Annotated in this window: 137 protein-coding genes, 1 pseudogene and 1 riboswitch (2 of these 139 running past the window's edge); of the genes and pseudogenes, 114 read left to right on the top strand and 24 right to left on the bottom strand. The window is 50.0% G+C overall.

The features are described 5' to 3' along the window. The 5 genes from WFJ73_RS07260 to WFJ73_RS07240 all read left to right on the top strand — a co-directional run. Positions 1-82, top strand: the 3' portion of a protein-coding gene (locus tag WFJ73_RS07260; protein ID WP_336772401.1) for a carbohydrate ABC transporter permease. Its footprint begins 812 nt before the window's first position; only the last 82 of its 894 coding nucleotides appear in the window; its start codon lies off the left edge, out of view; the stop codon is at positions 80-82. 4 nt (positions 83-86) lie between these two features. Beyond that, the gene (locus WFJ73_RS07255) at positions 87-923 is read left to right on the top strand and encodes a carbohydrate ABC transporter permease (protein WP_336772400.1); all 837 of its coding nucleotides are present in this window, start codon (positions 87-89) and stop codon (positions 921-923) included. A gap of 164 nt (positions 924-1,087) precedes the next feature. Further along, positions 1,088-1,447 carry a BlaI/MecI/CopY family transcriptional regulator gene (locus tag WFJ73_RS07250; RefSeq protein ID WP_336772399.1) on the top strand — a complete coding sequence of 120 codons (360 nt, stop codon included), beginning with the start codon at positions 1,088-1,090 and terminating at the stop codon, positions 1,445-1,447. Continuing rightward, on the top strand, positions 1,444-2,865 hold the full coding sequence (locus tag WFJ73_RS07245) for a M56 family metallopeptidase (protein ID WP_336772398.1): 1,422 nt from the start codon (positions 1,444-1,446) through the stop codon (positions 2,863-2,865). Before WFJ73_RS07250 ends, WFJ73_RS07245 begins: the two co-directional genes overlap by 4 nt. 1,132 nt (positions 2,866-3,997) lie before the next feature. Beyond that, the gene (locus WFJ73_RS07240) at positions 3,998-4,774 is read left to right on the top strand and encodes a YheC/YheD family protein (protein WP_336772397.1); all 777 of its coding nucleotides are present in this window, start codon (positions 3,998-4,000) and stop codon (positions 4,772-4,774) included. Between the two features lie 166 nt (positions 4,775-4,940). On the opposite strand, the gene kduD is transcribed toward WFJ73_RS07240, so the two are convergent. The 3 genes from kduD to kduI are packed head-to-tail and all read right to left on the bottom strand — an operon-like array spanning position 4,941 to position 7,296. Next, entirely contained in the window at positions 4,941-5,690 is a 750-nt protein-coding gene (kduD, locus tag WFJ73_RS07235) for a 2-dehydro-3-deoxy-D-gluconate 5-dehydrogenase KduD (RefSeq protein ID WP_336772396.1), read from the bottom strand. A gap of 3 nt (positions 5,691-5,693) precedes the next feature. After that, positions 5,694-6,461: a DeoR/GlpR family DNA-binding transcription regulator gene (locus WFJ73_RS07230; RefSeq protein ID WP_336772395.1), complete on the bottom strand. Its 768-nt coding sequence runs from the start codon at positions 6,459-6,461 to the stop codon at positions 5,694-5,696. 1 nt (position 6,462) lies between these two features. After that, positions 6,463-7,296: a 5-dehydro-4-deoxy-D-glucuronate isomerase gene (kduI, locus tag WFJ73_RS07225; protein WP_336772394.1), complete on the bottom strand. Its 834-nt coding sequence runs from the start codon at positions 7,294-7,296 to the stop codon at positions 6,463-6,465. A gap of 198 nt (positions 7,297-7,494) precedes the next feature. On the opposite strand from kduI, the gene WFJ73_RS07220 reads away from it, so the two are divergent. Continuing rightward, on the top strand, positions 7,495-8,082 hold the full coding sequence (locus WFJ73_RS07220) for a GNAT family N-acetyltransferase (RefSeq protein WP_336772393.1): 588 nt from the start codon (positions 7,495-7,497) through the stop codon (positions 8,080-8,082). 35 nt (positions 8,083-8,117) lie between these two features. Here WFJ73_RS07220 and WFJ73_RS07215 read toward each other — a convergent pair whose 3' ends face one another. Next, on the bottom strand, positions 8,118-9,686 hold the full coding sequence (locus WFJ73_RS07215) for an FMN-binding glutamate synthase family protein (protein ID WP_336772392.1): 1,569 nt from the start codon (positions 9,684-9,686) through the stop codon (positions 8,118-8,120). A 377-nt stretch (positions 9,687-10,063) separates the two neighbouring features. On the opposite strand from WFJ73_RS07215, the gene gmd reads away from it, so the two are divergent. After that, positions 10,064-11,179 carry a GDP-mannose 4,6-dehydratase gene (gene gmd / locus WFJ73_RS07210; RefSeq protein WP_336772391.1) on the top strand — a complete coding sequence of 372 codons (1,116 nt, stop codon included), beginning with the start codon at positions 10,064-10,066 and terminating at the stop codon, positions 11,177-11,179. Between the two features lie 69 nt (positions 11,180-11,248). Here the strand turns inward: gmd and WFJ73_RS07205 are convergent, their stop codons facing one another. Then, positions 11,249-12,367: a DegT/DnrJ/EryC1/StrS family aminotransferase gene (locus WFJ73_RS07205; RefSeq protein WP_336772390.1), complete on the bottom strand. Its 1,119-nt coding sequence runs from the start codon at positions 12,365-12,367 to the stop codon at positions 11,249-11,251. A 32-nt stretch (positions 12,368-12,399) separates the two neighbouring features. Further along, positions 12,400-13,047 (bottom strand): acetyltransferase, encoded by a 648-nt coding sequence (locus tag WFJ73_RS07200; protein ID WP_336772389.1) that lies wholly within the window; start codon positions 13,045-13,047, stop codon positions 12,400-12,402. 188 nt (positions 13,048-13,235) lie between these two features. On the opposite strand from WFJ73_RS07200, the gene WFJ73_RS07195 reads away from it, so the two are divergent. Beyond that, a complete protein-coding gene (locus tag WFJ73_RS07195; RefSeq protein ID WP_336772388.1) occupies positions 13,236-15,140 on the top strand; it encodes a DUF4214 domain-containing protein in 1,905 nt (634 codons plus the stop codon). Between the two features lie 3 nt (positions 15,141-15,143). Here WFJ73_RS07195 and WFJ73_RS07190 read toward each other — a convergent pair whose 3' ends face one another. The 3 genes from WFJ73_RS07190 to WFJ73_RS07180 are packed head-to-tail and all read right to left on the bottom strand — an operon-like array spanning position 15,144 to position 18,130. Beyond that, positions 15,144-16,316, bottom strand: coding sequence for a glycosyltransferase (locus WFJ73_RS07190; protein ID WP_336772387.1), 1,173 nt, complete (start codon positions 16,314-16,316; stop codon positions 15,144-15,146). A gap of 30 nt (positions 16,317-16,346) precedes the next feature. Beyond that, positions 16,347-17,441, bottom strand: coding sequence for a glycosyltransferase family 61 protein (locus tag WFJ73_RS07185; RefSeq protein ID WP_336772386.1), 1,095 nt, complete (start codon positions 17,439-17,441; stop codon positions 16,347-16,349). A 5-nt stretch (positions 17,442-17,446) separates the two neighbouring features. Continuing rightward, positions 17,447-18,130, bottom strand: coding sequence for a class I SAM-dependent methyltransferase (locus tag WFJ73_RS07180; protein ID WP_336772385.1), 684 nt, complete (start codon positions 18,128-18,130; stop codon positions 17,447-17,449). Positions 18,131-18,363: 233 nt separating this feature from the next. Here WFJ73_RS07180 and WFJ73_RS07175 point away from each other — a divergent pair, with 233 nt between their 5' ends. Genes WFJ73_RS07175 through WFJ73_RS07165 form a run of 3 tightly spaced genes read left to right on the top strand, consistent with a single transcriptional unit; the run spans position 18,364 to position 21,239 of the window. After that, positions 18,364-19,506: a glycosyltransferase family 2 protein gene (locus tag WFJ73_RS07175; RefSeq protein WP_336773079.1), complete on the top strand. Its 1,143-nt coding sequence runs from the start codon at positions 18,364-18,366 to the stop codon at positions 19,504-19,506. After that, the gene (locus WFJ73_RS07170) at positions 19,475-20,251 is read left to right on the top strand and encodes a glycosyltransferase family 2 protein (protein WP_336772384.1); all 777 of its coding nucleotides are present in this window, start codon (positions 19,475-19,477) and stop codon (positions 20,249-20,251) included. The genes WFJ73_RS07175 and WFJ73_RS07170 overlap by 32 nt, the downstream gene beginning before the upstream one ends. Next, complete coding sequence (locus tag WFJ73_RS07165) at positions 20,220-21,239, top strand: GT-D fold domain-containing protein (RefSeq protein ID WP_336772383.1); 1,020 nt, start codon at positions 20,220-20,222, stop codon at positions 21,237-21,239. Before WFJ73_RS07170 ends, WFJ73_RS07165 begins: the two co-directional genes overlap by 32 nt. Before the next feature lie 57 nt (positions 21,240-21,296). Here the strand turns inward: WFJ73_RS07165 and WFJ73_RS07160 are convergent, their stop codons facing one another. After that, positions 21,297-21,875 carry a hypothetical protein gene (locus WFJ73_RS07160; protein WP_336772382.1) on the bottom strand — a complete coding sequence of 193 codons (579 nt, stop codon included), beginning with the start codon at positions 21,873-21,875 and terminating at the stop codon, positions 21,297-21,299. Between the two features lie 320 nt (positions 21,876-22,195). On the opposite strand from WFJ73_RS07160, the gene WFJ73_RS07155 reads away from it, so the two are divergent. Together WFJ73_RS07155 and WFJ73_RS07150 are read left to right on the top strand one after the other, a co-directional pair. Beyond that, on the top strand, positions 22,196-23,248 hold the full coding sequence (locus WFJ73_RS07155) for a mannose-1-phosphate guanylyltransferase (RefSeq protein ID WP_336772381.1): 1,053 nt from the start codon (positions 22,196-22,198) through the stop codon (positions 23,246-23,248). After that, on the top strand, positions 23,245-24,198 hold the full coding sequence (locus tag WFJ73_RS07150) for a GDP-mannose 4,6-dehydratase (protein ID WP_336772380.1): 954 nt from the start codon (positions 23,245-23,247) through the stop codon (positions 24,196-24,198). Before WFJ73_RS07155 ends, WFJ73_RS07150 begins: the two co-directional genes overlap by 4 nt. 71 nt (positions 24,199-24,269) lie before the next feature. On the opposite strand, the gene WFJ73_RS07145 is transcribed toward WFJ73_RS07150, so the two are convergent. Next, positions 24,270-25,586 carry a glycosyltransferase gene (locus WFJ73_RS07145; RefSeq protein ID WP_336772379.1) on the bottom strand — a complete coding sequence of 439 codons (1,317 nt, stop codon included), beginning with the start codon at positions 25,584-25,586 and terminating at the stop codon, positions 24,270-24,272. Between the two features lie 193 nt (positions 25,587-25,779). Continuing rightward, a riboswitch (TPP riboswitch) is annotated at positions 25,780-25,893 on the top strand. A gap of 149 nt (positions 25,894-26,042) precedes the next feature. Between WFJ73_RS07145 and WFJ73_RS07140 the strand changes: the two genes are divergently transcribed. From WFJ73_RS07140 to WFJ73_RS07115, 6 genes are all read left to right on the top strand, one after another. Next, entirely contained in the window at positions 26,043-27,077 is a 1,035-nt protein-coding gene (locus WFJ73_RS07140; protein ID WP_336772378.1) for an ABC transporter substrate-binding protein, read from the top strand. Between the two features lie 33 nt (positions 27,078-27,110). Next, positions 27,111-27,413 (top strand): thiamine-binding protein, encoded by a 303-nt coding sequence (locus WFJ73_RS07135; RefSeq protein ID WP_336773078.1) that lies wholly within the window; start codon positions 27,111-27,113, stop codon positions 27,411-27,413. Beyond that, complete coding sequence (locus WFJ73_RS07130) at positions 27,403-28,179, top strand: ABC transporter permease (RefSeq protein ID WP_336772377.1); 777 nt, start codon at positions 27,403-27,405, stop codon at positions 28,177-28,179. The genes WFJ73_RS07135 and WFJ73_RS07130 overlap by 11 nt, the downstream gene beginning before the upstream one ends. Then, positions 28,176-28,925 (top strand): ABC transporter ATP-binding protein, encoded by a 750-nt coding sequence (locus WFJ73_RS07125; protein WP_336772376.1) that lies wholly within the window; start codon positions 28,176-28,178, stop codon positions 28,923-28,925. Before WFJ73_RS07130 ends, WFJ73_RS07125 begins: the two co-directional genes overlap by 4 nt. 20 nt (positions 28,926-28,945) lie before the next feature. Then, the gene (locus WFJ73_RS07120; RefSeq protein ID WP_336772375.1) at positions 28,946-29,746 is read left to right on the top strand and encodes a TatD family hydrolase; all 801 of its coding nucleotides are present in this window, start codon (positions 28,946-28,948) and stop codon (positions 29,744-29,746) included. Positions 29,747-29,888: 142 nt separating this feature from the next. Then, on the top strand, positions 29,889-30,674 hold the full coding sequence (locus tag WFJ73_RS07115; RefSeq protein WP_336772374.1) for a glucosaminidase domain-containing protein: 786 nt from the start codon (positions 29,889-29,891) through the stop codon (positions 30,672-30,674). Positions 30,675-30,696: 22 nt separating this feature from the next. Here WFJ73_RS07115 and WFJ73_RS07110 read toward each other — a convergent pair whose 3' ends face one another. Then, positions 30,697-31,035 (bottom strand): L,D-transpeptidase, encoded by a 339-nt coding sequence (locus WFJ73_RS07110; RefSeq protein WP_132305725.1) that lies wholly within the window; start codon positions 31,033-31,035, stop codon positions 30,697-30,699. Between the two features lie 110 nt (positions 31,036-31,145). Then, entirely contained in the window at positions 31,146-31,679 is a 534-nt protein-coding gene (locus WFJ73_RS07105) for a sporulation protein (RefSeq protein ID WP_336772373.1), read from the bottom strand. Between the two features lie 357 nt (positions 31,680-32,036). On the opposite strand from WFJ73_RS07105, the gene rsmD reads away from it, so the two are divergent. Further along, positions 32,037-32,627: a 16S rRNA (guanine(966)-N(2))-methyltransferase RsmD gene (gene rsmD / locus WFJ73_RS07100; protein ID WP_336772372.1), complete on the top strand. Its 591-nt coding sequence runs from the start codon at positions 32,037-32,039 to the stop codon at positions 32,625-32,627. After that, entirely contained in the window at positions 32,614-33,126 is a 513-nt protein-coding gene (gene coaD / locus WFJ73_RS07095) for a pantetheine-phosphate adenylyltransferase (RefSeq protein WP_336772371.1), read from the top strand. Before rsmD ends, coaD begins: the two co-directional genes overlap by 14 nt. On the opposite strand, the gene WFJ73_RS07090 is transcribed toward coaD, so the two are convergent. Then, on the bottom strand, positions 33,127-34,359 hold the full coding sequence (locus WFJ73_RS07090) for a nucleoside recognition domain-containing protein (protein WP_336772370.1): 1,233 nt from the start codon (positions 34,357-34,359) through the stop codon (positions 33,127-33,129). Positions 34,360-34,485: 126 nt separating this feature from the next. Here WFJ73_RS07090 and WFJ73_RS07085 point away from each other — a divergent pair, with 126 nt between their 5' ends. Continuing rightward, positions 34,486-35,286: a S16 family serine protease gene (locus tag WFJ73_RS07085; protein ID WP_336772369.1), complete on the top strand. Its 801-nt coding sequence runs from the start codon at positions 34,486-34,488 to the stop codon at positions 35,284-35,286. Here WFJ73_RS07085 and WFJ73_RS07080 read toward each other — a convergent pair. Continuing rightward, on the bottom strand, positions 35,276-36,523 hold the full coding sequence (locus tag WFJ73_RS07080; protein WP_336772368.1) for a nucleotidyltransferase: 1,248 nt from the start codon (positions 36,521-36,523) through the stop codon (positions 35,276-35,278). The genes WFJ73_RS07085 and WFJ73_RS07080 overlap by 11 nt on opposite strands. Positions 36,524-36,684: 161 nt before the next feature. On the opposite strand from WFJ73_RS07080, the gene WFJ73_RS07075 reads away from it, so the two are divergent. The 18 genes from WFJ73_RS07075 to trmD all read left to right on the top strand — a co-directional run bounded on the left by WFJ73_RS07075 (position 36,685) and on the right by trmD (position 52,943). Beyond that, the gene (locus tag WFJ73_RS07075) at positions 36,685-37,209 is read left to right on the top strand and encodes a YceD family protein (RefSeq protein ID WP_336772367.1); all 525 of its coding nucleotides are present in this window, start codon (positions 36,685-36,687) and stop codon (positions 37,207-37,209) included. Positions 37,210-37,246: 37 nt separating this feature from the next. Further along, positions 37,247-37,420, top strand: a complete 174-nt coding sequence (rpmF, locus tag WFJ73_RS07070; protein ID WP_015845071.1) for a 50S ribosomal protein L32 — start codon at positions 37,247-37,249, stop codon at positions 37,418-37,420. A 179-nt stretch (positions 37,421-37,599) separates the two neighbouring features. Further along, positions 37,600-38,172, top strand: a complete 573-nt coding sequence (fapR, locus tag WFJ73_RS07065; RefSeq protein ID WP_132305707.1) for a transcription factor FapR — start codon at positions 37,600-37,602, stop codon at positions 38,170-38,172. 58 nt (positions 38,173-38,230) lie between these two features. After that, positions 38,231-39,223 (top strand): phosphate acyltransferase PlsX, encoded by a 993-nt coding sequence (gene plsX / locus WFJ73_RS07060; protein ID WP_336772366.1) that lies wholly within the window; start codon positions 38,231-38,233, stop codon positions 39,221-39,223. Further along, positions 39,223-40,209: a beta-ketoacyl-ACP synthase III gene (locus WFJ73_RS07055; protein ID WP_336773077.1), complete on the top strand. Its 987-nt coding sequence runs from the start codon at positions 39,223-39,225 to the stop codon at positions 40,207-40,209. Before plsX ends, WFJ73_RS07055 begins: the two co-directional genes overlap by 1 nt. 14 nt (positions 40,210-40,223) lie before the next feature. Further along, complete coding sequence (gene fabD / locus WFJ73_RS07050; protein WP_336772365.1) at positions 40,224-41,147, top strand: ACP S-malonyltransferase; 924 nt, start codon at positions 40,224-40,226, stop codon at positions 41,145-41,147. Between the two features lie 35 nt (positions 41,148-41,182). Next, the gene (gene fabG / locus WFJ73_RS07045) at positions 41,183-41,932 is read left to right on the top strand and encodes a 3-oxoacyl-[acyl-carrier-protein] reductase (protein WP_336772364.1); all 750 of its coding nucleotides are present in this window, start codon (positions 41,183-41,185) and stop codon (positions 41,930-41,932) included. A gap of 94 nt (positions 41,933-42,026) precedes the next feature. Further along, positions 42,027-42,260, top strand: a complete 234-nt coding sequence (gene acpP, locus WFJ73_RS07040) for an acyl carrier protein (protein ID WP_091181516.1) — start codon at positions 42,027-42,029, stop codon at positions 42,258-42,260. Positions 42,261-42,409: 149 nt separating this feature from the next. Then, positions 42,410-43,651: a beta-ketoacyl-ACP synthase II gene (fabF, locus tag WFJ73_RS07035; RefSeq protein ID WP_336772363.1), complete on the top strand. Its 1,242-nt coding sequence runs from the start codon at positions 42,410-42,412 to the stop codon at positions 43,649-43,651. Continuing rightward, positions 43,641-44,336 carry a ribonuclease III gene (gene rnc / locus WFJ73_RS07030; protein WP_015845063.1) on the top strand — a complete coding sequence of 232 codons (696 nt, stop codon included), beginning with the start codon at positions 43,641-43,643 and terminating at the stop codon, positions 44,334-44,336. The genes fabF and rnc overlap by 11 nt, the downstream gene beginning before the upstream one ends. 187 nt (positions 44,337-44,523) lie before the next feature. Beyond that, positions 44,524-48,111: a chromosome segregation protein SMC gene (gene smc, locus WFJ73_RS07025; protein ID WP_336772362.1), complete on the top strand. Its 3,588-nt coding sequence runs from the start codon at positions 44,524-44,526 to the stop codon at positions 48,109-48,111. Between the two features lie 35 nt (positions 48,112-48,146). After that, complete coding sequence (ftsY, locus tag WFJ73_RS07020; protein ID WP_336772361.1) at positions 48,147-49,145, top strand: signal recognition particle-docking protein FtsY; 999 nt, start codon at positions 48,147-48,149, stop codon at positions 49,143-49,145. A gap of 117 nt (positions 49,146-49,262) precedes the next feature. Next, entirely contained in the window at positions 49,263-49,664 is a 402-nt protein-coding gene (gene ylxM, locus WFJ73_RS07015) for a YlxM family DNA-binding protein (RefSeq protein ID WP_442955927.1), read from the top strand. Beyond that, positions 49,643-51,031, top strand: a complete 1,389-nt coding sequence (gene ffh / locus WFJ73_RS07010) for a signal recognition particle protein (RefSeq protein WP_127499257.1) — start codon at positions 49,643-49,645, stop codon at positions 51,029-51,031. Before ylxM ends, ffh begins: the two co-directional genes overlap by 22 nt. Before the next feature lie 42 nt (positions 51,032-51,073). Beyond that, complete coding sequence (gene rpsP, locus WFJ73_RS07005) at positions 51,074-51,346, top strand: 30S ribosomal protein S16 (protein ID WP_015845058.1); 273 nt, start codon at positions 51,074-51,076, stop codon at positions 51,344-51,346. Between the two features lie 25 nt (positions 51,347-51,371). Beyond that, positions 51,372-51,602, top strand: coding sequence for a KH domain-containing protein (locus tag WFJ73_RS07000; RefSeq protein ID WP_336772360.1), 231 nt, complete (start codon positions 51,372-51,374; stop codon positions 51,600-51,602). A 73-nt stretch (positions 51,603-51,675) separates the two neighbouring features. Then, positions 51,676-52,194, top strand: coding sequence for a ribosome maturation factor RimM (gene rimM, locus WFJ73_RS06995; protein ID WP_336772359.1), 519 nt, complete (start codon positions 51,676-51,678; stop codon positions 52,192-52,194). 2 nt (positions 52,195-52,196) lie between these two features. Further along, positions 52,197-52,943 (top strand): tRNA (guanosine(37)-N1)-methyltransferase TrmD, encoded by a 747-nt coding sequence (gene trmD / locus WFJ73_RS06990; protein ID WP_336773075.1) that lies wholly within the window; start codon positions 52,197-52,199, stop codon positions 52,941-52,943. Between the two features lie 54 nt (positions 52,944-52,997). Here trmD and WFJ73_RS06985 read toward each other — a convergent pair whose 3' ends face one another. The 3 genes from WFJ73_RS06985 to WFJ73_RS06975 all read right to left on the bottom strand — a co-directional run bounded on the left by WFJ73_RS06985 (position 52,998) and on the right by WFJ73_RS06975 (position 54,454). Further along, the gene (locus WFJ73_RS06985) at positions 52,998-53,270 is read right to left on the bottom strand and encodes a hypothetical protein (protein ID WP_336772358.1); all 273 of its coding nucleotides are present in this window, start codon (positions 53,268-53,270) and stop codon (positions 52,998-53,000) included. Positions 53,271-53,354: 84 nt separating this feature from the next. Then, positions 53,355-53,810 (bottom strand): C1q-like domain-containing protein, encoded by a 456-nt coding sequence (locus WFJ73_RS06980; protein WP_336772357.1) that lies wholly within the window; start codon positions 53,808-53,810, stop codon positions 53,355-53,357. 185 nt (positions 53,811-53,995) lie between these two features. Further along, complete coding sequence (locus WFJ73_RS06975; protein ID WP_336772356.1) at positions 53,996-54,454, bottom strand: C1q-like domain-containing protein; 459 nt, start codon at positions 54,452-54,454, stop codon at positions 53,996-53,998. Positions 54,455-54,774: 320 nt separating this feature from the next. Here WFJ73_RS06975 and rplS point away from each other — a divergent pair, with 320 nt between their 5' ends. The 8 genes from rplS (at position 54,775) to WFJ73_RS06935 (ending at position 60,719) form a co-directional block, all read left to right on the top strand. Beyond that, a complete protein-coding gene (gene rplS, locus WFJ73_RS06970) occupies positions 54,775-55,116 on the top strand; it encodes a 50S ribosomal protein L19 (protein ID WP_132305683.1) in 342 nt (113 codons plus the stop codon). A 106-nt stretch (positions 55,117-55,222) separates the two neighbouring features. After that, positions 55,223-55,900, top strand: coding sequence for a signal peptidase I (gene lepB, locus WFJ73_RS06965; protein WP_336772355.1), 678 nt, complete (start codon positions 55,223-55,225; stop codon positions 55,898-55,900). A gap of 20 nt (positions 55,901-55,920) precedes the next feature. Beyond that, complete coding sequence (gene ylqF, locus WFJ73_RS06960; RefSeq protein ID WP_336772354.1) at positions 55,921-56,811, top strand: ribosome biogenesis GTPase YlqF; 891 nt, start codon at positions 55,921-55,923, stop codon at positions 56,809-56,811. A gap of 5 nt (positions 56,812-56,816) precedes the next feature. Then, positions 56,817-57,428 carry a ribonuclease HII gene (locus WFJ73_RS06955; protein WP_336772353.1) on the top strand — a complete coding sequence of 204 codons (612 nt, stop codon included), beginning with the start codon at positions 56,817-56,819 and terminating at the stop codon, positions 57,426-57,428. A 91-nt stretch (positions 57,429-57,519) separates the two neighbouring features. Continuing rightward, entirely contained in the window at positions 57,520-58,029 is a 510-nt protein-coding gene (locus WFJ73_RS06950) for a DUF4269 domain-containing protein (RefSeq protein WP_336772352.1), read from the top strand. 125 nt (positions 58,030-58,154) lie between these two features. After that, positions 58,155-60,056 (top strand): hypothetical protein, encoded by a 1,902-nt coding sequence (locus WFJ73_RS06945; RefSeq protein ID WP_336772351.1) that lies wholly within the window; start codon positions 58,155-58,157, stop codon positions 60,054-60,056. After that, positions 60,053-60,358, top strand: a complete 306-nt coding sequence (locus WFJ73_RS06940) for an EscU/YscU/HrcU family type III secretion system export apparatus switch protein (protein ID WP_336772350.1) — start codon at positions 60,053-60,055, stop codon at positions 60,356-60,358. The genes WFJ73_RS06945 and WFJ73_RS06940 overlap by 4 nt, the downstream gene beginning before the upstream one ends. Continuing rightward, positions 60,351-60,719, top strand: coding sequence for a YraN family protein (locus WFJ73_RS06935; RefSeq protein WP_336772349.1), 369 nt, complete (start codon positions 60,351-60,353; stop codon positions 60,717-60,719). The genes WFJ73_RS06940 and WFJ73_RS06935 overlap by 8 nt, the downstream gene beginning before the upstream one ends. 25 nt (positions 60,720-60,744) lie before the next feature. Here WFJ73_RS06935 and WFJ73_RS06930 read toward each other — a convergent pair. From WFJ73_RS06930 to WFJ73_RS06920, 3 genes and pseudogenes are all read right to left on the bottom strand, one after another. Beyond that, positions 60,745-62,223: pseudogene (locus tag WFJ73_RS06930) on the bottom strand (YifB family Mg chelatase-like AAA ATPase); the annotation flags it as partial. Positions 62,224-62,258: 35 nt separating this feature from the next. Beyond that, complete coding sequence (locus WFJ73_RS06925) at positions 62,259-63,695, bottom strand: recombinase family protein (RefSeq protein WP_336772348.1); 1,437 nt, start codon at positions 63,693-63,695, stop codon at positions 62,259-62,261. Next, entirely contained in the window at positions 63,679-64,251 is a 573-nt protein-coding gene (locus tag WFJ73_RS06920; RefSeq protein WP_336772347.1) for a LexA family protein, read from the bottom strand. The genes WFJ73_RS06925 and WFJ73_RS06920 overlap by 17 nt, the downstream gene beginning before the upstream one ends. Before the next feature lie 270 nt (positions 64,252-64,521). Here WFJ73_RS06920 and WFJ73_RS06915 point away from each other — a divergent pair, with 270 nt between their 5' ends. The 58 genes from WFJ73_RS06915 to WFJ73_RS06630 all read left to right on the top strand — a co-directional run bounded on the left by WFJ73_RS06915 (position 64,522) and on the right by WFJ73_RS06630 (position 100,994). Beyond that, positions 64,522-64,728 carry a hypothetical protein gene (locus WFJ73_RS06915; RefSeq protein WP_336772346.1) on the top strand — a complete coding sequence of 69 codons (207 nt, stop codon included), beginning with the start codon at positions 64,522-64,524 and terminating at the stop codon, positions 64,726-64,728. 4 nt (positions 64,729-64,732) lie between these two features. Further along, entirely contained in the window at positions 64,733-65,518 is a 786-nt protein-coding gene (locus WFJ73_RS06910; RefSeq protein ID WP_336772345.1) for a Rha family transcriptional regulator, read from the top strand. 166 nt (positions 65,519-65,684) lie between these two features. After that, complete coding sequence (locus WFJ73_RS06905; protein ID WP_336772344.1) at positions 65,685-65,849, top strand: hypothetical protein; 165 nt, start codon at positions 65,685-65,687, stop codon at positions 65,847-65,849. A gap of 16 nt (positions 65,850-65,865) precedes the next feature. Beyond that, positions 65,866-66,036, top strand: a complete 171-nt coding sequence (locus WFJ73_RS06900; protein WP_336772343.1) for a hypothetical protein — start codon at positions 65,866-65,868, stop codon at positions 66,034-66,036. 75 nt (positions 66,037-66,111) lie between these two features. Next, positions 66,112-66,432 (top strand): hypothetical protein, encoded by a 321-nt coding sequence (locus WFJ73_RS06895; RefSeq protein WP_336772342.1) that lies wholly within the window; start codon positions 66,112-66,114, stop codon positions 66,430-66,432. Between the two features lie 132 nt (positions 66,433-66,564). Then, entirely contained in the window at positions 66,565-66,924 is a 360-nt protein-coding gene (locus WFJ73_RS06890; protein WP_336772341.1) for a hypothetical protein, read from the top strand. After that, positions 66,924-68,465: an ATPase gene (locus WFJ73_RS06885; RefSeq protein ID WP_336772340.1), complete on the top strand. Its 1,542-nt coding sequence runs from the start codon at positions 66,924-66,926 to the stop codon at positions 68,463-68,465. Before WFJ73_RS06890 ends, WFJ73_RS06885 begins: the two co-directional genes overlap by 1 nt. Further along, positions 68,465-69,397 (top strand): recombinase RecT, encoded by a 933-nt coding sequence (locus WFJ73_RS06880; protein ID WP_336772339.1) that lies wholly within the window; start codon positions 68,465-68,467, stop codon positions 69,395-69,397. Before WFJ73_RS06885 ends, WFJ73_RS06880 begins: the two co-directional genes overlap by 1 nt. Before the next feature lie 3 nt (positions 69,398-69,400). Continuing rightward, positions 69,401-70,150, top strand: coding sequence for an MBL fold metallo-hydrolase (locus WFJ73_RS06875; RefSeq protein WP_336772338.1), 750 nt, complete (start codon positions 69,401-69,403; stop codon positions 70,148-70,150). Next, on the top strand, positions 70,151-70,882 hold the full coding sequence (locus tag WFJ73_RS06870; protein WP_336772337.1) for a hypothetical protein: 732 nt from the start codon (positions 70,151-70,153) through the stop codon (positions 70,880-70,882). 14 nt (positions 70,883-70,896) lie between these two features. Further along, positions 70,897-71,784: a replication protein gene (locus tag WFJ73_RS06865; RefSeq protein ID WP_336772336.1), complete on the top strand. Its 888-nt coding sequence runs from the start codon at positions 70,897-70,899 to the stop codon at positions 71,782-71,784. Then, a complete protein-coding gene (locus WFJ73_RS06860) occupies positions 71,711-72,052 on the top strand; it encodes a hypothetical protein (protein WP_336772335.1) in 342 nt (113 codons plus the stop codon). The genes WFJ73_RS06865 and WFJ73_RS06860 overlap by 74 nt, the downstream gene beginning before the upstream one ends. Before the next feature lie 124 nt (positions 72,053-72,176). Then, positions 72,177-72,347: a hypothetical protein gene (locus tag WFJ73_RS06855; protein ID WP_336772334.1), complete on the top strand. Its 171-nt coding sequence runs from the start codon at positions 72,177-72,179 to the stop codon at positions 72,345-72,347. Continuing rightward, complete coding sequence (locus tag WFJ73_RS06850) at positions 72,344-73,630, top strand: replicative DNA helicase (protein WP_336772333.1); 1,287 nt, start codon at positions 72,344-72,346, stop codon at positions 73,628-73,630. The genes WFJ73_RS06855 and WFJ73_RS06850 overlap by 4 nt, the downstream gene beginning before the upstream one ends. Continuing rightward, a complete protein-coding gene (locus tag WFJ73_RS06845) occupies positions 73,631-74,035 on the top strand; it encodes a hypothetical protein (protein ID WP_336772332.1) in 405 nt (134 codons plus the stop codon). A gap of 122 nt (positions 74,036-74,157) precedes the next feature. After that, positions 74,158-74,391, top strand: a complete 234-nt coding sequence (locus WFJ73_RS06840) for a hypothetical protein (protein ID WP_336772331.1) — start codon at positions 74,158-74,160, stop codon at positions 74,389-74,391. Beyond that, positions 74,388-74,795, top strand: a complete 408-nt coding sequence (locus tag WFJ73_RS06835) for a hypothetical protein (RefSeq protein ID WP_336772330.1) — start codon at positions 74,388-74,390, stop codon at positions 74,793-74,795. Before WFJ73_RS06840 ends, WFJ73_RS06835 begins: the two co-directional genes overlap by 4 nt. A gap of 104 nt (positions 74,796-74,899) precedes the next feature. Beyond that, entirely contained in the window at positions 74,900-75,187 is a 288-nt protein-coding gene (locus WFJ73_RS06830; RefSeq protein WP_336772329.1) for a hypothetical protein, read from the top strand. Beyond that, positions 75,184-75,345 carry a hypothetical protein gene (locus WFJ73_RS06825; protein ID WP_336772328.1) on the top strand — a complete coding sequence of 54 codons (162 nt, stop codon included), beginning with the start codon at positions 75,184-75,186 and terminating at the stop codon, positions 75,343-75,345. The genes WFJ73_RS06830 and WFJ73_RS06825 overlap by 4 nt, the downstream gene beginning before the upstream one ends. Next, positions 75,342-75,467 carry a hypothetical protein gene (locus tag WFJ73_RS06820; protein WP_336772327.1) on the top strand — a complete coding sequence of 42 codons (126 nt, stop codon included), beginning with the start codon at positions 75,342-75,344 and terminating at the stop codon, positions 75,465-75,467. The genes WFJ73_RS06825 and WFJ73_RS06820 overlap by 4 nt, the downstream gene beginning before the upstream one ends. Next, on the top strand, positions 75,458-75,628 hold the full coding sequence (locus WFJ73_RS06815) for a hypothetical protein (RefSeq protein ID WP_336772326.1): 171 nt from the start codon (positions 75,458-75,460) through the stop codon (positions 75,626-75,628). Before WFJ73_RS06820 ends, WFJ73_RS06815 begins: the two co-directional genes overlap by 10 nt. A gap of 13 nt (positions 75,629-75,641) precedes the next feature. Further along, positions 75,642-76,163, top strand: a complete 522-nt coding sequence (locus WFJ73_RS06810; protein ID WP_336772325.1) for a hypothetical protein — start codon at positions 75,642-75,644, stop codon at positions 76,161-76,163. Continuing rightward, a complete protein-coding gene (locus tag WFJ73_RS06805) occupies positions 76,160-76,330 on the top strand; it encodes a hypothetical protein (RefSeq protein WP_336772324.1) in 171 nt (56 codons plus the stop codon). Before WFJ73_RS06810 ends, WFJ73_RS06805 begins: the two co-directional genes overlap by 4 nt. Continuing rightward, a complete protein-coding gene (locus WFJ73_RS06800; RefSeq protein WP_336772323.1) occupies positions 76,327-77,007 on the top strand; it encodes a sigma-70 family RNA polymerase sigma factor in 681 nt (226 codons plus the stop codon). Before WFJ73_RS06805 ends, WFJ73_RS06800 begins: the two co-directional genes overlap by 4 nt. 34 nt (positions 77,008-77,041) lie before the next feature. Beyond that, the gene (locus WFJ73_RS06795; protein ID WP_336772322.1) at positions 77,042-77,398 is read left to right on the top strand and encodes a hypothetical protein; all 357 of its coding nucleotides are present in this window, start codon (positions 77,042-77,044) and stop codon (positions 77,396-77,398) included. 200 nt (positions 77,399-77,598) lie between these two features. Further along, positions 77,599-78,033 (top strand): hypothetical protein, encoded by a 435-nt coding sequence (locus WFJ73_RS06790; protein ID WP_336772321.1) that lies wholly within the window; start codon positions 77,599-77,601, stop codon positions 78,031-78,033. A 114-nt stretch (positions 78,034-78,147) separates the two neighbouring features. Further along, entirely contained in the window at positions 78,148-78,345 is a 198-nt protein-coding gene (locus WFJ73_RS06785; protein WP_336772320.1) for a hypothetical protein, read from the top strand. Positions 78,346-78,359: 14 nt separating this feature from the next. Next, positions 78,360-78,806, top strand: a complete 447-nt coding sequence (locus WFJ73_RS06780) for an ArpU family phage packaging/lysis transcriptional regulator (protein WP_336772319.1) — start codon at positions 78,360-78,362, stop codon at positions 78,804-78,806. Between the two features lie 353 nt (positions 78,807-79,159). Continuing rightward, positions 79,160-80,020, top strand: coding sequence for an ATP-dependent DNA ligase (locus WFJ73_RS06775; RefSeq protein WP_336772318.1), 861 nt, complete (start codon positions 79,160-79,162; stop codon positions 80,018-80,020). Between the two features lie 56 nt (positions 80,021-80,076). Further along, complete coding sequence (locus WFJ73_RS06770) at positions 80,077-80,484, top strand: hypothetical protein (protein WP_336772317.1); 408 nt, start codon at positions 80,077-80,079, stop codon at positions 80,482-80,484. A gap of 339 nt (positions 80,485-80,823) precedes the next feature. Further along, a complete protein-coding gene (locus WFJ73_RS06765) occupies positions 80,824-81,108 on the top strand; it encodes a DUF5052 domain-containing protein (protein ID WP_336772316.1) in 285 nt (94 codons plus the stop codon). Beyond that, a complete protein-coding gene (locus WFJ73_RS06760; protein WP_336772315.1) occupies positions 81,108-81,425 on the top strand; it encodes an HNH endonuclease in 318 nt (105 codons plus the stop codon). The genes WFJ73_RS06765 and WFJ73_RS06760 overlap by 1 nt, the downstream gene beginning before the upstream one ends. Continuing rightward, positions 81,422-81,754 carry a hypothetical protein gene (locus tag WFJ73_RS06755; protein ID WP_336772314.1) on the top strand — a complete coding sequence of 111 codons (333 nt, stop codon included), beginning with the start codon at positions 81,422-81,424 and terminating at the stop codon, positions 81,752-81,754. The genes WFJ73_RS06760 and WFJ73_RS06755 overlap by 4 nt, the downstream gene beginning before the upstream one ends. 11 nt (positions 81,755-81,765) lie before the next feature. Then, on the top strand, positions 81,766-82,194 hold the full coding sequence (locus WFJ73_RS06750) for a hypothetical protein (protein WP_336772313.1): 429 nt from the start codon (positions 81,766-81,768) through the stop codon (positions 82,192-82,194). A 112-nt stretch (positions 82,195-82,306) separates the two neighbouring features. Further along, complete coding sequence (locus WFJ73_RS06745) at positions 82,307-82,552, top strand: hypothetical protein (protein WP_336772312.1); 246 nt, start codon at positions 82,307-82,309, stop codon at positions 82,550-82,552. Positions 82,553-82,729: 177 nt separating this feature from the next. Next, positions 82,730-83,140 (top strand): hypothetical protein, encoded by a 411-nt coding sequence (locus WFJ73_RS06740; protein WP_336772311.1) that lies wholly within the window; start codon positions 82,730-82,732, stop codon positions 83,138-83,140. Further along, positions 83,137-84,831, top strand: a complete 1,695-nt coding sequence (locus WFJ73_RS06735) for a terminase large subunit (RefSeq protein WP_336772310.1) — start codon at positions 83,137-83,139, stop codon at positions 84,829-84,831. Before WFJ73_RS06740 ends, WFJ73_RS06735 begins: the two co-directional genes overlap by 4 nt. A gap of 15 nt (positions 84,832-84,846) precedes the next feature. Then, positions 84,847-86,145, top strand: coding sequence for a phage portal protein (locus tag WFJ73_RS06730; RefSeq protein ID WP_336772309.1), 1,299 nt, complete (start codon positions 84,847-84,849; stop codon positions 86,143-86,145). Beyond that, positions 86,087-86,704, top strand: a complete 618-nt coding sequence (locus WFJ73_RS06725) for an HK97 family phage prohead protease (RefSeq protein WP_336772308.1) — start codon at positions 86,087-86,089, stop codon at positions 86,702-86,704. The genes WFJ73_RS06730 and WFJ73_RS06725 overlap by 59 nt, the downstream gene beginning before the upstream one ends. A 21-nt stretch (positions 86,705-86,725) precedes the next feature. Continuing rightward, the gene (locus WFJ73_RS06720) at positions 86,726-87,934 is read left to right on the top strand and encodes a phage major capsid protein (protein WP_336772307.1); all 1,209 of its coding nucleotides are present in this window, start codon (positions 86,726-86,728) and stop codon (positions 87,932-87,934) included. A gap of 14 nt (positions 87,935-87,948) precedes the next feature. After that, the gene (locus WFJ73_RS06715) at positions 87,949-88,122 is read left to right on the top strand and encodes a hypothetical protein (protein WP_336772306.1); all 174 of its coding nucleotides are present in this window, start codon (positions 87,949-87,951) and stop codon (positions 88,120-88,122) included. A 55-nt stretch (positions 88,123-88,177) separates the two neighbouring features. Continuing rightward, complete coding sequence (locus WFJ73_RS06710; RefSeq protein WP_336772305.1) at positions 88,178-88,471, top strand: head-tail connector protein; 294 nt, start codon at positions 88,178-88,180, stop codon at positions 88,469-88,471. Continuing rightward, entirely contained in the window at positions 88,468-88,776 is a 309-nt protein-coding gene (locus WFJ73_RS06705) for a phage head completion protein (RefSeq protein WP_336772304.1), read from the top strand. The genes WFJ73_RS06710 and WFJ73_RS06705 overlap by 4 nt, the downstream gene beginning before the upstream one ends. Before the next feature lie 3 nt (positions 88,777-88,779). After that, the gene (locus tag WFJ73_RS06700; RefSeq protein WP_336772303.1) at positions 88,780-89,226 is read left to right on the top strand and encodes an HK97-gp10 family putative phage morphogenesis protein; all 447 of its coding nucleotides are present in this window, start codon (positions 88,780-88,782) and stop codon (positions 89,224-89,226) included. A 9-nt stretch (positions 89,227-89,235) separates the two neighbouring features. Continuing rightward, positions 89,236-89,613, top strand: coding sequence for a tail completion protein gp17 (gp17, locus tag WFJ73_RS06695; RefSeq protein WP_336772302.1), 378 nt, complete (start codon positions 89,236-89,238; stop codon positions 89,611-89,613). A 12-nt stretch (positions 89,614-89,625) separates the two neighbouring features. Further along, positions 89,626-90,333 (top strand): phage tail tube protein, encoded by a 708-nt coding sequence (locus tag WFJ73_RS06690; RefSeq protein WP_336772301.1) that lies wholly within the window; start codon positions 89,626-89,628, stop codon positions 90,331-90,333. Positions 90,334-90,388: 55 nt separating this feature from the next. Further along, positions 90,389-90,736: a hypothetical protein gene (locus WFJ73_RS06685; protein ID WP_336772300.1), complete on the top strand. Its 348-nt coding sequence runs from the start codon at positions 90,389-90,391 to the stop codon at positions 90,734-90,736. Positions 90,737-90,834: 98 nt separating this feature from the next. Continuing rightward, the gene (locus WFJ73_RS06680; protein ID WP_336772298.1) at positions 90,835-91,080 is read left to right on the top strand and encodes a hypothetical protein; all 246 of its coding nucleotides are present in this window, start codon (positions 90,835-90,837) and stop codon (positions 91,078-91,080) included. 48 nt (positions 91,081-91,128) lie between these two features. Beyond that, the gene (locus WFJ73_RS06675) at positions 91,129-93,666 is read left to right on the top strand and encodes a phage tail protein (protein ID WP_336772297.1); all 2,538 of its coding nucleotides are present in this window, start codon (positions 91,129-91,131) and stop codon (positions 93,664-93,666) included. An 11-nt stretch (positions 93,667-93,677) separates the two neighbouring features. Beyond that, a complete protein-coding gene (locus WFJ73_RS06670; RefSeq protein ID WP_336772295.1) occupies positions 93,678-94,028 on the top strand; it encodes a DUF6711 family protein in 351 nt (116 codons plus the stop codon). Positions 94,029-94,040: 12 nt separating this feature from the next. Continuing rightward, the gene (locus WFJ73_RS06665) at positions 94,041-95,651 is read left to right on the top strand and encodes a hypothetical protein (RefSeq protein ID WP_336772294.1); all 1,611 of its coding nucleotides are present in this window, start codon (positions 94,041-94,043) and stop codon (positions 95,649-95,651) included. 17 nt (positions 95,652-95,668) lie between these two features. Next, a complete protein-coding gene (locus WFJ73_RS06660; RefSeq protein WP_336772293.1) occupies positions 95,669-97,189 on the top strand; it encodes a hypothetical protein in 1,521 nt (506 codons plus the stop codon). Positions 97,190-97,206: 17 nt separating this feature from the next. Then, complete coding sequence (locus WFJ73_RS06655; protein ID WP_336772292.1) at positions 97,207-99,246, top strand: hypothetical protein; 2,040 nt, start codon at positions 97,207-97,209, stop codon at positions 99,244-99,246. Continuing rightward, complete coding sequence (locus WFJ73_RS06650; RefSeq protein ID WP_336772291.1) at positions 99,243-99,422, top strand: hypothetical protein; 180 nt, start codon at positions 99,243-99,245, stop codon at positions 99,420-99,422. Before WFJ73_RS06655 ends, WFJ73_RS06650 begins: the two co-directional genes overlap by 4 nt. Before the next feature lie 15 nt (positions 99,423-99,437). Continuing rightward, complete coding sequence (locus WFJ73_RS06645; protein ID WP_127491314.1) at positions 99,438-99,623, top strand: hypothetical protein; 186 nt, start codon at positions 99,438-99,440, stop codon at positions 99,621-99,623. Positions 99,624-99,689: 66 nt separating this feature from the next. Then, positions 99,690-99,959, top strand: coding sequence for a hemolysin XhlA family protein (locus tag WFJ73_RS06640; protein ID WP_336772290.1), 270 nt, complete (start codon positions 99,690-99,692; stop codon positions 99,957-99,959). A gap of 5 nt (positions 99,960-99,964) precedes the next feature. Beyond that, a complete protein-coding gene (locus WFJ73_RS06635; RefSeq protein WP_336772289.1) occupies positions 99,965-100,192 on the top strand; it encodes a hypothetical protein in 228 nt (75 codons plus the stop codon). 1 nt (position 100,193) lies between these two features. Next, on the top strand, positions 100,194-100,994 hold the full coding sequence (locus WFJ73_RS06630) for a GH25 family lysozyme (protein ID WP_336772288.1): 801 nt from the start codon (positions 100,194-100,196) through the stop codon (positions 100,992-100,994). 44 nt (positions 100,995-101,038) lie between these two features. On the opposite strand, the gene WFJ73_RS06625 is transcribed toward WFJ73_RS06630, so the two are convergent. Further along, a complete protein-coding gene (locus WFJ73_RS06625) occupies positions 101,039-101,230 on the bottom strand; it encodes a hypothetical protein (RefSeq protein WP_336772287.1) in 192 nt (63 codons plus the stop codon). A 202-nt stretch (positions 101,231-101,432) separates the two neighbouring features. Further along, positions 101,433-101,570 carry a hypothetical protein gene (locus WFJ73_RS06620; protein ID WP_336772286.1) on the bottom strand — a complete coding sequence of 46 codons (138 nt, stop codon included), beginning with the start codon at positions 101,568-101,570 and terminating at the stop codon, positions 101,433-101,435. A gap of 129 nt (positions 101,571-101,699) precedes the next feature. Here WFJ73_RS06620 and WFJ73_RS06615 point away from each other — a divergent pair, with 129 nt between their 5' ends. After that, complete coding sequence (locus WFJ73_RS06615) at positions 101,700-101,906, top strand: helix-turn-helix domain-containing protein (protein WP_336772285.1); 207 nt, start codon at positions 101,700-101,702, stop codon at positions 101,904-101,906. A gap of 41 nt (positions 101,907-101,947) precedes the next feature. On the opposite strand, the gene WFJ73_RS06610 is transcribed toward WFJ73_RS06615, so the two are convergent. Then, positions 101,948-102,469: a hypothetical protein gene (locus WFJ73_RS06610; RefSeq protein WP_336772284.1), complete on the bottom strand. Its 522-nt coding sequence runs from the start codon at positions 102,467-102,469 to the stop codon at positions 101,948-101,950. A gap of 450 nt (positions 102,470-102,919) precedes the next feature. Here WFJ73_RS06610 and sucC point away from each other — a divergent pair, with 450 nt between their 5' ends. From sucC to hslU, 7 genes are all read left to right on the top strand, one after another. Then, positions 102,920-104,080, top strand: coding sequence for an ADP-forming succinate--CoA ligase subunit beta (gene sucC / locus WFJ73_RS06605; protein WP_336772283.1), 1,161 nt, complete (start codon positions 102,920-102,922; stop codon positions 104,078-104,080). Positions 104,081-104,111: 31 nt separating this feature from the next. Next, positions 104,112-105,053: a succinate--CoA ligase subunit alpha gene (gene sucD / locus WFJ73_RS06600; RefSeq protein ID WP_015845042.1), complete on the top strand. Its 942-nt coding sequence runs from the start codon at positions 104,112-104,114 to the stop codon at positions 105,051-105,053. A 168-nt stretch (positions 105,054-105,221) separates the two neighbouring features. Beyond that, positions 105,222-106,337, top strand: coding sequence for a DNA-processing protein DprA (gene dprA / locus WFJ73_RS06595; protein ID WP_336772281.1), 1,116 nt, complete (start codon positions 105,222-105,224; stop codon positions 106,335-106,337). A gap of 27 nt (positions 106,338-106,364) precedes the next feature. Continuing rightward, complete coding sequence (topA, locus tag WFJ73_RS06590) at positions 106,365-108,461, top strand: type I DNA topoisomerase (protein ID WP_336772280.1); 2,097 nt, start codon at positions 106,365-106,367, stop codon at positions 108,459-108,461. Positions 108,462-108,559: 98 nt separating this feature from the next. Continuing rightward, positions 108,560-109,891 carry an FADH(2)-oxidizing methylenetetrahydrofolate--tRNA-(uracil(54)-C(5))-methyltransferase TrmFO gene (gene trmFO, locus WFJ73_RS06585; protein ID WP_127495839.1) on the top strand — a complete coding sequence of 444 codons (1,332 nt, stop codon included), beginning with the start codon at positions 108,560-108,562 and terminating at the stop codon, positions 109,889-109,891. Between the two features lie 84 nt (positions 109,892-109,975). Further along, a complete protein-coding gene (hslV, locus tag WFJ73_RS06580; RefSeq protein WP_248756812.1) occupies positions 109,976-110,521 on the top strand; it encodes an ATP-dependent protease subunit HslV in 546 nt (181 codons plus the stop codon). A gap of 17 nt (positions 110,522-110,538) precedes the next feature. Then, on the top strand, positions 110,539-111,716 hold the 5' portion of the coding sequence (hslU, locus tag WFJ73_RS06575; RefSeq protein ID WP_336772278.1) for an ATP-dependent protease ATPase subunit HslU. The gene runs 226 nt beyond the window's last position; the window shows 1,178 of its 1,404 coding nt (coding positions 1-1,178); the start codon lies at positions 110,539-110,541; the stop codon falls past the right edge of the window.

Below are 111,716 nucleotides of genomic sequence, written 5' to 3'. Positions count from 1 at the left end.
GCTGGTTATCGTGTCGGTACTAACAGCCGTGTTGTTCCTGTCATCTAAATACTGGGTTCACTACGAGTCGAAGGAGGGGTAAGCCTATGCTGGCGAAAAAATGGAAATGGCCTATTTATCATATCGCAGCGGCCGGCGGCGCTATCTTGATGATCTATCCCGTGATCTGGCTCCTTATGAGCTCCTTCAAGAAAAGCGAAACAATCTTTACCACCTCCAGCAGTCTGATTCCGGACAAATGGATTTGGACGAACTATTCGGACGGCTGGGCAGGCATTGGCGGCCATTCGTTTGGCACGTACATTACGAACACGCTTGTCCTTGTTGTGCTTGCCACAATCGGCGCGGTATTGTCCTCCGCACTTGTAGCGTTTGGCTTCGGCCGGCTCAATTTCCGGGGCAAAAAATTCTGGTTTGCGATTATGATGGTTACGTTGATGCTTCCGCATGACGTAACGCTGGTTCCGCAATATATCCTGTTCTCCAAGCTGCATTGGCTTAACTCCATTAAGCCGATTGTAATTCCGGCGTACTTCGGGGCACCGTTCTTTATTTTCCTGATGGTGCAGTTTATCCGGACGCTTCCAGGCGAGCTCGACGAAGCGGCCACTATTGACGGCTGCGGCAAGTTCCGGTTGTTCTACCGCATCATTTTGCCGCTCATTATCCCGGCCATGGCAACCGCCGCAATCTTCTCGTTCTACTGGCGCTGGGAGGACCTGATTGGTCCGCTGCTTTACTTGAACAAGCCTTCGATGTACACGGTCTCGATGGCCCTCAAGATGTATCTCGATGCGGAGACGCTTTCCAACTGGGGCGCTATGTTCGCAATGTCGATTGTGAGCTTGATTCCGGTATTCGCGATTTTCTTCTTCTTCCAGAAGCATATCGTTGAAGGGATCAGTACAAGCGGTCTGAAATAGAAATCAAGTGGTAAACCCGCAAAGCTAAAGCTTTGCGGGTTTATTTTGTTTTTCGCAGGTGGGCATTCAAACAAAAGAGGTGCTTTCTCTTGACAAAGGAGGTTTACTGCAATAAACTTCTTTTATAAGGTTTATTGAGATAAACCTAATTGGAGGCGATCGAATTGGAAGCCTATAAGCTATTTGACGCGGAATATAAATTTGCCTGTCTGATTTGGGATAATGAGCCGATTAATTCAACGGAGCTTGTGAAGCTGAGCAAATCGAAGCTGGGCTGGAGCAAATCAACGACCTACACCGTCCTGAGAAAGCTATGCGAGCGGGGCATTTTACGGAATGAACAGGCCGTTGTGACGTCCCTTATCAAGAAAACCGAAGCACAGAAGTACGAGAGCCAGACGGTTGTCGAGAAAGCATTTGACGGCTCGTTGCCGCAATTTCTGACAGCGTTTCTTGGCGGGAAGAAGCTGTCGAGGAAGGAAGCGGAGGAGCTGAAGCAGATCATTGAGGAGTCGACGAAATGACAGGATTGTTTATAACAGTTGTTAATATGAGCATTACGGCGGGGTATGTGGCTATCGCTGTCATGCTGGCGAGATTATTGTTCAAACGGCTGCCTAAACGATTTTCCTACTTTTTATGGTCGGCTGTAGCGTTAAGACTGCTTGCGCCTGTTAGTTTTACGGCAGGCTTCAGCTTGTTGCAAGCGGTACGGCCTCCTAACCATTCGCAAGTAGGAAAGTTGGAATATGTTCCGCATGATATCGGGATGCAGAAGAATCCGGTGTTGGACATCGGTGTGGACAGTCTTCGCCAGCTTGTTCCTCTTCCGTCTGCCACTCCTCTAGCGAGCGTAAATCCGATGCAAATCATTTTGTGGCTGGGCAGCTTGATCTGGGTAACGGGTATTGTCGTACTGCTGCTATACAGTATTGTCCAGTATGCGAGACTATGGTCCAAGCTTAGAACGGCAACGCTGGTACAGGATCGCATCTTTGAAACGGATCAGATTCGCACGCCGTTTGTGTTTGGTTTTCTGAAGCCGAGAATTTATATCCCGACCGGTCTATCCGATGAAGAGCTGCCTTATATCGTTGCCCACGAGCAGGTTCATATCAGTAGACGGGATTATTTGATTAAGCCTGCTGCATATCTCCTGCTGATTATCCATTGGTATAATCCTGTCCTTTGGATTTCCTATAGACTGATGAGCAAAGACATGGAGATGTCCTGTGATGAACGGGTGATGCAGCAGATGGGAAGCGGGGTAAAAAGAAGCTATGCCTCCACGCTGTTATCCATATCGACGAACAGCAGCAAATGGCAAATGGGCGGACCGCTTGCTTTCGGAGAAAGCGATGTGAAGGCGAGGATTACGAACGTTCTTGCTTACCGCAAGCCATCCTCTTGGGTTATAGCGTTGTCGATGCTAGCTGCGGTGGTGCTTGTTACCGGATTTACCGGTAATCCGAAGCCGTTGCGGCAGTCGATGCTGCCAGCGGCCACGGACAATGAAATATATGCCGGATACAATCTTGATAAACTGATGGAAAATAAAACCTTGTATGTCGGGAATCACGTGAAAGTAGGCGGATTGATTGGCGCTTTGCCTAAGCCGGTTGACCTGGTAGGGAAGGGGTTATCGCTTCAGACGAAGTCGCCGCCATACGGGGTAACCGTTAATTACGATAGAACGGATGATTTGAAGGCGGAGGAAGAAATGGCAGCGAACAAAGACGTTTTCTACCGGAATGCCATTATGTTGCTTAGTCTGATTGATAATGTGGATTCGATCACGTTTAATGTTAGCGATGTTTATAGTGTCTCTATGACGAGGGGAGAAGCAGAGTTACTGCTCGGCGGAGATATTCGTCCATATGCCGAAGATGAGTCAAGCGTTAAGCAACTGATCGATCGACTTAAACAATTTCAAAATACATGAACAAACCCAGTACCGACGAGGTACTGGGTTTGTTGTTGTTCTGAAGGGGCTTCCATGCCGTTGGAAAACAACGCAGCTTCTCTAATATTTAAGTGTTTAAAACTGCAGCGGTGAGGCCAGCAAAGTTTATCGTGATGCTTTGCCCACCGGATATCATATTCCCTGTAACTCTTAGAGAATAGGTATGAGTGCCGGTCAACGGCGCTTCATCACAGGTAGTGAGAGCAAGCGTAAACGGACTGTTGGCCATCGATCCTGTATCGATTGCAGTACCAATGACAACTCCGTCATCACGGACAATTTCTGCGGTTAAAGTTAGGTTGTTAGAATGCGGTGTCCATGTTACATAACCGGTCAACCAAACGGTATTGCTTGGTGCGGCGACAGTTGCTGCAACCGTTAAAACGGTAGCCGTTGGCGCTGCCAAGGTCAAAGTAATTGGCGGAGTGCCGGCATACGTTGCACAATCAAATCCAGTAAACAGCCCTGGCGGTCCAGCTGGGCCTGTGGGACCTGTTGGGCCTGTGGGACCTGTTGGGCCAGTTGGGCCAGTTGGGCCTGTGGGACCTGTTTCTCCTGTCGGGCCAGTTGGGCCAGTTGGTCCTTGAGGTCCTTGTGGTCCTTGAGGGCCTTGCGGTCCAGGAGGTCCCGGAGGACCTGGTAGTCTACCCATCTTAAAGATACACACTCCTTATTTAGTAATATAGAGCGCATGAAGACTATGGGCCTTTTATTCACTTCGGCCACAAAACAGGATATTCCGGCAGGTAAATTTAATGCAAGTACATCAAATATTTTTCTTTTCTATATGTATTGTTGTCCATGCATTATCCGCTTCGTCACATACATTGATTATACGATTCTCTATATTAGATTGTGGAGGAACATAATGAGTTTGGTAGGCATCTTGGTTGCAAACCGCAATCAACGGAAGAACGTTCTTAGGCAATATCTTCAGTCCAATACAATGAATTTGAAATTATTTTGTTTTACTCCATCCTCTATCAACTGGAAGCGGAAACGTATCATCGGACTCTACCGATCCAACGGCAGATGGAGGCTAGGTCATTTTCCGTTCCCCAAGGTAGTCTATAACCGATGTTATGATACCGATCGACAATTAATGGAACGTTTGGGCGCAGCAATCGGCATCAAGAAGTGCTTCAATCATATTAATCAATTCAATAAACAAGAGATTTACACGAATTTAAGCAAATGGCTTTCCGATTATTTGCCGGCAACCGTGCCTTTCGACAAGGAGAAAGCCGTTCAATTGCTAAAGGCCCATAAAGACATCTACTTTAAGCCTTGTTATGGCCATCAGGGAAAAGGCGTAGTTCGGGCAGAAATGCAGGCTTCAGGTGAAATCCATATCGGCCATCACTATTTTTCGCCTGAAATCATTTTCCAGGATACGCAGCAATTCCAGGAGAGCATTCAAAAGATACTCGGTACCACCCCGTATATCATGCAAGAAGGTATCCCCATACAACAAGTCGATAACCGAGTTTTCGATATCCGGGCACTTGTGCAAAAAAATGAAAATGGATTATGGTCGGTCACGAATCTTGTCAGCCGAATAGCAACTAAAGGCAGCTTTAATACAAGCATCTTCGATGAAGTCTGTTTATCGCATGAAATACTCAATCGTCTGTATCCATCCGATAAAGCGGCTCAAATTATTCGATCCATTTACGACATCAGTTTAAGAAGCGCTGAAATAATGGACGAAAACACTGCCTATCATTTAGGAGAATTCAGCGTGGATTTTGCGTTGGACAACGATGAGCATGCATGGATCATTGAATTAAACGGAAAGCCGCAAAAATCGCTTTATGCGGACATTCGCGATCAAAGCGCCGTTTATTTGCGGCCGATGCAATATGCTAAATATTTGTGCAAGCGCTGATCCTGACTAATGGTTTTAATATATGGATTGGGGCTTGGCAGAGTTACTCGCCTTATAGGTTTCCAAGATGAGAACCGCAAAGTCCACTTTTTTGAACGAAGAAATTAACGACAAAAAACGAGCCTATAGAATCGCTTCTAAGGCTCGTTTTGCATTTTAATGGTTATTATCGGCCCATCCAGCCGCCGTCCACGTTGAGAACGTGGCCGCTCAAGTAGTCGGATGCGGCGGATGCAAGGAAGACAACCGGACCTTTCAGGTCATCCGGCGTTCCCCAGCGTCCAGCTGGAATCCTTTCGGTAATGGAGTTCGTGCGTGCTTCATCCTTCAGGATAGGCGCCGTATTATTGGTTGTCATGTAGCCCGGAGCAATAGCGTTAACCTGAACTCCGCGTCCAGCCCACTCATTGGCAAGAGCCTTGGTTACGCCGGCAATTGCGTGCTTGCTTGCGGTATAGCCGGGTACGTTAATGCCGCCTTGATAGCTGAGCATGGAAGCGATGTTGACGATTTTGCCGCTGCCGCGCTCCAGCATGTGACGGCCGGCTAGCTGGCTGAGGAAGAAGACCGAGTTCAGGTTCAGGTCAATGACATCGTGCCAGTCTTTGGCGGAATGCTCAGCTGCCGGCGTACGGCGAATAATACCCGCATTGTTAACGAGGATATCCACTTTGCCAAAAAAGCCACGGGCTTGGTTAAAAACATCCTCTAGAATATCCGCATTGCTGAGGTCGGCAGAAATTTCTTCCGCTTGTCCGCCAAGTTCGCGGATGGCAGCAACAGTCGCGTTGCTGTTCGAGGAAGAGATCGCAACGACGGAAGCGCCCGCTTCCGCAAGTCCAAGCGCCATCGCTTGGCCAAGACCGCCGGATGTACCGGTTACAACTGCTGTTTTGCCTGTCAGATCAAATAACATCGATTAATTCATCCTTTCGTAAATCGCAAGATTTGCACCTGCCTGCCGGTAATGCTGAGCCGTGTCCGATGAGATTCCCGAGTCGGTCAGAATCGTGTTTATCTCATGAAAGTCAGCAAAGGTAAACAATGCGCCTTGGCCAAATTTATGGTGATCAACAACCACATACGAGGTTTGTGCCGTATCGAGAAGGGCTCTCTTGAATGCCGTCAGGTCGCCTGTATAAATGGTGAAGCCAAATTCCGCATGAACACCGGTTGCGGACAGGAAGGCTTTCTTAATATTGAGCTTCCGGATGTATGCCTCGGCTTCCGCGCCTGCAAGCATATTGCGGACACGGTAACCGCCGGGCACAACCAGCTGAATTTCATCCTTGCGGGACAGCTCGGCAATGATGTGCACATCGTTGGTTACAACGGTAAGAGGCTGATTTCGCAGCCTCTTGGCGATTTCAAGCGTTGTGCTGCCGCCGTCCAGCGCGATAATATCGCCGGGATCAATAAAAGTAAGCGCCAGCTCCGCAATTTCCGTCTTCTCGGAGGAATGCCGCACTAGCGGCTCTTGCTGTGACAAAATGCCAAGCTGATCGCTTTGGGCGAGGACTGCTCCCCCGTGTATACGAAGGAGCAGTCCTTTTTCCTCAAGCCTTGCCAGATCCTCGCGAATCGTCTTGCCCGTCACGTTCAGTCGTTCGCTTAAATCCTGAACGGTAACTTCGCGGCTCGCCAGCAGGGCTTCCATAATTAATTCATGTCTTCGTATCGCATTCATGTTATTTCAAATCTTGAGGTGCAACCGCGTCCATATCTTCGAAGATTTGGTTCTCGCCGGCCATACCCCAGATGAACGTATAAGCGCTTGTGCCTACGCCGCTGTGGATCGACCAGCTTGGCGACAGGATCGCTTGCTCGTTGCGCACAACCAGATGGCGAGTTTCTTGCGGCTCGCCCATGAAGTGGAAGACATTGCCGTCTGCTTGCATATCGAAGTACAGGTATACCTCCGAGCGGCGGTTATGCGTATGGCAAGGCATTGTGTTCCAGTTGCTGCCCGGCTTCAGCATAGTGAGGCCCATAACCAGCTGGCAGCTCTGGATACCGCCAGTGTGGATGTAACGGTAGATTGTGCGCTCGTTGTTCGTGTTAAGAGCTCCGAGATGGTTAGGGGAAGCTTCGCTGATCGATGCTTTCACCGTTGGGTAGTTTTTGTGTGCAGGCGTCGAGTTCAGGTAGAACTTAGCCGGATTAGCCGAGTCCGAGCTTGTGAATACAACGTCTGCCGCACCAAGGCCGATGTAGAGGCAGTCTTTGTTTTCCATATCGTAAGCCGTGCCGTCAACGGTAACCGTACCGCGGCCGCCAACGTTAATGATACCGATCTCGCGGCGTTCGAGGAAGGTTGCCGCACCCATTGTTTTGGTGTCGGCTTCAAGCTTAACGGATTGGTTAACCGGTACCGCGCCGCCAATAATAAAGCGGTCAACGTGCGAGTAAGTAAGGGTCAGCTGGTCTTGAACGAAAAGAGTCTCGAGCAGGAACTCTTGACGAAGACGAGTTGTATCAAATGCTTTTACCTCTTGCGGATGCGATGCGTAACGGATTTCCATATTGAAATAGCCTCCATTGTTTGAATAATTTTGTTTAAATAAGTTCACTTAAGTTCGTATAAGTTTATTTTAAGACGGGCGATGTGGATTTGCAACCCTAAATTTGATAGGGAAAGTTTATTTTTAATGAAAGAAGATACTGTGGGGCAGTTGGAAGCTTGCTATAGTGAGGGAAGCAGCGAAATGGGGGAGATAAATATGAGTCAAATCCGAATTGATTGTCCAGCCGTTTATTTACGGGAATACGCGATAGATGATCTGGAAAGCTTGCATGCCTTGACCTGGCAGCCTGAAATTTATGAGTTTCTGCCGGGTTGGAACGTATCCAGGGAGCAAAGGGAAGAATGGTTCGTTCAATATGAACTGGAGGAGAACGCAAGGTTCATGAAGGCCGTATCGGATGGCGGAGATGTTGGCGACCTGAGATTAAGGCTGGGGATTATTGAAATATCGAGCGGCGAATTTATTGGCTGGTGTTGTACGGGCTTAAAAGACGAGCTGCCCGATCCGGAGCGGGAGATCATGTACGCGATTTCGAATAAGCACCGGAATAAAGGCTATACGACGCAAGCCGTGAAAGGAATGGTGGAGTACTTGTTTCAGCATACGAAAATCGATAGTTTAGTTGCGTTGGCTCATATCCGCAATATTGCCTCTATGAGGGTAATTGAGAAAAGCGGATTTATATTTAAGAAGAGAATTAAAATCGAGGATGAGAGCTTTCAGTATTACAAGATGAGTAAACCTCTATCGAGGCCTCTCGAAGATGAGCGACCGATGGGATAGACAAAACCCGCTAGAGCTTCTAGCGGGTTTCTTTGTTACACCGTTTCCGGGTACGGATATAAATCGACGACGCGGTCCGTATGGCCGTTGTCGGTCATAAACACGACATGCTCCCGGCGAAATTCGCGCGGACTGTTCAAGCCGCAAGCGGCGGCTAGGGAGAAGAGGCCTTCCCGCATCTGGAGGATATAGTTCATGACTCGCCATTGTTTCTCTTCCGGAGCGAGCGCTTCCTGGTACTTATCATCCGTCGTTGTGACGCCTGCCGGGCATTTGCCGGTGTGGCACTGCAGCGCCATGATACAGCCGTTCGCCATCATAAAGCCGCGGGCCGAATTGACGGCATCCGCGCCTAGCGCAAGAGCAATGGCGACTTTATCCGGGGTGATAAGCTTGCCGGAGGCGAAAATTTTGAACCGGTCCCGAACGCCGAATTTGCGCGCCGTGTCGTCCAGAATCAGCAGGCCGGCGAATAACGGAAGGCCCATGCCGTCCGCCATTGCTTTGAAGGTAGCGCCTGAGCCGCCTTCGGAGCCGTCAACTGTTATAAAGTCCGGATAAATATTCATGTCGAGCATAGCCTGGAAAAACGGCTCAAGCCGCTGCGGATCGCCAACGACGATTTTTACGCCAATCGGCTTTCCGCCTTCCCTCTGCAGCGTTTGGATGAATTCCAGCGCTTCCTCGGGTCTGGTCAGAAACTCGAAGCGGTTTGGGGAATTGACGGTTTTGCCGACGGGAACAAGACGCGCTGCAGCAACTTTCTCGTTTACCTTGGAGCCTTCCAGATGTCCGCCGCGGATCTTAGCGCCTTGATGAAATTTCAGCTCAAAGGCTTTTATGTTGGAATGGCTGGCTTTGCGCTTAAAGGCCTCGATCGAGAATTTGCCTGTCTCGTCACGGAAGCCATATAAGCCGGGTCCAATCTGGGACACGACATCAACGCCAGTCGACAGGTGAACATCCGCAACGCCACCTTCTCCCGTGTTAATCCAAGAGCCCCCCGCCATATTGGCGCCGCTGCCCGTCGACTGAATGTAGTTCTCGCCAACCGCGCCAAAGGAGGTAGCCGAGGCGCCGAACAAACCCTTGAGCTTCCAGGGCTGCTCCCGGTTTTCACCCACGATTAGCGCATCGTCGTCATGCAGGAGCCAAGGTCTGACTTGTTCGGAAATAAACTTTTCCTGGCGCGTGAAGACGCCTTCATCGGTAATGACATACTTTTTGCCCGGCAGCATGGTGTCGTTATCGATCTTTAGTTCGCTGGTAAGCTTCGGGAACATGGCGTTGGACAAATAAAAGCCGGGCTTCTCGTAATCCCGGCGGCCGCCGAAGGAGATCAAATCCGTCCGGTATTTGGCGGCGTACACGACACCAACAAAGTCAGCTCTCGAGAACGGTTTGCCCTCCGTATCGTTATCGAACCAGTATTGCCGGAACTCGGGACCAAGCTTCTCAAGCAGGTAGCGGAGCCAGCCAAGGAACGGATGCGAGCGGATAATCGAATGTTTTGGTTTCTTCGATAAGGCGTACATGTAGCTGAAGAAGATAATTGGAGGCAGCGCGATAATGGCAACCAAAATAAGCAGAATGGAAAGCAGCATAAATTGTAAACCCTCCCGGCTCAAGAAATAACGTCATAACGTTCATTATATCACAGCCCAAAAGGGGCTGCTTTCCAGGGACATACAACCCGTACGAAAATTAAACGCCGTACAATCTCAGCGAATGTCCCGCCAGCATATAATGAAGCGTATACGATGCTAAAGGGGACGATGCTATGAACAGGCGGACAGCTTTGCTAATATCCCTCATTTTGTATGTGGTTCTGGCAATAGTATTGATCTTAAGCGCGGTGTTTCATTTTGGCTGATTGGTTGAAAATAGTTCTTTGTCCGATGCCGAGGCAGTTTGTCCTGTCATACCATATGGAAGATAGCAGGAGACCGACCTGCTCAATATGACGATGACGGAGGGAACCATGAATAAGGTCGCCTTCATTACGGGGATTACCGGGCAGGACGGGATGTATCTGGCTGAGCTGCTGCTCGCCAAAGGATACGTCGTGCATGGACTTAGACGCCGGAGCTCGCTAGCGAATACCGGTCGGATCGACCGCATTGCGGACGAAGCGAATAAAACAGGGAAGAAGCTGGTGCTTCATTACGGAGATTTAACGGATTCAACGAACTTGGTTCGCTTGGTCCAGCAGATTCAGCCCGACGAGATTTATAATTTGGCCGCGATGAGCCATGTGCATGTGAGCTTTGATTCGCCCGAATATACGGCCAACGCGGACGGTATCGGAACTCTGCGGCTGCTTGAGGCGGTCCGGATTCTAGGGCTGACGGAGAAGACCAGGATTTATCAAGCTTCCACCTCAGAGCTATATGGCTTGGTTCAGGCGGTGCCTCAAAGCGAAACGACGCCGTTTTACCCAAGAAGCCCTTACGCGGTTGCGAAGCTGTACGGGTACTGGATTACGGTGAACTACCGGGAAGCTTACAATATGTATGCCTGCAACGGGATTTTGTTCAACCACGAAAGCCCCGTTCGAGGAGAAACCTTCGTGACCCGGAAAATAACCCGTGCGGTAGCGCGGATCGCTTACGGTATGCAGGACGTGCTGGCCCTTGGCAACCTGTCGGCAAAACGCGACTGGGGTCATGCGCGCGATTATGTCGATGCGATGTATCGAATTCTTCAGCAGGATACGGCTGAGGATTACGTGATTGCCACGGGCGAAACGACGGAGGTCAGAGAGTTTGTTCGCCTTGCTTTTGCGGAAGCGGGCATCGAGGTTGCCTTCGACGGAGAAGGGGCGGAGGAATACGGCTACGTGGTAGCCTGCAGTAATCCGGATTACCAGATCCCGCAAGGCACAACCGTAGTCAAAGTTGATCCTCGATTCTACCGGCCGTCCGAAGTGGAGCTTCTGATTGGCGACTCGACCAAAGCAAGGACCAAGCTGAACTGGCATCCGGTAAGCAGCCTGAAGGATCTCGTCGGCGAGATGGTCGCGGGCGACCTGGAGGAAGCGCGGCGGGTAGTCGATCTGCGCAAGCTCGGTTACGACGTAAGCCTGGATATGGAATAAGCGAAATAACAAAGCCCATCTACAATCCTCAAGGATAAGCAGATGGGCTTTCTTCATTCTATTTACGCGTTACACGCCGCGAACACGCGCTTTGATCCGGTCGCAAATATGCTGAATATCCTGCTCGGTTAGTCCGCCGTAAGTAGGGACGTTAAAGCCTTGCGCGGTAATGCGGTTTGCAACAGGGAATTGTTCATGCGGCTGCAAGCCTTGATAAGGCGGAAGAACATGCATCGGGTAAAAGAAGGGCCGAGTCTCGATGCCGTCATCCTTAAGCTGAGCCATTACTTCATTCCTTCGGGCTTCATCGGCATCGTTCAGAACAATGCTGAACATCCAATATACGTTTTTCGCCCAAGTCATCTCGACAGGCAAAGTGAGCTTAGGCTCATCTTTCAGATTCTCGTAATAGAGCCCGGCGACTCTTTTCCGCTCGCTGATATGCCAATCCACATTCTCGAGCTGGGCACAGCCGACAGCAGCCTGCAGATTAGTCAGACGGTAGTTGTAACCGATAACCGGGAACCAATATTTGCGCACCGGATCGATCCCTTGGCCGCGAAGCGTACGCATCTTGTTCGCCAGCTGCTCGTCGTCGGTCGTAATCATGCCGCCCTCGCCGGTCGTAATGATTTTGTTGCCAAAAAGGCTAAAGGTTGCGATATCGCCAAGCGATCCCGTTCGTTTCCCTTTATACTCCGCGCCAAGCGCTTCCGCAGCATCCTCGAGTACAAACAAGCCATGCTTTTTGGCAATTGCGGCGACGGCATCCATATCGGCCGGGTGGCCGTAGAGATGCACCGGAATAATGCCTTTGGTGCGAGGCGTGATCAGACTCTCGATCTTTTCGGGATCCAGGTTCCATGTCTCAGGCTCGGAATCGATAAAGACAGGAGTTGCCCCGCAGTATACAACCGCGTTTGCGGTAGCGATAAAGGTGACGGTCGGAACGATCACCTCATCGCCCGGTCCTACCCCAAACGCAAGCAGCGCCAAATGAAGAGCGGTAGTGCCGTTGCTGCAAGAGATCGCATATTTGGTGCCGCAATAAGCGGCGAAATTTCGCTCGAAATCGTTAATATATTTTCCGGCAGAAGAGATCCAGGTTGAATCGATGCAATCCATGACGTATTTTTTTTCATTTCCGTTAAATACGGGTACGGCAACCGGATAAAATTTGTTGTCCATGAATTATGCCTCCCTCCGAGTTACCTTCATTCTTAAGCTAATGTCTGTTTGACAACGGCAGGAACGCCAACAGCCAGCGAAAACGAAGGAATTGGCCGGATGACGGCCGCTCCGGCTCCAATCATGCAGCCCTCGCCGATGTGCATGCCGTCGATGACCGATGTACCGGTACCGAGAAAAGATTCGTCGCCAACCGTGACGTTGCCGGATAAATGGCAGCCCGGCGCAATATGGCAGGCCATGCCGATTTTCCCGTCGTGGTCAACGGTAGCTCCGGTATTAATGATGCTATATGAGCCGATTCGGGTATCCGGCTGTATGACGCATCCCGGCATTACCGCTACTCCCGCGCCGAGTGTAACGCCAGCCGCCAAATAGGCACGCGGACTAATGGCATTGATAAGCTCGAACCCGAGAGCTTCCGCATGCTTCGCAAGAGCATGCCGCCTTGCGTTGTTGCCGATGGCCACAAAGGCATGACGGATTCCTTGCTCAAGCAGTCCCGGCAGCCGTTCGTCACCGCCAAGCACGGCTAGGCCAAGAACGGTTGCCGTTGGATCGGGGCCGATGCAGCCGATCAACTCAACATGCGGATCATGCCGCAAAATATCTGCAATCACTTTGGCGTGACCGCCGGCACCGATAATTACGGTTTTATTAGGCAAGGCATGATGAAACAAAACGATCGACTCCTTTACGCATATCCCATCATATTCAAGCGGCAATAAAATGCTTCAATTCCGGCTAGACAGGCGTCTAATTCGGCAAATATGGTCGAAATCCCCAGAGGGCTAGGGCGTGAGCCGTTGCTTTTTCAGGCCGTGACAATACTCTATCTACAGATGAATAGTGATGGGAGGCCAGACCAATGAAGCGAAAGAAGAAACGCAGGTCGGTCAGACGCAGCTTGCGCAGCCGAACAGCACGAAGCAAACGGCGGAAAAACGGAAAGCCAAAGAGACTTTCGAGAAGAAAAGGCAGGAAGCGTCTGCGCGGCAAAAAAGCAGGAAGAAAAAAGAAGAAGGCCGTACCGCCCGCAGCCGTTTCCGACGAAGCTTCCATATCGCCGGAAGACGCAGCCCGCCTAAGATCCAATAATACGAGAGTCAGGGCAAGTCTCGCGGAAGGAAGCCGGATCATCGATTATCTTCATTTTGCATTCAAGCTGGATAATGAGGATTTTCTATGGGAGATCTACCGGCAATTCCTGCAGCGCGAACCGGATGCAGCGGGGTTCCACCAATTTAAAGGCAAGCTGGAAGCAGGCGCTTTGACGAGAGCCGCCGTGGCGGCGTCCATTATGCAAAGCGGCGAAGCTGAGCTGGTATTTACCAGAAAGCCGTCAGGGGACCGCAACACCTCTGCCTTTAATCTACAAGGCTTATTCCCGGCCCATACCTTGGACTTTATTCATGGAATCTATGCCCAATTATTAGGACGCGAACCGGAGGACGCTAATGTCGCAAACGATGTTCTGGCTGTCCATCAAGGGGTGTCCAGGCAAGGATTGCTGGCACGGCTGCTGATGTCGGAAGAAGCGCAGAACCTGCTGCGTTCCGTAAATCCGCCCGCTCCTAAGTCTAAAGCCGCGTTAAGCGCAAGGGCTGCAGGCAATCAGAATATCGGCATTTTCCTTTGCTTCGGCGCCCAAATCGCGATGGACGGGGAAGGAATCGGACGTTTCTTCGTCCGTCTTACCGAAGGTCTTTTAGGCCTGCCAAACGGTTTTAATCTTCATATCGCAACAACGGAAGCCAATGTGAAAGAGACGGAAACCATCTTTGCTTCCCTTAAGACCCTGTATCCGAGTCGTTTGCACTTTTACCACGCCGACAGCATGGCGACCATCAACCGGGTCGTGCCGGCGGATGTCTGGATCGTGCCTTACGTCGGCATGGGGCTGGCCCAATACCTGCACCGGCCGTATATCGTTTGTCTGCATGATTTGGTTTATCTGCATTTCCCGGATCTGTATTCGAAGGATATGGATCATTTCCAATACATTCATTCTTTGGCGGAAAAAATTACGAGGAATGCCGCCATTGTCGTATTTGATTCCGAGTATATCCGCAATCATGAAGGTCTAACGTATTTGAATCTCCCCGTTCATCAGACGGAAGTGGTTCGCTTTGCGGCGCCTCATGAGGAATATACGGGCTTTGGCATCAAAACGGAGGTAGAATTCCGCGGTAAATACAATTTATACGGCCCGTATGTGACCTTCCCGTCCGTTATTCGGCTGCACAAAAACCATGAGCGATTAATTGATGCGTTCCATCGTTTCCGGCTTACGGATCTGGGTAGAGCTTCCGGATTAAAGCTTGTATTAACGGATGACTTGATTAACCGCCCTAGACAACAGGAAATAACGGAAGCGCTGAACGTAATTGCTGATCCTGCCATCAGAGCTTCTATCGTCTTTATGGGCCGTATCCCGTCGGCCGACTTGCCATCGTTATACAAATACGCGGTAGGGGCCGTTGTGCCAACCCTTTTCGAAGGCAGCTGCCCATTCCCGATCGTCGAGTCTTTGCTCATGGATACCCCGGTTGCGTTCGGACGGCTGTCGATTGTCGAGGAAGTCATTCCGGATATGAGCAGCTTTGCAACTTTTGATCCTTACAATCCTGAAGAAATGGCTGAGTCCATCGGCAAGCTGTATGTGCAAGGGAAGTCGGTTGTTCCCGTGCAGAAGGAAGCCGCAAGCGGCCTTCTGCACAGGAGCTGGGCGAATGTTGCTCTTGATTACGCGGCAATCATTAGCCGTATCTGATTATTAATAGAGAATCTTGCCGTAGTAACGCCAGAAGGTAATCCGGAACACTTCAATATATTGCTTGGCAATATCGTCCCAGGTTTGCGTGGCGTCATGGACGCCTTGCAAAGCCGATAATTTATAAGTGTCGTAATCGTCAAACAAATCATCCAGCGCTTTGGCAATGGAATCCGGGTTATGCGGGTCAAACCAGGCAATCTTGGCGCTATGTCTGGACAGATGCTCCCGCATAACCGGTATATCCGAGCATAGCACCGGAGTGCCAAGCCGCAAGGCTTCTTCAACCGGATAGCTGCCGCCGCCTTCCGACAGACTTGGCATAATAAGTGCTTTCGCGTTTTTGATCAAAGCGGGAATATCATGGTCGCCAACAAATCCAAGCGGGTAGACTTGCCGGTCAAGCAGCAGACCGGTCCTCTTCATGGTGGATACAAGCGTTGGGATCCAATTCACTTCGGACGTGCTGTCCGGGAACGGAATGCGTAATTTATCGGTCAAATACCCGGTTAAGACTAACGGGTATTTTCTTTTGTTACGCGATTTGGCAAAGCCCATAAGCAGATTGTTATGGTTTTTGTGCGGAGAAGTATTGGACGGATAAATAATATAGTCGGATGGAATTCGGTTGCTTAGCTCCGCTGACACCCTGCGGTTATAGACATTAGCGATTGGAGTGATCGCATGCGGAATGACAAATGCCTGCTCCGAACGGTTGCCGAAATGGGCGACCAGTCTGTTCTTGACATGTTGGGAGGATACAACTACCGAAGACGTGTGATCGATCCATTTTTTGGATAGTCTCCAATGAAAGGACAACTCGTCGCCTTTCATAAACGGCGGCACGAAATCAAAGATGGTGGTGTCATGGAAGGTGCAGACCGTAGGACGGTCGATGGCTTGGAACTGTTCGGTATGCGGCCAGAAGAAATAAACCACGTTCATATTCGCTAGCAGGTAGCTGCACTGGGGATGGTTGATCGGATAATCGTTATAGCAGATTTCAATATTCCCCGTTTTTTGAAGCTCCGCGTAATTTCGCAGCTGCGAATTTGGTGCAACGACTAGTCTGACCCGCTCTACTCCCGGCTGGCGGGCAATGGCAGCAGTCAGATTAAACAAGAGGCGCATCCCTCCGCCGATCGAGAACTGATTAGACCATATCAGGATATTCATGCTTTATCCTCCTGTAATTTAAGAAATCGTTCAAGCATTCACAATACCGTTAAGCCTCAAGTAAATATCCAGCTTTCCGATATCGACAATGATGTTGTCTGCCCCTACATGCGCTTTGGGTTCAACCTTGCATAACAGCTCGTAATAATCAAGTCCGGCATGACAGCACAGCTTCCAGAAATAATTGTCGATAAAAGATACGGGTGCCAGTTCAATCAGCGATGCCCCGGGATTGCAAAAGGCAACGTTAATGCTGCCGCTGCCGAACGGCGCCACAATGACTTTGGCCGAAGCAAAAACTTCGATTTTTTCCTCCGTCGTCATCGGCGTGAGCACAATCTTCTTAAACCCCTTTGTCTGCAGGTAGCGAAGCACTTCGTCTTCGTTGACCACATGGCGGGCCTCAGCGTCCTCGCGCGTGATATAAATCCGCTCGTAGCCTTTGCGTTTGCGGATTTTTCGCTTGTTCTTCATTTGATCCGCGATATAATGCGAGGCCCAAGGCGGACATTTTCCGATCATTAACGGTACGGCGGGTACAACCAAAGTCTTTGCTTTCAGATGGAAGTCCGTTTTATCGACCTGAATGATTTTGTTAAATGGAATGCCAAGCAGCTTTAACGACTCGTATTGAAAAGGGTAGGTCAATCTGGGCAACACGTATTTATCAATCGTTATCCCGCTCTTCTCCAACAGATGAATGCGGGGCAATATATCAAAGAACCAGTGTCCGAATACCGTGTGCGTGCCCCGGCTCTTTGGTTTCGGGAAGTTCCAGCCCCAGAACAAGGAGGCGACGGTTCCGGCGTAATAGTCAGGCTCTTCAAGAACCATTTTCTCATAGCCGGTGTCGTACAGCTCCAGATCGGCAAGCCGCTTGTTATCCGGCGTGATTACGTACATGTGGCTCGTCATAAGCCTTCCATCGGGAATGCTGACAACAAAAGCTTCTTCATACTGGCAGGTTGAAATCCAGCGGTGCGGATCAATGCTTCTTGGGGTAGGCAATTGGATCGTTTCGGCTGGATAAATCACTTTATATCGTTCTTTGGCTTCGCTTGGGGAAAGGGTTTTGGCCCAATCCTTTGCCTTCTTGTAGGTGTCTTTCGGAATGGTGTACTTCATGGTCTCTAACCTCTGGCATAACGGAGGATGAGCTTCTGCTGCTGGGCAAGAACATCCTGAAATTTGTCCGGCACGCCTTTCGGAAAGAGCACACCCAAGCCGTTGGAATGTTGGAACTGCATGTGGGGATGAATGGCGCTAAGCTGATCCCACAAAATATGAACGCCAAAATTCATGATTTTGACTGCCGTGTCATGAAAGAGGACGATACCGTTCGGCGCCAGCTTCGGCAGCCAGCTCGCGTAATCATGAAGCACCGCATGATAAGCGTGATAGCCGTCGATATGAAGGATATCGATAGCTTTATTCGGGAACTTAGGCAGCGCTTCGTCAAAGGTGGTTCTTACTAGGGTGCCGACATTCGGAAACTCCCTGTTTTTGACCGATTGAACCGCATGATAAATGCCATCGTTGATTTGCCCGTACATCCCTGTATGGGGATCGCCCTGCCAAGTGTCAACGGCATAGCAGGCGGTATCTAGAGAAGCATCCTTAATGGCCTGGCAGAAGCTGAAAAACGAAGTTCCGTATAAGGTGCCAAGCTCAACGATTACTTTCGGTTTGGCGAAACGGACAAGATCGTATGCGAAGCGGCGGTGTCCGGACCAAGCTCCTTCCGTCATCATTCCCGCCGGTATTTCCGGTGCATGGTCGGCTGCGTATTCTGGCCTATAAAACTTCCAATCCATATGTCAACTCCCCATCTATCGTTATAGAAGCACAAGAATTGCAATATTTTATGTTCGTCTGCTATAAGAGGTCAGGGACAAACGTGCAGGCGAAATACACATTTATGAAGCGTGGTGCCGTACATAAGCCGTTACGATTCTATTGTCCGCACATACAATGTCAGAGGCAGACGCTAGGAGGATTCTATTGGCATGAACATAGAAAGACATAATGAGAATAACGAGGTGTGAATATGAGAAGCCTCGCCAGGAAAAGAAAAACAGCCTACTCTACCAAACCGCTGGCATCCCGGCAGAGACGGCGCCCGAATCCGGCCGGTACAAGGAAATCCAAGCCTCAAAAGACCAAGCGGGGGCTTGCGGATAGGGAAACTAACAAACAATTAACCATATTGGCCTGGAGGCTCGGCAGAAGCGCTGCTCAAACGGCATTAATGGAAGAAAGGGCAGACCTTCAACAGCATGCGCAGGAGCTATGGCACAAGGAAAGCGGATTAATTAGAAAAGCATCAGCCGTCGGCAAGTATATCCCGGTAATGAAAGCATTCGTTGAAGGCTATTTTTCTGCTCGTTCATTTGACGAGAGCCCCAATTGGGTCCTGCTTCCGACAAACAAGAAAGTGGCAGCCGTTGTGATGGCCATGAATGAGGAATTGTCCATTCTGTCAACCATTCAGGAGCTGGAGCGAATGCCCCTCCATGAGATTGTTGTCGTTGTGAACGGCTCGACGGACTCAAGCTTTATGATGGCGAGAACGAGCAGCAGAGCGATAATTCTCCACTATAACGAAGCCTTGGGTCACGATGTGGGAAGAGCGATCGGGGCAAAAATTACAACCTCCGATATTGTGATTTTTCTTGATGCGGATATCCCGGTTGCCGCTGAACAGCTGCTAAGCTTTGTTAGGGTGACAGATCGGGACATGGATGTCGCTTTAAACGATCTTTCCCGTTATGTAGGCATGTTCGCCGACTGGGATGAAGTTTCGATTATGAAATACTTTTTGAACCGTTCCAATCGCCGGGATGATCTGAATGTGAATTCCATGACGGCCGTTCCGCATGCCTTAAGCCGAAAAGCTATTGAGGTGATCGGCTTCGCCAACCTGGCGGTTCCCCCAAAAGCGCAAGCCATTGCTTTGCAGAGAGGCTTGCGAATCGGAATTGGCGGAAGCATCAATGTATTTAAAAGAAACAGACACAGGAAGGATAATGTCGGAGCGAGCAATCCGATCTCTAAGCTGATTATTGGGGATCATTTGGAAGCGCTGGGGTGGGCGATGCGGGAGGAAAGTCCGCGCCTGAAATATACCGATCAATTGCGCAAAAGGGAGCGTGCGAAAGATGTTAACAAGCATCATCATCCCGACCTATAACGCACTATCCCTTTTGCGGGAGACCATCGAAACGATCCGTAAGCATACCAAAGAACCGTACGAACTTATTGTTATTGATAACGGTTCAACCGACGGTACGCTGGATTATTTGAAGCAGCAGCGGATCATTGCCATTTCCTTACCGGTGAACACGGGATTTCCGGCGGCCTGCAACTGGGGAATGAGATTGGCCAGGGGCGACCGGCTTCTTCTTCTTAATAATGATGTTCTGGTCACGTCCGAATGGCTGGGCAGGATGCACAGCGTGCTGGATTCGGATCCTTCCATCGGGCTGGTTGGACCGATGACAAACTATGCGAGCGGCAGGCAGCATATCGCAATGACCGGCCATCATGACGATTTCGCCGCGCGTCTAAAAATCGATGAGAATGGGCAATGCGAGTTCGTGAAACGGATCATAGGTTTCTGCATGTTGTTTTCCCGCAGCCTGATACAGAAAATAGGTCAACTCGATGAACGGTTCTCGCCCGGTCATTACGAGGATGATGACTACTGTTACCGGGTGCATCTCGCAGGGTTTCGGGTTGCTATCGCGAGGGATGTTTTTGTCTATCATCATGGCAGTGCTTCCTTCGGCAATTATGCCGGAGAAGCTCTTGAGGAGCTGGTTGAGAGAAACCGGCAGCTGTTTATGGATAAATGGGGAATCGACCCGATTGAATTACACGATGAGAACTGCAAGGGGGAACGTCATGCGCATTCGGACGCCTCGCAAAAAAGGTAAACCGCGGAAACGCAAGAAGCAACTCGGCAGGAAACGGCGTTCAACCCATTCTTCGCCCAAATTCATCAGGAACCAGGTAGAGCAAGGCGAAGCAAGACTGGTGGAGGCGGTTCATGAAGAAGAAGCGGAAGGAAACAAGGCGGAGACTGGGCAACCTGCCGGTTTTATGGAGGGCTACGAAAAAGGATATCAAGAGGGAAGATATGCAGGCGGGGAAGAAATCATTGATCAATTATTGCCGCCAAATATCATTTTTCCGGACCTTTCCCTGAAGCAAATCATAGCAGCAGGAGTAAGCATGCATATGGAGGACGCCATTTCTCTTATGCTTCCGGAACAGGTCAGAGATACGGTTCTTCAGGCCATGGAGGAGAAGCGGCCATTATCGATCGTAAGGCTCGGGGACGGAGAGTTACTTACCATGGCTCAAGAAGTCGTTATGCCGGTTGATCAAGTAAGGCGCGAAGGCAAATTTCTGGAATATGCCGGAGTGAGGGTGCCGGATCTGGAAACTCGCAACCGATTGGTCGAGGCGGTTACCGGGGCCGACATTGTTGGTATACCGAGAACCAGAATGCCGAATTATCAGCTTCTTGTATCGCCGGTTTTTCAAGCCTATGGCTTATCGCTCCGGGAGAAGCAATGGACCGATTCCCTTATTAACTACAGTTTATGCACAGAAGGCTGCCTCCTGCCTATTCTACAGAACAGGCGTGTTCTTCTTATCGGCAATATGGCGGAACCTCTGTCTGCCGTTCTTGCCCATCGCGGCTTATCCGTTGCAGGCGTCGTATCGCCGGTTAACGGAGCCCGGGATGCTGCCAGGGTAGTGGCATTGGCTAGACAGTACGATTTTGACATTGCTCTGGTTTCCGCGGGAATCGCTGCCGTATTGATTACCGAAGAGCTTGCCCGCGTAACCGGCAAGGTTGCAATCGATTTTGGCCATCTTGCCAACGCACTCATCAAGGGTGAAGCCCCTCTCTAAGTTCATATGTAGAGGAACAGCCTTTCCGTGCGATGCGAAAAGGCTGTTTGGGTTTGGTTAGACGCCGACCGAAGCTGCAAGCGAGGAGTATTGTACCGAAGCAGTAGCGCCTGTGATTGCTACAGAGATCGAGTTAACGGCTACTTCAAGCGTGTATTCGTGCGCGCCGACAGTGAGCGTATCGTAGTAAGTGACAGGAATCACTACTTCGAGATCAAGAACTGCAGCAAGAGCTACCGTTGCGAAGGTTGTGCTTGTAACCGAAGCTACAACTACGCCGTCGCGAAGCAGATCGACAGTAATCGACGGGTTGAGCAATACGCCAAGAATTGTACCGCTCAGCGCAACGTCTACGACCCCGTCGATTTTTACTTTATTGGCCGCTGCAGAAGTAACCGTAACGGGAACAGCAAGAATTTCAACCGGCGGAATTACTGTTCCGATGATTCCGATTGCACCAAGCGGGAAGACCCCTCCGTTGGCTCCATAAACCGCAGCACCTGGACCAGCAGGGCCGGTAGCGCCTGTAGGGCCTGTAGGGCCTGTAGGACCTGTAGGACCCGTAGGGCCGGTAGGGCCAGTGGCTCCAGTCAGACCGGTCAGACCTGTCAAACCTGTCAAACCTGTTTCTCCCATATCTAATCCTCTCCTTTCAATTGATATACCACATCATATGTTCAGAGATTCATAGAGAAGACGGTATTTGCCGTGATCGATTGTCTATTTTTGATAGATTAGGTCAAAGTATAGCCGTTTATGCTTGCAAGCGATAGTTGGGCGGAGTCATCTGCCTGATTTCCGTCCCTTTTGGCTATTCGTCCATTAGGATTACTCTATTAAAGCATAAGTTGAAGATATGTAATTTATCAATCCGGCACCGGTTAAGGAAGGAGCTCCGGCTTGACTAGTAGAGAGGTTTTAATAGTAGAAGATTTACCGTTTCGAGGTGATAGTCAATGATCGCTGTGATTATGGCAGGAGGTAAGGGAACGCGTTTTTGGCCAAGAAGCACGGTTGCCAAGCCGAAGCAGTTTCTGACATTAGCTTCAGAAGAGGCAACGATGCTGCAGCAAACCTACGCGCGGTTCCGTTCCTGTCTGCCCGAAGAAAAGGTGTATGTCGCCGTAAGCGAAAACTATTTGCCGATCGTCAAGGAACAGCTTCCCGAGCTGGGTGAAAACCGTATCATTATAGAACCCGAGCAGAGAGACACAGCGCCTTGTATCGCATTGACAGCTAGTTATTTCCTGAAGCAGGAGCTGGATGACGTGCTGGTAACGGCACCATCCGATCAATACATTCCGGATACGGAGGAATTAATGGATGCTCTTCGAGCGGCGGAACAGGCTGCCAAGATGGATGGCGTTGTCGTTACGCTTGGCATAGTCCCCACAAGAGCCGAAACGGGTTACGGTTATATTGAAACGATAGAAACGGAAGAGCATGCGGATAAGTTTGGGGAACGCATCAAAGAGGTTAAAGCTTTCATCGAGAAACCAACCAAGGAAAAAGCCGAGAAGCTAATTGAGCTTCCGAATATGTATTGGAACAGCGGTATTTTTATATGGAAGCCGTCCACGATCTCCATTTACATGATGAAGTATCAGCCGCGGATGTGGTCTATCTTTGATCAGAAGGATGACGAGTTCAGGCAGTCGTATGCCCGTTTGCAGAAGCTTTCTATCGATTATGCCCTGGTAGAAAAGCTGGAGCGTCTCTATACGATCCCTATTGAATTTATTTGGGATGATGTTGGGACCTGGACCTCGCTTGAGAGGATATTCCAAACGGATGGGGACGGAAATTTGCTGCTGGGGCAAATCTTCCCGTTTGCGACGCGCAACACGATTATTTATTCGGAACAGCAGCAGGTTGTTGCTATCGGCATCGAGGATTTGATTATTGTATCGACTGAAGAGGGCCTCCTTATTTGCCGCAAATCGGACGAACAAAATGTCAAGCATGCCATCGCCGCACTCACTGCCGATCAAGAAGGCCGGCAGGGATGAAAGCACTGATTACAGGGATAACCGGTTTTGTAGGCAGTCATCTTGCCGAGCATCTGCTCGGCGAGGGGATTGAAGTGACAGGAACCATGAGGAGTCACAGTTCGCTGCGCCATATTCGCCATCTGCTGCCGGATATGTGCCTGTATGAGTGCGAGCTGATGGATCCTCAGGCGGTTGAGCATATGATGGCGGACATTCGGCCGGACCTGATCTTTCATCTGGCGGCGCAAAGCTTTGTACCGATGTCATGGGAATCGCCTGCGGAGACCATGACGAACAATATTGTAGGGCAGGTTCATCTGCTGGAAGCGATAAGAAAGCTTGGTTTGGCCTCCAAAGTGCTAATTGCCTGCTCCAGCGAGGAATACGGGCATGTGGAAGAATTCGAGGTGCCGGTGAAGGAGACCAATCCGCTTCGCCCGATAAGTCCGTACGCTGTGAGCAAGATCGCCCAAGATTACCTGGGCTACCAATATTTCAAAACCTATGGACAGCACATTATCAGAACGCGGACCTTTAACCATCATGGTCCCCGCAGAGGAGAACAGTTCGTCAGTTCGAATTTCGCCAAGCAAATTGCGGAGATCGAGAAAGGATTAAAGCCGCCGGTTCTTTATGTGGGGAATCTGGAAGCCAAACGGGATTTCACGGATGTGCGCGATGTGGTTAGAGCTTACCGGATGGCGATGGATAATTGCGAGGCAGGAGAAATCTATAATATCGCATCCGGCCAGTGCCACGAGATACGCGAAGTGATTCGAATCCTGCTGAGCTATAGTACCGTCGATATTACGATAGAGGAAGACAAAACAAGACTTCGGCCATCCGATGTAAAGGTGCTTGTAGGGGATTATAGCAAGTTTTACGAGCAGACCGGATGGAAGCCGGAAATTCCGTTCGAGCAGACCATGAAGGATTTATTGAATTATTGGCGTAATGAGTTGGCTTAATAAAACGGCTCAATAAGGCCTGACCCGGTAGGGAGTACTATCTCGCTATACCGGGCAGGCCTTGCGTTGTTTTAAATCAGACATAGCTCTTTTAACCGGTTCTTGATCCGTTGGCCAATAACGGCAGGGGAAAAATCGTTATGAATCGTCCTCATGCCGCTTGCCGCAACGGATTCCCGCCAGCGCGCATCGGATACGAGACGCTGCATGTATTCCGCGGCATGACGGATGTTGGGCTCTGCCCAGATCTGATGACTCTTGTAAGGTCCCCAGTCCTGCCCGATATTAACGAGCTGGTAGGATACCGGACAGGAATTTGAAGCATTCATAAACTCCGTGTTGCCGGACCAGTTCGTCGCTATGACCGGTTTGCCTAAATACATCGCTTCAGCGAGACCAAGACCAAATCCCTCGGCACGGTGAAGGGAGACATAGCTGTCCGTGCACTGCAGCAGGGCGTTCACTTCGTGTCGGGACAGCACTCTATCAATTAGATGCATATTGCTCCGTTCGGCAATCAGCTTCTTCAGCTCGGCAAGCTCATTTGGGCGGAAGTCCGCATTATTTACCTTAAGGACAAGTCCGACACGCTGATCGTTTTTGTCAAAGGCCAGCTTAAAGGCTTCAATCACAGCTTGGGGATTTTTGCGCAAGGTTGAGCTCTGAACGTCGTACATCATTAGAAACAGAAACCGGTTCTCCGGCAGCCCAAAGGAAGAGCGGTTAATATTCGGCGCGACTTGTACTTGGATACAGTGCGGAATAGTAATAACGGGAACGGATGCCCGTTTGGAGACGGACTCGGCTACAAATTTGCTGCACACCCATACCTCGTTGACATGGCTGAAGCCTTCCACATGCTCTTCCGGAAACTCCGGCAGCTCCCAATGCCAATACCCGATGTTGTAACGGCTGTTGAACAATTCGTTTCCGAAATGCTCGCGGGCAGGACGCATAAAGTCGGCATTCATATGAAAAATATTGGTGTTGTACCGGGCTCTATCCAGCAGCTTATGCGACCAGCTGTAATCCGACATTCTCGAAGCTACGGCAAGCGGGAAATTAAGAAGGCCAAACGGAATGGCCGCCGTATCAATCGCTTTAGCCGCTAGCCGCGAGGATTCCCCGATCCCCATCTCGGCATGAACAAAACCGATAATATTTACGCCCGGTTCCCGGGTTGAAGCGTCGGATTGAAGCGTTGCCTGCTCCGCGGCAGGCCGCCGCCCGGCGCTGCGCTTGTTGGAGAGCCGGCGTTGTTTTCGCTTTGCTTGCCGCTTAGCGGTTCGTCTGCCGTATGATCGGGTACGGCCTCCTGATTTGCGTCTTCTAGACTTCGATGCGGTTGGCCGTTTAGACTTCTTGCCTCTCTTGTGTCGTCTTTTCACCCCGGTTCAATCCTCTCGATATTAGCGGATATGCACTCGACTACATACTATTCAAGCCGGTCACACGGCTATAAGGACAACAACCTACCAAGCGTAAAAATCGGCTTATGTCTAACCTTGAATAGATGACTTATTTAAAAACGAAGCTGGCTTTTTCGGGCAGAAAGGGTATAATGAGGTTTATTGACGTAAGTGAATAGCACCGGGGAGCTGGTTGAGGCTAGCTGAGAGGGAATTCCGAAGAAAATTCCGACCCTTATACCTGATCTGGATAATGCCAGCGTAGGAATTTGTTATTTAGGTGTGCCCACTATGATTAGGAAGCGGGCGGACCTGTAATAATGCTGACGAAATGTATGGCTCTCCGGAAATCGGAGGGCTTTTTTTATTTTCAGAAGGTAGTCCGGCCATAATAGCAAACGTCATAGTCAAGAAGAGAGAGGGAGAGACAGAAAGATGAGATCAGGTGCAAAAAGAAGCTTCGCGATTGTCGCAGCCATGCTGGCGGTAGTTATTCTGCTGGCCGCATGCGGCTCGAACAACAACAAGAATACGGGGAACGAGTCAGCCGGTAATGGATCGGACAAGCCGTTGACCAAAGTAAAGGTCGTTCTGGATTGGACGCCTAACACGAATCATACCGGATTGTACGTGGCACGGGATAAAGGTTATTTCAAGGAGCAAGGCCTTGACGTCGAGATTATCCAACCAGGCCAGGACGGCGCGGATAAAATGGTAGCTTCCGGCGGAGCGGAGTTTGGAGTCGGTTACCAGGAGTCGCTCACCATGGCGCGTATTGCCGGTGTGCCGCTTGTATCCGTTGCTGCCGTGATTCAGCATAATACTTCGGGCTTTGCTTCGCCGGCATCCAAAGGAATCGACTCTCCGAAAAAGTTTGAAGGCAAAACCTACGGCGGCTGGGGAGCGCCGGTAGAAGAAGCGGTAATCGGCTCTCTGATGCAGGAAGAGAACGCGGATGTAACCAAAGTGAAAATGCTTAGCATCGGCGATACGGATTTCTTCACGGCGGTGAAGCGAGATATTGATTTTGCCTGGATCTACTATGCCTGGACCGGTGTAGAGGCTGAACTGCGCGGCGAGAAGCTGAATATGGTTTATTTGACCGATTACAGCGACAAGCTGGATTATTACACGCCGCTTCTTGAAACTAGCGAGAAAATGATCGCCGAGAAACCGGAGATTGTTAAAGCTTTTGTTGCAGGCGCCGCTAAGGGCTACCAATTCGCGATTGACCATCCGGAGGATGCGGCGGAAGTGCTGATCAAGGCAGAACCGGATCTGAATGCGGACCTAGTACGCGCAAGCCAGAAGTGGCTTAGCCCGAAATATACGGATGACGCTTCGCAATGGGGCGTGCAGAAGAAGGAAGTATGGGTTAATTATTCGCAATGGATGTTCGAGCACAAGCTGCTGGAGAAGGAGCTGGATGCGGATAAAGCATTCACGAACGACTTCCTGCCGAAAGCTTAGGACACAACAATAGGGTAAGAGGAGCTGACGATGATGGCCAACGCGCTAGTAAGTATTCAAATTCTTCCAACAACACCAAACGGGGAAAGCGTTATTCCGTACGTGGACCGGGCAATCGAGATCATAAAGGCATCCGGCGTCCCATACCGGGTAGCGCCTCTGGAGACAACGATGGAGGGCGAACTCCCGCAGTTATTCGAAATCGTGCAATCCATGAATGAAGCTATGACCGAGATGGGCTGTCCTTCCGTTATCTCGCAGGTGAAAGTCTATTTCAATCCGGCTAACGGGGCTTCCATGGGCCGGCTCTTGGAGAAGTATCCGGATGGGCAATAAAGGCTGGTATCATGCGGTCTGGCCTTCTCTGCTGCTAGTCATCCTTATCCTTGCCGCCTGGCAGCTGTCGGTTGATAGCGGCGTTGTGCCCGAGTGGCAGCTGCCTTCGCCGACTTCTATCGTAAAAGAAATGGTTGACGTCTGGCCGCGCCTAATGGACAATGCTTGGGCCACGGTGGAGCTGGCGCTCATCGGATTTGGGGGAGGCGCAGCAGCCGGGATCATTCTTGCCGCAATCCTGCATCTTATTCCTTTTGTCCGGAGGGCGGTCTATCCGCTGCTTGTCGTCACCCAGAACGTGCCTGTCATCGCGATTGGCCCGATTCTTACGATTTGGCTCGGTTACGGCGTTCTGCCCAAGCTTATTCTAGTCTGGATCGTATGTTTCTTCCCGGTATCCGTTGCCATGCTGAACGGCTTTAAGGACACCGATCCGACCCTTCGCAATTACATGCGGATGATTGGAGCCGGGGATTGGCAGCTGTTTACGCAGCTCGAATTGCCCAATGCCGTTACGCACTTATTCTCGGGCCTCAAAATCGCCGCATCGTATGCCGTTCTAAGCGCCGTCGTCGCGGAATGGCTCGGAGCTGATAAAGGATTAGGCCATTATATGATTCTGTCATCCAAAGGTTATGAGCCGGCAAGGGTATTTGCATCCGTCTTTCTGATCGTGGCGCTGAGCCTTGCTTTATTTGGTCTCGTAGCTCTTATCGAAAGGTTTGTCATCCGGTGGCGTCCGGCGAAAGGAGGGGGAAGAGCATGACAGCTCCTGCACTTGAATTAAAAGGGATCCGCAAAAGCTTTGATGCCGGCCGGAAAAACGTTCTGAACGGCTTGTCGGTCACCGTTGCCGAGAACGAATTCGTCTCCATTATCGGTCCCTCCGGAAGCGGGAAAACAACGTTGTTCCAGCTGATTGGCGGATTGGAACAACCAACGGGCGGTGAAGTCTGGATTGACGGCAAGCAAGTAACCGGCAGCCGGGGGCATATTTCGTATATGCCTCAGCAGGCCTCCCTGATGCCTTGGCGTTCGGTGTCGGCTAATATCGAGCTAGCGCTTGAGATTGCAGGCACGGAGCGGAAGGAAGCGGGTCGTCAGGCGCGTGAATGGCTGGATCGCATCGGTCTCGCGGAGTACGCGGATTCCTATCCTCATGTGTTATCCGGCGGGATGCAGCAGCGCGTATCCTTCCTGCGGGCGCTGCTATCCCCCCATACCTTAATGCTGCTTGACGAGCCGTTTGGCGCGCTAGATGCGTTAACGAGACAGCAGATGCAGCAGTGGCTGATGTCGATCTGGGAGCAGAACAAACGATCGGTTCTCCTTGTTACGCATAGCATCGAGGAGGCTTTGCTGCTGTCTGAACGGATCATTGTATTGTCATCTGCGCCGGCGGTTATTTTGGAAGAAATAAAAGTTCCCTTCGCAAGACCCCGTTCTCCGCATTTATGGAGGGAACCGTTGTTTAACGAACTTAAGCAACAGATTCATGAGCTGCTTCATTAAGCGGAAGGAGTCTGATCGTCATGGAGTCGAAAAAGGCAATTGACGCGCATATTCATATTGATTCTTATGAGGAAACGGATCGGCAAGCTTTGCTGGAGCAGGCGTTTGAAGCGGGAATTGAAGCGGTTGTAGCCGTATCGATGCATTTGGATTCCTGCAAGACAAACGCATCGCTCGCCGAGTTGTTCCCGGGCCGGGTGTTTCCCGCATACGGTTATCATCCCGAACAGCCGGTTCCTACGGCATGGGAACAAGATGAGCTGTTTGCATGGATTAAAGCGAAGCATACGGCCGGCGAAGCGTTCGCCATTGGTGAGGTTGGCTTGCCTTATTATTCCCGGACCTCTGCTGCCGAGGAAGGGAGACTTTTCGACGAGGCGCCTTATCTCGATTTGCTTGACCGGTTTGCCGCGTTTGCCGCGGAACTGGGACGTCCTATTATTCTGCATGCGGTATATGAGGATGGGGCGAAGGCTTGCGATATCATGGAACGTCATAAGCTGAAGAAGGTCCATTTCCATTGGTTTAAGGGAGATGAAGCGACGATTAACCGAATGATCTCGCTCGGCTATATGATTTCGGTGACGCCGGACGTAGCCTACGAACAGGAGATCAGGACGCTGGTCGAGCGGTATCCCTTGGAGCAAATCATGGTGGAAACGGACGGACCGTGGCCTTTTGAAGGGCCTTACGAGGGCCGTATGACCGTGCCGCCAATGGTTCATGATGTTTGCGCGCATATCGCCGCGATCAAGCAGCTTCCGGAGCAGGAAGTGCGGGAGCGGCTGCTTTCGAATACGCGAGAATTTTATAGTTTGTAAGCAGAGAAGCTCCGTTAGCCCCGAAGATGGGCGTAACGGGGTTTTTTTGTTGCCGCAGCGGCAGTCACCGTTACAAACCGGATCAGAACTCCATACACTGAGAGGAGCTTGTATAAGTTTTTGACTGGAAAGGAGGAGGTAAATGGCGAATCTCACAAGATCTCAATTTATTGCAGCGCTTGTCCCGACGGTTCTGCAGGTCAGACGCGAAGGATCAACGATTTTTCCTTCCTTGCGGCTTGCGCAGTGTATGCTCGAGACAGGCGGAGTCATTCATCCTTGGTACAACCTCGGAGGTATTAAGGTCGGATCGGGCACTCCCAATGCTTATTGGCATGGCGAAGCGGTGGTGAAAGGAACTTGGGAAGCGGTTGACGGAACATTGATCAGCATGAACTCTTCGTTCCGCGCTTATAACAGCGTGTATCATTTCATGAAGGATCAGGATCTGCTGTTTGCGACCCCTCGCTACGTTCGAGTCCGTGCAGCCGTAACGCCGGAGCAGCAGGCTTCCATGCTGTATGTAAGCGGTTATGCGACCGATCCTGCTTATCCCGGTAAGCTGGTTGCGCTTATTAACCAATATTCCTTGAAGCAGTACGATACGGCTTTCGCCTCCGCGCCTTCGACAACGATGTTCCGATCCGCGCAGACGGTTCCCATTCTGGCAGACGGACTAGTTGCCGCGATCGGGTTCTTAGACGGAGGAACAACCTGGGTTGCAGCCCGGCTGCTTGGAGAATCGCTTGGGGCAGCCATTGGCTGGACTGGGGGAAAGGTAACGGTTAACGGTCAGCCGCTTGATTCCCGGCTCGATATTTCCACCGGCTACGTAACGGTAAGAGACCTCGCGGCGTCCTTAAACCGCAAGGTCGTTTGGGAGCAGGCAACCCAGACGGTAACTTTGAAAGCGGCAGATCTCCCTTAAGAGACTGCCGTTTTTCCTGCTATTAGGGCCGGATCGTGACCCGGGTTCCAACCGGCACAAGAGCGGACAAAGCAAGCACATCCTCGTTGTACATCCGGATGCAGCCATGCGAGACCATTCTTCCGATCGAGGAAGGGTCATTCGTGCCGTGAATGCCGTAATGAGGTTTGGACAATCCCATCCATAACACGCCAAACGGCCCGCCCGGATTTTCCTGTTTATTGATTATCTTGTATTCTCCCGAAGGAGTCTGCGTAACCATCTTGCCTATGCCAACGGGATAAGAGTTCACGACAACATTTCCATCAAGCAGATGAAGCATCCGGTCCGACAAATCAACGATTATGCGGTAAACGGCCATGTTGCAATCTCCTCGCCATCATTTTTTGCTTATGCCATGATATTCCTGACAAGCCGCAAGGTTTACGATTTTAAAAGAGAATGAAAAAAGCGTCCCCTAGGGAACGCTTTTTAGGATACAGCCGCTTTCTCGTCGCTCTTGCGAAGGATAAACGTATAATAGCCGATATAATAAGCTACAAGCAGGAAGAAAGTTGCCGCGGTCAGCGGATCATTCGTATACTGCTGCATCTGCGCCGTTTCGTTGTTTAGCGCCGCCGGATTCATGGCCGTCGTGCCTCCGGTGCCGAACATCTCAATGATCCGGAAGGCGATTCTTCCGATAAACAGCAGGACGACCAAAGTCTCAATGCCAACGTGCGTCCGGTAAAACAATGTATCCTCGCGCTGTTCGAAACGGCTGTGCTTGATGGCATAATAAGCAATTACCGCGCCGCAGGCGATACCGATGGCATCGGAAATGTAGATGGCGGGATGCGGGAAGCCGGAGGCCAGCAGCAGAATGCCAATGATACTGAAGATGCCGATGCGCATTTTCAGCCTGCTCGGTTTGAAAGGCTGAAAACCTACCGAACGCTTCAAGCGCCGGTACACGACAAATAGAATAATGAGCAGGGGAACGATATAGCTGCCGATCTGGTTCATGGGGCCGTAAACCTCCCGTCTATTAAAAGTGGTACTGTAACTATATACCAAAATGACTGGAATTAGCAGTGGGGGAATGGCCTGTTTACAAAAAAAATCGGACGCTCATTTCTGAGCGTCCTTTCATGGGAGAGGAGAAACCGGACGAAGAGCTTATGGGGAAACGTAAGTCTTCTCCGCGGTTGTCTACGGCATCTTCCGACGCCGATGATTTTATCTTGTCCGGTTTGTGGGCGATTATACATATTACGCCAAAAAAATATTGCGGCCCTCGTTCCTCCTCTTCAGGTGCCTTTATAATCCAAGGGAAAGTGTGGTACTATAGGCAACGACAGTAGAGGAAGGGAGCAATAAGCAGTGAGAGTCATTGCGGGAGCGGCAAAAGGCCGCACGCTGAAGGCGGTTCCAGGCATGAATACTCGCCCGACGACCGACAAGGTGAAGGAAGCGATATTCAGCATGATTGGGCCGTTTTTCGACGGTGGACTGGCACTTGATTTATTCGCCGGCACCGGCGGGCTCGGTATTGAAGCTTGGAGCAGAGGCATCGAGCGGACGATCTTTATCGACCGGGAAAAAATAAGCATTGATATTATTAAATTAAATACCGAAGCGGCAGGAATGGGACGGCATGCGGAAATATACCGTAACGACGCGGATCGCGCGCTGAAGCTGCTGGAGAAGCGGGGAATCGCGTTCTCTATCGTCTTCCTCGACCCGCCTTACCGCTTGACCCATATGGACGAGCTGATGGCCGATCTGGCGCAGCGGTCGCTGCTGGAGGACGGGGCGACTATTGTGGTGGAGCATGATGCCGGGCATGAGTATCCGGACGAGATGGAGCAATTTACTTTGCTGAGAAAACAAAAATATGGCGATACGGCAGTTACGATCTACCGTTATTCGCCCGGCAGCGCAGATGGAGGAACAACCCATGCAGATGAATGAGAACGGACGAGTAGCGGTCTATCCGGGGAGCTTCGATCCTCCGACATTGGGACATCTCGATATTATCCGCCGCTCGGCCAAGCAATTCGACCACGTCATTGTGGCGGTGCTTAACAATACAAGCAAAAGTCCGATGTTTACGCTTGACGAGCGGAAGGAGATGCTTCGCGAAATTACGCGCGACATTCCGAATGTGTCGATCGACAGCTTCCGGGATTTGCTCGTACGGTTCATGAAATCTCGCCAAGCCAGCGTTATCGTCCGCGGCATTCGTTCGGTGACGGACTTTGAATACGAGCTGACGCTTGCCTCGACGAATCAATTGCTGGATGAAGAGATCGAGACGATCTTTATGATGACGAACCCGAAATATTCGTATCTCAGCTCCAGCATTGTGAAGGAAATCGCGATGTTTGGCGGACCGGTTCATGAGCTTGTTCCGGCTCCGATCGAGACTCGCCTCGTAGAAAAATATAAAGCGAAGCAGTCAAACGGCTAACTAACGTTTCTTTAAGTCAGGGACCCGAGGCGCGGCTGCGCGCATCAACAGCAGCATAATAGCAAGAACGGCGACGGCCGTCAGCGCATACGGCCAGAGCGACGGGAGGCCAAGTGCGGTGACGGCCTCGTATGCGTTGGAAGGGCGCTGCCAGTGAACGCCGTCCTGCAGCATGGCTGCCGTTGCGCCGGTCAGCCGGCTTGGCAGCAGCGCAAGAACAGCCTGTGCCGGCTTCCACAGCAGCAAGGCGAGCGCAGCGGCATGAAGCGCATGCAGCAGTCTAACGCCGATGAGCGGCAGCAGCTTCAAATCCGTGCCGGTGATGGCATAACCGGATTGCAGCAGCGCGCTTAAGCCGCTCCAGGCTAGAATAGCCGCAACGGCTGCGGCGCTTATAGCGGTAGTGATGCCGGGACCCTGCCATACGGCAGCCCCGTAAGCACCGATATGGCTCTCGAGTAAAGCGGGAAGCACCAATTCCGCAATACCGCTTGGCAGCGTGAATTGGATGAGCGGTAATGCCAGCCGGGCTGCTACGGCAGCGAAAATCATAAAGCCGCCAACAACAAGGAGCTTTTGAACGCCGGAAGAGACCGCATCGCCAAGCACCTTGCCGAAGCTGCGGCCGTCACGGTCGCGGCTCGTTGTAATCGCGTCTGCTACATTTTCCATCAAGCCTCTCGATGCAACGGCCGCATGAGGGGCATTAAGTTGATGCGACGGAGACTTCCGCCGGCTGAACAGCGAAATCCATCCGGCCGTACAGAGGGCAGAGAGCCAGACCATAAGAGCGATAAATAAACCAAGCTCTGGCCGATGCAGGAAGCCTGCTCCAATAACAACAAGCATAAAAAGCGGGTTGGGCATATGGGACAAGGCCAGCAGTCTTTGCCCTTCGCGTTTGGTTACCAGCTGATCGCGGCGAAGAGCAGCCGTCGCTTCGGCGCCTGCCTGATGCCCGGACAGCCATCCAAAGAGCAATGGCAGCGCAGCTTCGCCGGGCAGCTTGAACAAGCCTCGCATCAGAGGACGAAGAAGAGCGCCGATTCCGTGAATAAGACCAAAGGCGGCTATCAGTTCAAACAAGACGAGGAAGGGCAGTAGACCGGGAAATACGATATTCCACCAGATGGTCAGCCCCTGAAGGGAAGCTTGGAACGCTTGATCCGGCTGACGTATGATGGCGGCAACCATCAGAATCGAGATTGCCGCGTACAGAATCGTTCGTGCCATATCTATCAACTCCATTGGAATTAGGATCATCGATTACACAAGAGGCTTGGACGAACCGGGGTCTGTTCCATTGTACGCTCGTCTATGGCGGGATAGACCAGGCCCTTGAGGAAGGGAGGGAGTTCTATGAGCAAGTTTAGGCTGAATGGTAACGTGAGGCAGGCGGCAGGGATCTTTTTGATCGCCGTTATGCTGTGGATCATTGTGTATGCTCCGACACCGCTTGTTGTCTATGAGCCTGGACTAACGTTCGAAACGGCGCCGTTAGTTCAGCAAAGCAGTAACGGTGCAGGAATCCAGCAGACCCACACCGGTGCGGACAAACGGGGCGTTTTTTTGGTTACAACCATTAAATTGACCGATGCGAAGTATTGGCAGGCGATACAAGCTATATGGAATAAAGACTTTCAAATACTAAGCAAGAACTCGGTCATGAATGGACTGTCGGAGAAGGATTATATGGCGCGGATGTCCAAAGACATGCTTACTTCGCAGAACAGTGCCGTTGAAGCTGCTTACCGATATGCGGAAATTCCTTATAAGGTATCACCTGAAGGGCTGCAGCCAAACGATGAGAGCAAGAAAATTAAGATCGCAGCAAGTGACGTTGGCGGACCGTCTGCCGGTCTGATGTATGCGCTGCAGTCTCTTAATCTCCTGCTGGATGAGGATTTTACCAGAGGGTTCAGAATTGCGGGAACAGGAACGATCGACAAAGACGGGAACGTCGGGTCAATTGGCGGAATTGCCTTAAAAGTGGTTACGGCGGATCAAGCGGGGGCAGAGCTGTTCCTTGCACCAAAGGGTAACTATGAGGAGGCTGCGGCGAAAGCGAAGGAGCTTCGCAGCGAGATGAAGGTTATCCCCGTCACCTCGCTGGGCTCTGCTATTGCGGCTATACAGGATGAAGCGGGACTTACCCGATAATGATCGGCCTGTCCGTAAAATCGCGGTACATCGCTGCCGCCGATTCATGTCCGGGCTGAGCCAGCATATAGACTGCGGAAGCTTGCGTATCAAGCTCGAGGTATCTGGATTCGATTGGCGCTCTGGCGGCGCTTAGCAGGACGGGAAGCTTCGCTTCCTTCTTCATGCGGCGCAGAAGCTCCCGTCCTTTGTTTGTGAAGCCAAGCACGCGGATATATTGGACGCCCGCAGCCAGCTTCCCGGCAGTGAAATCTTCTTTTTTATGGCGGAGCAGAATAGAAAGAAGCGAGCGTTGCAGCTTGGTCCGAGTGTAGCGCTTCGTCTTAAGCGCATCCAGCAGCGCCTCAAATCCGGCATGGTCCAGCTTCGGCAGAGCTTGAAGAAGCCTATGTTCGAGTCCTTCCGTCATTTCGCGGTAGCCGGCAAGCTGGTCCGGCGTGTGGGTGACAACGGCATGCAGCAGCTGGTGGAAGAAGTTGGCCCAGCTTACAGGGCTTCTGCCGGAGGACCATTCCCTCTGCATCACAGCAAATGTTGAGGCCGGCACCAGCGGCCTGCTTGCTTCAAGCTCGCCGCCTTCAAGCAGCAGCCTGCGGATCGCGGTTGCGCTGGCGATTGCGCTGTCGGTAACCGTCGTTTGCCCGTACTCGGATTTCTCCCGGCGGATCGTATAGGGCAGCATCCGTCCGCCGATCCGTTCCAGCGCGATCAAATAATGAAGACCAAGCGTATGGTTCGGCTGGGCGAAAGGGAAATCCGCCGCATCCGCGCGACCGACCGATGCAAGATAGGAGGCAATCGCAGAGCTGTAGGCGCTTGGATAGCTGATACCGTTCTCCAATGCTTCCCGAAGCAGATTTTGAAAGGCGGGCGGCTCGTTGGCAACAAGCTTAGCCGCTTCATGCAGCACTTCGATCTCTCCGCTCTCCGTACCGAAGCAAAAGGCATCTACGACGCCGGTCGCCTCAAGAGTGGAGACAGCTCCGTAAGCGAACCATTCCGCCGCTTGCGTAGCGTAGGCGACGGGCAGCTCCAGGACCAGATCGCAGCCGCCTCTCAGCGCTGCTTCCGTCCTGGCCCATTTATCCATGACGGCCGGTTCCCCGCGCTGCAGAAAATGTCCGCTCATGACGGCTACAACGGCGTCGGCTTTTGCTATTTTGACCGATTCGCGCAAATGATATTGATGACCGTTGTGAAATGGGTTATACTCAACAATTAGTCCTACCGTTCGCAATCTGACATCTCCTTATTTCAGATGGATATATGTCCCATCATAGCACAGGGCCATCCTTATATTCACGAAATAACGCGGGAAAAGATGAAAAACAGTGTGAAAATGTTGACAAAACAGCTCGATAATAGATATAATAATTTTTGTTTGTTTGGGGTGATCACATGCAGTTTCATGTACAAGAAACGATGTCCAAAGGCATTAAGGCAAAGATTGATGAGAATCTGGATGTGTCCGCGTTATTCAAAGACAGATCAGATGTCATCAGTCACGGTCCGCTCCATGTGTCGCTTCAGGTAACAGGCAATGAAGGCTCGATTACGGTCGAAGGCGAATTGTCCATTGATTGGGAACTCGCTTGCTCTCGTTGTCTAGATCCCGTGAAGCTTCATACGGTTATCCCTGTGTCCGACCAGTTCAAGCCGGCGTCCGAAAAGGATGAGGAAGAAAAGGAAGAGGACGAGGATGACGACGTTATTGCCGTAACAGGGGACAGGCTGGATTTGAAGCCTTATGTGGAAGAAGTGCTTCAGCTGTTCATGCCGTTCGCTCCGTTATGCAGCAACGATTGCAAAGGACTGTGCCAAAATTGCGGACAGAACTTAAATGAACAAAAATGCAGCTGCTCAACCGAGAGAATTGACCCTCGCATGGCAGTGCTCAAGGATTTATTCAAAGACGAACAATAAAACATGATTCATTGATTCTGTGAAGGAGGTGGGAAACATGGCAGTACCTCAAAGAAGAACATCCAAAACTCGCCGCGACAAACGTCGTACGCATTTCAAATTGGCGGTACCAGGTATGGTAAAATGCGAGCAATGTGGAGAGCTGAAACTTGGCCACCACGTATGCAAAGTGTGCGGATATTACAAAACGAAAGAGATTATTTCCCAATAATCTCGGGGTTTCCCACAATAGCACTTCATTACGATGAGGTGCTATTTTTTTTGTGTCCGTTGCTTACATACTCTTTTTTTTATATACTTATTTAGTACCAGGTTATAATATCAGCCATTATTCGAGTAAAATCAGACAAGGGTCACAATACTGTTAAGGTGGTGCCGAAGATCGAACGAATGCCTAAGCGACAGCGGCATCAGCTGCTCGCACAATTGATTGACGAAAATCCGTTTATGACGGACCGGGAGCTGACCAGACATTTGAAAGTCAGCATTCAGACCATCAGGCTTGACCGGATGGAACTGGGTATTCCCGAGCTGCGCGAGCGGATGAAGCTGATGGCTGAGCGTTCTTACGATTCCGTTCAGTCCTTGCCGCTGCACGAAGTGATTGGTGACATTGTAGATTTGCAGCTGGACAAAAGCGGGATCTCGATATTCGAAATTCGAGAAGAGCATGTTTTCTCGCGTACGGGAATTGCCCGGGGCCATCATGTATTTGCCCAGGCGAACTCGTTGGCTGTTGCTGTTATTGAAGAGAAAATCGCTCTGACGGTCACGGCGGACATCCGCTTTATCAGACCGGTTAAGCTGGGCGAGAAGTGCATTGCAAAAGCTTATGTACGTTCGATATCCGGCGAGCGCCACAAGTCGAAGGTGGAGCTCTTTACCTATGTCGGGGATGAAATGGTGTTCCAGGGGAACTTCGTCATTTACCGTTCAGCAGGTGAAGGAGAGAGCGAGGCATAAGCTTTTATGTTAGCGCTTTGCCTTTCTTACGGGGCAGAGCATCTGGGAGGTAAGAAACATGCGGATCGCCATAGATGCGATGGGAGGCGACCACGCCCCTGGACTTATCGTTCAGGGCGTGCTGGAAGCTGCGGCGGAGTGGCCGGATACGGAATTGGTTCTTGTTGGGGATACGGCGGCAGTTGAGCCTCTCTTCAAAGGACAGAAACCGGCCAACGTGACGTTATGCCATACGGATGAGGTGATCGGTCCGGATGAAGAGCCGGTCAAAGCGGTTCGCCGAAAAAAGGGCTCGTCCATGGTCGTTGCCGGCCAGTTGGTACGCGAGAAACGTGCCGATGCCATGATTTCCGCGGGCAACACCGGAGCGTTGATGACCACCGGATTGCTAGTTGTTGGCAGACTGGAAGGGATCGAGCGTCCCGCGCTCGCCCCAATGCTTCCTACAATGGACGATGTAGGGGTGCTTGCGCTTGACCTTGGCGCCAATATGGACGCGAAGCCTGAGCATTTGCTCCAATATGCAATCATGGGCAGTATTTATCGTGCAAAGGTGCATGGTTTTGACAACCCTCGCGTAGGCCTTCTGAATGTCGGTACCGAAGAGCGAAAAGGCAATGAGCTGACGAAAGCGGCTTATGATCTGCTCGAGCAGGCTCCGATTAATTTTATCGGCAACGTCGAGGCTCGGGACTTGCTTAATCGCAGCTGTGACATTCTCATTTGTGACGGTTTCGCGGGGAATATTATGCTTAAAGCAATGGAGGGGACAGCGGGATCGCTGATGACATTCCTGAAAGACGCTTTTGGCGAGACGCTCATGACGAAGCTTGCGGCAGCGGTTATGATGCCGAGACTTCGCGCATTGCGTAAAAAGATGGATTACAAAGAACATGGGAGCGCTCCGCTGCTTGGCTTGAACGGACTGGTGATGAAATGTCACGGTTCCTCGGATGCTAAAGCTGTGAAAAATGCGATCCGGCAGGCCCGGACGGCTATCAAAGCCCAGCTTACGGAGTCTATAGCGGCGGAAATAGGCGGGAGGTCATGATGAAATTACATCCTGTTGGCATCATTGGTACGGGCAAATACGTTCCCGACCGGATTTTATCCAATCAAGAACTTGAGCAAATGGTTGAAACCAACGATGAATGGATCGTAACGCGCACGGGTATCCGCGAACGCCGTCTGGCGGCAGCGGAGCAGGCGACATCCGATCTGGCTTATCAGGCTTCGCTGAAAGCAATAAAAGCGGCGGGTATTACCATTGAAGACATTGACCTGATTATCGTATCGACAATTACGCCGGATACGTTCTTCCCTTCAACGGCATGCCTGCTGCAAGAAAAGCTTGGAGCGAAAAAAGCGGCTGCATTTGATTTGTCGGCAGCCTGCTCCGGATTTATATACGGTCTGGCAACCGCTTCGAATATGATTGCTACAGGCATGTACAAGCATGTCCTTGTTGTTGGGGCCGAGACCTTATCCCGCATTACGGATTATACGGACCGCAATACGTGCATCTTGTTTGGCGACGGCGCGGGTGCCGTTGTGCTCGGACCGGTAGAGGAAGGCCGCGGCTTCAAGTCGTTCGAGCTTGGCGCTGACGGCGGCGGCGGAGATCTCTTGAAAGTGAGCGGCGGCGGTTCGCGTATGCCTTCAACGGCGGAAAGCGTTGCGTCGAAGCAGCATTACATTCATATGGCCGGCAATGAAGTGTTTAAATTCGCGGTGCGCATCATGGGCAATGCGGCGGAGGAAGCTCTTCGCAAAGCCGGGATGAGCAAAGAGGATATCAATCTGCTTGTACCTCACCAAGCCAATGTCCGTATCATTCAATCGGCTCTTAACCGACTCAACCTGTCGGAAGAAAAGTGTATGGTTAACTTGGACAAATACGGCAATATGTCCGCTGCATCGATTCCGGTTGCGCTGGCTGAAGCTGTAGAGCAGGGAAGAGTTAACGCTGGGGACTGTCTTGTGTTCGTTGGCTTCGGAGGAGGCCTCACCTGGGGCGCTTCCGTATTGATCTGGTAATGGAGGGAATTCATTTGAGCAAAACTGCATTTGTTTTTCCCGGCCAAGGCGCGCAAGCCGTTGGTATGGGCAAAGACGCGTACGAAGCGTTTGAAAGCTCCCGCGCTGTCTTCGAGCAAGCGGATGAAGCACTGGACTTCAAGCTGAGCGACATTATTTTCAACGGTCCTGACGATGCGCTGAAGCAGACGGTTAATACGCAGCCGGCACTTCTGACGGTAAGTGTTGCCTTGCTGAAGGCACTTGAAGGCCGCGGACTCAAGGCCGATTACGTGGCTGGCCATAGCCTTGGCGAGTACAGCGCGCTGGTTGCAGCAGGCGTACTCAGCTTTGATGATGCGGTCCGCACGGTTCGCGCGCGCGGCGAATTCATGGAGCAGGCTGTTCCTAGCGGACAAGGCGCAATGGCTGCCGTGCTTGGAGCAGAGCGCGGCGTTCTGGCCGAATTATGTTCGAAAATCACGGAAGAAGGAAATACGGTTGAACTGGCGAATGTTAACTGTCCGGGTCAAATCGTTGTTTCCGGTTCGGCAGCCGGCGTTCAATCGGTTGTTGAGCGAGGCAAAGAAGAAGCCGGCGCGAAGCGTGTCATTCCGCTGGAAGTAAGCGGCCCGTTCCATTCCTCGCTGATGAAGCCAGCGGCCGAGAAGCTGTCCGGCGTTTTGTCGGAAGTGTCGATGAACGATGCAGCTATTCCGGTAGTAGCGAATGTAACGGCTGCCCCGGTGACGGAAGCGGCTTCGATCCGCAATCTTCTGGTCGAGCAGGTTTACTCTCCTGTTCTATGGGAAGACACTGTTCGTTATTTGGCTGAACAAGGCGTGGACACTTTCGTTGAGATCGGTTCGGGCACTGTGCTTGCAGGCCTGATCAAGAAAGTCGACAAAAATCTGCGCGTTATCTCGGTAAACAGCATTGCTGCATTGGAAACACTGTAGTATGGTGCTCATGCAAAACTTGGAGGAGGCATACCATGTTTGCTAGTCTTGAAGGCAAAAAAGCGCTTGTAACGGGCGCATCCCGCGGCATCGGCCGTGCCATTGCCGTTGCGCTTGCGGAAGCCGGCGCCGATGTAGCGATCAACTACTCGGGCAGCGAGGCTGCTGCAGCTGAGACAGCCAAAGCGGTTGAAGCGTTTGGCCGCCGCGCTATCATGCTGAAAGCGAACGTTGGCAAAACCGATGAATTCGAAGGCATGGTCAAAGAAGTTGTTGACCAATTTGGTTCAATCGATATTTTGGTGAATAACGCAGGCATTACAAGAGATAATTTAATTATGCGTATGAAAGAAGAGGAATTTGACCAAGTTATTGAGACGAACTTAAAGGGTGTCTTTAACGGGATCAAAGCGGTTACGCGGCCAATGATGAAGCAGCGTGCCGGACGCATTATTAATATCTCTTCGGTAGTGGGCGTGCTCGGAAATCCGGGTCAAGCGAACTATGTCGCGGCGAAAGCAGGCGTTATCGGCCTCACGAAGTCGAGCGCGCGCGAGCTTGCATCCCGCGGCATTACTGTAAATTGCATTGCTCCAGGCTTTATTCAAACGGATATGACGGACAAGCTGTCCTCCGAGATGAAGGAATCGCTTTCTTCGCAAATCCCTCTTGCGCGCCTTGGCGCAGCCGAGGATATTGCGGCAGCGGTACGCTTCCTCGCATCCGATGCTGCTTCCTATATGACAGGTCAAACCGTCCATATTGACGGCGGCATGTACATGTAAGATAGCATCACGCCGCAATGACCGGAAATGCAACGGTTATGTATGGCGTTTTGTCTTAAATTCTCGTATAATACCCTAGGAGGAGGTGAATCGGATGTCCGAAGTAGTAGAACGTGTAAAACGTATCGTCGTCGACAGACTTGGCGTAGACGAAGCGGAAGTCACGCTGGAAGCTTCCTTCAAAGATGACCTCGGCGCTGACTCTCTTGATGTCGTTGAGTTGGTCATGGAACTGGAAGACGAGTTTGATATGGAGATCTCTGATGAAGATGCAGAGACCATCACCACGGTGGGAGAAGTAGTCAATTACATACAATCTCATACGTAAGGAAACAAGGGTCCCGTTGCAATAGACGGGACTTCTCTCCATCTGAGGCACGGAATCATCATGACATTATGAATGAGCTTGTACGCTTTTTATTATAGAAGATGTGATGTACGCATCTAATTGCAGTCCACTTTGAGGTGAATCTTACAATGAAACAAAGAGTTGTTGTTACCGGCATGGGGGTTATTACCTCGCTCGGAGCAGACCTGGAACAGTTTTGGGGTAATTTGATGGAAGGGAAATCAGGCGTATCGCATATCGAAGCGTTTGACGTTTCCGAATATCCGACTCAAATTGCCGCTGAAGTAAAGAACTTCAATCCGGAAGATTACAATCTTGATAAAAAAGAAGCGCGCCGCATGGACCGTTTCGTCCAATTCGCGTCCGTTGCCAGCTTGAACGCGGTTAAAGACGCCGGCCTTGAGATCGGTACCAATGTCGATCCCGAGCGTGTAGGCGTTATCGTCGGATCCGGTATCGGCGGACTCGGAACTTGGGAAGACCAGCATAACATCCTGCTCGAGAAAGGTCCTAAGCGCGTAAGCCCGTTCTTCATTCCGATGATGATCGCGAACATGGCTTCCGGACAAGTCTCGATGCTGACCGGCGCGAAAGGCCCGAACAGCACGGCGGTTACGGCTTGCGCGACGGGTACCCACTCGATCGGCGATTCCTACAAGATGATTCAACGCGGAGATGCCGACGTTATGATCTGCGGCGGCGCGGAAGCAACGATCCGTCCCACGGGTCTTGCCGGCTTCTGCTCGATGCGCGCGATGTCCGTGCGCAACGATGAACCGGAGAAAGCCAGCCGTCCGTTTGATATCGGCCGCGACGGTTTCGTCATGGGCGAAGGGGCAGGCGTTCTGATTCTGGAATCGCTGGAGCATGCTCAAAAGCGCGGAGCTCAAATCTATGCGGAAGTTATCGGCTACGGCATGAGCGGCGACGCTCATCACATGACGGAGCCTGATCCGGACGGAGCTGCACGCTGCATGACGAAAGCATTGCGCGACGCGGGACTTGAGCCTGAGGCGATTGATTACATCAACGCGCACGGCACGTCGACGCCGGTAGGCGACCGTTCCGAAACAAGCGCGATCAAAAAAGCATTTGGCGATCATGCCTATAAGCTAGCGGTCAGCTCGACCAAATCGATGACCGGTCACCTGCTTGGCGCTGCCGGCGGTGTCGAAGCCGTTATTCTGGGCCTCACGCTCAAGAACGGCATTATTGCTCCAACTATTAACCTGGAGAATCAAGATCCTGAGCTTGACTTGGATTACGTGCCGAATACGCCGCGTAAAGCGGATGTCAGAACGGCGCTGTCCAACTCGTTCGGCTTCGGCGGTCATAACGCGACGATCGTGATGAAAGTCTATGAAGCGTGATTCCATTAACGAGCTGCAGACCCGTCTGCAGCTTCGCTTCAAACAGCTGAAGCTGCTGAAGCAGGCTTTTACGCATACTTCCTATGTCAATGAACACAAACATGGGACGATCGAGCATAATGAACGCCTGGAATTTCTGGGCGACGCTGTTCTGCAGCTGCTCGTATCGGAATATTTGTTTGCGGCGTATCCGAACCGGCCGGAAGGTGAACTGACCCGTATGCGTGCGTCTGTCGTTTGCGAGCCTTCATTGGCCCAATTTGCGGAGCGACTGGAGCTTGGCGCCCATATTCAGCTTGGCAGAGGCGAAGAGCAGCTTGGAGGAAGACAGCGTCCCGCGCTGCTCGCCGATTTGTTCGAAGCCTTTGTTGGAGCGATATTCCTTGATGCCGGCATCGAACGGACAAGAGCCTTTCTCGAGACGCATATGTTCCCGTACATTGAATCCAACGACTACGGCCTGCTTGTGAAGGACTTCAAGTCCAAGCTGCAGGAGCGAGCCCAGCACAAAGGGCTTGGCGCCGTAGAGTACCGGATTATGGAAGAGCGTGGGCCTGCCCACGACCGCGAGTTTGTCGTCGAGGTTTGCATCGGCGAAATTCCTTACGGAAACGGCAGCGGCAGAACGAAGAAGGAAGCGGAGCAGCGTGCTGCGGCAGTTGCTTGGCAATCGCTAACGGAATAATGGAATAAGCCTGTTGCGGACTCAAGTAAGGGGGCTGCGGCAGGCTTTTTTTAATTCTCGCTTCGCTGCCAAAAGGATGGCCACATAGACGTTTGCCTCAACTGCCTTGTCTGATTTTACAGCGGGTAAAAGGTTAACGAGCCGCGTTAAGTTGTGTTACAATAGGCGATGAGGTGAAAGCCAGGTTATGTTCCTGAAACGGATAGAATTATCGGGATTTAAATCGTTTGCCGACAAGACGGAAATGGAATTCGTCACCGGCATTACGGCTGTTGTTGGACCTAACGGCAGCGGTAAAAGCAATATATCGGACGGCATCCGCTGGGTGCTGGGCGAGCAAAGCGCCAAGAGCCTTCGGGGCGGCAAGATGGAGGATATCATTTTTGCCGGAAGCGACGCGCGCAAGGCTGTCAACTACGGAGAAGTATCGCTGACGCTTGATAACGGCGACGGGGCACTGCCGCTTGAATATAATGAAGTGACGGTTACCCGCCGTGTCCATCGGAGCGGCGATAGCGAATATATGATTAACAAGCAGTCTTGCCGTTTGAAGGATATTACCGAGCTGTTTATGGATACGGGGATCGGTAAGGAAGCCTATTCCATCATCGGACAAGGCCGTATCGAAGAAATACTAAGTACCCGTTCGGAAGACCGCAGGGGTATTTTCGAAGAAGCATCAGGGATTGTTAAATATAAGTCGCGTAAACGCGAAGCCCAGCGCAAGCTGGAAGATACGGAAAACAATCTGCTCCGGATCCATGACCTTGTGACGGAGCTGGAGGACCAGGTAGAGCCGCTGCGCATTCAATCGGAGAAGGCTATCCACTTCAAGCAGCTCAGGGAGCAGTTGAAGACGCAGGAGATCTCGATGTACGTACATAACATTGAGAATGTGTACGGCTCTTGGTCGGAAGCGAATGCCAAGCTGGAGCGTTTGAAGCGCGAACAGCTGGAGCTGTCTACGGTTGTCAGCAAGCATGATGCCCATCTGGAGAAGGACCGCCAGGTGCTTCGCGAGCTGGAAGAAGCACTCGACCGACTTCATGAGGACATGCTGCATTACAGCGAAGAATACGAGAAATGCGAAGGCTATGGCGAGGTTCTGAAGGAACGGAAGAAGAACCTGGAGCAAAATAAAAAGCAGCTCGAAGAAACGATTTCCGCCCAGGATGAGAGAATCGCTGCGCTGACCAGCGAAGAAGCGGAATTCCGCAATCGCGCCGCGGTATTGGAATTGCAGCTTGCTGAGCTGAAGCATAAGCTTGCTGTCGAGGAAGATAACCTAATCGGCGTATCGGGCGGTACCGCGGTGGATGCCGAGGAGATGCTGAAGGGCGAATTGCTCGAAGTGCTCAGCACGATGGCTCAGCTGCGCAACGAAATCCGTTACGCTGCCCAGCAGCAGGAAGCGGTTCAACGCCGCATGGAGCGTCTCAGCGATGAGGAAGCCAAGTGGGCGGATCAGCAGCGTAAACTGAATGCCCGGAGAGCAGAGCTTGAGAAGCAGCTTGAAGCTACTCTTGATGCGATCGGCAAGGCACGCACCAAGTATATCGATCAGGCGGAGAAAGCGAAGGAGCTTAGCCAAATCTCAGAGGATGCGACGACCTCTCTGCGCAAATGGGAGCAGAAGCTCGATGCGCAAGTCTCGCGGCGCGACACGATGAAGGAAATGCAGGACGCCTTGGACGGCTTTATGCATGGCGTCCGCGAAGTGCTTAAAGCTTCCCGCAGATCTTCCGGCTCCGGAGGAATCAGCGGTGTGCACGGCGCCGTGGCCGAGCTTGTCCGCGTGCCCGAGAGAATCGAGACCGCTGTAGAAACCGCGTTGGGCGGGGCACTTCAGCATATCGTTATGGAAGACGAGAAATCGGCACGCAGCGCAATCTCCTTCCTGAAGCAGCGTCAGCTAGGCCGCGCGACGTTCCTTCCGCTTGACGTTATCCGGGGTCGTCATGTTCCCGAGCATGAAAAGAGGATGGCGGAGTCGGTTGACGGCTTTGTTGGTGTTGCGGCAGATTTGGTGTCCTGCGAACCGCGATACGAAGCAATTATTCAAAATTTGCTCGGTAACGTGCTGTTGGCCGAAACTCTTGAGCAAGCCAACCGTATAGCATCCAAATGCCAATACCGCTACCGCGTCGTAACGCTGGAAGGCGATGTTGTGAATGCCGGCGGTTCGATGACAGGCGGCAGCCTTCAGAAGAAGGGGGCAAGCCTGCTGGGCCGCCAGCGCCAGATTGAAGCATTGGATCAAGAGATTATGGAAGGCGAGAAAACAATCGTCCAGCTGCGGGACAAGTTAAGCGATATCCGCAAGGAACAGTCCATTCTCTCGCAAAACATGGAAGAGCTTCGCTCGCAGGCTGAGCAATACCGGATTGACGAGCAGCAGGTTCGTGCCGAGCTGCAGCAGCTGAACAATGAGGCAAAGCACCTTACCGAACAAGAACAGCTGTTTACGGCTGACCGCACGAATCATACGGCTGAACAGAAGTCGATGCTGGATATGGCGGCGGAGGCCGAGGTGCGTCTTGAACAGCTGACGGCAGACGAAGCCCGTCTGCAAGGAGCGATCAGGCTTGCCGAAGAGCGTCGCAAGGCAAGTGAATCGGCGAAAGAGGAGCTTCAGGTTCAGCTTACGGATTTGAAAATTTCCGTAGCGAAGACCGATCAGGAAAAGCAGTCCTTCGAGGATCAGGCAGCGCGCGTCCGTGCCGATATTCAGCGCGCCAAGCAGGAGCTTGCAAGCTCACGGAATCTTTTGACCCAGCAGGATGCCGAAATGGAACGCCATAGCGGGGAGACGGTCGCCCAGATTGAACAGCTTAATCATCTGCGCCTGAAGAAACAGGAATGCGCGGAACAGACGGACCTGAAGCGCTCGGCACGTGCTGATCGCGTCAAAGAGCTGGAGCAGGGCGAGAGCGATACGAAGGAACAGCGCGGACAGCTTCGTCAAGTGGAGGAGCAAATGCGCCAGACCGAGATCGCGGCAAACCGTCTGGACGTGGAACTGGACAACCTGCTCCGCAAGCTGAGTGAAGAGTACGAACTCAGCTTCGAGCTTGCGAAGGAGCAATATCCGGTGCCGGAGGACATCGTTGGCACGCAAAACGCGGTCCGCGACATCAAGCGTCAAATTACGGCGCTTGGCGATGTTAACCTGGGTGCAATCGAAGAGTATGAACGCGTAAGAGAGCGTTTCGAGTTCCTGACCGAGCAGAAGGATGATCTGGTTGAAGCGAAAACCACTTTGTATCAGGTTATCCGCGAGATGGATGAAGAGATGTCCAAGCGCTTCCGAACAACCTTCGAACAGATCCGCAGACATTTCGTGGTTGTATTTGCGAAGTTGTTTGGCGGAGGCCGAGCTGACCTGGTTCTGGTTGATCCTGAGCGGGTCTTGGATACAGGGATTGATATCGTCGCTCAGCCTCCGGGCAAAAAGCTGCAAAACCTGCAGCTGCTATCCGGCGGAGAGCGAGCACTCACGGCTATTGCTTTACTGTTTGCCATTCTGCAGGTGAAGCCGGTGCCGTTCTGCGTGCTTGACGAAGTTGAAGCGGCGCTTGATGAAGCGAACGTTGCCCGTTTTGCCCAATACCTGCGTGAGTTCTCCGGACTTACACAGTTTATCGTCGTGACTCACCGTAAAGGAACAATGGAGGAAGCCGATGTCCTGTACGGCGTAACGATGGAAGAAGGCGGCGTATCGAAGCTGGTATCCGTACGCCTCGAAGAAGATGCGGAAGAGCAGGAATCCGCTTAAACAGTGGCCTAATAGGATGGAGGACTTGAACCCGTATGAGTTTTTTCAAAAAACTGAAGGAAAGCATCGCTTCGAAGACCGAAGCGGTAACGACGATATTTAAGGAAGGCCTGACCAAGACGCGCGTTGCTCTTGTCGAGAAGGTTGAGGAGCTGATTACACGCCGCAAAAAAATCGATGAAGAGTTCTACGAGGAGCTCGAGGAAATTCTCATCGGCGCCGATGTTGGCGTCAATACGGTTATGACGTTGATCGATGAGCTCCGCGCCGAAGTGAAAAAGCGGAAAATCGAACAGGCAGCCGAGCTGCAGCCAATCCTGTCGGAAAAGCTGATCGGTCTGCTGAAGGGGGAGCAAAACCCCGGCCTGCAAATGGCGAAAAGCGGCATTACCGTTATTTTATTCGTTGGCGTTAACGGCGTAGGCAAGACAACAACGATCGGCAAGCTCGCCCACAAATTCAAAAGCGAAGGCAAAAGCGTGCTTCTGGCAGCGGGCGACACCTTCCGTGCGGCCGCTATCGAGCAGCTTGAAGTATGGGGTCAGCGCGTAGGCGTTGAAGTGATCAAGCAGCAATCCGGTTCGGACCCGGCCGCGGTTATGTTTGATGCGGTTCAAGCGGCAAAGCAGCGCGGCGTTGACGTCCTGCTCTGCGATACGGCCGGCCGTCTCCAGAACAAAACAAACCTGATGGAAGAGCTGAACAAGATTTTCCGCGTTATCCAGCGCGAAATTCCGGATGCTCCGCATGAAGTGCTTCTCGTGCTTGATGCGACAACAGGCCAGAACGCGCTCAGCCAAGCGAAGCTCTTTGGCGAGAAAAGCGGCGTTACCGGTCTTGTTCTGACCAAGCTTGACGGTACGGCAAAAGGCGGCATCGTCATCGCTATCCGCAATGAACTGAACCTTCCGGTGAAGCTGGTGGGTCTTGGAGAGAAGATGACGGATCTGCAGGAATTCGATTCGGAGCAGTTCGTTCATGCCTTGTTTGCAGGGCTGATCCAGCGCGAAGAAGAGCAGTCGGAAACAAATTAAATAAGTGACAAGGACAAAAGCTTGACAGTGCCATCAGCGATCGTGTAAGATAAGAGACGTTGTGACACTGTCAAGGCTTTTTGCTTGACGGATGATGTTGAAAGGGGCTTAACGCGGATGACCATACATGAACCGGATGCCCTAGCCAAGACAACACGCATCAACTTGTTATTTGATTTCTACGAGCCGCTGCTCACGGAGAAACAGCGGACGTTCTTAAAATATTATTTTCACGACGATTACTCGCTTGGCGAGATCGCAGCCGAGTCCGGCATCAGCCGGCAGGCCGTTTATGAACATGTGAAGCGGGCGGAGCAGGTGCTTGAAGGGTATGAAGCCAAGCTAAGTTTGGTTGCGAAGCATGAATTCATGCAGCAGCTTACCGCAGGGCTGGAACGGAAGGTTGCCGAGCTGCCAATCGATCCTACTTATAAGCAAGAGCTACTTAGAGACATAGAGCAGTTAACGAAGACTGATAGTGACGGAGGTGACGAATCATGGCGGCATTTGAGAGCTTAACGAACCGGTTGCAAAATGTGTTCAGCAAGCTGAGAGGCAAAGGCAAAGTAACGGAAGAAGATTTGAATGAGGCAATGCGCGAGGTACGTCTTGCGCTGCTCGAAGCTGACGTTAACTTTAAAGTCGTCAAAGATTTTATCGCCAAAGTGAAAGAGAAGGCGCTTGGTCTTGATGTTTCCAAGAGCTTTACGCCAGGCATGGTCGTCATCGACATCGTTAACAAAGAGTTAACGGAATTGATGGGCGGCACGCAAAGCAAGCTTGCAAAGGCGAACAAGCCTCCTACCGTTATTATGATGGTTGGTCTGCAAGGCGCGGGTAAGACAACAACAACAGCCAAGCTGGCCAAATTGCTTCAAAAGGGCAACAGCAAGCCGCTCCTCGTTGCGTGCGACATTTACCGTCCTGCGGCGATCAAGCAGCTCCAAGTGCTTGGCGAGCAGATTAACGCGCCTGTATTCTCGCTTGGCGATCAGACCTCGCCGGTTGAGATTGCGAAAGCAGGCCTAGCGCATGCGAAAGAAAACCATAACGATTACGTTATCTTCGATACCGCGGGCAGGCTGCATATCGATGAAGCGCTGATGGAAGAGCTGAAGCAAATCCACCAGAACGTGAAGCCCGATGAAGTCTTGCTCGTCGTTGACGCAATGACCGGTCAAGACGCGGTTAACGTAGCGCAAAGCTTCCATGATCAGCTTGAGCTGACAGGTGTCGTTCTTACGAAGCTTGACGGCGACACACGCGGCGGTGCCGCATTGTCCGTCAAAGCGGTAACCGGCAAGCCGATCAAATTCGCGGCAATGGGCGAGAAGATTGACGCGCTCGAGCCGTTCCATCCGGACCGGATGGCTTCCCGTATTCTCGGGATGGGGGATATGCTGTCGCTGATCGAGAAAGCGCAGGCGAACATTGATGCCGATAAAGCGGCAGAGATGGAACGCAAAATGCGTACCGCCGAATTTACTTTCGACGACTTCCTTGAGCAGATGGCGCAAATCCGCAATCTGGGTCCATTGGATCAGCTTATGGACATGCTGCCCGGCATGAACAAGATGAAGGGCAACATGAAGGATCTGAAGGTGGACGAAAAGCAGATCAACCGCGTTGAAGCGATTGTCCGCTCGATGACGAAGGCTGAGAAGCAAAAGCCGGAGCTTCTGAACCACAGCCGCCGTAAACGCGTAGCCGCGGGCAGCGGTACGTCGATTACGGAAGTTAACCGGCTTATCAAGCAGTTCGAAGACATGCGCAAGATGATGAAGCAGTTCTCGTCCATGATGGGTCCTAAAGGTCCAAAGGGCGGAATGAAAGGTCTGAAGGGCATGCTTGGCAAAGGCGGAAAAGGGTTTAAATTCCCGTTTTAAGATATACAAGCGTAGTTGATTAACCGAAGGAGGTGAATTTCCATGGCAGTACGTATTCGTCTGAAACGTATGGGTGCTCACAAGGCTCCATTCTACCGCGTTGTCGTTTCTAACTCCCGTTCCCCACGTGACGGTCGCTTTATCGAAGAAATCGGTACTTACAACCCGGTTGCTCAACCGGCTCAAGTAACGATCGACGAAGAGAAAGCGTTGAAATGGCTGCAAACAGGAGCTCAAGCTTCTGATACCGTTCGCGACTTGCTTTCCAAAGCAGGTGTCCTGAAAAAGTTCCATGAGCTTAAGCAACAGAAATAACTGTTGAATAGCGGAGGGCCTTGAAATGAAAGAATTGATTCTTGTCATAGCAAAGGCGTTAGTGGATCATCCAGAGGACGTGCGCGTGAATGAGCGAGAGGATGATCGCGGTACGGTGTACGAGCTGTCGGTCCACGCCGATGATATCGGCAAAGTAATCGGCAAGCAGGGACGGATTGCGAAAGCAATGCGTGCCGTCGTTACATCAGCGGCCATCAAATCCCAGAAGCGCGTTATCGTAGACATCATATCGTAAAAGCATACGATGCAGGGTTAGGATAATTATCCTAGCCCTTTTTCGTACAAATAGAGACGGGTGGTTACATACGATGGGCATAAAATATTATAATGTAGGCAAGCTGGTTAATACGCATGGTCTGCGCGGCGAAGTTAAAGTATTGCCACAGACGGATTTCGCCGAATCCCGGTTTGCGAACGGAAGCAAGCTGTCCCTTCAGCATCCTGACAACGGACAAAAGCTTGAAGTGGAAGTAATCGGCGCCAGGGAGCACAAAGGGATGTTTATCCTAAAGCTGAAGGGCTATAACGATATTAACGAAGTGGAAAAATATAAGGGCTGGACGCTGAAAATCGGCGAGGAAGAATTACAACAGCTCGATGACGGCGAATACTACTACCATGAGATCATCGGATGCCGGGTGCTAACGGAAGACGGCGAAGAGTTGGGCACAATCTCGGATATTCTCCGTCCGGGCGCCAATGATGTATGGGTTGTTGATATGCCTAAGAAAAAGCAGCTGCTCCTGCCGGTTATCGACGATGTTCTGCTTCATGTCGACGTGGCTAATAAAACGGTAACAGTGAAGTTGCTGGAAGGGCTGATCTAATGATGCGTATCGATGTGCTGACGCTGTTCCCGGAAATGTTCGACGGCGTATTTGGCGCGAGCATCCTGGGCAAAGCTAGGGATAAAGGAATTGTATCGCTTGAAGCGATTAACTTCCGCGAATATTCCAATAACAAGCATAACACCGTTGACGATTATCCTTACGGCGGGGGCGGCGGTATGGTCCTTAAGCCTGAACCGGTATTTGCCGCAGTAGAGGATCTAATGGCAAAGAAGGAGAGCGGAGCGCGTCCCCGGGTTATTCTGATGTGCCCGCAGGGTGAATCCTTTACGCAAAAGAAAGCCGAGGAACTCGCGAAGGAAGAGCATCTCGTGCTGATCTGCGGTCATTACGAAGGCTACGATGAACGCATTCGCGAATACTTGGTAACCGACGAACTTTCAATTGGCGATTATGTGTTGACAGGCGGAGAAATTCCGGCAATGACCGTCATTGACAGCGTTGTCCGGCTGCTGCCTGGCGTACTCGGAAACGAGACTTCCGCTGTTACGGATTCGTACAGCACAGGTCTGCTGGAATATCCGCATTACACGCGTCCGCCCGTGTTTAGAGACTGGGCGGTGCCTGATGTGCTGGTATCCGGCAATCATGCCAAGATTGATACCTGGAGACGCGAGCAGTCGCTGCTCCGAACGCTTAAGCGCCGTCCCGATCTGCTGGAGAAGGCGGAGCTGACGGATAAGGAACGCAAGTGGCTGACGCTTCAGGAGCAAGATCAGTCAACATAAAAAAGAACCGTCGCACAGCCTATATGGCCGAGCAGGCGGTTCTTTTTTGCATAATTAAATGCAGCTTGTACCAGATGGTTCGCTGCAGTGTTCCGGCTGTTGCTGGAAATGACTTGGAACGCTAATTTCGGGACATTTTTGTTTTGGATTTTTTTTGACGATGATTTTTACCGGTTTACAAACGCATTTAACGGGTTTACAACCAAATCCGCGTTTCTTTTTCCTATTGGAGCTGCTTTTCTTTTTGCAAGCACCATATCCGGTTTTTTTTGCAAATGAGCCGCAACCGTAGCCTAAAGTTTTTACTTCTTGTTTTTTTGTTGGCATTGTCTATTACCTCCCATCTGTAAAAAGAATCAGTGTTGAAAAAATACCGACTTCTTGCAGGGAATCGGTATTTCTCTTGTGCAATTAGCGAATTCTTTTTCCTCTAAAGCGCGTCGAATTTCCTTTTAGAATCACGCCGCCGGAGACATGGGATGAAGCGGATAGTTTGACTACGTCTCCCTTGCGAAGCCTTTTGACTGCAGCTGCCGTAATAAACTCGCGGTCCGAATTAATCACTTTACTGCCGGCAAAAACAACGAATTCATTGACGGTAAGAAGAAGGAGTACCTCGTCTGGCTCCTTCGAGCCTCTTTTGTAAAGAATACTGCCGAATAAAGAGTAGACACCGTCATGCTTGGGTACAAACGTGGAAGTGACGGGGTTGTATTCGTTTGCCGCATCAAAGATTACTTTGCCGTACTTTACGGTAACGCCAAACTCCGGTCTGCCGATGGATTGATTTTTTGCAGAGATGGCTTTGAAAGCTGACTTAAACGACCGTGGACGGCATGTCCCTTTTTTTACTTTGCGGATCGACATAAGACATGACCTCCTTTCCTGTGATATCATTTCTGAATTAGCAATACACTAAAGTATGCATATATAGATTTGATAGAAACGGCAGGAGTCGCGAATCTAGCAAATAGGCGTGGAATGAAAAATAAAAAGAACTCACCGGTCGAATATTCGAAGCCTAATGAGTTCTTTATTGCCGAATGAACGAATTAACGGACGCGGAAGCCCTCGAAGCGCGTTCCCGCACCCGAAGCAATGGCGCCACTGATGGTTGCTTGCAGAAATACTTGTACCTCGTCGCCTTTTTTGAGCTTGGCGGTACCCGAGGTCATGACAATTCCGCGGCCTGCGCTTAAAGTCTGAACGACGGGCAATTGCGAAGTATCGTTCACGAAAATGACAAGCGTAACGGTGACGGGGTCGGACGCCTCCGTTGAGTAAAAGGCACTGGCAAAAAACGTATAAACTCCGTTTTGTTTTGCGGTAAAGGTAGAGGTAGCGGGATTGTATTCTTTATTGAGGTCGTATTGTTCTTGCCCGTAAAGCACTTGCGGTACGGTAGTGGATGAAACGTTTTGGAATTGATTGGAGATTGTGCGGAACGCCGATTTGCGGATTACGCGCGTTTTGCCCTTTGCATGGGTTTTGGCTGCCTTTTTGTTATCCATCGCATATCCTCGTTTCTATTTATTAATAGCTTACTATATGATAGAAGCCTTCCGGCAGAAACGGCTTATAGCTGCAAGTCCATGAAATAGGCCGTTTATAATGGATTGCAACGTGTAAAATGCTTATCTTTTGGATATACTGAAGAAATAATAGAATTTTTGCGGGCAATAAGGAATATTAGGTTGAAAAAAGTGCTGCGCTGTGATAAAATTTCAAATGTTGTTCGTATTAATCGGGCGGTCCGCTAATAGTGATGACGCTGCTCATAGAAGCAGAAAGAGCTATTAAGAACGTCTATGGTGGAAGGAGTGAAACTACAATGAATCTTTTACAAACGATTGCTCAGGAACAGCTTCGTCAAGACCTTCCTAGCTTCCGTCCTGGTGACACGCTGAAAGTACACGTTAAAGTTATCGAGGGCTCGCGTGAGCGTATTCAGTTGTTCGAAGGCGTTGTAATCAAACGTCGTGGCGGCGGAATCAGCGAAACTTTCACAGTTCGCAAAATTTCGTACGGTGTTGGTGTGGAAAGAACTTTCCCGCTGCATTCGCCAAAACTCGAGAAAATTGAAGTTGCTCGTCGCGGTAAAGTGCGTCGCGCGAAACTGTACTATCTTCGCGAACTGCGCGGTAAAGCTGCGAGAATTAAAGAAATTCGTTAAGATCAAACGACAAGAGGGGCTTGCTCAAACAAGCTCCTTTTCGTTATTTTGACAGGACTTGCTATGTACGAATAGGGACACTATAGAATGGAAAGAAGGCGTACTGGTGAATTCACAACAACATAATGAAGATTCGAATCAGCAAACAGAAGCAATCGATGGATCTGGACTGAATACATCAGGACCCGCTGGCGCAAAAAAGGGCGGACGAGCATACAAGGAAATTGTAGATTGGATTAAAGCGCTCGCGATCGCGGTCATTCTCGTGTTTATTATCCGTACGTTTCTGTTCTCGCCATTTATCGTTGAAGGACCTTCTATGGAGCCTAACTTCTATACGGGCGAGCGGCTGATCGTCAACAAGCTGATTTTCAAAATCCGCGAGCCGCATCACGGAGAAGTCGTTGTATTCCATGTGCCTGATCAAGGACGCGATTTCATTAAACGGGTCATCGGCGTACCGGGCGACACGATCAAGGTAGTAGGCGACGACGTGTTCGTTAACGATCAGAAGGTTGATGAGCCATATATTAAAGAAGCTATTGAAGCGGCACATGCCAATGGAGAGCTGTACAATACCGGCCCGGACTTCCCGAACGCGAATGTTTCGGAATCCGTTGTTCCTGACGGCAAAATTTTTGCAATGGGCGACCATCGCGGAAACAGCCAGGATAGCCGCGATATCGGCTTTGTGTCTGAAAAAGAGGTTATCGGCCGTGCAGACGCCATGTTCTGGCCATTAAATAAAATCAGCATCATTAAGCACTACAAAGTGCACTGGTAATGTTGCAATGAGGTGAGGAAATGACCATTCAATGGTTTCCCGGTCATATGACCCGGGCAAAACGGCAAATTCAAGAGAAGCTTAAACTAATCGATATTGCCATTGAGCTATTGGATGCGCGTATTCCGCTTTCCAGCCGCAACCCTATGGTTGATGAGATATTAGGCGGCAAGCCGCGGCTGATTGTTTTGAACAAGTCGGATTTAGCCGATCCGAGAGTGACGGAGCAATGGATCGACTATTTCAAATACGAAGGTCATGAAACGGTAGCTGTCGATTCGTCGACAGGAACGCGCGTCGGAGATATTCCGGTGAAGGCAAAGGAAATATTGCAGGAGAAGATTGATCGCCAGCTGGCTAAAGGGATGAATCCCCGCGCCGTTCGGGGGCTGATCGTCGGGATCCCGAATGTCGGGAAGTCGACGCTGATTAACCGCCTGGCAGGACGCAATATCGCGATTACCGGCGATAAGCCTGGTGTTACGAAGGGCCAACAGTGGATTAAGACAACCTTTGACATGGATCTTCTGGATACGCCGGGTATTTTGTGGCCTAAGTTCGAGGATGAGCTCGTTGGCTACCGTCTGGCTATGACAGGGGCGATCAGAGAGCAGATCTTGAATGTCGAGGACATCGCGTTTTTTGCGGTTCGCGAGCTTGCCGAACGTTATTGGCCTGCGCTTCAGGAACGTTTCAAGCTGGATAAAGCTCCAACCGATCTATCCGAGTCGGATGAAGTGGTACGGATTATGGAAGACATCGGCCGTCGCAGAGGCTGCCTCGTAAGCGGAGGACAAGTGGATCTGGAGAAGGCTTCCGGTATTATTTTGCGGGAGCTTCGTTCGGGTAACCTTGGCCGCATAACGCTGGAAGCACCGTTCCCTGCGGCTGCGGGCAGACCGGGGGAATAACAGACGTGCTGGATTACGAAGAACGGCTATGGGCCGAGGGATATTCCGCTATTGCCGGCGTGGATGAGGTAGGCAGAGGCTGCCTGTTTGGCGATGTTGTTGCAGCAGCGGTTATTTTACCGCCTCATCTTGTGCTTGAAGGGGTCAACGACTCCAAGAAGCTGTCGGAGAAAAAGCGGAACGAGCTCTACGACGTCATCGTTGACAAAAGCATTGCGTGGGCTGCGGCCCGCGTGGATGCCGAGACCATCGACCGAATCAACATCAAGCAGGCTGCAAGGCTTGCGATGAAGATTGCGCTGGAATCGCTGAAGACGCAGCCGGATTATTTGCTGGTGGATGCGGAAAAGGTAGATCTGCCGAAACCGCAGCTAGCGATAATAAAAGGGGATGCCACCAGTCAATCGATAGCAGCCGCCTCAATCATCGCGAAGGTGACAAGAGACCGGTTGTGCGAGAAAGAGTGGGAGCAGCTTTATCCGGAGTATGGAATTGCGATACATAAAGGCTATGCGACCAAGCTGCACCGGGAAAGGCTGCTGGAATACGGAGCAAGTCCTCTTCACCGCAAATCTTTCTTGGGTAAAATTTTCGTGGAACAGCAACAGCTATTTTAAAATAAATTCCTTAATATTGTGCTAGAAAGACAGCGTACTGCTTGTAACGAAGCGATACGCTGTCTTTTTTTTTCGGGGAAAGGAGGAGCGCTTGACGGAGAGAGGGGAAGTTAAACAACGCGCGTACGAGGCTGTCGACAAGCTTGGCATTATGCGTGACTTAGCGGCGTATACGCCTGTATTGTGTGGTACGATACCAATCGTCATTGACGTGGAAGGCTCGGACCTGGACATTGCAATGGAAGTGCATGATGCTGAGAGCTTTAGGGAACGCGTAGCTTTGCTATACGGACAGCATGAGGATTTCTGCTGGAAAGAAAAGCGGATAAGGAATCTGCCGGTCTATAAAGCGAATTTTCGATACGAGGGCTTTGAGTTTGAGCTGTTCGGACAACCTGTTCCAGTGACCAAGCAAAACGCGTATCTTCATATGGTTGTAGAAGAGGAGCTAATGAAGAGGAATAAGGATTTGAGAGCTCAGGTAATCCGGTTGAAGTCCCAAGGGATCAAGACTGAGCCTGCGTTTGCCCGATTGCTTGGCCTTGAAGGAGACCCCTACGAGGCATTATTGACGCTTGGCAGAGAACTTAGAATAATTTAGAGCAGGACCATGCAGAAAGTCATTGTATTGTTCTTCAGAAGAAGCGGTCATCTACCGATAAATAGGGTAACAAATTGCGCGTTGTGTCGTTTCAAGCTTATGCCACAGCGGAAGAAGGTGACCAAATGAATATTGGACAGTTGGTAAGAGGTTTATTGGGCGAGTCGTCCGGAAGCGGGGATACACGGAAGCTGGAGCTGAAGCCGGGGCAGGTTGTCCGCGGCGTCGTACTGCAGCTATTGGAAAATAACGAAGCAACGGTTCAAATAAACGGCTTACAGGTTCGCGCGTTTCTAGAGATGCCACTTGAGCCGAGGAAGTTTGCGATGCTGCAGGTGCAGCCGCAATCGGCTGGCGGTCTGCTTGTGCTGAAGCAAGTGGAGAATCAGGCGGGTCTCGAAGATGCCTTGAAGGATTGGCTGAAGCAAAGCGGTTTGCCTGACCAGGAGTGGGCAAGCAACATTTTGAAGGATCTAAGAAAAGACGGCATAACGATGAGCCGTGATACGTTTGCGGCGCTTAAAGCGGCAACCGAGGCTATGCCGCAAGGCGCGGACGCCGAGCAGTGGATGCAAGCGGCGGCGGCGGGGGTGAAGCGCGGGCTGCCGATGTCCGGCGGCACGATTGGAGCGCTGCAGCAGGTTATGTTCGGGCGTCCCGCGCACGAACTGCTGGATACGCTGCAGCAGCAGCTTGCTGCCATCGCCGGCGAAGCATCCGGCGATGACGCGGGCGTTGCCGCGCCGCGCGCAGGCGGCAGCACGCCGCAGGCGCTGCCGCAGCTGGCCGCGCGGCTGGCGGCGCTGCTCGCCGAAGGCGCAGCGCTGCAGAGCGCCGCGGCCACGGCGGAGCCGCCCGCGGCAGCCGCGCCGCAGGCGCCGGCAGCGGCCGGCGCAGGCGCAGCTGCGCAGCGCGCCGAAGGCACAGGCGCGGGCGGCCAAGCCGCGCCTGCTGCGGCAGCGCAAGCGTCCGCGGCGGAGCCCGCGGAGCAGGGCGCGGAGCCGCAAGGCGCACGCCCCGGCACAGCCGCGGGCGGCAGCACAGCCGCATCCGGCAACTGGCTGGGCCAGATGATGAAATGGATGGGCGTCGACTATGAGAATCAATTGTCGAAGCAATTGCCGGTCCCGCTCGCTCAAGGGGCTGTACAACCCCAGGAGCAGGATGCTTCAATGGCAGTCAGTCGCAATAGCAATGACAGCGGAGTTGCAGACGGGCCAACCGCTGCACGCAGTCCACAGGGCTCTGCGGATGCGCTAACACGCCAACAGCCGGCGGAAGGACGCCAGGAGACGCGTCAAAGCTTGAATGCGCAGCAGGCGGCTGGGCAGCAGCCAGACCAGGCTGACGCAGCCGCGCCTCATGACAAAGAGCAGAGAACTATCCATAACGAGCGATCCCGCGAGTTGCTAGTGACGCCGCAACAGCTGTCACCGGACAGAGTGAGCACGGATGATGCCAAACCTGCAGCGCAAGAATCATTAAAGAGTACGCTGCTTGCGATTGCCGCATCCAGCGACGCACCGCCTGCTTTGCGCGAGACCGCACAACAGCTCGTCCAGCAGATAACGGGACAGCAGCTGCTGTTGTCCCCGGAACGAAACGGTGCTGTTTTCTCGCATCTCACGATGTTTGTGCCGCTTACCGGTCCGGATGGGAATCAGACCGCTTCCGTTCATATTCAGACAAGAAGAGGGCGGCAAGGCCAGCTGGACGCTGAGAATTGCCGGTTGTTGTTCGATTTGTCGATGAAGACGTTAGGTCCTACCATGGTTGACGTTAATGTCATGGACAAAATCGTCAGCTTGACTTTATGGAATGATCATCCCGCAATAGCTGCGCTTGTAGATTCCTCCCGCAATGAAATAACGGCAAGTCTTAACCAGGCAGGCTATCAGCTCCTATCCCTTCGCGCTACACCAACAAGAGCGGACAGCGAAGAGGGAGAAGGGGCTGCTAAACGGATCATGCCGGATCCGTCTCAATTCGTGAACACGCGTTATAAAGGGGTCGACATACGGGCATGAGTTCGGAACAGAAGAACGGCAAAGAGAAGAGGACGGTTAAAAAGGCCGTAGCGCTAAAGTATGAGCCCGGCGTACACAAAGCGCCGGTCGTAACCGCCAAAGGGAAAGGTTATTTGGCAGAGCAAATATTGGAGCAGGCGGCAGAGCATCATGTGCCGGTGCAGCAGGACTCTTCGCTTGTGGAAGTATTGTCCAAGCTGGATGTCGACCAATCGATTCCGCCCGAGCTGTATACGCTTGTCGCCGAGATCTTAAGCTTTGTTTATCGTTCCGACCAGAGAGCGAGGGATTTGGATGAGTGAGGACCGAAGAAGGCAAACCGGACTGGCCGGCGAAACGGCTGCTTGCCTATATCTTGAGAATGAAGGATATGCCGTCATTGAACGGAATTGGCGATGCCGTTCCGGGGAAATAGACATTATCGCAACCCTCGATCATACGCTTGTTTTTGTCGAAGTGAGGACGAGAAGAGCGGGAGGACGATTCGGGACAGCTGCGGAATCCGTAGACCGGCGCAAACAGCAACAGGTGGCACTTGTCGCCCAGGTGTATTTGCGAATGAGGCAATTAACCTATCCTCCCATGAGGTTTGATGTCATTGCAGTCACCATGAACCGCGATGACTCCATCGGCGAAATTAAACATATAAAAGCGGCTTTCTAACCGGTAGAAAGCCGCTTTTTTTCTTTTATAGATCAAGTCTTCGGTATTGAATCGCTTCCGCCACATGCACATCCTCCACGTAGTCGCTGCTTTCTACATCCGCAATGGTTCTAGCCAGCCGCAAAATACGGTCATAGGCGCGCATGCTGATATTAAGTACCGTAAGCGCATGGTCAAGCAGCTCAAAAGCTTCTTGCTTCATTAAAATAGAGCGCCTCAGCGACGTTCCGGACAGTCGCGCTCCTGGTTTGAGCCCGAGCTCTTCATCCCGTCGTTCTTTTCTTGCCCGTGCCTCAAGCACAAGCTGCCTCATTCGGGCAGAACTCATTTCGGCAGGGCTTTCCGCATCGCCTTCCCATTCTATCGGCCTAGGAACCTCGAGCTGGATATCAATCCGGTCAAGAAGAGGGCCGGACATCTTGCTTTTATATTTGGCAATCGCGGAATCGCTGCAGGAGCATCGTTTCTCGGCCGTTTCATGGCCAGCATACCCGCATGGGCAAGGATTAAAGGAAACAGCCAGCATAAGTCTAGCCGGAAAATGGAATACGGCCCTTGATCTTGCTATGGTGACGATTCCGTCCTCCAATGGCTGACGCAATACCTCAAGTACGGTTCTGGAGAACTCCGGAAGCTCGTCCAGATAAAGCACGCCGTGATGGGCGAGGGTTACCTCGCCGGGCTTCGGCACCGAACCGCCGCCTATGAGCCCTCCGGCCGATATCGTGTGATGCGGCGAGCGGAAGGGAGCAATCCTAATCAGACCTTTCGCGTCGGTAGACAGCTTGCCTGCCGCGCTGTAAATCTTGGTCACTTCCAGTGCTTCTTCTTCGGTAAGAGGAGGAAGGATGCCGGGGAGACGGCGGATCATCATGGTTTTACCGGTACCAGGAGGCCCCGCAAACAGGATATTGTGTTTCCCGGCTGCGGCAATTAACAATGCGCGCTTGGCCTGCTGCTGGCCGTATACATCGCTGTAGTCCCCTATATCGACCGCATGCTCTTCAGCGGCGGCGGCAGAAGCAAGCTCTCGGCTGGCGGCAGCGTCAAACCGGATATCGGACCAGGCTTCAGAACCTTTATTCTGTGTTAAAAGCTCTTTTAGATGGGTCACCGCATAAAGCTCCATCTCCGTAATCCAAGCGGCTTCCTTGGCATTTGCCAGCGGCAGCAGCACCTTCCGGATGCCAGACCGCTTAGCTTGCTCGATCATGGCCAAAACGCCGGGCACGGGACGGATGTCGCCGTTCAAAGACAATTCTCCAATCAGCATCGATTGCTCGAAAGGCTTTGCTTCGAGTTGACCGCTCGCGGTCAGAATTCCCGCAGCAATCGCAAGATCGAAGGCAGTGCCTTCCTTGCGCAAATCCGCGGGAGCCAGATTGACGGTTATGCGTTCCAGCGGGAAAGCGAACCCGCTGTTCTTAATCGCTGCGCGGACCCTTTCGACGGATTCTCTGACGGCAGGATCGGGCAGACCAACGACGCTGACCTGCGGCAGACCGCATGTATTTCTAAGTCTACAATATACAAAAAAAATTACGTGGTTAAATATAACTCAATTTCGCCATCCTTGTAAATAATTTTATCCAAAATACCGCGAAGCGCTGCCTTTTTTTCTATCCTATCCATTCCATTCAATGCCGCAATTCTGCCCATTATTGAAGATACATCAATAGCTTCATGCTTAATATTATTTAGCTTTTCGCTTATCTCTGCACGTTCTTCCTCAGCCCTGGCCGTGGCTTTCTTCATGTCTTCATCGGTTATAAAGCCATTTGTCCAACCAGCAATAACCTTTTGAATCCTAGCGTCAATTTTCTTCAGCTGTTCATTTAGCTCATTGTGTTCATCTTTCTTTTTTGGTTTTTGTTTGACTATCTTTTCAAGATATTCAGGATCACGATTATTGTATATCGCTTCAAGTTCGCTTAATATCGCGGCTTCAATTTTAACGCGGTTTACTGAATGATACCGGCAGCCGCCGCCTGATGTATTTCGTGAGCACACATACCAGGCTATTGTCGTTCTACCTTTTGCCCTAGACATTTTGCCGCGCATATTGGCGCCACAGTAGCCGCATTTAAGATAGCCAGTCAATAAATATGTTTCACTATCTGCGAAGCGTCCTGCCTTAGCCCTGGCCCTTAATACATCATGCGCTTTTTCAAATGTTTCCGGCGATATGATAGCAGGGTGATTATTCTCTTTTATAATCCAATCAGATTCGGGTAGCTTAATGACCTTATCGCCTTTTGATGTTGTCTTGTTATGATATACCGCGCCTTTGACCTTTTCATTCTTAATCAACCGTAAAACGCTAGTTTGGTTCCAAAGATTGCCGGCCTTTGTCCGTGAACCTTTTTCATTCAATATTTCAGTTATCTTTTTATATCCCATGTTCTGAAATACTAAGTCAAACATAAGACGTACAAATTCCGCTTCTTCCTCTACAATCTCAAAAGCACCGTCAACTACTTTATATCCATAACAGGCATCGCTCATTGCTCGATCTGTGTTTTTAACGATGCTGGTCATTGTCGCCTTTACGTTGTCGCTAATGCGGCTGCGCTCAAACTCAGCGAATGTACCCAGGAGCTGCAAAGTCATGCGGCCTACTGAAGTTGATGTATCAAAATGCTCTGAAGCGGAAACATAAGAACAATCAAATTGCTCGAATAGATCAACGGTCTGAAGCAAGTCACGCAGATTGCGACAAAGCCGGTCAATCTTAGTTGTTAGTACGGTGTCAAACTTACCTGCTTCAACATCTGCTATCAGCCGTTTTAGTTCGGGCCGCTTCAGGTTCTTTGCGCTTCTGCCTTCCTCTATGTACATAACAGGCGTTCCCCAATCCATCGCCTTACAATAGGCCGTCAAGCGTTCCTGCTGTTCTCCTAAGCTGTCGCCTTGTGCTGCCTGTTCCTCAGTAGATACGCGAATATACGCCGCTACGCGCTTAGAATCGAATGACACTCTTAACCACTCTCCCTATAATTCTTGGATCACCAGGCGGGTATGTCACTGGCACCGATGCCGGATCAAGGCTCACTAATATATATTGTTCTCCGTTTGTATACAGCCGGCGAACGCTTGGCTTGCCGTCAATCTCAGCAAGTACTATGTCGCCCATGCTGGCCGTTGGCTGGCGTCTTACAAGAAGCATGTCATTCTTGTTGATCCGCGCCAGCTCCATAGAATCATCATTCATTCTGAAATAAATATGTTCTCCCGATTCAGCCCATTCTGTCGGAGCTGTGTCATACCCTTCAAACAATTCTTTTCCTTCAGGATCAAATCCGATTAGAATAGGCAGCTTAATGCCAGCTTGCCCACTTGACACGTCTTCATCTTCATTAAGTTCTTGGAGCGTCATGCCGTAAAATTCAGCTAATTTTTCAGCCATCATTTCAGTAAGACGCTTTTGACCCTTCTCCACTGAATAATAATGTTGCACGGAGACACCAAGATGATCAGCTATTTCCTGCCCGCTTAATCCTTTATCTCTCCTAATTTTTCGCAAACGCTCCATTGTAGAATGCTCCTCTTGATTAATTTTTAAACCTTCGCAGATTAATTTAACATTCGTTTTAATCCTTTGCAAATACCATTTATGTCCAAATAGGAGCATACGAAAGAATTAAGCTTAAATTTTAAGCCTGTACATAGTTTTTATGGGAAATTTCTCCGAAAATCACCGGATTCGGCAAGATTCGACGGATTATGACGTTCGCCTTTTAATCTTTTTAGGCTGTATTATTAATCTCGTAAGAACGGCACGAATGAAACGAGGTGAACAAAATTGTTGAACATCGCAGCGAGAATGACGGAAGTGATAAATGAATCGGGGTTCACAGCGGGCGAAGTTGCTGTATTGGCGGGTTATCATCCGAACTACTTGAAACAGATGCACGCCGGAAAAATTCGCTGGACTGAACAAGCGGTTGACCGTATCGGTAAGGCGCTTGACCTGGAAGTTAAGCTTGTAATTCAGCCTATTGGAGGATAGCACCGTGACAATTAAAGAGATTTTGCAAAACAAGCTTGTGCAAATCGAGAACGGAAGACCTGTTACAGATAGTTTAACGGTTGCTGAAGCATTCGGCAAACAACATAAAGACGTATTACGCGACATTCGCTGTCTCGGCACTAGTGAAGATTTTAATCAGCGCAATTTTGCGCCGGTCGATTACAAGGACGCCGGCGGCCGGACTTATCAGAAATACATTATGACGCAAGATGGTTTTACGATCTTAGCTATGGGATACACAGGAAGCGAAGCAATGCGATTCAAAGAAATGTATATTAACGAGTTTAACCGAATGCGAGAAGAATTAAAACGCATTGAGCAACCGCGTACAGGAATTTATGACGATCCTGCTTTGCTTCCTATCAAAACTGAATTGCTAGTAGTAGAAGTAACGGCCAACATGCTAGGGCTTCCGAACAGCGGAAAGCTGAAGCTTCTGCAAGACTTAAACGAACGAAATAATATAAAAGTTGCGCTGCCGGCTTACGTTGAAGAAGAAGCCACCGAATCGGCAACAACGCTTTTGAACAGGTATGCAATCAACATGACGCCGGTTAGGTTTAATAAGCTAATGATGGATGCCGGTCTATTAGAAGAAAAATTTCGTGAAGGTTCGGGCGGCGAATTAAAAAAATTCAAATCATTGACGGAAACCGGTCAACGGTTTGGCAAGAACTTAATCAGTCCTAAACAACCAAGAGACACGCAGCCGCATTACTTTGAAAGTAAATTTCTTGACCTGATAGAGCTGCTTGAAAACTTGTTATGAAGCAGCCTGAAATAACAATTGTTAAAGTCGCATTCATAAAAGACGGTGCGGAAGTAGAGCCGACAGAAGAAGCATTGCTTCGAATCTATAAATTTGTGTCCGGCAAGGACTACGAGAAAAGGGAAACCGATTCAAAGGGGAAGGAACCTGAGAGGGGATAAGGGCATTGTACGAAGATAATTGGCTTAACGCCGCTGCTGACTACTACACCGCGAACCGTATTGGCGTACGGACGGGGCTGACATTCCTAGTCTTCCTCAAGCTTGTAACAGAGCTGAGAGACAGCGGCATGAAGACAGATCAATATTTTACATTCGCAATCATCGCATAAGGGGATTGAAATTTCAATGATCACATTGACATTAACGGCAAAAAACGTTGATGACCTGAAGCGACAGCTAAAAGAACAGCTTGCAGCTTATGAAGGCGTTCCGTTGTATGGCAGCTTAACAATGCCGGCGAACCGTGCAATTCATCATTCCATTAGTGCTAATGAATCCGTCTTTAAAAACAGGTAAATTAAACCAACCAGCATTTGTAAAAAACCAGATGGGGTAAATATCAGAAATCACAACTTAGGGGAGGAATCATCAATGAGTAATTCCAATCAAAATCCTGTTTTAAACGGCATGGCTATCAACGAGGTTGTTGCTTCGATCACAATCAACAACAAAGTCAAAGGGCTGCATAATCCGACACGCACGTTTGAAGAAGTTATTGCTGATGCAAAAGCACAATTATCCGTTGCTTTGGCTTCTGAAGATATGCAACCAACTGGCGGCATTTACGAGCTGGCCAACGTCATTCTTCAAATTGCTGAATATTGTGGGGAACAAGGTATTGACCTTGAAGAATTGATTCGTGAACAGCTGCTTTACAAATTGATGCAGCCGGCTGTCAAGGTGCAGGAATGAACGAATTTGAAGAACTGCGCTCTGACTTTCAAATAATTCTAGGAGACATTAAAGCGCTGATGGACAAGGTTCACACCTTGTCCGATAGGCTCTATGAAATTCAGCTATCTAACGCAATGGAGGTTGCCCAACGTGGAACATATAGCGCCTGAAATCACGGTTGAACTGGCGATTGCAGCATATCAGAAGACCGGCTTCGAACCGGTGCAAGATCATTTCTTTCTTGAAGAAAGCGGCGGCATGTGCGCTTGCCTGGTGGGCGTTCTGTATGCGGCATGTGGCAACGAACTTGAAAACATCGTACTTGATGCCGGCAAAGCTGAGACGTTTGCACATCAGCGGTATGGCCGGAGCTACGCAAACGGAATGATTTCCGGCTTCGATGGCAGCGAGTTCAATGAAAACAATTCGGAAAGCTGGCAGAACGGACACCGCAAGGGCCGTGAAATATGGGAAGGCGTTAAACATCTAATCAAGGAGGAAACGGAATAATGGCGGTTGTTAAATTCATGCAATTGGCCCTAATCAATTATGCGGGCATCAGGCAAGTACAAGTTAATTACAGCAATTTCGTTCAGTTAATCGGCCAAAACGGGGAAGGCAAATCATCCATTGGTGGCGCGCCGGTTTGGATCTTATGGGGCAAGGACTTGAACGGGGCTGATTATACGAAAGACAAGTATAGTCCGCGGCCTACCAACTATGAATATGACCGTGTATTTGCTTCGATCCTGCTGACGGTTGACGGCAACGAATACAAATTCGCCCGTGAAATCATTGGGCCAACCAACAACTTCTATGTCAATGACATTCCGAAGAAGGCGAAGGAATTTGACGCCGCGGTTGCCGCGCTAATCTCTCAGGATGAATTTATGACGGTTTATTATCCCGCGTACTTCTTCGGGCTAAGTTGGCAGAAGCAACGGGAACTGATGATGAAGGGCGCGAAGGCGCCGTTGAATAAAACGGTTCTGAAGGGCATTGAAAAGCTTTACGCTGACAAGCTTGAAGTGCTGCTGAAGAAGCATAGCATTGCTGACCTGGAAGCCAAGTACAAGCAAGACAAGCCACGCCAGGAAAAGGAATACAACCAGGCGGTTGGAGCTACTAGCAAGGTTCGGGAAATGCTGAACAGCTTGCCGGCGCCGGAAGGCGATCTTGAAACGATGGAAGCGGCGGTTGTGGCTGCACGGGAAGCCTTCCAAAAAGAAGACCAGGTTAGGGCTGAAGCCTGGGCAATCAACAACCGCTATTACCAGCTTTTGAGTGAATACAACCACGCCGCTGACCTTGTTGAAAAGTCTAAAGAGCGATGGCCGGAAGTGAAGAACAGGGAAATTGCAGACACCTGTCATATGTGCCGGCAGCCGTTGCAAGGCGAAGCGCTGCAAGCTGTTCAGGACAACAAGCAGAAGGCAATTGAATCATACCAGGCGGGCCATAAATTACTGGTTGATAGAAAGAAGGCGGCTGCTGAAGCCCTGGCCGGCGTTGAAGAAATCGACATCACCGAACAGAACGCCAAAGCCAAGGCGCTTGAAGACAAGTATGAAGAATTGCTGACGCCGTTGATGGCAATGAAGCGATACGAGCAGATGAAAGCCGAATTGGACAAATCCGCTGAAGCCGAAAAGACGGCCCTTGAAGCCTTCAAAGAATCAACGCTGATACTTGACGCAATTAAAGCTTTCAAAGCGAAGGAAGCTGAGCTTCAGGCTGCTGAGATTGAATCCAAGTTCACCAGGCTGTCAGTCCGGTTGTTCAAATACATCAAGACGAATGACGCCTATGAACCGGACTTTTCAATTCAGTATGACGGCAAGGATTACGCTTATCTATCAACCGGCGAACGCATTGCCGCGGGCTTGGAGCTGGCAGAAGTGCTTCACAATCAAACCGGCCTGATTGCACCGGTGTTCATTGACCATATTGGCGAGTATACCGGAAACATCGTTGCTTATGACCAGGTTATCACGGCCCGCGCTGTTCCTGATCAAACATTACAAATCGAAACTATTGGAGGACAAAAATAATGACACAACTGGCCCTTTATCAATCCTACGCATTCGGTGAACTGCTGCCGGAGGACGTGAAGACGATTCATGAAACAATCGCAAAAGACTGCAACGAATCGCAATTCCGCTTGTTCATGGCGGTTGCAAAAGCAGCTGATGCAAATCCGATCATGGGTGAAATTCATCCAACCGTATATAACGGAAAATTGACCTGGCAATTCGCGGTAGATTATCACTTGAAGAAATCCAAACAAAGTAACGGCTACAAAGGATATGACGTTCAGATTGTCCACGAACATGACATTTTTAAAATGCACCAGGAGCAAGCGGAAGACGGCCGTTATTATGCGGTGATTGATGAACATTCGTGGAGCTTCCCGCGGGGCCGGCAAGTTGGCGGTTATGCCGTGGCTTATCGTGAAGGCATGGCGCCGTTCACCGTGGTTATGGACGTTGAAGAAGTGGAGCATTACAAGAAGTCGAACATCGGTATGCAAAAAACGATGTGGACGAACAACTTCAACGATATGTTCAAAAAACACATGGTAAAGCGCGCTTTGAAGGCTGCCTTTGGTGCCGGCGCTGATGATTCGGAAGACGGCATTGGCGAAGGTGCCGGCGCTGCCCCTGATCCATACGAACGCCGCGACATAACCGCGGAAGCTAACGGCCAGCAGCCGGCGCCTGAAGTAGAACCGGAAAAACCAAAGAACAAGCCAACACGCCAGGCTGACACTTCAGAGCCAAACGATGTTGACCCAATCCAAGCAAAATGGGATGAAGTGGGCGCCTTGTTCGCAAAGCTTGGCATCACGGACAAGAAAGCACAAGTCAAATACCTGGAAGATAACCTTCGAATCAAAGGTGAATCCGCAAACGTTGCGGAGCTGACCGGCCTGGTCAAGCTGATGACTCTTGAACTTGAAGCTAAATCTGATGACCTGGAATAGCCCATGCAGGTAAGAGTTCACGCAACCGGTTCAACAGGGAACTGTGTTTCAATCAGTAATGGACATATAACAATCCTGGTTGATGTCGGCCTTCCCAAAACGAAGATAGAGAAGATTCTTTTGGAAGACGGAATTGACCCGACAAAGATTCACTCAATATGGATCACGCACGAACATGAAGACCATTGCAAGGGCGTTGCCTTTGCTGACAAGTACAAGATACCGGTTTACGCCAGTGAGGGCACGTTAAAGGCCCTCAACCGGCTGGACACCGGACGGATAGTGAAAGATGGAAAATCACAGTGTTTTGACGCCTTTTCGCCAAAGCACCTCTTTGTCACGCCCTTTAACGTCTCTCATGATGCTTTTGAGCCGCTTGGATTCGCCATTCAGGGCGCTGACGGAAAGGTTAGCGTGATGATGGACACCGGCATTGTAACGCCGGACATGCTGCGGGCAATGGCAAACAGCACCGTGTATGTGTTCGAGTGCAACCATGATGAAGACATGCTGATGAACGGCGAATACAACGAAGCCCTGAAGCGCCGGATACTGGCGACAACCGGCCACTTGTCGAATGATGCCGCGGCGGTTGCTTTGTCCAGGCTGATCAAGGGAACGGGCGAACGAATCATGCTGACACATATGAGCAGCAGCAACAACATGCCTGGCCTGGCGGCGGCGGCAGTAAAGCGGGCGCTGAAGAAAAACGGATTGAAAGCAAATGTACATTATACTTTGGAGGTTTTTTAAATGAGTAAAGCAAACGCGAAAAACGCGCTTTCACGATTAATGGGAACTATCTATTCCCACTACGCAAGACAGGTTGAAGAATACTTTGGAAAGCTTGAATCCGATCTTGCTGAAGCCAAGAAAACGGAAGAACAAGCGGTTCGCATGTTGGGCGCTGCTGGTCTTGAAATGGCTGACATGATTAAAGAACGTGACCACTATCAAGCGGCGTACAAAGCCGAGAATGACCGGAAGCTTGAAGATGAAACCAGGCTGAGAAAGGTTAGTGAAGAAAACCTTCGACTTGCCAAGCACGGCCAGCGCCTGCAAGCGGCATATGACAGCCTGCGCAAAGAGAATGAAGAACTAGGCCAGGAAATCAGCGAATTGAAGAACGCAAAGCCTGCGCCGGTTGTGCTGCCTGGACACATCGCGGAAGCGTTGGGGAAAACGTTGAAACTTCACGCCGGCCGTAAAGATTTTGTTGCGTGGGTGATTGCGGGTGAAATTCAATCAAATGATTCTCGTGAATTGCGGTTATTGAAAAACCACGCCCAAAGAAAAGACGCGTTTATTCCACTGGTTAACGCGATCCAACACGGCTACACAACAACAGAGCCGGAACCAACGCCGGAAGTTAAATTTGCGGCAGCGGTGCAGGAAGTATTGAATGCTGGTTATTCAACGGTTCAAACCGCTGTGAAGATCAATGAATTGAGCAAAGCCTACGAGCAAGACAAACAAGCAAAGTGAACAGGTGATGCAGCTTGGCAAGCCCACAGAAAGACAACGGTTTTACGGCTATAGCAAATGAAATACTTGATGCAATATGCCGGTTTAACTTCAACGGGGCACAGCTACGGATTGTCATGAAGGTATGGCGCATGACCTACGGTTATAAGCGGAAAGACCATGCGCTTGCCTTGACCTACTTGCAAGAAGCAACCGGCTTGTCACGAACCGCCTTGAAGAAGGAACTTGGTTTCTTGATAGATATGAAGGTGCTACTTGTAACAAAAGAGCAAACAAACAAGCAAGCTCGAAAGCTGGCATTCAATAAAAATTATGATGAATGGGCGGTTGTAGCTATGGCGCCAAGAAACGAAGTTGAGGGCAACGTGAGTGACCCTCTAGAAGATGATTTTGAGGGTAACGCGAGTGACCCTCTAGAGGGCAACAGTGGTGACACTCAAGTAATTACTTTGGGGGTAACAGTTGTTACACCAATAAAGAAAAAAGATTTAAAGAAAATCTTTAAAGAAAATATAGAGTGTTTCAATGATTTCTATCTTAACTACCCAAGAAAGATTTCAAAACAGGCGGCATTAAAAGCCTGGAACAAATTAAGCAAGGAAGAAGACTTTGACCCTGAAGCAGTTATTCAGCAAACAAGCAATTATGCGAAGACGTGTGAGCTGCTTCAGACAGAAACGCGGTACATTCCGCACCCTTCAACCTTCTTGAATCAAAAGAGATATGAAGATTATTCCACGGTTGATCCTGAAGGGCTGGCAAAAGGGAAGGAAACGAAATTTGATTCTAACCTTGATTTCTTTAAAAACCAATTAGGGGGCGGCGGCGTTGAACCGGCAGCAAGTGAGCTTACTTTTGGCGAAGGCGGCGGGAGCCTTCCCGAACAAGGCACCGAATTTTAAAGCCAACCCGCAAATCTTTGAAATATGGGTTGAACACCTGGCGAACGTGGACGGCATGACAGCCCTGGCTAATCTTGACCGTCATACCGCTTCAAGTAATTTCTTCCCTGACATTGCCGACATCGTGAAAGAAGCGCCGGAAGAATCTAATAAATTGCTTCTAGCCGCATCGGATGATAGGGAAGCTCAGCTTGATGAATGGTTATCAAGAGCAATACCGATGCCGGCGCATCTTAAAAACCAATTGAAACGGGTGATAGGCGATTGAACAAGCACAGAAAAACAGCACAGCCTTTTCACGGTTCTCCATCCTACTCTATCGCTATATTCGTACTCAGAAAAATAGAATCGCTTAGAAAGGCTTCTAGGGGGCTTAAACGGGGTGAGGAAGAATGAACGAACTGCACGAATGCACCGGCGCAAATAGCATGAATTGCGAAGTGAAGTTTGAATATGGCGAATGGGCGCTGATAGCCTGGAATGACATTGAAACGGATTATGCACGGATTCCGGTTTCGTACTGCCCCTTCTGCGGGCTGACGCTGGAAGGTGAGCCGGTATGAGCTATGAAGCGGAATCGGCCGTACTAGGCGCAATAATCGCTAATCCTGATCTAATTGATGATTGTTACCTGATGCCGGAAGACTTTGCAGCAGACCCGCGGCACGGGCCGATACTTGAAGCCTTGCTTGAATGCTATGCAGAAGAAAACGCGGTTGACGTGGTTCTTATAGCAAAGCGATTGGGCGCCGGCATTACGAATCTGGGCGGCGTGGGATACCTCAGCCAACTGTCATCATCCGTTCCAACCGTTCACAATTTCACGCTATATCAGGGCGTTGTTCGTGAAGCCTACACACAACGCCAAGCTTCTGCGTACCTGGCAAGCACGGCAGCCGGTGAACGGATTGACCTGAATGAGGTTATTGCAAAGGCTGAGGAATTGCAGGAGCTGGAAAAGCGGCCAGGGGCAAGCCACGGGCTGAAAAAAATGTCGAAGGTGCTTGACGGCCACGAAGACAAGATTGAGGAACGCGGCAAGAAGCGCGGCATGACCGGCGCCAGGACAATCAGCAAACGGCTGGACAAGCTAACCGGCGGGCATCAGCGTCAAGAGCTTGTCATTGTGGGCGCACGGCCTTCAATGGGCAAAACGGTGTATATGAATGGTGATGCGCTTCAAGTGGCTAAGAACGGCTATGCGGCGGCCATATTCAGCCTTGAAATGCCTGAGCTTCAAATAAGTGAACGCATGGTTTGCACAATGGCCGGCCTGGAATTCGAAAAAATGCGATCCGGCGCCTTTGAAAACGACGATTGGGTTGCTTATACGTCAGCGCGTTCGCAGTTGGATAATCTACCAATCTTCATTGACGACAAGCCAGGCATGACAATCCAATACATCAGGAGCCAGGTAAAGAAGCTTGTCAAGGAACAACCGAACTTAGTTGTTTATATCGACTATTTGCAATTGGTAAGCGGCGGCAGGCGCTTCAAAGATACCCAAGCAGAGGTTAGCTATGTTTCGAAGCAGCTGAAACTATTGGCCCGTGAATGCGATTGTACGGTTGTGGCATTGTCCCAGGTTGGCCGGCAAGTAGAGCAACGCCAGGACAAGCGCCCTATGCTTTCAGATTTACGTGATTCCGGCAGCATCGAGCAAGACGCTGACAATATCATTTTCTTGCATCGCGAGGAATATTACGATCCGAACACGGATCAAAAGGGCATCGTTGAACTGATAGTTGCCAAGGGCCGGAACATCGGGACATTTACAATCAAAATGGTGTTCCTGCGTAAAGTCGGCAAGTTCGTTGACATTGACCATGAAAGGAAGGCGGCTTAAATGCTTAGACAATTGCTGAAGCTGAAACATCTAGATAGAGAAGAACGCGGATTTTTAAAAGATGAGATTGCATGGGAAAAAAATTGGAGAAATCGCCGGCGTTGTCCGATATGCGGCGGGGAATTGGTTTCACGGTCTTGGGACGATGAATCCGGTTGTGTCGAGACTATAGAATTCTGCGGAAGAAATCCTGAGACAACGCACTATAAAGACCATTGGTCATATGGTTACACTGATCTTTTCGCCGGCAATAACGGATTCTTCTATAACTTTTCTGACACTGCGGAACATTGCGAGGAAAAACGGCGATTGTGGGAAGCTGCAATTGTTAAAGTCAAGCGTGACACGAAGAAGCTCAAGCGCCTGGCGCACAGAAAGAAGCGCACGCAACGCAAGCGCAGATGAAGCGGCGAGTTGACCCATTCTTTCAAACCAAACCAAGCCAAATCATACATGACGATGAAGGGCGCGTTATTGGTGAGGTGTTCACGCTGCCGGTTGCATTGTCGCGAAGGGGAAAACCGCAAATGCAAAAGCGTTACAGACCGGTAAACATCAGCCGGATGCACGAATATGAGATTGACAATGCCATTAAAGACCTGGAACGGCGCGGCTATGAACTGGTTAGCCGCGGCAGACGGGACAGGCTGAGTATGGAAACAAGTTACCACGATACATCGCGGCAGAAATTCAAATACAAAGGCATGGGCTTGATGACAAAATATTGGGCCGTGCTGAAGCTGAAGGAGGAACCGGAATGAACCGGCTATCACAAAAGGCATTCACAGAAACAGAAGGCGACATTGCCGGATTCTATAGCACGCTTCAAGAGATTGTAAGAATCAGGGGCCAGCTTTTGCATGAATCGGCTGCCGGTGGGAGCGCGCCAGGCGAGAAGAAAGACCCGACAGCCAACCGCGCAATTGCCCTGGTAGACAACGGCCGGCTGAACCATCTGAAGCGCGTTGCTAAGGCTGTCAGTGAAGTGTACGACAAGCTTCCAGAGAAGCGGAAGCAACTGGTTCGATACTACTATTGGGATTTTCCAGGCCAAAAGCCGAATTGGAATGACCTGGCTGCCGTGCTGAACGAGAAGCGAAACCAAGTTGTCAAATGGCGAAATGAAATGGTGTATGAAGTCGCCGGAAGGTTGGGGCGGTCTTGAAACTAGTTAGGGCATCGCTTTGCCTATTGATGATTAAAAAAATCATAATTACGTCTCAATAAGTCGGATTTATGAAAATAAAAACCAAAGCGGGGCGAACTGGCATGAAAGAAGTAACACGCTATAAATGCGATCATTGCGAGAAATTAGCGGCACGGCCGTCCACGATTGCCAAGCATGAACCGGTATGCGTTAGCAATCCCGAAGGCAAGAATTGCTTCAATTGCGTGCATCAGGTTAGCGACTATTCAAATGAGCGCGGCGAACACAACCACGAATGCGACCTAATAGGCGGCGAATGTACCAAGTATAGGGCGCTGGAATGCGACAAATTTGAACGGGTGAATCATGAGGTATTGCCACCGGTTGTGGAAGAAGGGGCTTGGCCGTGAAAAAGTGGGCCTATCTGATAGATATGTATAAATCAGATATAGCAACTTGGAAGGAACATGGATTAGACAAGAAAAGCCCTGAGACGTTTCAAAGAATGAAGAACACACTTGCAAGGCTTGAAGCTGACCAGGGCGATGAAATGGGGATTGAGGAATGAACCACGACAAAGCAAGGTTTGCGGCTGCCGCAATCCTGTATGGCTTCCTGGGATACGTGATTATTGTCCTGTTCCTGGGCGTTTACTCGACATATATCCAGGAGGTGCCGCGGTGCCAATAAAAATAGTGATTGGTGATTGTGATAGATGCGGGGAACAGGCCGAATGCGTGCAGCTGGTTGTCAAGGAATTTGCAGAAAGCCCGCATTATGAAGGCTATGAAGATAGTAACGTTTGCGCTTCTTGCATCGGCAACATGTTAGCGCATGAAGATCAATTTTGAGAGGGGAAGCAACATGAGATATGTCGGAATAGATCCATCATCAACAACCGGCTTTGTTGCCCTGGACGAACAAGGCGAAGTCATTCGGAAGAAGGAATTGACCGGCATCGGCAAGGTTGATCCGAAGCGCATCGGGACTTTGGTTGACGAAATCATTGCCCATGTACAGCCTGGTGACATGGTTTGTGTCGAAGGCTATTCATACAGCTCCAAAGGCAAAGGCATCAGCTTTCAATTCGGATTAGGCGCGATGATACGCGATAGATTGTGGCGCAAGGGCATTGAATTTATAGACGTGCCGCCGGCAGCGCTGAAGAAGTTTGCAACCGGCAAGGGCAACACGAAGAAAGAAGACATGGTGAACCCGATCTTTGAACGATGGGGCTTCAGCAATCCGAGCGACAACGTGACAGACGCCTTTGTGCTGGCGCAAATAGCGAAGGAGCTGCACGAAGCGCAGCAAAGTGGGTATATCAAGAAGGTGCCAATCCATCAAGGCCAGGTAATAGGCGGCATATTGGGGATAGCACTATGAACCTGGAACAGGCAAGCAAAACGGAATTATTGACGATTATCGGCCATGATCCAACATCAAGACTATCTGACATCGTGATTGCGCGAGACATCTATGAAAGCAAGTACGGCAAGCTGCCGCGCTTCCCGATAGTTCAGCAGACCATAAAGAAGGTGTACCCGCGGTGAGACTTCAAGAAGACCGTCATTCATTGGTAACGGACAACATGGGCCTGGTACACAGCCACGCCTTAAAGATGGCAAGGGCGAACCGTGACGCGGCACTTGATTATGAAGACTTCTACTCTGCCGGCTGTATGGGCCTTATCCACGCAGCTGCACGCTATGAAGAATCAAGCGGATTGAAGTTCTCGACATATGCAACACAATGTATTGCGGGATTCATTAAGCGTCACAAGAACCAAAACACGCCAATCCGAGTATCTATGCACGTTGCTGAGCTGGCAACGGCCATGATTAAGCACCGGATGACAAAAGCAACTGATGAGGAAATTATTGCGCGGTTCAAGGTTCCGGCATCCCGCATTGAAAGCGCCAGGGAATACCTCAGATGGCTTGTTGTTTCTGCGGATTCGCCTTCTCCGGAAGACCCTGAAGTGACATTTGGAGACTTATTCAGGGGTTCAGAAAATGACCTGACACAGCCGCACGTTGATGAATTCATGAAGACGCTGACCGAACGAGAACAGTTAATTGTGGAATGCCTGATGATAGGCTTGCAATTCAGGGAAATTGCTCCGTTAGTCGGTGTAACCTACCAGCGCATAGGACAGCAGACAATTGATATACGCAATAAATGGATTGGCTTTGATACAAACACCAAGCCGGTAAGAAGAAGACATTAGTACAAACAAACCAAAACCAAAGGGGAAATTACAAATGCAAATCACAATTAAAGCGAACTTCAACAAACAAACTAAGGACAGCAAAAAAGAACTTGTTCAATTCTATGTTAAAGGTGAAGACGAAAAACGCCCTGAGTTGTCGGCCCTGACTCGTTCCGTTGTTGTCCTGGCGATTAACGGCGTTGATGCTGAGCTATCCGCTGAGTTCTCCAAATGCACGAAGGACAGCAAGAAGACCACGCTTGAATTCATCGTGAAGGGTGATGCTTCAGCATCCAAGACATTTGAGTTCTACAAGAAAGCCGGCGATGACGTGCAGTTGAGTATTCTTGAATCACAAATGAGCCTGGACGAGTTTCACCAGGAGCCGCGTGAAGGGCTGCTGGAATAGGCGGTGCAAATGAATGATTATTCCGTGGTATGTGTATGACGAACGTTTCCAACCTGGAACCGTGGCTGATGTCGGGCATTCTCTACGGTTACGACTTTTAAAACCTAAAACGAAGTCGGGTAATGAATGGCGGCTATATATGGAGATTAGAACGAGCGCAGCGGATGGCGCCGGCGACAGGCTGACCCGAGGAACGAAGGTTGCGGTATTCAAAAAATGCAAATCGCTGCAAGAAGCACAATTTCGAGCAGATGACTGGTTTAGAAATTGGCGAAGCGATCTATGGTGAAGGAGATGAACGAGTGCAGTTCAATTCGAATCATGAAGGCTATGCTTTTGTTTTGCAGCAATACGAAGCGGCAGTAATTCAATTAGAACGCGTCAAAATGGATGTTGACTTTCTTTGGTTGAATGTCAAGAAAGGGAATTTCAACGATCCGGTCAAAAAGGGGCACGCCCTGAAGGAATTGCGATACCTTGAAGTTTCCGCTGATTGTTTAGCAGATTCCGCGGCCAGGCTTAAAAACCTGGCCCGTGAATTGAAGGCACAAAACGAAGGGGAGGGCCGGCATGAGGAACCGAGTAAAGGCGAAGATAACCAGGACAGTGACCGAGACAGTGACGTGCATTCTTGACCGTGATGGCAACGTTGAAGAAATAACGGACATTCATGATGAACATGAATATGAAGTGACGGACGTTCACAACATCATCACGGTTCTGAATGTGATTGAATAAGGGGTGAGCATATGAAAGCAGAAGCATTAAGTGCTTGTACAGTGGCTTTATTCACACACGGTGCAACAACTATCATGGAAACACAGCAAGAATTTGAAGGGGAGAACGGCACTACTTCAGCAGTAACGCCGGCAAAGTCTATCTGGCTGAACACAGCAGCGGCAAAGAAGCTGCGCGACTTCCTGAATGAGAAATACCCAATAGAATAGCATGGGGTGACGTTGTGCAACAGCAGCTAAGCTTTGATCTGCCTGACTTGGACGGCAAGAAGACAAAAGCGAAGATTGAAGACATATTTGATAAATACCGTATCTTCAAGATGTTGGACTTTGAAGAACGGGAAGCAACCACAACCCAATCTTATAGCGATATGCCAACCGGAAAAGGCACGGTTAGCGATCAAACCGCGAACATAGCAATATACAACGTGGACGAGCCTGAATCACGCAGGGCATTCATGGAGCGCGTTGAACGAGCTGTGAAGCGTCTGCATCCACAAGAACGGCTGCTGATAGAGGAACGATATATGAAGGAAGACTATGTTTTTGATTTCGTGGTGTTCAATCAGAAGTTCAATCCTGCGATCAGCCGCGAGAAATACAAGAAGCTACGGGAAGCGGCATTCTATAAGCTGGCGTTGGCATTCCGGCTTGATGTGAAAAAAGAATAAAATAATACGGCATAATTCGTTGAAAAATCGGTCAAAAGTAGTTATATATACGTGATTCATTAGGATTATGACGTGTTATATTAGTAGCATAGGAAATTGAGAAACGGACGGCGCAGCTAACACAGTGGCCGTCTTTTTTCATGCCCTAAATCAGAATTCGAACATCTATTAGCGTGGTATGTTCGCAACGTCACCTGATTAGCCTGCCTTGCTCTCTTGAGTGGCACTCAAATTAACACTAGGAGGGGCCTTCTTCCTAATGACACGGCTTGCAGGGCTTACCTTGATTTACCTTCATTCTGATTAGTCCTCAAATGTTAAAATTGAGGTTATGGAGGAATGGAGGTTCTAAGATGATAACAACAACACCGCCAGAAGCAATGCTCCTTACAAAGATTGAAGAACCTTTTGATGATCCGCGGTTTGTTTTTGAACCAAAGATTGACGGTCACCGGCTGCTGTTGGTTAAGGATAGCAATTCAGTGAAGCTCTGGACGCGGCACGAGAATGAAGTAACACAAAAATATCCTGAGCTGCATAGTCCTCAGCTTAACTGTACAAGTTGCATTCTTGACGGCGAGGTTGCATATGTCGATCCTGAAACGGGAATGATTGACTTTGAAACTGTTATGGAACGGTTCAGGATGACAAAGCAGCCAAAGATTCAAGAAGGTATGCTTCGCTTACCTGTGCAATATTTTGTTTTCGATGTTTTAGAAGTGGACGGTCAAGATGTTCGCCATTTGCCGCTTCTTGAGCGCAGAGCAATTCTTAATTCGATCTTGATTGAGAATAATCATTTCAGGCGAGTGATTCAGATTGACAACAACGGTAATGATTTATTCAATGTTATAAAGCAACAAAGCCTAGAAGGAATTGTTGCAAAACGTAAGGATAGCACTTATGTTGGACGCCGGTCAGATAAGTGGTTAAAAATAATCAATTACACCTATGCAGATGTGCAGCTTTGTGGATACAGAAAAGACCAATTCGGTTGGTTGGCTCAGCATGAAGGCAAATCAGTTGGAATAATTGAATTTGCTGTACCTGGGGAACACCGGAAAGCATTTTATAGAATTGCTCAGGACATTGTGACTGGCGAAAATAAGAACTTTGTTTTCGTGAAGCCATTAATTACAGCAAGGATTCGAATGCGCAATTGGTATAAATCAGGAATGATGCGGTCACCCGAATTTGTTCAATTCGTTGTATAAATCTCTATTGAAACAAGAACAGTCGTTCGTATATAATCGCCTTTGAGGTGGTTGAAATGAGTGACCAAAAACCAATGGTGCCGACCAAAGAAGAACTTGAATTAATACGCAATTACTGCATAGTACCACTTATGATGAAGATGATTCAGAAGAACCGGACGGATATGGAATACTCGGACAATACTCTGAAGACATTGTACATGTGGGCCGCTGATAGGCTTTGGGAAAAGTTAGAACAAGACAAGCGGCGGTTTAAAGCGGAATTAAAGCGGATAGATTGCAAGGTTCAAGAATCGAAACGTCATGACGATTCATCTGCCGTATATTTTGAATTTTGGTTGCGCGGCTATCATGATGAATTTGGCATTATGAAGTTCCTTGTTGTATCGGAAATGAGCATTCGGCTAGGCGGTTATATAGCCAGGGTAACAAAAGACTATAAACCATCTTTAAATTATGATTAAATATTTCAAAAAAATGATTGGAAAATTCTTGACTAGTGACGGAAAACGTCATTATAATGGGGTTGTCCTTCTCTCTCTAGCTAAGTTCGAGTATCTTTAATACAAATGCGCGGCATCCGCGCTTCAATGCCATTAGTGGCAAGCGGAGCGCACGCCATGCCCTAAAAGTCACTTCCATTGCGGAGTGGCTTTTTTTGTTGCCCTGGAAAGGAGAACGATCAATGAAATGGTTGTTGCGATTGCTCAAACGGTTTGCGCCTTTATCTGAACCAGCTCCACGAAACCGCAAAGAGCGTAGACACGGAAAACAATTCTAATAGCTGAAAGGTAGTGTTCACGATGAAGAAGAAGCTTGCTGTAATTGCTGGAATGGCTGTATTGATGCTCCTAATGTCCGGTTGTGGTGAATCATACGAGCGTTATCAGAAGGACTTGCAAAGCGAGTATCACGGCGGGCTGCAACGTAGCCTGAAGGTTTATTCTGCAACTGGCGAACAGATTGCCGAATATGAAGGTAAGTTTGACATCGAAGCAGATACTTCAGGCAGCGGCAAAATCAAGTTCGACTTAGACGGCAAGCGCGTGATTATTTACAACGCAACCGTCATTACGGAAGAACAATAATGGCGAAAGCCTGGGCCAAGCGATTCTATAATTCGAAAGCCTGGCGCGAATGTCGTACTGCTTATATCGATTCGGTTCACGGCTTATGTGAGCGATGCGGCGAAGCTGGCTTTATTGTCCATCACACTGTTTACCTGACACCTGATAATATAAACGATCCGGCCATTTCGTTGAATCATGATCTATTAGAATACGTCTGCCAGGAACACCACAATGAAGAACATCACGGCAGCCATGAACCAATCACAGCGCAAGGAACGCAATTTGATGCTGAAGGAAATCTGATCTTAGTCGGAAGGGGCTTTGAACGGAAATGAAATACCAACCGCTTAAACAAGAAGAACCGGCAAAAGCTGAAGGGCTTAATGCCGGTTTTGTCATTTATGACGAATGCGTATTTGAGAGGAATGGAACCAGGATGAACAGCTTGAAAGAACAATTCGTTTCTGCTATTGCTGATGACTTTATTGCCCACAATGCAACGCATTTGATTGTTGCAGTACAGCTTCCTAATGGAGCTGTGGAGATTATCCATAACACTTCACAGATACCCGCAAAGGCTAATTACTATATTGAGCAATATGACGAAGAATTCCGGCTGAAAGTTAATCCAGCCGTACGCATTATCAATTTCATGATTGTGTGAGGTGGACGGAGATGAATTTATTTTCAAAGAAAGATGAACGTGAAAAGATTATGCCGCTGATTAACTTTCAATCCGGCGTTATTCCTGCGCCATTGAAGGTAGACGAACGCATTGAAGCAAAGCTGCAATACCTGGACACGCTTAATCAAATGCACCATAACAACATTCTTGATTCCGCTGAATTGGAAGACCGGCTTGAACGTCTTTGCGATTCTATCGAAAAGGAACTTGGCATCAAGAAGAATGACAGCACCATTACAATTAAATGCCCGCTTTGCGGAAAGCCGGCTTTAATCACGAACGTTAAAGCAGCACATAGCAAGACTGAAGTCGAAGCCTATTGCTCAGATTGCGATTGTAACACGGATGTCATTTACCAGCCTGGAAAGCAGCAGCCTGCGGTTGGTGGATATTACACAGGAGGGATAATCAAGCCATGAATAAACTGCGGGCCTGGTTAGGTAGTCCATCTTGTGACAGAGTGCTGTTCGTGCTGATCACTATTAACTTTGTTATTAGCGTTATCAACTACTTTAGATAGGGGATGTTCATATGAGTAAGAGAGAAGGTAGCAATACAAGCAAGGGCATTGGCTTATTCAATCTATTGGGCGTTGTGTTCATAGTGCTGAAGCTATGCCATGTTATTGATTGGTCATGGTGGTATGTGACTATGCCATTGTACGGGCCTTATGCACTCATCGTTGTTATATTCATTGTTGCTGCATTGATCATTGGGGCAATCGACATCATCGAAAGCATGGTTGAAGAAAAAAAGAAAAAGAAAAATATTTCTTGACAAAAAAAGATTCGTTTTTTCGAAAAAAAGTGTTGACAATCCGAAAAACGCGATTTTTCGAAAGTACCCCCCCTTCTCGGAGACGGGGCAGGGGCTTCCTAAGACCGATGTGCCCCATTCAAATAATACACAGGGCGCGCGCACAAGGCCCCCCTACCTAAATTGAGGTGATTTCACATGGCAAAATTGACGCCCGAACAAAAGGCCGCGAATAAGGCGAAAGGCGATAAGAAACGTAGGGTAACGCTCGAAGAAAAGCGACTTAGGCAGACTTACGAGAAATTGCCCAAAGATAAAATGGCCGTTGCTGATGGCCTGATTAGGCGGGCGGCTTTTATGCGTGTGACGCTCGAAGATTATGAAGCAGACCTATTTGAAAATGGTTCTGTTGAGGAATTCACGCAATCGGAGAAAACAAAAGCCTATGAGCGCGAACGGCCGGTTGCCAGGCTATACAATACGTTGAACAAAAACTATCAAAGCATCATGAAGCAACTGGCTGACATGCTTCCAAAGGAAGACCCTGATATGTCGCCGGATGATAAAGACAAGGATGATGGCTTTGACGAGTTCGTGAACAGACGATGACGGCGGCGCTGAAGCTTTACCCGCTTGACCATAACCCGATTCTTGAATATTGGGCGCAGATTGAAAACGGTACTGTCACCGTAGGCGAAAAGGTACGCAATATGTACCGGAAGCTTGTTGCAGATGTTTATGACCAAGATTCAGAGTACGAATACAGCCCCAAACATGCCAACCACGCCATTGAGTTCATCGAGAACTTCTGCAAACACTCCAAAGGCAAGTGGGGCGGCAGGCCAATAGAGCTGGAGTTGTGGCAGAAAGCTGCTATTGCGGCTATGTTCGGCTTCATCCATAAAATTGACGGCACCCGCAAATACCGCGAGGTGCTTCTTGTCGTTGGCCGGAAAAACGGGAAATCAACTGTTGGTTCAGGTTTGGGGTTGTATCTTCAAGTGGGAGACAGCGAGCCTGGCGCTGAGGTTTATGCCTGTGCAACGAAAAAAGATCAAGCTAAATTGGTTTGGCAAGAATCCAAACGCATGGTCAATAAATCGCCAGTGCTCAGGAAGCGCATAAAACCCCTTGTGAGCGAGCTTGTCGGACTGACCAACGACAGCTCCTTTAAGCCGCTAGGAAGCGACAGCGAGACGCTGGACGGCTTGAACGTACATGGCGCAATGATGGACGAGATTCACGCTTGGAAGGACAAGAACCTTTACGACGTTATCGTGGACGGAACGACCTCCCGGGAGCAGCCATTGATCGTAATGATCACGACGGCCGGCACTGTCCGGGGCAGCGTGTACGATCAAAAGTATGAGGAGGCGAAGGATAAAATCAACCGGCTCGACGATCCGCCTGAAGATGACCCGCATGAGCGGTTCCTGCCAATCATCTATGAGTTAGACAACCGCGAGGAATGGGTGGACCCGGCATGCTGGCCGAAGGCTAACCCTGGGCTGGGCACGATCAAGAAGGTTGATCAGCTTGCAACGAAGGTTGCTAAGGCGAAAGCTAACCCGATGCTGGTTAAGAACCTGCTGACAAAAGACTTCAACATTCCCGAAACATCAGCGGAAGCCTGGCTTGAATATTCCGAAGCGAAGAATGACGCGGTATTTGACATTGAACAGCTGCGCGGAACCTACGCGATAGGCGGGGCCGACTTATCCAGCACGACAGACTTAACGTGTGCAACGATGCTTGTCATGCGGCCAGATGACCCGACCATATACGCTATTCAGCAATACTTCTTGCCGGAAGAACTGCTTGAAAAGCGAGTCACGGAAGACAAGATTCCTTATGACCTTTACCATGAACGCGGTTGGCTTACGCTTTGTGAGGGCAATAAGGTGGATTACAAGGACGTGACTGCCTGGTTCATAAAGATGTACAAGGAATACGACATCACGCCGGTATGGGTTGGCTATGACCCGTGGAATAGCAAGTATTGGGTTGATGAAATGACAGAAGCGGGCTTTGACATGGAAGTTGTACGACAGGGCGCGCAGACGCTAAGCCAACCAATGAAGGAGCTAGCCGCTGACCTGGCTGCCAATCGTGTGAACTACAACAACAACCAGCTTCTTCTTTGGTGCCTGACAAATACGGTTGTCAAGACTGACGAGAATGACAACATCAGGCCGATTAAAGGCAAGAACCAGCGGGCGCGGATTGACGGCACGGTATCCCTTCTCATTGCTTACACCGTCCTATTCAACAAGATGACAGACTTCAAAGCGCTGATCTAGGAAGGAGGTGAAACGATGAAAGAAAAACGTTCCTTTTTCGGGATGATATTCGGCCGTGAACAGCAGCAGCCGCAGGCGCAGCAGTACACGCAAATGCAGATGATGAACAGCAGCCCGACATTCTACGACTTCACCGGTGACGGCTACGACAGCGACACAGTACGCGGCACGGTTGACGGCTTCGCCAGGAATGTCGGGAAGCTGAAGGCCAAGCACATCAGGCGGGTAAACGGCAAAATTGGCCCGCCAACCAACGATGACATTGAATGGCTGCTATCAGTCCGGCCGAACCGGTTCATGAATGCCTATATCTTCTATTACCGGCTTGCAACGCAATTCCTGATGACCAACAACGTCTTTGTATGGATTCGCCGCGATGCTATGAACCGGATTGAGGGCTTCTATCCTCTTAATTCGGCTTGTGAGCTGCTAGAACACCAGGGCGAAATGTACGTTCGATTCCGGTTCTATGACGGCAAGACATACACGGCGCCTTATTATGACATCATCCATTTGCGCCGGTTCTATTTCAATGATGATATGTGGGGCGAGTCGAACCGGAAGGCCCTGAATCCGATCCTGAACCTTATCAGCATCACGAACCAGGGCATTGGCAACGCGGTGAAATCATCGGCCTTTATTCGCGGTATCTTGAAGTTTACCAGCATGTTAAAACCCGATGATATGAAGGCGCAGACCGATAAATTCCAGGCTGATTATTTGACGGCAGCCAACAGCGGCGGCATAGCGGCAACGGACGCCAAAGCGGAATATCAGGAGCTTAAAAACGATCCGAAAATGATTGATGATAAGCAAATGAACGCGATGGAAGATAAGGTTTACAGCTATTTCGGCAGCAACAAGGACATTGTCCAATCAAGCTATGATGAAGCCGAATGGGGCGCCTATTACGAGTCAATGATTGAGCCGTTTGCTATACAAATGGGCCTGGAATTCACATATAAGATTTTCACGGACGGCCAGCAAGGGCACGGCAACGAAATCATATTCGAAGCCAACCGCCTGCAATACGCAAGCAATGACACGAAGATTAAAGTTGTCGAGTCGCTTGTTGACCGCGCTATGATGTCGATTAACCAGGGTTTAGAGGTGTTTAATCTGCCGCCAATTGAAGGCGGGGAAAAGCGCATCATGAGCTTGAATTTTATTGACGCTGACAAGGCCAATGAATACCAGCTTGGAAAGGTAAGCAAGGCGGCAGCGCCGCCGGCACCGAAGGGAGGTGAAGAACAAAATGACGATGGTAATAGGGGCGGCGGGGATGACAACAGACCGCTTGATTCGGACGTTTGACGTTGAAGCGCGGACTTTGGTTGAAGGTGAGCCGTCCTACATAGCCGATGGCTACGCAGCGAAGCACAATTCGCCAACGGTGCTATTCGAACACGCCGGCCAGCAATACAAGGAAGTCATTGACGCCCGCGCATTTGACGGCGCTGATATGTCAGACGTAATTTTCCAATACGACCACAAAGGCAAAGTGATGGCCCGCACCAAGAACAACACGCTGAAGCTAACCGTTGATAGCGTGGGCTTGAAAATCGAAGCCAACCTTGGCGGCACCGCTGAGGGCCGAACGCTTCACCAGGAGATTCAAGACGGATACGTTGACAAAATGTCATTCCGTTTCAAGGTGGCGCCTGGCGGCGATAAGTACGACCAGGCAACGCGAACGCGAACCATCACAAAGATTCAAAAGGTATATGACGTATCAGCCGTATCAATTCCGGCCTATGACGATACCAACATAAGCGCGCGCAGCTTCTTTGAAGCAGAGATTGAGCGCGAAAAACAAGCAGCCCTGGACGCCGAACAGCGTCAACGGCTGCTTTTATTTTTAGACACTATCTAACTCGAAAAGGTGGAATTATACATGAACCGTCTTGAACAAATCCTTGCACGTTTGACAGAAATCCGTTCGGCCCTGGCAGGCACCGGCCCCGTTGACGTGGCTGCCCTGCAAACCGAAGTAAATGAACTTAACGCAGAACGCGCCCAAATCGAGCAACGCAACGCGCTGCTTGCTGGCCTGCAATTGCCTGGCGCTTCCTCTATTCCTCAGCCTGGCGCAGCTGGCGCCGGCGCTGCCGCTGCTGTTGAAGACCGTTTTGCAACAATGGAATACCGTTCCGCGTTCATGGAATTTGCTAAAACCGGCGTCATGCCGGCTGCCTACACTGGTCAAGAGTTCCGCGCAAATGCGGTGACAAATACAACTGACGCTTCCGCGGTTGTCCCAACAACGATCCTGAATGAAGTCATCAAGAAGATGGAAGTTCGCGGTTCGATCTTTGCAGGCGTTCGCAAGCTTAACATTCAGGGCGGCATTGAAGTTCCTATTCTGACGCTGAAGCCAAAAGCAACGTGGATTGGTGAAAACCAAGTATCTGACCGTCAAAAAGTCGGCATGAATCAAAATGTGTCGTTCTCTTACTACGGTTTGGAATGCCGCGTTGCTATTTCCTTGCTGACTTCTGTTGTTACCCTGGCAATGTTCGAAGCGCAAATTTCTGATTTGATTGCTGAAGCAATGCTGATTGCGCTTGAAGCTGCTATTCTTCGCGGCACAGGCACGGGCCAACCGCTTGGCCTGCTGGTTGACACTCGCGTTCCTGCCGCTAATAAAGTGGATCTCACAGAAGCGGAAGCGGGAACCTGGGCAGCATGGAAGAAAGAAGTCTTCGCGAAGATTCCTTTGGCATACCGTTCCGGCGGTTCTTTCTTCATGGCTGCCGGCACGTTCGAAACATACATTGACGGCATGACTGACCAACAAGGCCAACCTATCGGCCGCGTTAATGCCGGCATCACTGAAGGCCCGCAAGAACGCTTTGCCGGAAAACCGGTTCAATTGGTTGAAGACGATGTTATTGCACCGTTTGATGCGGCTGCTGCCGGTGACGTTATCGCCGTATTCGCTAGACTGTCGGACTACGCTATTAACTCGAACCTTCAACTGCAAATGTTCCGTTGGTTCGATCATGAAACGAACCAATGGGTTGACAAAGCAATTCTGATTGCTGACGGCAAGATTCTTGACCCGAATGGCGTCATCATCGTTCGCAAAGCGGCGACTGTATAAGGAGCTGACGACAAATGAAAAAACAAGTCATCATTGGCTTCCAAGACACAGCCGGCAAAAAACGCTATTACGTAGGCGATGAATACGCGGGCAAAGATGCCAAGCGCATCAAAGAGCTTGAAGAAGCGGGCCTGATTGCTGACGTTGCTGACGAAGCGGCGCCAGCGGACAAGCAGCCTGCTGAATAATTTGACGGGGTACAGGTAACGGCTGTGCCCCTTTTCTTTTGGAGGGGATGCAGCTGTGATACTGGACGATGCAAAAGCGGCCCTGCGAGTAAGCAAGGCCACAACGCTTTTTGATGATGAAATAACCGATCTTATAGCAGCCGCGCAAATGGATTTGCAATTAGCCGGCGTATTGCCTAGCAAAGTGCAGAATGACAATGACCCGCTGATAAAACGGGCCTTGATTGTCTACTGCAAGGCAAACTTTGGCTTTGACAATCCCGATGCGGAACGGCTGCAAGCTTCCTATACATCACTGAAAGCCCACTTGACGCTATCACAAGAGTATACGGCGGTGACGCCCTCATGATGTGGCGTGACGTTGTAACGCTTGTGCAGCCTGATCAAGAACGCAATGAGTACGGAGAAGTAGCGGGCGGCGTGATAGAAAACGTTGAAATCTGCGCCAACCGGCTATCCGTGCGACAGACTGAATTCTACCAGGCACGGGCAGCGGGCTTGAAGCCGGAAATTGTTTTTGAGGTGAGGGCTGCGGAATATGCCGGTCAGCCCAAATTGACGTATGAAGGTACAACCTATTACGTCATAAGAACCTTTTCGAAGAACGGCGAAATGCTTGAACTGGTTTGTTCCCGCTATCCAATGGAGGGCTGACCCGTGGCGAAGAAAGCAACAATTGAGGGTATGGCCGAACTTGAAGCCATGATGAAGCGATTAGACAAAGTACCTCAGCGCGTAGTGACCAAAGCGGCCAAGGCTGGCGCTAACATCCCTTACAAAGCGGCCAAGGCTGATGCCCCTGAAGATACCGGAGCTTTAAAGGCAGGCATCATACTCAAGCCGGAACGCCGAACGAAGTTAGGGAAAAAGGTTTATGACGTGCTCATGAATCCGGCCATGAATGAGACTTTTGTCAAGATCACCAAAGACGGAACGCGGTATTATTATCCAGCTTCCCAGGAATACGGCTTTATGACGGCAAACGGCGAATACGTTCCAGGTTATCACTACTTTAGGAACGCAATGACGCGCAACGCTAGGGCCATTGAAGAAAAGGTAATTGAGGTTGCGAGCAAAGACGTAACCAAGATTCTGAGAGGGTGAAATTGAGCTATGACATTTGAACCGGCATTAGTTGCGGAGCTGAGCGCCGTTCCCGAATTGCAGGGCAAGATTTTTCCCCTCTCTGCAAATGGAGCGCCGGCCCCGTACCTGGTCTATGTATCAAGTGAGGGGTTGCCGTCCAAAGGCTTAGACGGATACGGCAGCGGTAAGAACGTTACCGTCATGCTGAACATAATGAGCGACACATACAGCGGGTTGAAGACGATCACGGCCAACGTGCTGGCGATCCTTCACACCTTTGAAAAGCGGAAGATTGGCGAAGGCGGCCCATTTATTCAGGAACTAACGCACCAGGAGCCTGTTGAAGGTTACGAGCCTTTGCCAAAGCTGTACCGCTGCGTAATTGAATTAAAAGCATTTTTTTAAGGAGGAATTATCGTGGCAAATAGAGCAGTAGGAACGAAGTTTAAGATTGGTTCTAACTTTGTTGCTAGTTTGACATCTGTTAGTGGCCCTGAATTGTCTGCTGACACAATCGACACTACAACCCTGGACAGTAATGGCGGGTACCGCGACTTTATCGCCGGCTTTAAAGACGGTGGCGAAGTGAGTGTTTCCGGCTTCCTGGACACTGGCGACACGGGACAGATTGCAATTTACAACGCGTTCAACGTGGGTTCCCGTGATTCTTATACGATCCTGTTCCCGCCTGAGCTTGGCGGCTCTTGGAACTTCACCGGCATTGTTACCGGCTTCTCGACAAGTTTCGAATTGGAAGATGCCATTTCCTTCGAAGCGACAATTAAGGTTGCCGGCGCGCCTTCAATGTCTCTGACTCCATCAGGTGGCCTGACTGCCCTGGCGCTGACAGGCGCAGGCGGCGCGCTGACGCCCGCGTTTGCGAATGGCAACTATTCCTATACATTCGACGGCGTGACGGCTGCAAGCTTGACTGTGACCGCGACAGCGGCAAACCATTCGCTTGCTTTGTACATTGACGGTGTATTCTCCCAAACGTTGACAAGCGCGGCTGCTTCTAGCGCGATCAACTTGACGCTGAACGTAGGTAAGAAATTAACCATCCTGGCTACGGAAGCCGGAAAGACAACGAAGGTTTATGAAATTATTGTAGTAAAAACAGCCTAATTAATTGAGCCGGTGCTGCCTGCACCGGCCTTTCTACATTGAGGGGGAAAATGATATGTCTAAAAAATCAAATCCAAACAAAAATGATGTTGTTATTATCGAGCTTGACCGGCCGCGGGAACTGCGCTTTGGTCACAAGGCCATTAAACGCATTGCGGCAGCCACGGGCAAAAGCATGGAGGAAATGGAAGCTGGCAATATCAGCTTCGATGACATCGAGTCTTATTTGTACTATGGCCTTCTGTACGATGCACGGCAGCATAATGAGGACTTGAAGCTTGAAGACATGGAAGACCTTCTTGACGAAGCGCCTACTTATTCTCACATCATCGAAAAGCTACAAGAAGCATTTGCTGTATCGTTTGGCGGCTTAGCTGAGGGAAACGCACCGGCGGGGAAGTAGAAGGGCAGGAGCAGGCAACTGAGGGCGTTATATTCGATTGGCAAGAATCGCTTCAAACCGCTTTTCGAATCGGTTTGAAGCTTCATGAGTATGACGAAATGACGCCTTATGAGCTTAGCGTAATGGTTGGGGAATATGTAGCGAATGAGAAGCGGGCTGACCGTAGAGCGCATGAAACTGCATATCTTAGCGCGTATTATCAGCGCGTGAAGAAGTTCCCGACCTATGACAAGGTTTTTGGCGATGGCAAGAAAGGCAAGCCGAAGAAGAAAAAGCAAACCGCTGCTGAAATGTTCGCGGAGGTGATGAAAATAAACGCGGCTTTTGGCGGCAAACAGGAATAGAAGGGCGCTCAAATGAGTGCCTTTTTTTATTTGTTTAGGAAGGGGGCGTTGACTATTGCAGTTGTAAAGAACTTGCTAGTCCGTGCCGGCGCTGACTTTTCTTCCATGCGAAAGGAAATGAAGAAGGCCAGCGCTGATATTGCTGATTTCAAAAGCAAAGTGGGCAAGACAATGGGAGTGATTGCGGCAACCCTGGCAACCCTGGGAATCGGCAAAGTGCTCGTTGATGCCACGAAGCAGGCCATAAGCTTTGAAGCTTCTGTAGGGCAGATTAACCGGCAGATGGGCAGCAGCGCGAAAGCCTTTGATGATTGGGCCAAGAACGGGGCAAAAGCGTTCGGCCTGGGCCGTACAAGCGCGATTCAATACGGCGCAACATTCGGCAACCTAATCAGCAGCTTTGCAAGCGGCACGGACGATGTGATGAAGAAAACGCAAGACCTGCTGAAGGCTTCCGGCGTCATCGCATCGGCAACGGGGCGCAATATGCAAGACGTTACCGAACGCATACGTTCCGGCCTGTTAGGTGAGACGGACGCAATTGAAGACCTGGGCATTAACATCAATCAATCAATGTTGACGTCCACGGCAGCATTCAAGAAGTTCGCCGGCGATCAATCATGGAGCCAGCTAAGCTTTCAAACCCAACAGCAGATTCTATATTTTGCGATCCTGGAACAGGCATCGCGGAAATATGGCGATACGGTAGCCAACAACACGGCAACGAAATTGCAGAAGTTCACCGAAACCATGAAGGATGTAAAAACGGCGCTTGGACAAGTCTTCCTGCCCATTCTTAATGTTGTCCTTCCGATCCTGACCAAGTTAGGGCAAGGGCTGCTATACATCATGAACATCATAGCGCAGTTCTCACAAGCCCTGTTTGGCAAAGCGATCATGAACAGCAGCAAACAGCAGGCGGCAGCGATCAACAACCAGGCGGCCAGCATAGGCGGCTTAGGCGATGCCTACAAAGCAACCGGCAAAGCGGCCAAGAAAGCCGCGAAGGATGCCAAAGGCGGTCTTGCATCATTTGACGAGTTCAACACGCTGCCGGATAAATCGGACAGCGGTGCAGATGATAGCGGCGGGGATGATGCCGGCGCAGGAGCTGGCGCGGGCGCTATGGGCGGCATGGAAGTTCCAGCCCTGGACACCGGTGGATTCATTTCTTCTACCGTTGAAGTATCGAAGAAGATTCAAGACATGGCTAATAAAGTCAAGGCAGCGATTAAGAGCATAGCTGATTTCATTTCCAGCAACAAAGAAATCATTATTGCGGCTTTGGCCGGCATTGGGGCGGCGATTGCCGCGGCATTCTTAATTGCTAATTGGGGCGCAATCGTTGCAACTGTTACGGAAGCAATAGGGGCGATTGGGGCGGCGTTCGCATTCCTTATTTCGCCGGTTGGCCTTATCGTTGCGGCGATTGCCGCGGCCGTGGCTGCATTTGTCTACTTCTACCAAACCAATGATAAGTTCCGCGGGGTTGTCGATGCCGTACTGAAGGCAATTGGTGATGCTGCTGTTTGGCTTTGGAAGGAAGTGCTTGTTCCATTGGGCGCCTGGCTAGGCAAAGCTTTTGTTGCGGCCTGGGATGCTGTGACGGAAGCGGCAGGTTGGGTATGGAAGAACATACTTGTCCCATTGGGTGACTACCTGGTTAAATTCCATAACCAAGTTATCAAGCCATTGGCTTCAGTCCTGGGCGATGTCCTGGGCGTGGCATTCAAGGTTGTGGCTGACGTGGCTGAAGCCTTTTGGAAGAAGGTGCTTTTGCCATTGGGACAGGCTATTGCTGAAGTGGTAGGGCCGGCCATTCAAACGCTGAAGATTGTCTTTGATTCGTTATGGCAAAATACGCTTGTCCCGTTGGGCACGTTCCTGGGCAGCACGTTCCTTGCGTTTTGGGTAGGCATCACAAGCGCGGTTCAAACGCTATGGGCTGAAATTAAGCCATTCGCTGAATGGATGGGCACACAGTTTGAAAAGATCATGAACAATGCCTTTGATTCTATCGGCGGAGCTATCACGGGCATGAAAGACGCCTTCCTTGGCGTACTGAAATTCATTCAAGGCACATTCACTGGCGATTGGGGCAAAGCCTGGGAAGGTGTTCGGGATGTATTCAAAGGTATATTTGATGGGCTGTACAGCCTGATTAAATTCCCGTTGAACCTGATTGTTGACGCGGTTAACATGATCATTGACGGCATCAACTCTATTAAAATTGATGTGCCTGATTGGGTGGAAAAGATCACCGGTTACAGCTCCTTCGGGTTCCATATCCCGCATATTCCAAAGCTGGCCCGCGGCGGCATCGTGGACGGAAAAACGGATATGGGCAACTACATTGCCGGCGAAGCTGGCGCTGAAATGGTTGTGCCGTTGGAGAATACGAGCTTCACGGATAAGATTGCAAGCGCCCTGGGCACGGCCGTCCTGACGGCAATGCAGATGGGGCAGAACAACCAGGGCGGCGGCCAAGTCATTCAAATGGACGGAGTGACCGTGGCCCGCGTGCTAAATAAATACCTGAACAACGAGAACACACGCCTGGGCGGTTCGTTGATCAACGTGACATAGGAGGGCGTAACATGGCTATATTCAAAATAAATGGCGTGGACATGCCTTCCCCTTCTGACATGCAGCCAGGCATTCAAGACCTTAGCAAAGCGGAACGCAACGCAAACGGACTGGCTATTGTCGAGCGCATTGCCACGAAAGACAAACTTTCATTTACCTGGTCTTATGTATCACAAGCTGACCTAAGTTTGATCTTGAACGCGGTTCAAAACGTGTTCTTCCAGGTTACTTTTATTCATCCTAGAACGGGGCAGTTGAAGACAGGAACGTTTTATTGTAGTGACCGGAACGTTGGTGTAATGGATGTTCAGAACGGGGTTGTTCGTTACAAAGACCTAAAATTTGACGTGGTAGAACGGTAAGGGGGCGTATGCGTGCAAGATACTTCACAGGCTTATAAAGATGCCGTATACGCGCCGGCCCGCCAGGTATTGGCACGGATCACCGTTGACGTATCTGACGTTGAAGCGGAAGGCGATGTGACAGCGGTCAACAATAGCACGCAATCACCGGCTGAAGCGCCTTATATCAGCAACAAAGCGCAGATGAATGACGATTTAAGAAGATCCACTTACAAACTGGCGACATGGGAACCTGACAGGCTTAGCCTTGATGGTTCTTTTTCTTTTCCTGATTCTGTGGTTGCGAATAATGGAATTGTAGGTTTTGCCAGCAACATGCTCAGCGATGCGCAAGGCATATTCTTGATGGATGTTAGTGGAACTCAGCTGCCGCCTTGGATTGTCTTTGACTTCGGAAGCCAGCACACAAGCCCAGGCGTGACGGTGACGTTCAATCCTGATGACAACGAATATGCAACCGACTTCAGGGTATTTGCTTCACGGGGAAGCGGCAGGGGCGGCGTCATAGTCGAAGATATAACCATTACTGGCAACACGCTGACAACGGTGGACGTCACGGGCAACTTTTTGAACTATGACAGGGTATTTGTTGAAGTTCGGAAATGGAACAAGCCCTTCAGACGTATGCGAATGCAAGAAGTGGACTTTGGCCTTGTGAAAGTGTTCGATGGCAATTCGTTGATCACTTGCAACCTGACAGAGCAATTTGACATGACAAGCGGCCAGCTGCCTTCACCGGAATTTACGTTCACGCTGGACAACTCAGACCGTCAATACAACATCCTGAATCCCACGGGCTTTGCCCAATACCTTCAGCAGCGGCAGACGGTTGAAGCGGAACTAGGCGTTGTTTTGGAATCCGGCGATGTGGAATATGTACCACTCGGTAAATATCTCCTTTGGGAATGGACGAGTGAGGAAGGATCAATGACCGCGACATTCAAGGCCAGGACGAACATGGACTTAATGAGCAATTACACCTATGAACGGTTAACGCCGGTCACGAAGTCGCTCTATGACCTGGGCGTTGAAATCTTCGGTATCTGTGGGATTACGAACTTCAGCCTGGACAATTCGCTCAAGTCGATCACAACCAACAGCCTGGCTAAATCGGTGGATTGCAAGACGGCCCTTCAAATGGTTGCCATTGCAGGCATGTGCAATATTTTTATATCCCGTGACAACATCATCACGGTGGAAAAGATGCTGCCGCCGACTACGCCGGTTGACCGGATTGACCTTGACAACGTGTACGCTGAACCAAAAATTGAGCTTCAGAAATCAACGAAGCAAGTTGACGTCACATACTGGACAGACCTGAACACATCGGCCATTGCTTCAGCGGTTAACACCACAGTTACGATAGGTGACACGCTCAGCCTGGCAGGAATCACCTTAATAAACACGCAGGCGCAGGCGCAGGCTGTTGCTGGCTGGCTTCTAGCTCAGAAGTCATACAGAAACAAGTATTCAATCAACTGGCGCGGAAATCCGGCGCATGAGCTGTCAGACGCGGTTGCTATCGAATCGACATACAGCAGCACGGACAACAATGCCTATATCACGAAGCAAACGTTGACGTTTCAAGGTTATTTGCAAGTACAAACGGAAGCGATGGGCTAGGAAGGGGGTGCAGGGGAATGGCTTTATATAACTTGCTAGGGACAACAGGCGGCTTTGATGAACCAGGCATATCAGTTAATGGCGGCGTAATGGCAAAAGAATGGTCAATAAATGCTTTACGTGGTGCAGTTCCTACCCTTGTTGAGGTAGGAGAAAATAAATTTGCGCAGCGAATAACGGCAACGCCTACGGACACCAACCAACAAAGATTTTCGGAACGCACACAAAATACAACAATGATGTTCGCCGGCAAGTATTATTTATATCTTGTTGACGTTGTGACTGACGGCGTGTCAACGGCGAATATTCTTATCATCAACGGCGCCGGCAATGCGGAACTGGCAAAAACAACAGCTTCAGCGGTTAATAAAACGCATTATCTAAAATACACGCCGGCGCAGGATGAAGCTGCCCGAACGAGAATCACGAATTGGGCCGCGCTCGGCTCCACGGGTTGGGCGCAGTTCGATAATGCTCGGGTTTATGAGATTGACCAGGCGACATATAACAAGATTGATGTTGATCCGGCCTATTCGGGGGCTAACCTTGCCGCCTTATTCCCTTATACTGAACCGCCTGTCATCGGCCCGCTGAACAACTTGCTTGGCACGCGGGGCAACTATGAAACGGTCAGCGGCTTGAATATTGGTTCATCGGCTGCCGTAACTATAGACAGCACGACAAAGACGCAAGGGAACAATTCTTTGAAGCTATCAATTGCAACGTCTTCCAGCTCGGCAAACGCCTTTTGGGGCGGCATCTTCAACGTATTCGACAAATCGAAATATTACATTCTGCTAGTTGACGTCAAATGTGGAACCGGAAGCGCGGGTTGGGCCTACTTCGATTATTTCAACGGCACCGGATACCCTTCAAAGACCGGCAATAAAGTAACGTCTACAACCGGTTACGGCACGTCATACCTGAAGCTATCGCCAACAGAATTGTCCGTTGCACAGTCTGCCGCATGTCATTGCTTCATGTCCGGCACAACCGGCCAATACGTGAACTTCGATGCAATGCGGTTGTATGAGATAAGCAAAGACTTGTATGACTTGATTGACGCGCATCCTGACTTTACTGGCGAGAACCTTGCAGCCCTGTTTCCGTATCGTGACGGTTCGGGTTATGTGCCTTTTCCAAAGACCTGGACAAGCTCGGACAAGCTGAATGCTGTCGACATGAACGCGATTGAGCAGAATGCTTCGAACCTGGCAAATTACTTGAAATCTCTCAGCATTACCATTCCGGCGCTGTCGTTTACGACAAACCGAACGACAACCACGGTTGAAAACTTCGATTCCCTGAATCGGTTCGAAGCTGCTCTTATTTCGATCCGTGACGGCTTCGGGATCACGCCGCCAGACTTCCGGCCACGACGCACATGGGATGTAACGCAACGGATAAGTTTTGATGATCCGAACCGATGGCAAACGGATATACAAGCCCTTTTTGACGCTGCTGCATCCGTCGAAAAGGGCTTTATTTACAGCGGTAATATTTCGGCGGGGCAAACCTGGACGATACGGGCCGGCTAAAAACAGGAGGATGAATCATGCCATATGTAAGAAAACAATGGGTGGATAGGGCTGTACAGTTCCCTGGCCGTTATGCTAAGTCGGGTGAGTCTTCAACTCTGGTCACGCTGACAGAAAGCCCTGGCACCGTCACGCAGGCGGGCACGCCGCTAAACGCGGCCAATATGAACAACATTGAGGATGGCATTGAGGAACGGGCAACCTGGGATGCATTGCGGGCAGCAGAACGGGAAATTGCTGCCCTGAAAATGGTCAGCACCTTGAAAGACAAGGTAGACGGCGCGTCTGATTACTTTTATGACGATTTCGCGGGAACGTGGGCCCCTAAAGGGTCGGCGTTGGAAATTGATCGGGTGTGGAATGCGGCACTAGCCGCAATTAGCGTCGGACAAACTGTTATACCGTTGCTTTATAACTTTTCCACTCGCTTCCTTGTTGGTCAGGAGGTAACTATCCAATCGACAGCAACGGAAACAACAAGGGAGCGGCGTATCATTACGGCCGTCGATCCAACTAACAATACGATCACGGTAAGTCCCGGAACGTCCAATTCGTATTCTATCGGTGCTTTGATTTATCGCTCATGGACGAACAAGGCGACTAATGCAATGAAGTTCAAAACGGCGTATAGATTTCAGCAATTTGACACGTCAGGAACCAACATTCCGGGCACTCAATTAACCGGTACGCAAACCCCTTCCGGCGGCAACGTTTATGATTACTCCGGTAAAATGTCTTATGATGGCGAATACATCTTAGAAGCACCAAATTTCGTTGACAGCACCAGCGGTTGGACGATCAAAAAAAGGTTTGGCGACAAATACGAAACAATTATTTTTATTCCGTGGTCTATTTTGCAGGCGGTGGACAGCACGAATACGACGGCGCGCAGTTGGGTTATGAGTCCTGACGGATTGTATGTATATATTCTTCATCACAATAACTCAACCGACGTAACGGGCAATTTTATAACCTGTGTCAAGCGCATAGGTGACACAGGTTATCAGTTTTTGCAGCGGGTAGACTTATCTAGCTTCAACGGCGTGTATCCCGGAACGATGCAATTTTCCCCTAAAGGAAATTATTTGGCTTTGTGCATGGGTAATTCAACGCAATTTCTCAGAGTCTACAAGCGGGCCGGGGATTCATTCGGAACGGTTTGCACGGTTGATGTTCAGGCCAGCGTTGGCCCATTGCGTAGGGTCGTTTGGTCTTACGACGAACAGTGGATAATGACTCCAACAGTCAACTATTCATCTTCCAACAGCGCTTGGGTTCTTGTCTATAGGAATGTCAGCGACACATTTACCAAGCAACCCGCAAGCACTATTCAAATAGGCACGACTTACGGCCCGAATGATTTTGCATTTTCGAAGGACGGTCAATGGGCAATCGTTATCGTATCTTCTTCTTCTTCTCAAATGTCTGCACAAGTTTACAAAATAACCGGGACGACGTGGACGCTCAATAAAACCATCCCAGCGAATACGATTATGGCATTTGTGACAATTGCGCCGGACAATCTGTATTTTTATACATTTTCGTTCAGTAGCGGCCAAATGTACCGATGGACGTTGACAGATGCTAATACAGCATCAACAATCGTCACATTCAACGGCGGCACATCCCCTTCTATCAACATGGGGTCTAATTCATTCCGCATATATACGGACTACGCCGGAAATATCGCATGGACAAATGGATTCGGCCCAATTGCGAATATATCCGGCAACTTGGACGTTCTGCAGGTAGATGTACGATACAACGCCAAGAGCCAGACGAAACCTATTCGAGGGATCGCCGCATTCGTCAAGCGGTTAAGCGCCATTGTTGGAACGATAACAGCGACGATCTCCGCGACTGCCACAACAACGGAGTCATACGCCGGAATGACAAAGGTAGTTGAGACGGCGGACAGCACGACCGCGCTCGAAACGTCTACGTACGTCGTTCCTAACGGCGCGTCGTACGCTAACGTAACGCTTAAACTCAACATGACGAGAACGTCAACGAGTCAGGATACAACCATTACAGAGTTAACGGGGGCGCTGGAATGAAATACAAAAACTTAAGCGGGGAAACGGTGCCGGTTACTGATACGCTGACGGAAGAAGAAAAGAAGATTCAGCAGCTTGAACAAGACAATGCGGAGCTGGCAGCCAAAAACGAAGAACTACAATCCAGGCTATCAGATGTTGAACTTGTTCTTACTGATATTCTTCTAAACGCATAAAGGAGGTGACAAACAATGGCAATGGCAGATTATAAAATTCGTGTTATCGCAAATGCGTGCATTACGCGGTATGAACGCGGCGAAAATGATATGAATGAAATTATTAATTCGTATAACTTGGATAGCGTAGACCAAGGAGCAGTTTTAGCTTACGTTTATGCAAAGCGCCCTGATATTGAAACGATGCCTGTTTCTGTATAGGAGATAGCAAGCCGGTTCAGCCTACGGATATTTTCCGTAGGCTTATTTTATTTGAGGGGGCAAATCATGCCTGAAGATACGCCAAGAAGCCAAATCACCGAAATTTTAGTTGAGATTGGGAAGCTGAATGTCAAAATAGACAACCTGAACGAATTCAGCAAGGATATTCAAGGAATCAGCAAGACGGCCACAAAAGCCCATGAATCAGCATCTTCAGCGCATCACAGGCTTGACGGCATTGAAAACGCGCAGACATGGCTTAAAAGAACTTTATTTACCTCTCTGCTTGGCCTGGCATCTGCAATATTGCTTGCGTATCTGAATTTGAAAGGGTGATAGGAATGACGAACGATGAAATCCTTTCTTTGTCGGCTATCGTGGCTGCTTATATCGGCATGGGCAAGATGCTTGGCATTCCTGCGAAATTCGCGCCGGTTGCTGCCCTGGTTGTGGCTGCTGCCTTTGTACTGGCGCCTGACGCCTGGCGTGACGCCGCAACTGCAATTTCTGTTGTGGGCCTGGGCGCTTCGGGATTATATCAACACAGCAAATCGAAGGGGGCAAAATAAGATGCAAAGCAAATCTGCAAGCAACGTGAAGGTAATTGACGTATCACACTATCAAGGCGTTATTAATTGGGCCGCTGTTAAATCGGATGGCGTGCAGGGCGTAATGATCAAAGCCACTGAGGGCCGGACGGATACGGACGAAAAGCTTGACGCTAATGCAAAGGGGGCCGCTGCGGCCGGCCTTCCGATTGGCTTTTATCATTACGCGCATCCTGAAAACAACAACAGCGCGATTGATGAAGCTGCCAAATTCGCCGGCACGGTCAAGGGATACAAAGCAACATTCCCGCACGCCCTGGACGTGGAAGGCGCTGCCGCTAACGTTGGAGCTGCTAAGCTGACAGCCTGGTGCTTGGCCTGGCTTCAGGAAGTTGAACGATTAACCGGACATCCTGCAATGATCTATACCGGCGGCAGTTTCGCCAAAACAAACCTTGGCGCACAATTACGGCCGTGGCCGCTGTGGGTGGCCCATTACGGCGTTAACACGCCTATGGCAAACACTACATGGGACAAGTGGTCTGTATTTCAATACACGTCAACAGGGGTCGTCAAAGGCATCACCGGCAACGTGGACGTCAATGCAATGGAAAAGGAATTCTTCGATAAGTTCACGACAACGGTAGCCGTTTATAAAATGGAGGAAGTTGAAGTATACGTTGACGGGGTGAAGCACAATGACGGCCTGCTTGATAACAAGGCGGGCATCACGTATGTTCCGGTACGCTCAATCGCGGAAACGTTCGGAGCTGGCGTGAAGTGGAATGCAGACGCCAGGCGCGTGGACATCACAACGAAGTAATAAGAAAAGCCCACTAGCCATTTTCGGCCGGTGGGCTTTTTTTGTTAATGCAATTGAGGGGAAGAAATATTAACGATGTCCTCAATTGGGAATAGAAACAATTCATTAATACCTTTGATCCGCACATAGCCGGCAATCTCCGTATCATTAACTTCTTCTAAGATTCCTTGATGACTTAAACCCGAATCTAATTCAACTCGTACATACGTCCCAAAAAACTTTTCAATGTCAATCATTTAATCACTCCTTTAATTAACAAAGGTGCGAATCAATGCGATGATACTTAGTGCTAGGGCAATTAAACTGAGAACGAATGAAAGCCGTGTTTTTTTCATTTTGATCATTTCCCTTCCTGTTCGCATTGGTTTATAATACTGAGTAAGAAGAAGCCGCCTATTTGGAAGGAGAGCCGCCTTGCGGTTGCTCTCCTTCTTCCGACTACCAGGTACGGATTAGGGCGATGAGTGCGATTATCACGCTAGTGACAGCCATCACTAGCATTGTGTTTTCTCGCATCTCGTTAAGCTTCTTCTTTTTTGATTTCAGAAGCTTTTTCTTCTTCTTACTCTTTGCCATTTCCTCACCTCCTTATATTTCTATTATATACGTTAATCGTATAATAGTCAACTAAATTCGTATAAAATTATACGTAAATAGTTGAAATTATTTAGGGCAATGTGTATAATGATTTTGAGGTGATGGCGAATGTTAAAGTTGAGATTAGATGAATTGTTGTTTGAAAAACGAATGAATGCAAATCAACTATCAGAAATGACGGGTATTCGATACGCCACAATAGACGATATGAAAAAGAATAAGGCAAAACAATGGTCTGTCGAGAATTTAAACAAGATCATGCAGGCACTAGAGCTTCAAAGCGTTCATGAACTTTTTGAGTACACTAAGGAATAATAAAAGCCCGCTGGCCTTAAATCGGCCAACGGGCTTTTTGGTTATTTAAATTCTTTTTTCATACCGGCAAAGTTCTTCTTCGATTGTTCATCATCGCCGTTAATAAAGACGAACCCAAGCTTCCCTTCGAGAACCAATGCAATCAGTTCCCCTTTGGAGCTGTTCACAAGTACAAGCTTCCCCTTCATGCCATCCGTTTCATAGTCAACGGAATCCATAACTTCAGGATCACCGTACAATTCATCAGCCGCGGGCACAGCCTCAACGCCTAGTTGAAAAAGCTGCTGCACATCTTCTCTTACTTCATCAGCAAGAAACTTTTTCTTTGCTTCAGCATCCGAACCGTTCAGATAAATGTTCACATAGTCCAGGGCAATTTGTTCTTCTTTAGAAAGCTTCTTTGCTTCAGGTGATGGGGTAGGGGAAGCCGGCGCGGTGCTTGTTACTGCCGTGCTTGTTGCAGGCGTTGCGTCTTCCTTAGTGCTTCCGCATCCACTCATAACAACCGCTGCAACAGTTACAATCAAAACACTCATTGACAGGCTTTTGAATTTTTTCTTCATTAAATAAACACTCCTTATATGGTTAAAATTTATGTAGACCTAGAATTACATTCGGCAGCCCGCTTGCTATATCGACTTCCACGGAAATTCCTTTGCCTTCAACTCCAAGAACGCTGCTGCTATGCATTAAACTGAACACAAAAAAAGCACCTCCAAAAATGGGATGAAGGTGCTTCCTTACGTCCGAATCTCGTAATATAAAGTTATCGTTATAGCCATCATAGTGTAAAAAAGACAAGTCTGTCAATATTGGAAAAACAAGTATGAATTCTTCAAGAAAATAGGGCATACTACTGAAGTCCATCGGTGATTTAATCTCATTTTGAGATCAAATCCATATCAAAAAACCGAAACCCGAAGGGTCGAAATATGGCATAAATAATGCTACAATGATTAAGGTTTGTGTACATATGACTGAAGTTGAGTCTGTGAAATGGAGGATTTCTAACAATGAATATCCATGAGTATCAAGGCAAAGAGGTCCTGAAACAGTACGGTGTTGCTGTTCCAGAAGGAAAGGTAGCTTTCTCCGTTGACGAAGCGGTAGAAGCAGCGCAAGCACTGGGTACACCGGTGGTAGTTGTAAAAGCGCAAATTCACGCTGGCGGCCGCGGTAAAGCGGGCGGCGTTAAAGTAGCGAAAAACATCGATGAAGTTCGTGCATATGCCAGCGAAATTCTTGGCAAAGTGCTCGTTACTCATCAAACCGGCCCGGAAGGCAAAGAAGTTAAACGTCTTCTTATCGAGCAAGGCTGCGACATCAAGAAAGAATACTATGTAGGCGTTGTTATTGACCGTGGCACTGGCCGCGTAACAATGATGGCTTCCGAAGAAGGCGGCACGGAGATTGAAGAAGTAGCAGCTCATTCGCCTGAGAAGATCATCAAAGAAGTCATTGACCCGGCAATCGGTCTGCAAGTATTCCAAGCGCGCAAGCTTGCTTACGCAATCAACATTCCTAGCGAACTTGTTAACAAAGCGGTTAAATTCATGATCGCTCTGTACAATGCATTTGTTGATAAAGATTGCTCTATCGCCGAGATCAACCCGCTTGTTGTAACTGGCGACGGCAACGTTATGGCGCTTGACGCCAAGCTGAACTTCGATTCCAACGCTCTGTACCGTCACAAAGATATCGTGGCGCTTCGCGACTTGGAAGAAGAAGACGCAAAAGAGATCGAAGCATCCAAATACGACCTGAGCTACATTGCCCTTGAAGGCAACATTGGCTGTATGGTTAACGGCGCCGGTCTTGCAATGGCGACTATGGACATCATCAAATACTACGGCGGCGACCCGGCCAACTTCCTGGACGTAGGGGGCGGCGCTACAAAAGAGAAAGTAACTGAAGCGTTCAAGATCATCCTGTCCGACGAGAACGTAAAAGGTATTTTCGTTAATATCTTCGGCGGCATTATGCGTTGCGACGTTATCGCTGACGGCGTTATTGCTGCTGCGAAAGAGCTTGGCCTGGACCGTCCTCTGGTTGTTAGACTGGAAGGCACTAACGTTGAGCTTGGTAAAAAAATGTTGAACGAATCGGGATTAAACATTGTTGCGGCTGACTCCATGGCAGACGGCGCGCAAAAAATCGTTAATCTCGTCAAATAGTACGAATTCATTAACGGGGATGTGAAATTCGATGAGCATTTTGGTCAATAAAGACACAAAAGTAATCACTCAAGGGATTACAGGCGCAACTGGTCTGTTCCATGCGAAAGGCGCATTGGACTACGGCACGCAAATGGTTGGCGGCGTAACTCCAGGCAAAGGCGGCACTAACGTCGATATTACGCTGGAAAACGGCAACGTTGTATCTCTTCCAGTATTCAATACGGTTGAACAAGCGGTAGCAGCTACTGGCGCAACTGCATCGGTTATTTATGTACCGCCTGCTTTCGCAGCTGACTCGATCATGGAAGCGGTAGACGCTGGTCTTGATCTGGTTATCTGTATTACGGAAGGCATTCCGGTTCTGGACATGGTTAAAGTAAAACGCTACATGGAAGGCAGCAAAACGACTCTGATCGGTCCTAACTGCCCAGGCGTTATTACTCCAGGCGAATGCAAAATCGGCATCATGCCGGGTTACATCCATACAAAGGGCCATGTAGGCGTAGTTTCCCGTTCGGGAACTCTTACTTACGAAGCGGTTCATCAGCTTTCGACTCGTGGTATCGGTCAATCTTCTGCGGTTGGTATCGGCGGCGACCCTGTTAAAGGCTCCGAGTTTATCGATATCTTGAGCCGTTTCAACGAAGATCCTGATACTTACGCTGTTATTATGATTGGCGAGATCGGCGGTACGGCAGAAGAAGAAGCTGCTGAGTGGATCAAAGCTAACATGAAGAAACCAGTAGTAGGCTTCATCGGTGGCGCTACAGCGCCTCCAGGCAAACGCATGGGTCATGCGGGCGCTATTATTTCCGGCGGCAAAGGTACAGCTGCCGAGAAAATCGCTACTTTGGAAGCATGCGGAATCAAAGTTGCTCCAACGCCTTCCGACATGGGCTCCACGCTTGTATCGGTGCTTGAAGAAAAAGGCCTGCTTGAGAAATGCACAACTGGCGTTGCTCAAGCCTAACCGCACAATAGCATATTAATGAAGGTAAGCAACCTTTCAATGCCCGTTTAGGGCTTGAAAGGTTGCTTTTTTTTTCATAAAATTTCGGGTTGACTTGCATTCTTTTGCCATGTAACGCACAATAGGAAGGAATGCAGGCTGACCTCCCCAGAGGAGAGGGCGGCAAGAATGACGCTAAACGTTGATAAATGTAAGCAGATGGTTATTATGCTCCACGAATGTTCGGGCATAGGATGGCATACCGTTCAGAAAGCGGTTGCCCATAAGGCTTGGGATAGCGTGGATGGCACCAGCGCTGCGGATTGGATGGCAATCGGATTTGGACGTGCGCAAGCAGAGGCGGCGGCCAGACGATGGAACGATCCTTTTGATTGGCCAGAGTCGCCTTATCTTCGGTCGCAGGAGCTTGGTGCGGCAGTAATCACTCCGTATGATGAGGAATATCCGGAAGAGCTTCGCCGGATACCGCAGCCGCCTTGGGTACTGTATGCTCTTGGGAAGGTTGAGCTCTTGAAGAGACCTTCGATTGCTGTCGTAGGAACCAGAAACCCCAGCGCGTATGGCCGGCATACCGCGTTAGCGCTGTCTGAGGAGCTTTCTAGGCGAGGTTTGACAGTAGTGAGCGGTCTTGCCAGGGGGATTGACAGCAAGGCGCATGAAGCGGCTTTGCGGGGCCATGGAAGCACAATTGCGGTACTGGCTAGTCCGGTTGATCATTGTTATCCGCCCGAGAACCGATCACTTTATAAGGAAATGATCCGGGAAGGGCTGATCCTGTCGGAGTCTCCGGTGGGCTCGCCGCTTCATCCGGGAATGTTTCCGCTTCGAAATCGGATCATAGCAGGTTTATCGCTGGGAACGATCGTTGTGGAAGCAGCGAAGGGCAGCGGTTCGCTTATTACGGCAGATCAGGCGCTCGAAATGGGGCGTGATGTATTTGCCGTACCCGGACCGATCTCATCGCCCAAGAGCGAGGGACCTAACAGTCTGATTCGCGAAGGAGCGAAGCTGGTCAGCAGTGCCGATCATATTCTCGAGGAATACGGCTGGCTTCAAGAGAAGCTTGCGGCACTGACAAAGCCCCAGCAGGCTACAGCCGTTGCGGCAAGCATGAATGCCGAGGAGCAGAAAATAATCGATTTGCTGCGCGATCGTCCGCTTACAATTAACGAATTGCACCAGCTTACGATGATCCCTTTTGGACATTTAAGCGCACTTCTGATAAATTTATGTATAAAACGGAAAATCGAACAACAGCCAGGGGCAGTTTATATAGCGTTGTAACATGTAAGGAGAGAGGGGGCGCCTAATGTGGCAGATTCATTAGTAATCGTAGAATCACCGGCCAAAGCAAAAACGATCGGCAAATATTTGGGCAGCAAATATATCGTTAAAGCATCGATGGGCCATATTCGCGATTTGCCAAAAAGTCAGACTGGCGTCGAAGTGGAAAACGGCTTTCAGCCGAAATATATTACGATCCGCGGCAAAGGCAGCGTTTTGAAAGAATTGAAGGATGCAAGCAAGAAAGTCAAACATGTCTTTCTTGCAGCGGACCCCGATCGCGAAGGAGAAGCGATCGCTTGGCATTTGGCCCATTATCTGGAGCTGGACGAGACGGATACGTGCCGCGTCGTATTCAATGAAATAACAAAGCAAGCCGTTAAGGATGCTTTCAAAACGCCTCGCAAGATCAATATGGATCTTGTTAATGCCCAACAGGCCAGACGTATTCTTGACCGCCTTGTCGGTTACAAGATTAGTCCGCTCTTGTGGAAAAAGGTTAAGAAGGGCTTGTCCGCCGGGCGCGTACAATCCGTATGCGTGAAGCTGATTATTGACCGGGAGAACGAGATTGATGCTTTTATTCCGGAGGAGTACTGGTCCATTACGGCTAAGCTTACTCAGCAAGGCGTTCCGTTTGAAGCTAAATACCATTCGATTAAGGGCGAGAAGCGGGAACTCCACAATGAAGAGGAGATGCAGGCTATTCTTGCAGCCTTGTCGGGCAATCAGTTCAAGGTAGCCGAAGTGAAAGAGAAAGAACGTCTCCGCAACCCGGCACCGCCGTTTATTACGAGCTCCTTGCAGCAGGAGGCAGCGCGCAAGCTTGGATTCCGTGCTTCCAAGACGATGTCCGTTGCCCAGCAGCTGTATGAAGGCGTTGAGCTTGGCAAGGAAGGGACCGTTGGTCTCATTACCTATATGAGAACGGACTCGACAAGGATCTCTCCGGTTGCCCAGGAAGAAGCGAAGGAGTATATTGAAGGAAAATACGGCCCGTCGTTCTATCCGGAGCAGCCGCGCGTTTATACGAAGAAGAACAGCAATGCGCAGGACGCCCATGAAGCGATCCGGCCGACATCGACGCTACGCGATCCTGAATCGATGAAGCCGTTCCTCTCGCGGGATCAGTTTCGCTTGTATAAGCTGGTATGGGAACGTTTCGTATCCAGCCAGATGGCTTCCGCCGTGCTTGATACGATGACGGTAGACCTCGCGTCCGGCGACGTCAACTTCCGTGCGAGCGGATCGAAAATCAAGTTTGCCGGCTTCATGAAGGTTTACGTGGAGGGCAATGACGACGGCACGGAGGAAGAACATAAATTCCTTCCGCCATTTGCAATCGGTGATGTCGTGAATTCGGATTCCATCGAACCGAAGCAGCATTTCACCCAGCCGCCGCCGCGTTATTCCGAAGCAAGATTGGTTAAGACGCTGGAGGAGCTTGGCATAGGACGTCCAAGTACTTATGCGCCAACGCTGGAAACGATTCAGAAACGCGGATACGTAGCGATCGAAGAGAAGAAATTCATTCCAACCGAACTTGGAGATCTGGTTAATCAGATGATGGAGGAATTTTTCCCTGAAATTCTGGATTCCGAATTTACGGCGAAGATGGAAACGGATCTCGACCATGTTGAGGATGGCGTGGAGGACTGGGTTAAAGTTCTCTCTACCTTCTACGAATCTTTCGAGAAGCGGCTTGAAGTCGCCGAAGAGGAAATGAAGGAAGTCGAGATTCAAGATGAGGTTTCGGATGAAATCTGCGAGAAATGCGGCCGCCATATGGTGTACAAGATGGGGCGCTTCGGCAAGTTCCTTGCCTGCTCCGGCTTCCCGGACTGCCGCAATACGAAGCCAATCGTCAAGGATATCGGCGTAACCTGCCCGAAATGCGGCGAGGGCAAGATCATCGAGCGCCGCAGCAAAAAAGGACGGATCTTCTACGGCTGCGATACGTATCCGACCTGCGACTACGTGTCCTGGGATAAGCCGACAAACAAGCCTTGTCCGAATTGCGATTCGATGCTTGTCGAGAAACGCAACCGCAGCGGCGCGAAGCTGCAATGTCCGAATTGCGATTATTCGGAAGAGATTACGGAAGACGAGCAAGAACAAGCCTAAACTAAAGAAACAGATGCGGCCACACGACAGTCCTCCCTTACGCAGGGAGGACAGCTGTGTTTTCACTGCCGTGTTAGCATATATTGGAGGTCTTTACATTGTCAGTTCAACAACCAGTCATCGTAATCGGAGCAGGTCTTGCAGGAAGCGAGGCGGCTTGGCAGATTGCATCCCAAGGCGTACCCGTCATTTTGTACGAAATGCGTCCTGAGACCAAAACGCCTGCCCATCACACTAAAAACTTTGCCGAGCTCGTGTGCAGCAACAGCTTGCGCGCCAATGGCCTGGCTAACGCCGTAGGCGTGCTGAAGGAAGAGATGCGCCGCCTGAACTCCCTTATTCTCGGTAGCGCGGATCGTCATGCCGTACCTGCAGGCGGAGCGCTTGCCGTTGACCGCGACGGTTTTTCCGGGGAAGTAACGCGTCTTCTTCATGAACATCCGCTTGTAGAGGTGCGCACGGAAGAAGTAACGGATATACCGGAAGACAGCATTGTTGTCATCGCAACGGGCCCACTGACTGCGCCTGCTCTGTCCGAGAAGATCCGAACCTTGCTTGGCGAAGAATATTTCTACTTCTATGATGCGGCAGCACCGATCATCGAGAAGGACTCCATTGATATGAGCAAGGTCTATCTGGCATCCCGTTACGACAAGGGAGAAGCGGCATATTTGAATTGCCCGATGACCGAAGAAGAATTCGAGATCTTCCACGAGGCGCTGACAACTGCGGAAACAGCTGCGTTAAAAGATTTCGAGAAGGAAGTTTATTTCGAAGGCTGTATGCCAATCGAAGTAATGGCGAGCCGCGGCAAGCAAACCGTGCTCTTCGGACCGATGAAGCCGGTTGGCCTTGTTAACCCGCATACCGGTAAGCTTCCTCATGCCGTGATCCAGCTTCGCCAGGATAATGCGGCCGGAACTCTCTACAACATGGTAGGCTTCCAAACGCATTTGAAGTGGGGCGAGCAGAAGCGGGTATTCTCCCTGATTCCGGGCCTTGAGAATGCGGAATTCGTTCGTTTTGGCGTTATGCACCGCAATACTTTCATCAACTCACCGCGGGTCATGGAGCCGACTTATCAGTTGAAGAACCGCAGTACCTTATTCTTTGCCGGTCAAATGACGGGTGTAGAAGGTTATGTGGAGTCCGCTGCTTCCGGCCTGATTGCCGGCTTTAATGCCGCGAGACTCGCTCGAGGGCTGGAACCTCTCGTGCTGCCGGAAGATACAACGCTTGGCAGCATGGCTCATTACATTACAACGGCAGACTTCAAGCATTTCCAACCGATGAACGCGAATTTTGGCTTGTTCCCGCCGCTGGAGAACCGGATTCGCAACAAGAAGGAAAAAAATGAAGCGATTGCAAACCGTGCTCTGGACAGTCTGGAGCGATTCAAAAAGGAACATTTCGATCATTTGAACGTATAAACAGTCGAATGCTGCTCCGCTTGAGGGCATCATAGCCGTATACACTTGAACTCAATAATCTGCAAGCTATAGGAGGGCGAAGAGATGGAGATGGAATTTCACGCCACCACGATTTGCGCGGTGCGTCACGAAGGTAAAGGTGCGATTGCCGGAGATGGTCAGGTAACCTTCGGAAATAGCGTCGTGATGAAAAATAAAGCGAAAAAAGTTCGTCGTTTATACCGCGGGCAAGTCATTGCAGGCTTTGCCGGTTCGGTTGCCGATGCGATTACGTTATTCGAGAAGTTTGAGGCAAAGCTGGAGGAGCATCACGGAAACCTTCAGCGTGCGGCCGTTGAGCTGGCAAAGGACTGGCGTACTGACCGTATTCTCCGCAAACTCGAGGCGCTGATGCTGGTTATGGATCAGACAGGATTGCTTCTGATTTCCGGGAACGGGGAAATAATCGAACCGGATGACGGCATACTGGCGATCGGCTCGGGCGGCAACTATGCTCTCTCCGCAGCAAGAGCGCTGCAGAAGCATGCTCCCCATATGGAAGCAAAGGATATCGCAAGAGCAGCGCTGGAAACAGCTGCCGACATATGCGTTTATACGAATCATAATATAATTGTAGAAGAAATTGGTTGAAGCGGAGGAGATATCATATGGTAAACCAAGCTTTTACCCCTCGTCAAATCGTAGCAGAGCTCGATAAATATATTGTGGGACAAAAGCCCGCAAAACGATCTGTCGCCATTGCACTCCGTAACCGCTATCGCAGAAGCATGCTCGACGAGACGCTTCGCGATGAGATTGTTCCGAAAAATATTCTGATGATTGGGCCTACCGGCGTAGGCAAAACGGAAATTGCGCGCCGTCTGGCAAAATTGGTCAAGGCTCCTTTTATTAAAGTTGAAGCGACCAAATTTACTGAGGTAGGTTATGTCGGCCGTGATGTAGAGTCAATGGTACGGGACCTGGTAGAGACGGCAATTCGGATGGTGAAGGCAGAAAAGACGGAAGCTGTTCAGGACAAAGCAGAGAAGCTCGCAAATGAGCGGCTCGTTTCGCTGCTTGTCCCATCTAAAGTAAAAGAGAAGCAATCCAAAAACCCGTTCGAAATGTTGTTTGGCAATCAGCAAAACAATAAGGAGACGGTCGAAGAGCCGGAGCAGGATAACGTTATTATCTCCAAGCGCTCGCAGGTGCGTGATGACCTGGCCGCAGGAAAACTCGAGAACGAAACCGTAGAGGTTGAGATTGAGGATAATTCCCCTACGATGCTTGATATGCTTGGCGGTCAAGGACCGGATGGCCTGGGCGGAATGAACATGCAGGAAATGCTGGGACAATTCATGCCGAAGAAGACCAAGAAGCGCAAGCTGCCGGTTAAAGAAGCCCGTAAAGTACTTATTCAGGAAGAAGCTAACAAGCTTATTAATATGGATGACGTCATTGCCGAGTCCGTTTCCCGCGCGGAGCAGACCGGTATCATTTTCATCGACGAAATTGATAAAATCGCAAGTCCATCGAGAGGCAATGGTCCTGATGTGTCCCGTGAAGGCGTTCAGCGCGATATTCTTCCAATAGTGGAAGGATCCACGGTCGTGACGAAATATGGACCGGTAAAAACGGACTATGTTCTTTTTATCGCGGCCGGCGCTTTCCATGTAGCGAAACCGTCTGATCTGATTCCCGAACTTCAAGGACGTTTCCCGATCCGGGTAGAATTAACGTCGCTTAGCTTGGAGGATTTCGTCAGCATTCTGACCGAACCGAAAAATGCTTTAACGAAACAATACGCAGCCCTTCTTCAAACGGAAGGTATTGCGATTGAATTTTC

The sequence above is a fragment of the Paenibacillus sp. MMO-58 genome (assembly GCF_037146255.1).
Classification (GTDB): Bacteria; Bacillota; Bacilli; order Paenibacillales; family Paenibacillaceae; genus Pristimantibacillus.
This window is presented reverse-complemented; position numbering and strand designations above follow the sequence as displayed.

Coding starts and splice junctions, on each gene's coding strand:
- WFJ73_RS07255 (WP_336772400.1), top strand. CDS start 87: ATGCTGGCGAAAAAATGGAAATGGCCTATTTATCATATCGCAGCGGCC.
- WFJ73_RS07245 (WP_336772398.1), top strand. CDS start 1,444: ATGACAGGATTGTTTATAACAGTTGTTAATATGAGCATTACGGCGGGG.
- kduD (WP_336772396.1), bottom strand. CDS start 5,690: ATGTTATTTGATCTGACAGGCAAAACAGCAGTTGTAACCGGTACATCC.
- WFJ73_RS07230 (WP_336772395.1), bottom strand. CDS start 6,461: ATGAATGCGATACGAAGACATGAATTAATTATGGAAGCCCTGCTGGCG.
- kduI (WP_336772394.1), bottom strand. CDS start 7,296: ATGGAAATCCGTTACGCATCGCATCCGCAAGAGGTAAAAGCATTTGAT.
- WFJ73_RS07220 (WP_336772393.1), top strand. CDS start 7,495: ATGAGTCAAATCCGAATTGATTGTCCAGCCGTTTATTTACGGGAATAC.
- WFJ73_RS07215 (WP_336772392.1), bottom strand. CDS start 9,686: ATGCTGCTTTCCATTCTGCTTATTTTGGTTGCCATTATCGCGCTGCCT.
- gmd (WP_336772391.1), top strand. CDS start 10,064: ATGAATAAGGTCGCCTTCATTACGGGGATTACCGGGCAGGACGGGATG.
- WFJ73_RS07205 (WP_336772390.1), bottom strand. CDS start 12,367: ATGGACAACAAATTTTATCCGGTTGCCGTACCCGTATTTAACGGAAAT.
- WFJ73_RS07195 (WP_336772388.1), top strand. CDS start 13,236: ATGAAGCGAAAGAAGAAACGCAGGTCGGTCAGACGCAGCTTGCGCAGC.
- WFJ73_RS07190 (WP_336772387.1), bottom strand. CDS start 16,316: ATGAATATCCTGATATGGTCTAATCAGTTCTCGATCGGCGGAGGGATG.
- WFJ73_RS07185 (WP_336772386.1), bottom strand. CDS start 17,441: ATGAAGTACACCATTCCGAAAGACACCTACAAGAAGGCAAAGGATTGG.
- WFJ73_RS07180 (WP_336772385.1), bottom strand. CDS start 18,130: ATGGATTGGAAGTTTTATAGGCCAGAATACGCAGCCGACCATGCACCG.
- WFJ73_RS07175 (WP_336773079.1), top strand. CDS start 18,364: ATGAGAAGCCTCGCCAGGAAAAGAAAAACAGCCTACTCTACCAAACCG.
- WFJ73_RS07170 (WP_336772384.1), top strand. CDS start 19,475: ATGTTAACAAGCATCATCATCCCGACCTATAACGCACTATCCCTTTTG.
- WFJ73_RS07165 (WP_336772383.1), top strand. CDS start 20,220: ATGCGCATTCGGACGCCTCGCAAAAAAGGTAAACCGCGGAAACGCAAG.
- WFJ73_RS07160 (WP_336772382.1), bottom strand. CDS start 21,875: ATGGGAGAAACAGGTTTGACAGGTTTGACAGGTCTGACCGGTCTGACT.
- WFJ73_RS07155 (WP_336772381.1), top strand. CDS start 22,196: ATGATCGCTGTGATTATGGCAGGAGGTAAGGGAACGCGTTTTTGGCCA.
- WFJ73_RS07150 (WP_336772380.1), top strand. CDS start 23,245: ATGAAAGCACTGATTACAGGGATAACCGGTTTTGTAGGCAGTCATCTT.
- WFJ73_RS07140 (WP_336772378.1), top strand. CDS start 26,043: ATGAGATCAGGTGCAAAAAGAAGCTTCGCGATTGTCGCAGCCATGCTG.
- WFJ73_RS07135 (WP_336773078.1), top strand. CDS start 27,111: ATGGCCAACGCGCTAGTAAGTATTCAAATTCTTCCAACAACACCAAAC.
- WFJ73_RS07130 (WP_336772377.1), top strand. CDS start 27,403: ATGGGCAATAAAGGCTGGTATCATGCGGTCTGGCCTTCTCTGCTGCTA.
- WFJ73_RS07125 (WP_336772376.1), top strand. CDS start 28,176: ATGACAGCTCCTGCACTTGAATTAAAAGGGATCCGCAAAAGCTTTGAT.
- WFJ73_RS07120 (WP_336772375.1), top strand. CDS start 28,946: ATGGAGTCGAAAAAGGCAATTGACGCGCATATTCATATTGATTCTTAT.
- WFJ73_RS07115 (WP_336772374.1), top strand. CDS start 29,889: ATGGCGAATCTCACAAGATCTCAATTTATTGCAGCGCTTGTCCCGACG.
- WFJ73_RS07110 (WP_132305725.1), bottom strand. CDS start 31,035: ATGGCCGTTTACCGCATAATCGTTGATTTGTCGGACCGGATGCTTCAT.
- WFJ73_RS07105 (WP_336772373.1), bottom strand. CDS start 31,679: ATGAACCAGATCGGCAGCTATATCGTTCCCCTGCTCATTATTCTATTT.
- coaD (WP_336772371.1), top strand. CDS start 32,614: ATGCAGATGAATGAGAACGGACGAGTAGCGGTCTATCCGGGGAGCTTC.
- WFJ73_RS07090 (WP_336772370.1), bottom strand. CDS start 34,359: ATGGCACGAACGATTCTGTACGCGGCAATCTCGATTCTGATGGTTGCC.
- WFJ73_RS07085 (WP_336772369.1), top strand. CDS start 34,486: ATGAGCAAGTTTAGGCTGAATGGTAACGTGAGGCAGGCGGCAGGGATC.
- WFJ73_RS07075 (WP_336772367.1), top strand. CDS start 36,685: ATGCAGTTTCATGTACAAGAAACGATGTCCAAAGGCATTAAGGCAAAG.
- rpmF (WP_015845071.1), top strand. CDS start 37,247: ATGGCAGTACCTCAAAGAAGAACATCCAAAACTCGCCGCGACAAACGT.
- fapR (WP_132305707.1), top strand. CDS start 37,600: ATGCCTAAGCGACAGCGGCATCAGCTGCTCGCACAATTGATTGACGAA.
- plsX (WP_336772366.1), top strand. CDS start 38,231: ATGCGGATCGCCATAGATGCGATGGGAGGCGACCACGCCCCTGGACTT.
- WFJ73_RS07055 (WP_336773077.1), top strand. CDS start 39,223: ATGAAATTACATCCTGTTGGCATCATTGGTACGGGCAAATACGTTCCC.
- fabG (WP_336772364.1), top strand. CDS start 41,183: ATGTTTGCTAGTCTTGAAGGCAAAAAAGCGCTTGTAACGGGCGCATCC.
- acpP (WP_091181516.1), top strand. CDS start 42,027: ATGTCCGAAGTAGTAGAACGTGTAAAACGTATCGTCGTCGACAGACTT.
- fabF (WP_336772363.1), top strand. CDS start 42,410: ATGAAACAAAGAGTTGTTGTTACCGGCATGGGGGTTATTACCTCGCTC.
- rnc (WP_015845063.1), top strand. CDS start 43,641: ATGAAGCGTGATTCCATTAACGAGCTGCAGACCCGTCTGCAGCTTCGC.
- smc (WP_336772362.1), top strand. CDS start 44,524: ATGTTCCTGAAACGGATAGAATTATCGGGATTTAAATCGTTTGCCGAC.
- ftsY (WP_336772361.1), top strand. CDS start 48,147: ATGAGTTTTTTCAAAAAACTGAAGGAAAGCATCGCTTCGAAGACCGAA.
- ylxM (WP_442955927.1), top strand. CDS start 49,263: ATGACCATACATGAACCGGATGCCCTAGCCAAGACAACACGCATCAAC.
- ffh (WP_127499257.1), top strand. CDS start 49,643: ATGGCGGCATTTGAGAGCTTAACGAACCGGTTGCAAAATGTGTTCAGC.
- rpsP (WP_015845058.1), top strand. CDS start 51,074: ATGGCAGTACGTATTCGTCTGAAACGTATGGGTGCTCACAAGGCTCCA.
- WFJ73_RS07000 (WP_336772360.1), top strand. CDS start 51,372: ATGAAAGAATTGATTCTTGTCATAGCAAAGGCGTTAGTGGATCATCCA.
- rimM (WP_336772359.1), top strand. CDS start 51,676: ATGGGCATAAAATATTATAATGTAGGCAAGCTGGTTAATACGCATGGT.
- trmD (WP_336773075.1), top strand. CDS start 52,197: ATGCGTATCGATGTGCTGACGCTGTTCCCGGAAATGTTCGACGGCGTA.
- WFJ73_RS06985 (WP_336772358.1), bottom strand. CDS start 53,270: ATGCCAACAAAAAAACAAGAAGTAAAAACTTTAGGCTACGGTTGCGGC.
- WFJ73_RS06980 (WP_336772357.1), bottom strand. CDS start 53,810: ATGTCGATCCGCAAAGTAAAAAAAGGGACATGCCGTCCACGGTCGTTT.
- WFJ73_RS06975 (WP_336772356.1), bottom strand. CDS start 54,454: ATGGATAACAAAAAGGCAGCCAAAACCCATGCAAAGGGCAAAACGCGC.
- rplS (WP_132305683.1), top strand. CDS start 54,775: ATGAATCTTTTACAAACGATTGCTCAGGAACAGCTTCGTCAAGACCTT.
- ylqF (WP_336772354.1), top strand. CDS start 55,921: ATGACCATTCAATGGTTTCCCGGTCATATGACCCGGGCAAAACGGCAA.
- WFJ73_RS06945 (WP_336772351.1), top strand. CDS start 58,155: ATGAATATTGGACAGTTGGTAAGAGGTTTATTGGGCGAGTCGTCCGGA.
- WFJ73_RS06940 (WP_336772350.1), top strand. CDS start 60,053: ATGAGTTCGGAACAGAAGAACGGCAAAGAGAAGAGGACGGTTAAAAAG.
- WFJ73_RS06935 (WP_336772349.1), top strand. CDS start 60,351: ATGAGTGAGGACCGAAGAAGGCAAACCGGACTGGCCGGCGAAACGGCT.
- WFJ73_RS06920 (WP_336772347.1), bottom strand. CDS start 64,251: ATGGAGCGTTTGCGAAAAATTAGGAGAGATAAAGGATTAAGCGGGCAG.
- WFJ73_RS06900 (WP_336772343.1), top strand. CDS start 65,866: ATGATCACATTGACATTAACGGCAAAAAACGTTGATGACCTGAAGCGA.
- WFJ73_RS06895 (WP_336772342.1), top strand. CDS start 66,112: ATGAGTAATTCCAATCAAAATCCTGTTTTAAACGGCATGGCTATCAAC.
- WFJ73_RS06885 (WP_336772340.1), top strand. CDS start 66,924: ATGGCGGTTGTTAAATTCATGCAATTGGCCCTAATCAATTATGCGGGC.
- WFJ73_RS06880 (WP_336772339.1), top strand. CDS start 68,465: ATGACACAACTGGCCCTTTATCAATCCTACGCATTCGGTGAACTGCTG.
- WFJ73_RS06875 (WP_336772338.1), top strand. CDS start 69,401: ATGCAGGTAAGAGTTCACGCAACCGGTTCAACAGGGAACTGTGTTTCA.
- WFJ73_RS06870 (WP_336772337.1), top strand. CDS start 70,151: ATGAGTAAAGCAAACGCGAAAAACGCGCTTTCACGATTAATGGGAACT.
- WFJ73_RS06855 (WP_336772334.1), top strand. CDS start 72,177: ATGAACGAACTGCACGAATGCACCGGCGCAAATAGCATGAATTGCGAA.
- WFJ73_RS06850 (WP_336772333.1), top strand. CDS start 72,344: ATGAGCTATGAAGCGGAATCGGCCGTACTAGGCGCAATAATCGCTAAT.
- WFJ73_RS06845 (WP_336772332.1), top strand. CDS start 73,631: ATGCTTAGACAATTGCTGAAGCTGAAACATCTAGATAGAGAAGAACGC.
- WFJ73_RS06840 (WP_336772331.1), top strand. CDS start 74,158: ATGCAAAAGCGTTACAGACCGGTAAACATCAGCCGGATGCACGAATAT.
- WFJ73_RS06835 (WP_336772330.1), top strand. CDS start 74,388: ATGAACCGGCTATCACAAAAGGCATTCACAGAAACAGAAGGCGACATT.
- WFJ73_RS06830 (WP_336772329.1), top strand. CDS start 74,900: ATGAAAGAAGTAACACGCTATAAATGCGATCATTGCGAGAAATTAGCG.
- WFJ73_RS06820 (WP_336772327.1), top strand. CDS start 75,342: ATGAACCACGACAAAGCAAGGTTTGCGGCTGCCGCAATCCTGTATGGC.
- WFJ73_RS06810 (WP_336772325.1), top strand. CDS start 75,642: ATGAGATATGTCGGAATAGATCCATCATCAACAACCGGCTTTGTTGCC.
- WFJ73_RS06805 (WP_336772324.1), top strand. CDS start 76,160: ATGAACCTGGAACAGGCAAGCAAAACGGAATTATTGACGATTATCGGC.
- WFJ73_RS06795 (WP_336772322.1), top strand. CDS start 77,042: ATGCAAATCACAATTAAAGCGAACTTCAACAAACAAACTAAGGACAGC.
- WFJ73_RS06785 (WP_336772320.1), top strand. CDS start 78,148: ATGAAAGCAGAAGCATTAAGTGCTTGTACAGTGGCTTTATTCACACAC.
- WFJ73_RS06775 (WP_336772318.1), top strand. CDS start 79,160: ATGATAACAACAACACCGCCAGAAGCAATGCTCCTTACAAAGATTGAA.
- WFJ73_RS06770 (WP_336772317.1), top strand. CDS start 80,077: ATGAGTGACCAAAAACCAATGGTGCCGACCAAAGAAGAACTTGAATTA.
- WFJ73_RS06765 (WP_336772316.1), top strand. CDS start 80,824: ATGAAGAAGAAGCTTGCTGTAATTGCTGGAATGGCTGTATTGATGCTC.
- WFJ73_RS06760 (WP_336772315.1), top strand. CDS start 81,108: ATGGCGAAAGCCTGGGCCAAGCGATTCTATAATTCGAAAGCCTGGCGC.
- WFJ73_RS06755 (WP_336772314.1), top strand. CDS start 81,422: ATGAAATACCAACCGCTTAAACAAGAAGAACCGGCAAAAGCTGAAGGG.
- WFJ73_RS06750 (WP_336772313.1), top strand. CDS start 81,766: ATGAATTTATTTTCAAAGAAAGATGAACGTGAAAAGATTATGCCGCTG.
- WFJ73_RS06745 (WP_336772312.1), top strand. CDS start 82,307: ATGAGTAAGAGAGAAGGTAGCAATACAAGCAAGGGCATTGGCTTATTC.
- WFJ73_RS06740 (WP_336772311.1), top strand. CDS start 82,730: ATGGCAAAATTGACGCCCGAACAAAAGGCCGCGAATAAGGCGAAAGGC.
- WFJ73_RS06735 (WP_336772310.1), top strand. CDS start 83,137: ATGACGGCGGCGCTGAAGCTTTACCCGCTTGACCATAACCCGATTCTT.
- WFJ73_RS06730 (WP_336772309.1), top strand. CDS start 84,847: ATGAAAGAAAAACGTTCCTTTTTCGGGATGATATTCGGCCGTGAACAG.
- WFJ73_RS06725 (WP_336772308.1), top strand. CDS start 86,087: ATGACGATGGTAATAGGGGCGGCGGGGATGACAACAGACCGCTTGATT.
- WFJ73_RS06720 (WP_336772307.1), top strand. CDS start 86,726: ATGAACCGTCTTGAACAAATCCTTGCACGTTTGACAGAAATCCGTTCG.
- WFJ73_RS06715 (WP_336772306.1), top strand. CDS start 87,949: ATGAAAAAACAAGTCATCATTGGCTTCCAAGACACAGCCGGCAAAAAA.
- WFJ73_RS06705 (WP_336772304.1), top strand. CDS start 88,468: ATGATGTGGCGTGACGTTGTAACGCTTGTGCAGCCTGATCAAGAACGC.
- gp17 (WP_336772302.1), top strand. CDS start 89,236: ATGACATTTGAACCGGCATTAGTTGCGGAGCTGAGCGCCGTTCCCGAA.
- WFJ73_RS06685 (WP_336772300.1), top strand. CDS start 90,389: ATGTCTAAAAAATCAAATCCAAACAAAAATGATGTTGTTATTATCGAG.
- WFJ73_RS06680 (WP_336772298.1), top strand. CDS start 90,835: ATGACGCCTTATGAGCTTAGCGTAATGGTTGGGGAATATGTAGCGAAT.
- WFJ73_RS06670 (WP_336772295.1), top strand. CDS start 93,678: ATGGCTATATTCAAAATAAATGGCGTGGACATGCCTTCCCCTTCTGAC.
- WFJ73_RS06660 (WP_336772293.1), top strand. CDS start 95,669: ATGGCTTTATATAACTTGCTAGGGACAACAGGCGGCTTTGATGAACCA.
- WFJ73_RS06655 (WP_336772292.1), top strand. CDS start 97,207: ATGCCATATGTAAGAAAACAATGGGTGGATAGGGCTGTACAGTTCCCT.
- WFJ73_RS06650 (WP_336772291.1), top strand. CDS start 99,243: ATGAAATACAAAAACTTAAGCGGGGAAACGGTGCCGGTTACTGATACG.
- WFJ73_RS06645 (WP_127491314.1), top strand. CDS start 99,438: ATGGCAATGGCAGATTATAAAATTCGTGTTATCGCAAATGCGTGCATT.
- WFJ73_RS06640 (WP_336772290.1), top strand. CDS start 99,690: ATGCCTGAAGATACGCCAAGAAGCCAAATCACCGAAATTTTAGTTGAG.
- WFJ73_RS06635 (WP_336772289.1), top strand. CDS start 99,965: ATGACGAACGATGAAATCCTTTCTTTGTCGGCTATCGTGGCTGCTTAT.
- WFJ73_RS06630 (WP_336772288.1), top strand. CDS start 100,194: ATGCAAAGCAAATCTGCAAGCAACGTGAAGGTAATTGACGTATCACAC.
- WFJ73_RS06625 (WP_336772287.1), bottom strand. CDS start 101,230: ATGATTGACATTGAAAAGTTTTTTGGGACGTATGTACGAGTTGAATTA.
- WFJ73_RS06620 (WP_336772286.1), bottom strand. CDS start 101,570: ATGGCAAAGAGTAAGAAGAAGAAAAAGCTTCTGAAATCAAAAAAGAAG.
- WFJ73_RS06615 (WP_336772285.1), top strand. CDS start 101,700: ATGTTAAAGTTGAGATTAGATGAATTGTTGTTTGAAAAACGAATGAAT.
- WFJ73_RS06610 (WP_336772284.1), bottom strand. CDS start 102,469: ATGAAGAAAAAATTCAAAAGCCTGTCAATGAGTGTTTTGATTGTAACT.
- sucC (WP_336772283.1), top strand. CDS start 102,920: ATGAATATCCATGAGTATCAAGGCAAAGAGGTCCTGAAACAGTACGGT.
- sucD (WP_015845042.1), top strand. CDS start 104,112: ATGAGCATTTTGGTCAATAAAGACACAAAAGTAATCACTCAAGGGATT.
- dprA (WP_336772281.1), top strand. CDS start 105,222: ATGACGCTAAACGTTGATAAATGTAAGCAGATGGTTATTATGCTCCAC.
- hslV (WP_248756812.1), top strand. CDS start 109,976: ATGGAGATGGAATTTCACGCCACCACGATTTGCGCGGTGCGTCACGAA.